112 protein-coding genes and 1 tRNA gene (1 of these 113 only partly in view) are annotated in these 113,352 nt (G+C 63.9%); 61 read left to right on the forward strand and 52 right to left on the reverse strand.

Features of this window, described 5'->3' with window-relative positions; genetic code table 11:
- Positions 1-145 precede the first annotated feature (145 nt).
- From LB565_RS13140 to LB565_RS13160, 5 genes are all read right to left on the reverse strand, one after another.
- Positions 146-1,147 carry an Ldh family oxidoreductase gene (locus LB565_RS13140; RefSeq protein ID WP_224584562.1) on the reverse strand — a complete coding sequence of 334 codons (1,002 nt, stop codon included), beginning with the start codon at positions 1,145-1,147 and terminating at the stop codon, positions 146-148.
- 106 nt (positions 1,148-1,253) lie between these two features.
- Complete coding sequence (locus LB565_RS13145) at positions 1,254-2,063, reverse strand: ABC transporter permease (protein ID WP_224584564.1); 810 nt, start codon at positions 2,061-2,063, stop codon at positions 1,254-1,256.
- Positions 2,063-2,773, reverse strand: a complete 711-nt coding sequence (locus tag LB565_RS13150; protein WP_224584566.1) for an ABC transporter permease — start codon at positions 2,771-2,773, stop codon at positions 2,063-2,065. Before LB565_RS13150 ends, LB565_RS13145 begins: the two co-directional genes overlap by 1 nt.
- Positions 2,774-2,920: 147 nt before the next feature.
- Positions 2,921-3,718 carry a transporter substrate-binding domain-containing protein gene (locus LB565_RS13155; RefSeq protein ID WP_224584568.1) on the reverse strand — a complete coding sequence of 266 codons (798 nt, stop codon included), beginning with the start codon at positions 3,716-3,718 and terminating at the stop codon, positions 2,921-2,923.
- A gap of 56 nt (positions 3,719-3,774) precedes the next feature.
- Entirely contained in the window at positions 3,775-4,590 is an 816-nt protein-coding gene (locus LB565_RS13160; protein ID WP_318012154.1) for an ABC transporter ATP-binding protein, read from the reverse strand.
- A gap of 210 nt (positions 4,591-4,800) precedes the next feature.
- Between LB565_RS13160 and LB565_RS13165 the strand changes: the two genes are divergently transcribed.
- From LB565_RS13165 to LB565_RS13180, 4 genes are all read left to right on the forward strand, one after another.
- Positions 4,801-5,673 carry a dimethylarginine dimethylaminohydrolase family protein gene (locus LB565_RS13165; protein WP_224584570.1) on the forward strand — a complete coding sequence of 291 codons (873 nt, stop codon included), beginning with the start codon at positions 4,801-4,803 and terminating at the stop codon, positions 5,671-5,673.
- Entirely contained in the window at positions 5,643-6,299 is a 657-nt protein-coding gene (locus LB565_RS13170) for a TetR family transcriptional regulator C-terminal domain-containing protein (RefSeq protein ID WP_224584572.1), read from the forward strand. Before LB565_RS13165 ends, LB565_RS13170 begins: the two co-directional genes overlap by 31 nt.
- Positions 6,300-6,312: 13 nt before the next feature.
- Positions 6,313-7,893, forward strand: a complete 1,581-nt coding sequence (locus LB565_RS13175) for a 5-guanidino-2-oxopentanoate decarboxylase (protein WP_224584574.1) — start codon at positions 6,313-6,315, stop codon at positions 7,891-7,893.
- A gap of 198 nt (positions 7,894-8,091) precedes the next feature.
- A complete protein-coding gene (locus tag LB565_RS13180; RefSeq protein ID WP_224584576.1) occupies positions 8,092-8,799 on the forward strand; it encodes an SDR family NAD(P)-dependent oxidoreductase in 708 nt (235 codons plus the stop codon).
- Between the two features lie 79 nt (positions 8,800-8,878).
- Here the strand turns inward: LB565_RS13180 and rpsA are convergent, their stop codons facing one another.
- The 3 genes from rpsA to aroA all read right to left on the reverse strand — a co-directional run bounded on the left by rpsA (position 8,879) and on the right by aroA (position 12,878).
- Complete coding sequence (rpsA, locus tag LB565_RS13185) at positions 8,879-10,576, reverse strand: 30S ribosomal protein S1 (protein WP_224511698.1); 1,698 nt, start codon at positions 10,574-10,576, stop codon at positions 8,879-8,881.
- Between the two features lie 195 nt (positions 10,577-10,771).
- On the reverse strand, positions 10,772-11,422 hold the full coding sequence (gene cmk / locus LB565_RS13190) for a (d)CMP kinase (protein ID WP_224584578.1): 651 nt from the start codon (positions 11,420-11,422) through the stop codon (positions 10,772-10,774).
- 97 nt (positions 11,423-11,519) lie between these two features.
- Positions 11,520-12,878, reverse strand: coding sequence for a 3-phosphoshikimate 1-carboxyvinyltransferase (aroA, locus tag LB565_RS13195; protein WP_224584579.1), 1,359 nt, complete (start codon positions 12,876-12,878; stop codon positions 11,520-11,522).
- A 191-nt stretch (positions 12,879-13,069) separates the two neighbouring features.
- Here aroA and LB565_RS13200 point away from each other — a divergent pair, with 191 nt between their 5' ends.
- Together LB565_RS13200 and LB565_RS13205 are read left to right on the forward strand one after the other, a co-directional pair.
- Positions 13,070-13,462: a TIGR02300 family protein gene (locus LB565_RS13200; RefSeq protein ID WP_224511695.1), complete on the forward strand. Its 393-nt coding sequence runs from the start codon at positions 13,070-13,072 to the stop codon at positions 13,460-13,462.
- A 174-nt stretch (positions 13,463-13,636) separates the two neighbouring features.
- A tRNA-Ala gene (locus LB565_RS13205) sits at positions 13,637-13,712 on the forward strand.
- A gap of 70 nt (positions 13,713-13,782) precedes the next feature.
- On the opposite strand, the gene LB565_RS13210 is transcribed toward LB565_RS13205, so the two are convergent.
- Entirely contained in the window at positions 13,783-14,283 is a 501-nt protein-coding gene (locus LB565_RS13210) for a DUF6496 domain-containing protein (protein ID WP_224584581.1), read from the reverse strand.
- A gap of 62 nt (positions 14,284-14,345) precedes the next feature.
- A complete protein-coding gene (locus LB565_RS13215) occupies positions 14,346-14,804 on the reverse strand; it encodes a YbhB/YbcL family Raf kinase inhibitor-like protein (RefSeq protein WP_224584583.1) in 459 nt (152 codons plus the stop codon).
- A gap of 504 nt (positions 14,805-15,308) precedes the next feature.
- Here LB565_RS13215 and LB565_RS13220 point away from each other — a divergent pair.
- Positions 15,309-15,665 carry a hypothetical protein gene (locus LB565_RS13220; RefSeq protein WP_224584585.1) on the forward strand — a complete coding sequence of 119 codons (357 nt, stop codon included), beginning with the start codon at positions 15,309-15,311 and terminating at the stop codon, positions 15,663-15,665.
- Between the two features lie 35 nt (positions 15,666-15,700).
- Here LB565_RS13220 and LB565_RS13225 read toward each other — a convergent pair whose 3' ends face one another.
- The gene (locus LB565_RS13225; protein WP_224584588.1) at positions 15,701-15,874 is read right to left on the reverse strand and encodes a hypothetical protein; all 174 of its coding nucleotides are present in this window, start codon (positions 15,872-15,874) and stop codon (positions 15,701-15,703) included.
- 220 nt (positions 15,875-16,094) lie between these two features.
- Here LB565_RS13225 and LB565_RS13230 point away from each other — a divergent pair, with 220 nt between their 5' ends.
- From LB565_RS13230 to LB565_RS13240, 3 genes are read left to right on the forward strand one after another with little or no spacing between them, the layout of a single operon-like run.
- Positions 16,095-16,646, forward strand: coding sequence for a MaoC family dehydratase (locus LB565_RS13230; RefSeq protein WP_224584589.1), 552 nt, complete (start codon positions 16,095-16,097; stop codon positions 16,644-16,646).
- A 3-nt stretch (positions 16,647-16,649) separates the two neighbouring features.
- Positions 16,650-17,810: a CaiB/BaiF CoA transferase family protein gene (locus tag LB565_RS13235; protein WP_224584591.1), complete on the forward strand. Its 1,161-nt coding sequence runs from the start codon at positions 16,650-16,652 to the stop codon at positions 17,808-17,810.
- Between the two features lie 20 nt (positions 17,811-17,830).
- Entirely contained in the window at positions 17,831-18,958 is a 1,128-nt protein-coding gene (locus LB565_RS13240; protein ID WP_224584793.1) for an extracellular solute-binding protein, read from the forward strand.
- A 148-nt stretch (positions 18,959-19,106) separates the two neighbouring features.
- On the opposite strand, the gene LB565_RS13245 is transcribed toward LB565_RS13240, so the two are convergent.
- Positions 19,107-19,946, reverse strand: coding sequence for an amidohydrolase family protein (locus tag LB565_RS13245; RefSeq protein WP_224584593.1), 840 nt, complete (start codon positions 19,944-19,946; stop codon positions 19,107-19,109).
- Positions 19,947-20,010: 64 nt separating this feature from the next.
- On the reverse strand, positions 20,011-20,799 hold the full coding sequence (locus LB565_RS13250) for an IclR family transcriptional regulator (protein ID WP_140753774.1): 789 nt from the start codon (positions 20,797-20,799) through the stop codon (positions 20,011-20,013).
- A 165-nt stretch (positions 20,800-20,964) separates the two neighbouring features.
- Between LB565_RS13250 and LB565_RS13255 the strand changes: the two genes are divergently transcribed.
- The 11 genes from LB565_RS13255 to LB565_RS13305 all read left to right on the forward strand — a co-directional run bounded on the left by LB565_RS13255 (position 20,965) and on the right by LB565_RS13305 (position 31,069).
- On the forward strand, positions 20,965-22,281 hold the full coding sequence (locus LB565_RS13255; protein ID WP_224584595.1) for an ABC transporter substrate-binding protein: 1,317 nt from the start codon (positions 20,965-20,967) through the stop codon (positions 22,279-22,281).
- 120 nt (positions 22,282-22,401) lie between these two features.
- Complete coding sequence (locus LB565_RS13260) at positions 22,402-23,298, forward strand: carbohydrate ABC transporter permease (RefSeq protein ID WP_224584597.1); 897 nt, start codon at positions 22,402-22,404, stop codon at positions 23,296-23,298.
- A 2-nt stretch (positions 23,299-23,300) separates the two neighbouring features.
- Positions 23,301-24,167 carry a carbohydrate ABC transporter permease gene (locus LB565_RS13265; RefSeq protein ID WP_224584598.1) on the forward strand — a complete coding sequence of 289 codons (867 nt, stop codon included), beginning with the start codon at positions 23,301-23,303 and terminating at the stop codon, positions 24,165-24,167.
- Positions 24,168-24,172: 5 nt separating this feature from the next.
- Positions 24,173-25,270: an ABC transporter ATP-binding protein gene (locus LB565_RS13270; RefSeq protein WP_224584599.1), complete on the forward strand. Its 1,098-nt coding sequence runs from the start codon at positions 24,173-24,175 to the stop codon at positions 25,268-25,270.
- A 2-nt stretch (positions 25,271-25,272) separates the two neighbouring features.
- Positions 25,273-26,385, forward strand: a complete 1,113-nt coding sequence (locus LB565_RS13275; protein WP_224584600.1) for a mandelate racemase/muconate lactonizing enzyme family protein — start codon at positions 25,273-25,275, stop codon at positions 26,383-26,385.
- Between the two features lie 11 nt (positions 26,386-26,396).
- Entirely contained in the window at positions 26,397-26,726 is a 330-nt protein-coding gene (locus tag LB565_RS13280; protein ID WP_224584601.1) for an L-rhamnose mutarotase, read from the forward strand.
- Positions 26,719-27,792 (forward strand): Gfo/Idh/MocA family protein, encoded by a 1,074-nt coding sequence (locus tag LB565_RS13285; protein WP_224584602.1) that lies wholly within the window; start codon positions 26,719-26,721, stop codon positions 27,790-27,792. Before LB565_RS13280 ends, LB565_RS13285 begins: the two co-directional genes overlap by 8 nt.
- Before the next feature lie 8 nt (positions 27,793-27,800).
- Positions 27,801-28,247 (forward strand): MaoC/PaaZ C-terminal domain-containing protein, encoded by a 447-nt coding sequence (locus LB565_RS13290; protein ID WP_224584603.1) that lies wholly within the window; start codon positions 27,801-27,803, stop codon positions 28,245-28,247.
- Between the two features lie 16 nt (positions 28,248-28,263).
- Positions 28,264-28,995: an SDR family oxidoreductase gene (locus LB565_RS13295; protein WP_224584604.1), complete on the forward strand. Its 732-nt coding sequence runs from the start codon at positions 28,264-28,266 to the stop codon at positions 28,993-28,995.
- A 69-nt stretch (positions 28,996-29,064) separates the two neighbouring features.
- Positions 29,065-30,342: an L-fuconate dehydratase gene (locus LB565_RS13300; RefSeq protein ID WP_224584606.1), complete on the forward strand. Its 1,278-nt coding sequence runs from the start codon at positions 29,065-29,067 to the stop codon at positions 30,340-30,342.
- Between the two features lie 67 nt (positions 30,343-30,409).
- Positions 30,410-31,069 (forward strand): DUF2161 domain-containing phosphodiesterase, encoded by a 660-nt coding sequence (locus LB565_RS13305; RefSeq protein ID WP_224584608.1) that lies wholly within the window; start codon positions 30,410-30,412, stop codon positions 31,067-31,069.
- 46 nt (positions 31,070-31,115) lie between these two features.
- Here the strand turns inward: LB565_RS13305 and dgoD are convergent, their stop codons facing one another.
- Positions 31,116-32,264, reverse strand: a complete 1,149-nt coding sequence (gene dgoD, locus LB565_RS13310) for a galactonate dehydratase (RefSeq protein WP_224584610.1) — start codon at positions 32,262-32,264, stop codon at positions 31,116-31,118.
- Between the two features lie 14 nt (positions 32,265-32,278).
- The gene (locus LB565_RS13315) at positions 32,279-32,968 is read right to left on the reverse strand and encodes a FadR/GntR family transcriptional regulator (protein WP_224584795.1); all 690 of its coding nucleotides are present in this window, start codon (positions 32,966-32,968) and stop codon (positions 32,279-32,281) included.
- A gap of 271 nt (positions 32,969-33,239) precedes the next feature.
- Here LB565_RS13315 and LB565_RS13320 point away from each other — a divergent pair, with 271 nt between their 5' ends.
- The 8 genes from LB565_RS13320 to LB565_RS13355 all read left to right on the forward strand — a co-directional run bounded on the left by LB565_RS13320 (position 33,240) and on the right by LB565_RS13355 (position 41,556).
- The gene (locus LB565_RS13320) at positions 33,240-34,232 is read left to right on the forward strand and encodes an arabinose ABC transporter substrate-binding protein (RefSeq protein WP_224584612.1); all 993 of its coding nucleotides are present in this window, start codon (positions 33,240-33,242) and stop codon (positions 34,230-34,232) included.
- Between the two features lie 72 nt (positions 34,233-34,304).
- Positions 34,305-35,816: an L-arabinose ABC transporter ATP-binding protein AraG gene (gene araG, locus LB565_RS13325; protein WP_318012155.1), complete on the forward strand. Its 1,512-nt coding sequence runs from the start codon at positions 34,305-34,307 to the stop codon at positions 35,814-35,816.
- A gap of 9 nt (positions 35,817-35,825) precedes the next feature.
- On the forward strand, positions 35,826-36,776 hold the full coding sequence (araH, locus tag LB565_RS13330) for an L-arabinose ABC transporter permease AraH (protein WP_224584616.1): 951 nt from the start codon (positions 35,826-35,828) through the stop codon (positions 36,774-36,776).
- Positions 36,773-37,537 carry an SDR family oxidoreductase gene (locus LB565_RS13335; RefSeq protein WP_224584805.1) on the forward strand — a complete coding sequence of 255 codons (765 nt, stop codon included), beginning with the start codon at positions 36,773-36,775 and terminating at the stop codon, positions 37,535-37,537. The genes araH and LB565_RS13335 overlap by 4 nt, the downstream gene beginning before the upstream one ends.
- Positions 37,538-37,563: 26 nt before the next feature.
- Positions 37,564-38,871: an ABC transporter substrate-binding protein gene (locus LB565_RS13340; protein WP_224584617.1), complete on the forward strand. Its 1,308-nt coding sequence runs from the start codon at positions 37,564-37,566 to the stop codon at positions 38,869-38,871.
- A gap of 71 nt (positions 38,872-38,942) precedes the next feature.
- A complete protein-coding gene (locus tag LB565_RS13345; RefSeq protein ID WP_224584618.1) occupies positions 38,943-39,800 on the forward strand; it encodes a carbohydrate ABC transporter permease in 858 nt (285 codons plus the stop codon).
- Positions 39,800-40,654, forward strand: coding sequence for a carbohydrate ABC transporter permease (locus LB565_RS13350; RefSeq protein ID WP_224584619.1), 855 nt, complete (start codon positions 39,800-39,802; stop codon positions 40,652-40,654). Before LB565_RS13345 ends, LB565_RS13350 begins: the two co-directional genes overlap by 1 nt.
- Before the next feature lie 2 nt (positions 40,655-40,656).
- The gene (locus LB565_RS13355; RefSeq protein ID WP_224584620.1) at positions 40,657-41,556 is read left to right on the forward strand and encodes an aldose 1-epimerase; all 900 of its coding nucleotides are present in this window, start codon (positions 40,657-40,659) and stop codon (positions 41,554-41,556) included.
- 34 nt (positions 41,557-41,590) lie between these two features.
- Here LB565_RS13355 and LB565_RS13360 read toward each other — a convergent pair whose 3' ends face one another.
- Positions 41,591-42,538, reverse strand: coding sequence for a GlxA family transcriptional regulator (locus LB565_RS13360; RefSeq protein ID WP_224584621.1), 948 nt, complete (start codon positions 42,536-42,538; stop codon positions 41,591-41,593).
- An 86-nt stretch (positions 42,539-42,624) separates the two neighbouring features.
- Here LB565_RS13360 and LB565_RS13365 point away from each other — a divergent pair, with 86 nt between their 5' ends.
- The 10 genes from LB565_RS13365 (at position 42,625) to LB565_RS13410 (ending at position 52,490) form a co-directional block, all read left to right on the forward strand.
- The gene (locus LB565_RS13365; RefSeq protein ID WP_224584622.1) at positions 42,625-43,332 is read left to right on the forward strand and encodes a DJ-1/PfpI family protein; all 708 of its coding nucleotides are present in this window, start codon (positions 42,625-42,627) and stop codon (positions 43,330-43,332) included.
- Between the two features lie 188 nt (positions 43,333-43,520).
- Complete coding sequence (locus LB565_RS13370; RefSeq protein WP_224584623.1) at positions 43,521-44,252, forward strand: FadR/GntR family transcriptional regulator; 732 nt, start codon at positions 43,521-43,523, stop codon at positions 44,250-44,252.
- Complete coding sequence (locus LB565_RS13375; protein ID WP_224584624.1) at positions 44,249-45,451, forward strand: PLP-dependent transferase; 1,203 nt, start codon at positions 44,249-44,251, stop codon at positions 45,449-45,451. Before LB565_RS13370 ends, LB565_RS13375 begins: the two co-directional genes overlap by 4 nt.
- Before the next feature lie 25 nt (positions 45,452-45,476).
- Complete coding sequence (locus LB565_RS13380) at positions 45,477-46,754, forward strand: ABC transporter substrate-binding protein (protein ID WP_224584625.1); 1,278 nt, start codon at positions 45,477-45,479, stop codon at positions 46,752-46,754.
- Positions 46,755-46,938: 184 nt separating this feature from the next.
- Positions 46,939-47,862: a carbohydrate ABC transporter permease gene (locus tag LB565_RS13385; RefSeq protein WP_224584626.1), complete on the forward strand. Its 924-nt coding sequence runs from the start codon at positions 46,939-46,941 to the stop codon at positions 47,860-47,862.
- On the forward strand, positions 47,862-48,710 hold the full coding sequence (locus LB565_RS13390) for a carbohydrate ABC transporter permease (protein WP_224584628.1): 849 nt from the start codon (positions 47,862-47,864) through the stop codon (positions 48,708-48,710). The genes LB565_RS13385 and LB565_RS13390 overlap by 1 nt, the downstream gene beginning before the upstream one ends.
- Before the next feature lie 3 nt (positions 48,711-48,713).
- A complete protein-coding gene (locus LB565_RS13395; protein ID WP_224584630.1) occupies positions 48,714-49,781 on the forward strand; it encodes an ABC transporter ATP-binding protein in 1,068 nt (355 codons plus the stop codon).
- A 72-nt stretch (positions 49,782-49,853) separates the two neighbouring features.
- Entirely contained in the window at positions 49,854-50,339 is a 486-nt protein-coding gene (locus tag LB565_RS13400; protein ID WP_224584632.1) for a hypothetical protein, read from the forward strand.
- Between the two features lie 115 nt (positions 50,340-50,454).
- The gene (locus LB565_RS13405) at positions 50,455-51,894 is read left to right on the forward strand and encodes an aldehyde dehydrogenase family protein (protein WP_224584634.1); all 1,440 of its coding nucleotides are present in this window, start codon (positions 50,455-50,457) and stop codon (positions 51,892-51,894) included.
- A gap of 20 nt (positions 51,895-51,914) precedes the next feature.
- Positions 51,915-52,490, forward strand: coding sequence for a DUF1349 domain-containing protein (locus tag LB565_RS13410; RefSeq protein ID WP_224584637.1), 576 nt, complete (start codon positions 51,915-51,917; stop codon positions 52,488-52,490).
- Between the two features lie 283 nt (positions 52,491-52,773).
- Here LB565_RS13410 and LB565_RS13415 read toward each other — a convergent pair whose 3' ends face one another.
- The 4 genes from LB565_RS13415 to LB565_RS13430 all read right to left on the reverse strand — a co-directional run bounded on the left by LB565_RS13415 (position 52,774) and on the right by LB565_RS13430 (position 57,335).
- Complete coding sequence (locus tag LB565_RS13415; RefSeq protein ID WP_224584639.1) at positions 52,774-54,057, reverse strand: O-antigen ligase family protein; 1,284 nt, start codon at positions 54,055-54,057, stop codon at positions 52,774-52,776.
- Positions 54,058-54,084: 27 nt separating this feature from the next.
- The gene (locus tag LB565_RS13420) at positions 54,085-55,176 is read right to left on the reverse strand and encodes an acyltransferase family protein (protein ID WP_224584642.1); all 1,092 of its coding nucleotides are present in this window, start codon (positions 55,174-55,176) and stop codon (positions 54,085-54,087) included.
- Positions 55,177-55,294: 118 nt separating this feature from the next.
- Complete coding sequence (locus LB565_RS13425; protein ID WP_224584806.1) at positions 55,295-56,473, reverse strand: polysaccharide biosynthesis/export family protein; 1,179 nt, start codon at positions 56,471-56,473, stop codon at positions 55,295-55,297.
- 184 nt (positions 56,474-56,657) lie between these two features.
- Positions 56,658-57,335 carry a sugar transferase gene (locus LB565_RS13430; RefSeq protein ID WP_224584644.1) on the reverse strand — a complete coding sequence of 226 codons (678 nt, stop codon included), beginning with the start codon at positions 57,333-57,335 and terminating at the stop codon, positions 56,658-56,660.
- A 607-nt stretch (positions 57,336-57,942) separates the two neighbouring features.
- On the opposite strand from LB565_RS13430, the gene LB565_RS13435 reads away from it, so the two are divergent.
- Entirely contained in the window at positions 57,943-58,215 is a 273-nt protein-coding gene (locus tag LB565_RS13435) for an exopolysaccharide production repressor exox (protein ID WP_224584647.1), read from the forward strand.
- Here LB565_RS13435 and LB565_RS13440 read toward each other — a convergent pair.
- The 6 genes from LB565_RS13440 to LB565_RS13465 form a co-directional block, all read right to left on the reverse strand.
- Positions 58,189-60,075, reverse strand: a complete 1,887-nt coding sequence (locus LB565_RS13440; RefSeq protein WP_224584649.1) for an ABC transporter ATP-binding protein — start codon at positions 60,073-60,075, stop codon at positions 58,189-58,191. The genes LB565_RS13435 and LB565_RS13440 overlap by 27 nt on opposite strands.
- Before the next feature lie 6 nt (positions 60,076-60,081).
- Entirely contained in the window at positions 60,082-61,062 is a 981-nt protein-coding gene (locus LB565_RS13445) for a serine kinase (protein ID WP_224584652.1), read from the reverse strand.
- Positions 61,059-62,972 carry a lasso peptide isopeptide bond-forming cyclase gene (locus LB565_RS13450; RefSeq protein ID WP_224584653.1) on the reverse strand — a complete coding sequence of 638 codons (1,914 nt, stop codon included), beginning with the start codon at positions 62,970-62,972 and terminating at the stop codon, positions 61,059-61,061. Before LB565_RS13450 ends, LB565_RS13445 begins: the two co-directional genes overlap by 4 nt.
- A gap of 3 nt (positions 62,973-62,975) precedes the next feature.
- Positions 62,976-63,392 carry a lasso peptide biosynthesis B2 protein gene (locus LB565_RS13455; protein WP_224584655.1) on the reverse strand — a complete coding sequence of 139 codons (417 nt, stop codon included), beginning with the start codon at positions 63,390-63,392 and terminating at the stop codon, positions 62,976-62,978.
- A complete protein-coding gene (locus LB565_RS13460) occupies positions 63,376-63,675 on the reverse strand; it encodes a PqqD family protein (RefSeq protein ID WP_224584657.1) in 300 nt (99 codons plus the stop codon). Before LB565_RS13460 ends, LB565_RS13455 begins: the two co-directional genes overlap by 17 nt.
- A gap of 156 nt (positions 63,676-63,831) precedes the next feature.
- Positions 63,832-63,984, reverse strand: a complete 153-nt coding sequence (locus LB565_RS13465) for a lasso RiPP family leader peptide-containing protein (RefSeq protein ID WP_095769314.1) — start codon at positions 63,982-63,984, stop codon at positions 63,832-63,834.
- Between the two features lie 503 nt (positions 63,985-64,487).
- Here LB565_RS13465 and LB565_RS13470 point away from each other — a divergent pair.
- The 7 genes from LB565_RS13470 (at position 64,488) to LB565_RS13500 (ending at position 72,142) form a co-directional block, all read left to right on the forward strand.
- Positions 64,488-65,750 (forward strand): nucleotidyltransferase family protein, encoded by a 1,263-nt coding sequence (locus tag LB565_RS13470; protein ID WP_224584659.1) that lies wholly within the window; start codon positions 64,488-64,490, stop codon positions 65,748-65,750.
- A 4-nt stretch (positions 65,751-65,754) separates the two neighbouring features.
- On the forward strand, positions 65,755-66,783 hold the full coding sequence (locus tag LB565_RS13475) for a glycosyltransferase family 2 protein (protein ID WP_224584661.1): 1,029 nt from the start codon (positions 65,755-65,757) through the stop codon (positions 66,781-66,783).
- Between the two features lie 123 nt (positions 66,784-66,906).
- Complete coding sequence (locus LB565_RS13480; protein WP_224584663.1) at positions 66,907-67,284, forward strand: hypothetical protein; 378 nt, start codon at positions 66,907-66,909, stop codon at positions 67,282-67,284.
- A 129-nt stretch (positions 67,285-67,413) separates the two neighbouring features.
- Positions 67,414-68,298: a glycoside hydrolase family 16 protein gene (locus LB565_RS13485; RefSeq protein ID WP_224584665.1), complete on the forward strand. Its 885-nt coding sequence runs from the start codon at positions 67,414-67,416 to the stop codon at positions 68,296-68,298.
- Between the two features lie 74 nt (positions 68,299-68,372).
- The gene (locus LB565_RS13490) at positions 68,373-69,704 is read left to right on the forward strand and encodes a UDP-glucose dehydrogenase family protein (protein WP_224511596.1); all 1,332 of its coding nucleotides are present in this window, start codon (positions 68,373-68,375) and stop codon (positions 69,702-69,704) included.
- A gap of 88 nt (positions 69,705-69,792) precedes the next feature.
- Complete coding sequence (locus LB565_RS13495) at positions 69,793-71,013, forward strand: glycosyltransferase family 2 protein (RefSeq protein WP_224584667.1); 1,221 nt, start codon at positions 69,793-69,795, stop codon at positions 71,011-71,013.
- Positions 71,014-71,062: 49 nt separating this feature from the next.
- Positions 71,063-72,142 (forward strand): glycosyltransferase, encoded by a 1,080-nt coding sequence (locus LB565_RS13500; RefSeq protein ID WP_224584669.1) that lies wholly within the window; start codon positions 71,063-71,065, stop codon positions 72,140-72,142.
- A gap of 45 nt (positions 72,143-72,187) precedes the next feature.
- Here the strand turns inward: LB565_RS13500 and LB565_RS13505 are convergent, their stop codons facing one another.
- From LB565_RS13505 to LB565_RS13520, 4 genes are all read right to left on the reverse strand, one after another.
- Positions 72,188-72,982: a family 16 glycosylhydrolase gene (locus LB565_RS13505; protein WP_224584671.1), complete on the reverse strand. Its 795-nt coding sequence runs from the start codon at positions 72,980-72,982 to the stop codon at positions 72,188-72,190.
- 208 nt (positions 72,983-73,190) lie between these two features.
- Positions 73,191-74,687, reverse strand: coding sequence for a lipopolysaccharide biosynthesis protein (locus tag LB565_RS13510; RefSeq protein WP_224584674.1), 1,497 nt, complete (start codon positions 74,685-74,687; stop codon positions 73,191-73,193).
- Between the two features lie 472 nt (positions 74,688-75,159).
- The gene (locus tag LB565_RS13515; RefSeq protein WP_224584675.1) at positions 75,160-77,178 is read right to left on the reverse strand and encodes an acyltransferase family protein; all 2,019 of its coding nucleotides are present in this window, start codon (positions 77,176-77,178) and stop codon (positions 75,160-75,162) included.
- Between the two features lie 183 nt (positions 77,179-77,361).
- A complete protein-coding gene (locus LB565_RS13520; protein ID WP_224584676.1) occupies positions 77,362-78,612 on the reverse strand; it encodes a glycosyltransferase family 4 protein in 1,251 nt (416 codons plus the stop codon).
- A gap of 398 nt (positions 78,613-79,010) precedes the next feature.
- Here LB565_RS13520 and LB565_RS13525 point away from each other — a divergent pair, with 398 nt between their 5' ends.
- The 6 genes from LB565_RS13525 to LB565_RS13550 all read left to right on the forward strand — a co-directional run bounded on the left by LB565_RS13525 (position 79,011) and on the right by LB565_RS13550 (position 86,584).
- Entirely contained in the window at positions 79,011-80,183 is a 1,173-nt protein-coding gene (locus tag LB565_RS13525; protein ID WP_224584677.1) for a glycosyltransferase, read from the forward strand.
- A 23-nt stretch (positions 80,184-80,206) separates the two neighbouring features.
- Positions 80,207-81,196, forward strand: a complete 990-nt coding sequence (locus tag LB565_RS13530) for a glycosyltransferase family 2 protein (protein WP_224584807.1) — start codon at positions 80,207-80,209, stop codon at positions 81,194-81,196.
- A complete protein-coding gene (locus LB565_RS13535) occupies positions 81,196-82,134 on the forward strand; it encodes a glycosyltransferase (protein ID WP_224584678.1) in 939 nt (312 codons plus the stop codon). The genes LB565_RS13530 and LB565_RS13535 overlap by 1 nt, the downstream gene beginning before the upstream one ends.
- On the forward strand, positions 82,124-83,110 hold the full coding sequence (locus LB565_RS13540; RefSeq protein ID WP_411970644.1) for a glycosyltransferase family 2 protein: 987 nt from the start codon (positions 82,124-82,126) through the stop codon (positions 83,108-83,110). The genes LB565_RS13535 and LB565_RS13540 overlap by 11 nt, the downstream gene beginning before the upstream one ends.
- Positions 83,111-83,138: 28 nt before the next feature.
- The gene (gene galU, locus LB565_RS13545) at positions 83,139-84,035 is read left to right on the forward strand and encodes a UTP--glucose-1-phosphate uridylyltransferase GalU (protein ID WP_224584679.1); all 897 of its coding nucleotides are present in this window, start codon (positions 83,139-83,141) and stop codon (positions 84,033-84,035) included.
- A gap of 167 nt (positions 84,036-84,202) precedes the next feature.
- Positions 84,203-86,584: a polysaccharide biosynthesis tyrosine autokinase gene (locus LB565_RS13550; protein WP_224584680.1), complete on the forward strand. Its 2,382-nt coding sequence runs from the start codon at positions 84,203-84,205 to the stop codon at positions 86,582-86,584.
- Between the two features lie 62 nt (positions 86,585-86,646).
- On the opposite strand, the gene LB565_RS13555 is transcribed toward LB565_RS13550, so the two are convergent.
- From LB565_RS13555 to LB565_RS13570, 4 genes are all read right to left on the reverse strand, one after another.
- The gene (locus LB565_RS13555) at positions 86,647-87,360 is read right to left on the reverse strand and encodes a metallophosphoesterase (protein WP_224584681.1); all 714 of its coding nucleotides are present in this window, start codon (positions 87,358-87,360) and stop codon (positions 86,647-86,649) included.
- A 98-nt stretch (positions 87,361-87,458) separates the two neighbouring features.
- Positions 87,459-87,668 carry a hypothetical protein gene (locus LB565_RS13560; RefSeq protein ID WP_224584682.1) on the reverse strand — a complete coding sequence of 70 codons (210 nt, stop codon included), beginning with the start codon at positions 87,666-87,668 and terminating at the stop codon, positions 87,459-87,461.
- Positions 87,668-87,823, reverse strand: coding sequence for a hypothetical protein (locus LB565_RS13565; protein WP_224584683.1), 156 nt, complete (start codon positions 87,821-87,823; stop codon positions 87,668-87,670). Before LB565_RS13565 ends, LB565_RS13560 begins: the two co-directional genes overlap by 1 nt.
- Before the next feature lie 121 nt (positions 87,824-87,944).
- Positions 87,945-89,852 carry a propionyl-CoA synthetase gene (locus tag LB565_RS13570; protein WP_224584685.1) on the reverse strand — a complete coding sequence of 636 codons (1,908 nt, stop codon included), beginning with the start codon at positions 89,850-89,852 and terminating at the stop codon, positions 87,945-87,947.
- A gap of 497 nt (positions 89,853-90,349) precedes the next feature.
- Here LB565_RS13570 and LB565_RS13575 point away from each other — a divergent pair, with 497 nt between their 5' ends.
- The 4 genes from LB565_RS13575 to LB565_RS13590 all read left to right on the forward strand — a co-directional run bounded on the left by LB565_RS13575 (position 90,350) and on the right by LB565_RS13590 (position 92,257).
- Positions 90,350-90,448 (forward strand): putative RiPP precursor, encoded by a 99-nt coding sequence (locus LB565_RS13575; protein ID WP_224584687.1) that lies wholly within the window; start codon positions 90,350-90,352, stop codon positions 90,446-90,448.
- A 113-nt stretch (positions 90,449-90,561) separates the two neighbouring features.
- The gene (locus tag LB565_RS13580; protein WP_224584688.1) at positions 90,562-90,849 is read left to right on the forward strand and encodes a PqqD family protein; all 288 of its coding nucleotides are present in this window, start codon (positions 90,562-90,564) and stop codon (positions 90,847-90,849) included.
- Positions 90,849-91,280, forward strand: a complete 432-nt coding sequence (locus LB565_RS13585) for a lasso peptide biosynthesis B2 protein (RefSeq protein ID WP_224584690.1) — start codon at positions 90,849-90,851, stop codon at positions 91,278-91,280. Before LB565_RS13580 ends, LB565_RS13585 begins: the two co-directional genes overlap by 1 nt.
- Positions 91,277-92,257: a serine kinase gene (locus LB565_RS13590; RefSeq protein ID WP_224584693.1), complete on the forward strand. Its 981-nt coding sequence runs from the start codon at positions 91,277-91,279 to the stop codon at positions 92,255-92,257. The genes LB565_RS13585 and LB565_RS13590 overlap by 4 nt, the downstream gene beginning before the upstream one ends.
- A gap of 7 nt (positions 92,258-92,264) precedes the next feature.
- Here the strand turns inward: LB565_RS13590 and LB565_RS13595 are convergent, their stop codons facing one another.
- The 17 genes from LB565_RS13595 to LB565_RS13675 all read right to left on the reverse strand — a co-directional run bounded on the left by LB565_RS13595 (position 92,265) and on the right by LB565_RS13675 (position 107,488).
- Positions 92,265-92,504: a hypothetical protein gene (locus LB565_RS13595; RefSeq protein WP_224584695.1), complete on the reverse strand. Its 240-nt coding sequence runs from the start codon at positions 92,502-92,504 to the stop codon at positions 92,265-92,267.
- Positions 92,498-93,244: a formyltransferase family protein gene (locus tag LB565_RS13600; protein WP_224584697.1), complete on the reverse strand. Its 747-nt coding sequence runs from the start codon at positions 93,242-93,244 to the stop codon at positions 92,498-92,500. Before LB565_RS13600 ends, LB565_RS13595 begins: the two co-directional genes overlap by 7 nt.
- 7 nt (positions 93,245-93,251) lie before the next feature.
- Entirely contained in the window at positions 93,252-94,277 is a 1,026-nt protein-coding gene (locus LB565_RS13605; RefSeq protein WP_224584699.1) for a nucleotidyltransferase family protein, read from the reverse strand.
- Positions 94,278-94,552: 275 nt separating this feature from the next.
- A complete protein-coding gene (gene dhaK / locus LB565_RS13610; protein ID WP_224584701.1) occupies positions 94,553-95,539 on the reverse strand; it encodes a dihydroxyacetone kinase subunit DhaK in 987 nt (328 codons plus the stop codon).
- A 79-nt stretch (positions 95,540-95,618) separates the two neighbouring features.
- Positions 95,619-96,050 carry a hypothetical protein gene (locus tag LB565_RS13615; protein ID WP_224527053.1) on the reverse strand — a complete coding sequence of 144 codons (432 nt, stop codon included), beginning with the start codon at positions 96,048-96,050 and terminating at the stop codon, positions 95,619-95,621.
- A gap of 7 nt (positions 96,051-96,057) precedes the next feature.
- The gene (ptsP, locus tag LB565_RS13620; RefSeq protein ID WP_224584703.1) at positions 96,058-97,632 is read right to left on the reverse strand and encodes a phosphoenolpyruvate--protein phosphotransferase; all 1,575 of its coding nucleotides are present in this window, start codon (positions 97,630-97,632) and stop codon (positions 96,058-96,060) included.
- A gap of 41 nt (positions 97,633-97,673) precedes the next feature.
- Positions 97,674-97,976: an HPr family phosphocarrier protein gene (locus LB565_RS13625; protein WP_224584706.1), complete on the reverse strand. Its 303-nt coding sequence runs from the start codon at positions 97,974-97,976 to the stop codon at positions 97,674-97,676.
- A 19-nt stretch (positions 97,977-97,995) separates the two neighbouring features.
- Positions 97,996-98,385 carry a dihydroxyacetone kinase phosphoryl donor subunit DhaM gene (gene dhaM, locus LB565_RS13630; protein WP_140650393.1) on the reverse strand — a complete coding sequence of 130 codons (390 nt, stop codon included), beginning with the start codon at positions 98,383-98,385 and terminating at the stop codon, positions 97,996-97,998.
- Positions 98,385-98,984 (reverse strand): dihydroxyacetone kinase subunit DhaL, encoded by a 600-nt coding sequence (gene dhaL, locus LB565_RS13635; protein ID WP_224584707.1) that lies wholly within the window; start codon positions 98,982-98,984, stop codon positions 98,385-98,387. The genes dhaM and dhaL overlap by 1 nt, the downstream gene beginning before the upstream one ends.
- Before the next feature lie 10 nt (positions 98,985-98,994).
- A complete protein-coding gene (locus LB565_RS13640; RefSeq protein WP_224584710.1) occupies positions 98,995-100,635 on the reverse strand; it encodes a dihydroxyacetone kinase subunit DhaK in 1,641 nt (546 codons plus the stop codon).
- A gap of 59 nt (positions 100,636-100,694) precedes the next feature.
- On the reverse strand, positions 100,695-101,708 hold the full coding sequence (locus tag LB565_RS13645) for an ABC transporter ATP-binding protein (RefSeq protein WP_224584712.1): 1,014 nt from the start codon (positions 101,706-101,708) through the stop codon (positions 100,695-100,697).
- The gene (locus tag LB565_RS13650; RefSeq protein ID WP_224584713.1) at positions 101,701-102,807 is read right to left on the reverse strand and encodes an ABC transporter ATP-binding protein; all 1,107 of its coding nucleotides are present in this window, start codon (positions 102,805-102,807) and stop codon (positions 101,701-101,703) included. The genes LB565_RS13645 and LB565_RS13650 overlap by 8 nt, the downstream gene beginning before the upstream one ends.
- Before the next feature lie 2 nt (positions 102,808-102,809).
- Entirely contained in the window at positions 102,810-103,013 is a 204-nt protein-coding gene (locus LB565_RS13655) for a hypothetical protein (protein WP_224584716.1), read from the reverse strand.
- A 214-nt stretch (positions 103,014-103,227) separates the two neighbouring features.
- Positions 103,228-104,178, reverse strand: coding sequence for a carbohydrate ABC transporter permease (locus tag LB565_RS13660; protein WP_224584717.1), 951 nt, complete (start codon positions 104,176-104,178; stop codon positions 103,228-103,230).
- Complete coding sequence (locus LB565_RS13665; protein ID WP_224584808.1) at positions 104,175-105,122, reverse strand: carbohydrate ABC transporter permease; 948 nt, start codon at positions 105,120-105,122, stop codon at positions 104,175-104,177. Before LB565_RS13665 ends, LB565_RS13660 begins: the two co-directional genes overlap by 4 nt.
- A 106-nt stretch (positions 105,123-105,228) precedes the next feature.
- Positions 105,229-106,557 (reverse strand): ABC transporter substrate-binding protein, encoded by a 1,329-nt coding sequence (locus tag LB565_RS13670; protein WP_224584720.1) that lies wholly within the window; start codon positions 106,555-106,557, stop codon positions 105,229-105,231.
- A 232-nt stretch (positions 106,558-106,789) separates the two neighbouring features.
- Positions 106,790-107,488 carry a PIG-L deacetylase family protein gene (locus tag LB565_RS13675; protein ID WP_224584721.1) on the reverse strand — a complete coding sequence of 233 codons (699 nt, stop codon included), beginning with the start codon at positions 107,486-107,488 and terminating at the stop codon, positions 106,790-106,792.
- A gap of 23 nt (positions 107,489-107,511) precedes the next feature.
- On the opposite strand from LB565_RS13675, the gene LB565_RS13680 reads away from it, so the two are divergent.
- The 4 genes from LB565_RS13680 (at position 107,512) to LB565_RS13695 (ending at position 113,081) form a co-directional block, all read left to right on the forward strand.
- Positions 107,512-108,402, forward strand: a complete 891-nt coding sequence (locus LB565_RS13680; RefSeq protein ID WP_224584723.1) for a DMT family transporter — start codon at positions 107,512-107,514, stop codon at positions 108,400-108,402.
- A 55-nt stretch (positions 108,403-108,457) separates the two neighbouring features.
- A complete protein-coding gene (hrpB, locus tag LB565_RS13685) occupies positions 108,458-110,917 on the forward strand; it encodes an ATP-dependent helicase HrpB (RefSeq protein WP_224584724.1) in 2,460 nt (819 codons plus the stop codon).
- 43 nt (positions 110,918-110,960) lie between these two features.
- On the forward strand, positions 110,961-112,286 hold the full coding sequence (locus LB565_RS13690; protein ID WP_224584809.1) for an ActS/PrrB/RegB family redox-sensitive histidine kinase: 1,326 nt from the start codon (positions 110,961-110,963) through the stop codon (positions 112,284-112,286).
- Between the two features lie 231 nt (positions 112,287-112,517).
- Positions 112,518-113,081: an ActR/PrrA/RegA family redox response regulator transcription factor gene (locus LB565_RS13695; protein WP_224584725.1), complete on the forward strand. Its 564-nt coding sequence runs from the start codon at positions 112,518-112,520 to the stop codon at positions 113,079-113,081.
- Between the two features lie 128 nt (positions 113,082-113,209).
- Here LB565_RS13695 and LB565_RS13700 read toward each other — a convergent pair whose 3' ends face one another.
- A protein-coding gene (locus LB565_RS13700) for a YybH family protein (protein WP_224584727.1) crosses the window boundary here: on the reverse strand, positions 113,210-113,352 show its 3' portion. It continues 295 nt past the right edge of the window; only the last 143 of its 438 coding nucleotides appear in the window; its start codon lies off the right edge, out of view; its stop codon occupies positions 113,210-113,212.

The following is a 113,352-nucleotide window of genomic DNA, read 5'->3' on the forward strand; positions in this document are numbered from 1 at the left end:
CAGCCAGCATCTTGAATCACAAATCCAACCGAGCGGGAATCCCTTCCGATTCTATCGAGCGGTGAAACGCTCTAGGCGGCTCGCGGCGTGGGCTGCCGTAGATGTGCCGCGTCAGGCCGGGGAAGGTGCAACAGGGCAGGGAAAATCAGGCCGAGTAACGCTCGGCGAATTCGGAGATGCGCTGCACGACCTCCCTGGAGGTGGTGATGCCGCGTGCCTTTGCCTTCTCCGCGGCTTCGGCACGAGAGCGGCCGGGAATATACACGCCATAGCGCCGCCGCAGCCGGTCGAGCTGGTCCTTCATGCGCTGCTCGAAATCCGGGTCGAGCAGTTTTGGCTCGATCGCCAGAACGAAAAGGCCGGTGCCGGGGCTCTCCGCCCCATCGGTGAACCAGGGTGCGTCGAGCGACCAGTTGGCGCCGGAAATGCCCGCGGCCAGCACTTCGACCATTAGAGCGATGTTGGCGCCGCGCTGGCCGCCAAAGGCAAGCATCGCGCCCTTCATCGCCGCCGCCGGATCGGTGGTCGGGTTGCCGCTGGCATCCAGCGCCCAGCCTTCGGGGATTTTCTTTCCGTCCTCGGCCGCTTTGCGAATGTTGACGAAGGCGGTCGCGCTCGACGACTGGTCGATGACCAGCGGCGGCCCGTCGGCGGCGGGCGACGCGAAGGACATCGGATTGGTGCAATAGACCGGCTTGACCGAGCCCGAGCCGGCAAGCACCGCCGGCCCGTTGGTGGCAGCAAAGGAAACCAGCCCCTGTTCGGCCAGCCGACCGGTGAAATAGCCGAGCGCCCCGCACGTATAGGCGTTCTTCTGCGAGAAGATCGAGACGCCGAACAGCTTCGCTGCCTTGACCAGGTCGTCGATCGTGCGGTCGAAGCCCGTATGGGCAAGACCGCGGCGCGCGTCGGAGAGATAGACGGCGAGCGCCGGCCGGGTGATTGCCGGATCGGCATTGCCGTCGATGCGGCCGGCTTCGAGCGCCTCGAGATAGTCGATGAAATGCGACAGCCCCACCGTCGACAGACCCTCGGCCTCGGCGGCGATGATCGAAGCGGTCAGCGACTGTGCCGCTTCCTCATTGGCGCCGGCGCCGAGCGCCGCCATCCGGCATAGGCCTGTTGCCTGGGCGAGAGTGAGTTGCATTGGCGGTGCCCTGGTGAATGGTGAATAGTGAATAGTCAGTAGTCGGTGTGATGGGAAGCGGAGCCCTATGGCCATTCACCATTCACCATTCACTATTCACCATTCACTATCCGATCTTTACCGGAATCCGCGCCTCGATCCGGCTGAAGACGAAGACCAGGATGCCGGTGATCGTCATATAGATCAGCGCCAGGAGCAGCAAAGGCTCGTAGGTCAGATAGGTGTCCTGGCGCACCTTGGCGGAGACGGCGAAGATGTCGATGACGCTGATCGTCGCCACCAGTGGCGTCGATTTCAGCTGCAGCACCGTCTCGCCCGTCAGTGTCGGCAGCGCCCGGTAGAAGGCTTGCGGCAGCCAGATGCGGCGGAAGATTTTCCAGCGGCTCATGCCGAAGGCGCGAGCGGCCTCGAGCTGTCCGCGCGGCACGCCGGCAAAGGCACCGCGCATCACCTCGCCCTCATAGCCGGCGAAGGAAAAGGTCAGCGCCACCACGGCATAGGGCCAGGCCTGCCTGAGATACGGCCATAGCCAGGATTCACGGATCCACGGATATTGCGGGAAGATCGAGCCGAGGCCGTAATAGAGCAGCCAGAGCTGCAGGAGCAGCGGCGTTCCCCGGATGATGGTGCAGAAGGCCTTTGCCGGCGCCGAGAACCAGATCGGTCCGCCGGCCTGGGCGAGCCCGAGCGGCACCGCAAGCGCAAAGCCCAACGCGCAGGTGACGGCGAGGATCCAGAGCGACCGCCATAGGCCCATCAGGCCCATTTCCCAATATTGCGGCAGCCAGTCCCAGCGCATGAAGAACGTCGCGCAGAGCACCAGCGCCAAGGCGATCAGGATGAGCACGATGCGGTGCGGCCTGAGCCAGATCGAGGCCCGCGCCGCCATATTGATCGCGATGGCTTCGGCTGACATCAGCGCGCCTCCTTGACGGATGGCATGCCTCGCCGCGACCAGGCTTCGACGCGGCCGATGATCAGGTTGGAGAACAGCGTGAGCGCGAGATAGAGCGCGCCGGCAGCGAGATAGAAGAGCAAATAGGCCTTGGTGACGCCGGCCGCCTGACGCGTTGCCAGCGTCAGTTCGAAGAAGCCGACGACGGCAAGCAACGCGGTGTCCTTGGTGGCGATCAGCCACAGATTGGCAAGACCGGGGATGGCGAAGGGCAGCATGGCCGGCAACGTAATGCGCCGCAGCATCAGGCCGGGCGACATCCCGTAGGCGCGAGCGGCCTCGATCTGGCCTTGCGGGATGGCGAGGATGGCGCCGCGGATGACTTCGGTCGAATAGGCGCCCTGAACGAAGCCCAGCACGAAAATGCCGGCCGCGAGCCCGCTGATGTCGACGCGTTGATAGCCGATCGCCGTCAGCATCTGGTTGATGAGATCTGTCCCGGCATAATAGAGCAGCAGGATCAGCACCAGTTCCGGCACGGCGCGTACGATGGTCGTGTAGACCGCGAGCAGATCGCGCGTCACCGGGCCGCCATAGAGCTTGCCGAAGGCGCCGGCGGTGCCGATCATCAGGCCGAGGCAGGTGGCGCCCACGGCGATCTCGATCGAATGCAGCAGCCCGACAAGCAGCGTGCCGCCCCAGCCGGGCGCCACGGGCGACAGGAGTTCCATGATGCCGGCCGCGGAGGCCGGAAGAAAGGCGTCGATCAGCTTCGCCCCCGGATTGCTGGCAAGCCGCTGATCGTCGGGTCAGCGACTTGCATGCGTGGCAAGGTCGGGCATGGCGCGCGCCATGCCCTCACTCATGTGCGAGAGGGCTCAGTTCGACTGCGTGGCGCCGCCATAGATGTCGAAGTCGAAATATTTCTTCGAGATCTCGTCATACTTGCCGTTGGCGCGGATCGCCTTGATGCCGGCGTTGAACTTTTCCTTGAGCGCGGTGTCTTCCTTGCGGATGCCGACGCCGACGCCCGGTCCGAGCACTTCGTCGTCCGGAGCCACCATGCCCTTCAGGTCGCAGCAGGCCTTGCCCTGGTCGGTCTTGAGGAATTCGCCGAGCGCGATCGAGTCGGCCTGCACCGCGTCGATGCGGCCGGCGGCCAGATCGTTGTTGGCTTCGTCCTGCGTCTGGTACTCCTTGATCTCCTGCGCGCCGGTGAAGTGCTTCTTGGCGTAGACCGCATGCACCGTAGACACCTGGACGCCGATCACCTTGCCCTTGAGGTCGTCCGGCGTGGCGCCGAATTTCTGGTCCTTCGGCCCGATGATCGCGGTCGGGGTGTTGTAGTACTTGTCGGAGAAGTCGATCGTCTTCTTGCGCTCGTCGGTGATCGACATCGAGGAGACGATGGCGTCGATCTTCTTGGTGGTCAGCGCCGGGATGATGCCGTCCCAGGCAACCGGCGTGATGACGCAGTCGAGCTTCTCTTCGGCGCAGACGGCGTCGACGAAATCGATCTCCCAACCCACCCATTTGCCGCTGGCGTCGGGCGAGGTGAAGGGCGGGTAGGGTTCGGCGGCGACGCCGATCTTGACCTGCTCGGCCTTGGCCACGCCGCCCATCGCCGCGACGCCGAGAAGCAGCGCCGCGGCGAAGGTCTTGAGAACAGTCTTCATGTCAGGACTCCCAGTTTGTTGTTGTTCCCGGTTTTCGCTCCGCTTGATGCCGGCTCCTAGCCGACATTGCGGAGGAATTGTTTGAGCCTTTCGGATTTGGGCGCGCCGAACAGCTGTTCCGGCGGACCTTCTTCCTCGACCAGCCCGTTGTAGAGATAGACGACATGCGTCGCGACCTCGCGGGCGAACTTCATTTCATGCGTCACCAGCACCATGGTGCGCCCCTCGCGCGCCAGGTCGCCGATCACCTTCAACACCTCGCCGACCAGTTCGGGATCGAGCGCCGACGTCGGCTCGTCGAACAGCATGACGCGCGGATTGATCGCCAGCGCCCGGGCGATCGCGGCGCGCTGCTGCTGACCGCCGGACAGGAACGCCGGATAGACGTCGCGCTTCTCCGCCAGCCCGACGCGGGCAAGCAGCTTCTCGGCCTGGGCGATCGCCTCGTCGCGCTTGACGCCCAGCACATGCACCGGAACCTCGATGACGTTCTCGATCAGCGTCATGTGGCTCCACAGGTTGAAATTCTGGAACACCATGCCGAGCCGCGTGCGGATCCGCTCGATCTGCTTGCGGTCGGCCGGAACCGTGTGGCCGTGGCTGTCGGCCTTGAGCTTGATCTCCTCGCCATTGACCCGGATAATGCCGCTGGTCGGGTTTTCCAGGCAGTTGATGCAACGCAGAAGCGTCGATTTGCCGGAGCCGGAGCCGCCGATTATGGCGACCACCTCGCCGTCGCGCGCCGACAGCGAAACGCCCTTCAGCACGTGCAGCTGGCCGAACTTCTTATGCAGGTTTTCGACGTGGATGGCTTCGGCGGCGCCGTTTTGCGCCTCGCCGGATCGGACTGCGGCAGCTTCCACCGCGCTCACCGGGTGACCTCTATTTGGCCGACGACAGGTCGTCGAACGTCCATCCGGCTAATCAACATACGCTGTCCCGCCCACTCCAGACTTCAGCATGGACCCGACAGCGCGAGCCCGTCAATCCCGCTCATTACGGCACTTGCGGCGTTGTTGTGCAAGTGTATAAATAGCCTCCCATGAAATTTTTCCGATTTTTTTCAGCATAAAAGGGCATCGATGAGCGCTTTCGGATCACAGTCCATGGCGGCGCCGCTGCGGCGTGTGCTGATGCGTTCGGCAGCCAATGCCATGCGCGACGCCGACAGGGCTGCCTGGCACTACGGTCCGGGATTCAACCCGGCGAAAGCCGCCGCGCAGCACGCGGCCCTTGCCGAATTGGTGGCGGCTTCCGGCGCCGAGGTCGAGTGGATCGAGGACAAGGCCGACGGCCTTTCGGATTCGGTGTTCACGCATGACCCATCGCTGATGACCGACCGCGGCGCGCTGATCCTGTCCATGGGTAAGCCGTTGCGCGCCAAAGAGCCCTCGCTGCATGAGGAAACCTACAAAAGCCTGGGCATTCCGATCCTCGGCCGCGTCGAGGCTCCCGGCCAGGTCGAAGGCGGCGACTGTGTATGGCTGGATGCCCGCACGCTGGCGATCGGGCGTGGTGTGCGCACCAACCAGGAGGGCATCCAGCAGGTTGCGAACTTGCTGACGCCGCTGGGCATTTCCGTCTACGGCTTCGACCTGCCGCTGTGGCAGGGGGAAGAGGCGTGCCTGCATCTGATGTCGGTGATCAGCCCGCTGGCCGACGACCTCGCCCTGGTCTATTCGCCGCTTCTGCCGGCGCCGTTCTACCAGATGCTGAAGGCGCACGGCATCCGCCTGGTCGAAGGCGACCCGCAAGAGTTTGCCGCCTCCAACGGGCTCAGCCTGAACGTGCTGCCGACCAGCCCGTTGAAGGTCATTGCCGTGGCTGGCTTCCCAAAGACCAAAGCCGCGATGGAAGCCGCCGGCTGCAAGGTCGAGATATTCGAGGCGGACGCGCTCTGCATCGCCTGCGAAGGCGGGCCGACATGCCTGACGCGGCCGATCCTGCGCCAATGAATGCGCGCCGCAAGTTCCGCCGCGAGGGCGAGGAGCGGCGGCGGCAGGATCTGATCGATGCCACCCTGGACAGCGTGGCGGAACATGGCCTTGAGGGCGCCACCTTGCGCACCATCGCCTTGCGTGCCGGCGTCACCGCCGGGCTGATCCGGCACTATTTTCCCGGCAAGGAAGATTTGCTGCAGGAGGCCTATGCGGCATTGATGGGCCGCATGACAGAGCAGGCGAAAGCGGCTTTGGCCATGGAGGATGCCTCGCCGCGCCAACGCCTTGCGGCTTTCGTCACCGCCAACCTCGACGCGCCGATCATCGACCAGCGGGTGTTCTCGCTCTGGGCGACCTTCATCGGCCGCGCTGGCGCGGATCCGGCGCTCGCCCGCGCCCATCGCGAAGGCTATCTCGGCTTTCGCAACGAGGTGGAAACGGTCGTCGCCGAAGTGCTCGCTGCCGAACGGCGCAAGCCGGACGCGGCCGAGCTGCGTCATCATGCCATCGCCATCAACGCTATCATCGACGGGCTCTGGATTGAAGGCTGCCTGGCCGGCGAGATGTTCTCGCCCGGCGAACTGGCGGCGATCGGCATCAAGGCTGTCGAGGCCGAACTCGGCCTCGCGCCGCTGAGCTAAAGGGAGGAAACCAATGACCACCATCGGCGAAGCGCTGATCACACTGCTCGAGGCGCATGGCGTCGACACTGTTTTCGGTATTCCGGGCGTGCACACGGTCGAGCTCTATCGCGGCCTGGCGCGCTCGAAGATCCGCCATGTCACGCCGCGCCACGAGCAAGGCGCCGGCTTCATGGCCGACGGCTATGCGCGCGCCGGCGGCCGGCCGGGCGTCGCCTTCGTCATCACCGGGCCGGGCCTCACCAACACCATCACCGCCATGGGCCAGGCGCGCGCCGATTCGGTGCCCATGCTGGTCATCTCCGGCGTCAACGCCACCGACACGCTCGGCAAGGGGCTGGGCTTCCTGCATGAGCTGCCCGACCAGCGCGGCATGATGGAGAAGGTGGCGCTGTTTTCCGAGCGCATCACCGAAGCTGGGCAACTGCCTGGCGCGCTCGCCCGCGCCTTCGCGCTGTTTTCGTCGGCGCGGCCGGGGCCGGTGCATATCGAGATTCCCACCGATGTCATGGTCAAGCCCGCCGACGGCATAGCGGCGGCGCTGAGCAATGCCGCGCCGCCCGCTCCGGACGCCGCGGCGGTCGCCGAAGCGGCGAAGCTGATCAAGGCTGCCGGCCGCCCGCTGATCCTTTCGGGCGGCGGCGCCAGGAAGGCCGATGCGGCGCTGCGGCGCTTGGCCGAGACGCTTGGCGCCCCCGTCGTCGAGACGGCCAATGCGCGTGGCCTGCTGCATCGCCATCCGCTTTGCGTGCCGGCCAGCCCCAGCCTGAAGGCGGTGCGCGCGCTGATGGCGGACGCCGATCTGGTGATCGCCGCCGGCACCGAGTTCGGCCCGACCGACTATGACGGCTATGGCGACGGCGGCTTCGTGCTGCCGAAAAACCTGATCCGCATCGATATCGGCGCCGACCAGATCGCGCGTCGTCCCGTAACGGTCGGCATCCAGGCCGATTGCGCCGAAGGGATCGAAGCTTTGCTGTCGGCTATCGGGCCGGGTCATGCTGCGGCGAAGGACGGCGAAATCCGCGCAGCCGCCGCGCGCGAGGCCGCGCGGGCCGAGCTGAAGCCCGAATACCTGGCGCAGGTTCGCGCCGTGGAGACAATCCGCGACGCGCTGCCGGGCGCCATCATCGTCGGCGATTCGACCCAGCCGATCTATGCCGCCAACCTCTATTACGACCACAACCGTCCCGGCGGCTGGTTCAACGCCGCGACCGGCTTCGGCGCGCTCGGCTACGGTCCGCCGGCGGCGATCGGCGCGGCACTCGCCGTGCCCGAGGCGCCGGTGGTGTGCCTCACCGGCGATGGCGGCTTCCAGTTCACCCTGCCGGAGATCGGCGCCGCACTCGATGCCGGGACGCCGGTGATCTTCGTCGTCTGGAACAATCGCGGCTATCGCGAGATCGAAACCTCAATGCTCGATGTCGGCGTCGAGCCGGTCGGCGTCTCGCCGGCGCCGCCGGATTTCTGCAAGCTCGCCGAGGCTTACGGCATCGAGGCCGAGCGCTTGACCGGGGTCGGCGGTCTGGTGGAGGCGCTGAAGCGCGCGCGGGCGGCGGCCAAGCCGCGCGTTATCGAAATCACCGTCGACTGAAGGCTGGTGCCGCCGTTGCTCGGCCCGTGCCGGCGCACCGCCAATTGGCGTCGCCCGCCACGGTCCGACGCATGCAAAGACGCTGCGCCAGCCATGTCGATATTTCAATTGAGTGACAGCGCGAAAGGCGCGACGTTTGAGCCTGGGGCAGCATAACCCAAGATATAATCATAAAAAAATGACAGGAGCGGTCTAGGTATGACGGAAACGCTGAATGGCAGGCATGTCGTGGTGACGGGCGGCACTGGGGCGCTCGGCGGCGCGGTTGTCGGCAGGTTGCTGGAGCAAGGCGCGATCTGCCACGTGCCCAATGCCCACGCGGCGGCCCCGCCGCATTTTCCTTACGCAGCCCATGCCAGCGTGCATCTGGCGCACAATGTCGACCTGTCGGATTCGGCCAAGGTCGACGCCTTCTACCATCAGGTGCCCGCGCTCTGGGCCTCGATCCACCTTGCCGGCGGCTTCACCATGGCGCCGGTCGAAAAGATCGAATCGGCTTCCTTCGCCGAAATGATGGACACCAACGCCCGCACGGCCTTCCTGTGCAGCCGCGCCGCCGTGCGCTCGATGCTGGCCTCCAACACGGCCGGCCGCATCGTCAACGTCACCGCGCGGGCGGCGCTGGAACCGCGCAAAGGTTCGGGCATGGTCGCCTATACGGCGAGCAAGGCGGCGGTCGCGGCCATGACGGTAGCGATGGCCGAGGAGCTGAAGCACAAGGGCATCCTGGTCAACGCCGTGGCGCCTTCCACGCTCGACACGCAGGCCAACCGCGACAGCATGCCGGACGCCGATTTCAGCAAATGGGTCAGCCTCGAGGCCGCGGCCGAAGCGATCGCCTATCTCGCCTCGCCCGCCAACCAGGCCATGAGCGGCACGCTGGTTCCGCTCTACGGCCGGGCCTGACAGCGCAGATATTCCGATAAAAGAAAAACCCCGCCGGATCGCTCCGACGGGGTTTTTTGTCACTGCTCAGCGAAGAAGCTTAGTTGCCCTGCTTCTTCAGCGCCGCGCCCAGGATGTCGCCGAGCGACGCGCCGGAGTCGGTCGAGCCGTACTGGGCGACCGCTTCCTTCTCCTCGGCGATTTCCAGCGCCTTGATCGAGACCTGCAGCTTGCGGGTCTTCTTGTCGAAGGCGATGACGCGGGCGTCGACCTTCTGGCCGACGGTAAAGCGCTCGGGGCGCTGCTCGTCGCGGTCGCGGGAAAGGTCGGAACGCTTGATGAAGGTCTCGATGCCGCTGTCGACCAGCCGCACGTCCAGACCGCCATCCTTCACGCCGATCACCTCGCAGGTGACGACGGCGTTCTTGCGCAGCTCGCCGCTGGTGGCTGCTTCGCCGACCGTGTCACGGGCCAGCTGCTTGATGCCAAGTGAGATGCGCTCCTTCTCGATGTCGACGTCGAGCACCTGCGCCTTGACCATGTCGCCGCGATTGTACTCTTCGATGACCTGCTCGCCCGGACGAGTCCAGTCGAGGTCGGAGAGGTGCACCATGCCGTCCACGTCGCCTTCCAGGCCGATGAACAGGCCGAACTCGGTCTTGTTCTTGACCTCGCCCTCGACCTGGCTGCCGACCGGATGGTTGCGCGCGAAGGCTTCCCACGGGTTCTCCAGCGTCTGCTTGAGACCGAGCGAGATGCGACGCTTGGCCGGATCGACCTCGAGCACGACCACGTCGACTTCCTGGGTCGTCGACAGGATCTTGCCGGGGTGCACGTTCTTCTTCGTCCACGACATTTCAGAAACGTGGATGAGGCCCTCGATGCCCGGCTCCAGCTCGACGAACGCGCCGTAGTCGGTGATGTTGGTGACGGTGCCCTTGATCTTCTTGCCGATCGGGAACTTGGTGCCGATATCCGACCACGGATCCGACTCCAGCTGCTTCATGCCGAGCGAGATGCGGTGGGTTTCCTGGTTGATGCGGATGATCTGCACCTTGACCGTCTGGCCGATGTTGAGGATTTCGGTCGGATGGTTGACGCGGCGCCATGCCATGTCGGTGACATGCAGCAGGCCGTCGATGCCGCCAAGGTCGACGAACGCACCGTAGTCGGTGATGTTCTTGACCACGCCTTCGACCACCTGGCCTTCCTCGAGGTTCTGCACGATTTCCGAACGCTGTTCGGCGCGGCTCTCCTCAAGCACGGTGCGGCGCGACACCACGATGTTGCCGCGGCGGCGATCCATCTTGAGGATCTCGAAGGGCTGCGGATTGTGCATCAGCGGGGTAACGTCGCGGATCGGGCGGATATCGACCTGGCTGCGCGGCAGGAAGGCCACGGCGCCGTCGAGGTCGACGGTGAAGCCGCCCTTGACCTGGTTGAAGATGACGCCTTCGACGCGCTCACCCTTGGTGAACTTCTCTTCGAGACGCACCCAGCTCTCTTCGCGGCGAGCCTTCTCGCGCGACAGCATGGCTTCGCCAAGCGCGTTCTCGATGCGCTCGACATAGACTTCGACGGTGTCGCCGACCTTGAGGGAGGATTCCTTGCCCTTGGCGCCGAATTCCTTCAGCGGCACGCGGCCTTCGACCTTAAGGCCGACATCGATGATGGCCATGTCCTTTTCGATCGCGGTGATCGTGCCCCGGACAACCTGGCCCTCGCCGGAATGGCCGGCGGTGAATGATTCTTCGAGCATGCTCGCGAAATCGTCGCGAGACGGATTAGCAGCTGACATTGTTTCTCCTGGAATGCTCCGCTTCTTTCGCGGAGCGGGCGCCGTGGGTTAGCGTTGCGTGAGCCTGCCGGCGTTCCGGGCTGAAGAGCCCTTGGCCACTTATCAAGTGGCAAGTCCGGCGCATGAAGAATGCTGGCAGGCTGGTTCGTGCCCGATATGGGTATTTTCGCCGCTCAAGGCAACCGAAAAGCCCAATCAAGCCTTGTTTCTCTTGGCAAGGACCTCGTCAACGATCGCCATCGCCGCCAGAAACGCGGCTTCTATAGCCATTTCGCTGGTATCAAGCAAGTGCGCGTCTGCCGCGGGCTTCAACGGCGAGTCGGCGCGGCCCATGTCGCGCTCGTCGCGGCGCTCGATGTCGGCGAGGATGGTGGCGAAATCGGCGCTGCCGCCCATGCTCTCGATCTCGGCCAGCCGGCGCCTGGCGCGCACTTCGGCGCTTGCCGTGACATAGAGCTTGATGTCGGCGTCCGGGCACACCACCGTGCCGATGTCGCGACCGTCGAGCACCGCGCCCGGCGGCGCCTTGGCGAAAGCCCGCTGCTTTTCGACCAGGATGCGCCGCACCGTGGGAATGACCGCGACCTTCGAGGCCGCCTCGCCCACCGCATGCGCCGAAAGCACTGTGCGGTCGAGGTTCGAGAGATCGACCTGTCGCGCCGCGGTTTCCGCGGCCGAGACATTGTCGAGCGGCAGGCCGAGTTCGAGCAGCTTGTGGGCCACGGCGCGGTAGGTGAGGCCGGTGTCGAGCAGGTTCAGGCGATAGTGGTCGGAAAGCCGGCGGGCCAGCGTGCCTTTGCCCGCGCCTGCGGGGCCGTCGATGGCGATGGTGAAGGGGGTGGTCATTGGACGGGCGCAGCGATCGAAGGAGGCGATGCAAAAGGCGAGCGCAGCGATCCTTCACACCCCGCCAGCATCTCAAGTCGGCTCAATCTCATCGCCTTTACTCGATCTCCGCGCCCAGCCCCTTCATCAGCCCCATGAACTCCGGAAAGCTCGTCGCGATCATATTGGCGTCGTCGATGGTCACGGGCTTTTCCGTCGCCAGTCCCATCACCAGAAAACTCATGGCGATGCGATGATCGAGATGGGTCTTCACCGCCGTATCGGGGCCGTTGGGATGAGCGCCCAGCCCCTTGCCGCCCGGTCTGCCGCGCACGGCGAGCGAGGCTTCGCCCTCGGTGCAGTCGACACCGTTGAGCTCCAGGCCTCTTGCCACCGCCGCCAGGCGGTCGGATTCCTTGACCCGAAGTTCCTCCAGCCCCTGCATCAGCGTCTCGCCCTCGGCGAAGCTCGCCGCGACGGCCAGCACCGGATATTCGTCGATCATCGACGGCGCGCGTTCCGGGGGCACGATGACGCCCTTGAGCTCGGAGGAGCGCACGCGCAGGTCCGCCACGTCCTCGCCGCCGGCATTGCGCGGATTGAGAATATCGATTTTGCCGCCCATTTCCTGCAGGGTCAGCAGCAACCCGGTGCGGGTCGGGTTCATCAGCACGTTCTCGATGACGATGTCCGAACCCGGCACGATCAGCGCCGCCACCAGCGGGAAGCCGGCGGAGGAGGGGTCGCCCGGCACGGCGATCGTCTGCCCGGTGAGCTTGCCCTGGCCCTCGATGAAGATGTGGCGCACGCCGCGCTCGTCGGTTTCGACGGTCAAATTGGCGCCGAAGCCTTTCAGCATCTTTTCGGTATGGTCGCGCGTCATCACCGGCTCGATGACCGTGGTGATGCCCGGCGTGTTCAAGCCGGCAAGCAGGACCGCCGACTTCACCTGGGCCGACGCCATCGGCACGCGATAGGTGATGGGTGCTGCATGTTTCGGGCCGCGCAGCGTGATCGGCATGCGGTCGCCGGGAGCGGCCTTCAGCACCTGCACGCCCATCTGGCGCAGCGGGTCTAGCACGCGGCCCATCGGCCGGCCGGAGAGCGAAGCGTCGCCGATGAAGCTCGTCTCCATGTCATAGGTGCCGACGAGGCCCATGGTGAGGCGCGAGCCGGTACCGGCATTGCCGAAATCGAGCGGACCCTCCGGTTGCAGCAATGCGCCGTTGCCGGTGCCGCGGATCACCCATTCGGCGCCCGTCTTTTCGATATGGGCCCCCATTGCCTTCATGGCGGCGCCCGTGCGCATCACGTCCTCGCCCTCGAGCAGGCCGGTAATGCGGGTTTCGCCGGAGGCCAGGCCGCCGAACATGAAGGAGCGGTGCGAGATCGACTTGTCGCCCGGCACGCGCGCTGTGCCGGCAAGGGCAGGGGATTTGCGGGCCGTGGCTGGTTTAGCGGCGGCGGAATGAGACATTTTGTCGTCCAAATGAAATGCCGGCAGGCCGGCGCGGTTCGTCGTGTTGCGGCGGTCTCGTATCACGGCGCGCGGCAATGGTCATCCCCTTGGCGTCGTTCGAACGCAACCCTTTACGACGCCGGCTTTTGGCTTTGACAGCGCTCCAAACTGCGGTTAAGGGGACCACTCTTTTATTGACGAGGCCTGACGTGGCAAAAGCTGAACTTGGCACCAAACGCATCGACCCTGAGACGGGACGGAAATTCTACGATCTCAACAAGGACCCGATCGTCTCGCCCTATACCGGCAAGAGCTATCCGCGCTCCTATTTCGACGAAGGCAAGATTTCCGCCATCGAGGAGGATGAGGAAGTCGCCGACAAAGAACTGGACGCCGACGAGGAGGAAGGCGCCGAAGTCGTCTCGCTCGAGGAAGCCGATGACGAGGCCAAGGGCGGCGGCGATGATCTTCCCGATCTCGGCGACGACGAGGACGTGGACCTCGGCGACGATGACGACGACACCTTCCTTGCCGACGAAGAGGAAGAGGATGACGACGTCGCCGATATGATCGGCGTCGGCGACGACGAGGACGAGGTCTGATTCCAGCCTCGGCGCGATTGTTGCCGGCCATTTTTGCCTGTGACGAAAAAGCGGTCTTTGAAGGCTTGATCTTGACCGAAGGCGGCGCTAGAAGCCGCCAGCACTAAACGACGGCGCGGTCCCAACCGCGCCGGATCTCTTCGCCGGAAACGGCGCCGGCTGACTGCCGGGAGTGGGGCCATAGCTCAGTTGGGAGAGCGCTTGAATGGCATTCAAGAGGTCGTCGGTTCGATTCCGATTGGCTCCACCAAACAGTCCTTCCTGAGCAAATTTTTCAGCCGGCCGAACGGAAAACCGCTCACACCTTTCCTGGTACTGCGCTAACCGCGTTCGGCGCGGGTCCTGGCGGCTTTGCGCGCTGCCGCCGATCGTCCGGCGGCGCCTTTGGTCTGCGCGGCTTTCCGGGCCGACGCTGACCGCTCTTCGGCTGTGCGGCCGAATGCGGCGCTCTTGGCCTGCCGCGACAGGGCCTTGCGGGAGGCGGTGCTTTTCGGCTCGCCCTCGAGCACCTTCGAGACCGCCTTCGAGACCTTCGGCTGACGCTTCGGCTTCCGTTCGCCCTGGCCTGCCTCGTAAGCGTATTCGGCGCTCTTGCGCGTGCTCTCCTTCACATCGCCTTTCTTGGGCGGAGGCAGGTCGACGCCCGCGCGGCGCGCCTCCGAAAGGCCGATGGCGATCGCCTGTTTGGTCGAGCGGGCGCCGTGCTTGCCTTGGCGGACTTTGTCGATTTCCGCGTGAACGAATTCGCCGGCCTGCGTGCTTGCCGACTTGCCTTCGCGCTTGTCTTCGCGCGCCTTTTCGATGGTTTTCTTGTCCGGCATTGTTTTCTCCTTATTCGAACGGGGCCATGATCGAACGCCGACAGGCCGCTTCGGATCGCGCATCAACGGCTTTCATAGGTGCCGACGAGGTCGGCGGTGGCGATCACATGCGGCTTCGCAAGCGCCAGAAGATCCGCGATTCCCGTCTTCCCGCCAGTTTCCAGCGTCTCCACGTCGAGAGCTGAAAGGCGGAAATGATAGTGGTGAACGCCGTGTCCTTTTGGCGGCTGAGGACCGTCGTAATGGGCATTGCCGAAGTCGTTCACGCCTTGGCGGAAACTTTCTGGCCCGGCGGTGCCTTCGGGCAGGCGGTCCCGGCCGGCGGCAATGTCATAGACCGCCCAATGGCGAAACATGCCGCGTGGCGCATCGGGATCCTCGACGACAAGCATGAAGCTTTTGGTCCCGGCTGGCGCATTCTTCCATCGCAGGGGAGGAGACAGATTGCCTCCGTTGCGGACATAGGGCTCGGGAATGGTCTGCCCGTTTTCAAAGGCTGAACTCTCAAGCGTGAAAGCCATGGCTGGAACTCCGTGCTCTTATCGCGTTCTTATCGAGAGATCCGCAACCGATTTTTGCTCGAATTTGTGGAGCGCAATCACCGCTGGTTTCTTGGGAACGCAGGGCAGCGGCGGGAGTTCCAGCATCATGCCCTGCGCGACGGAGCTCGATGGATGCTTTGCAAGTCGAGATATCGTCCCTGGGAAAGCCGCTCCAACGCAAGCGAACGCAGGTCATATTCGGCGAAACAAGCGCCGGAGGAAGTCCCTATGCCGGTGGCCGCAACTAGGCTAAGGCTTCCTGTCGGAGGGACGCTTATGAGAGTTCCGGTTTTGGGTGGGAAACTGGTGCAGGGACGGGTTCGATCTGGGCCGCTTGCGCGGCCAAAGAGTCTCTTGCCGATGTTTTGCATTGCGGTCGCGCTTGCCGCTTGTCGATCGACTCCAGACACACAGCCTGTTGCTGACCCGCAACCTGTCCCGGCCGCCATTGCTGCTCCCGCGCCGGCTTCGCCGAATTCGGCTGTGCTGGATCAGACGGCTGCGGTCGTTCCGCCCGGCAAGGGCGTTCCGGCCAGATACGCCGCATTCTCCGGCATATGGACGGGGCAGCTCAACGGCATGTATGACGGCAAGCTGGCTGTGCTGACCGTGTCCTCAGGCGGGCAGGTGACGGCAAGCTACGCATGGGGCGATCTGGCCGACAACAAGCCGGGCGTTGCCGATGGCTCCGGCAGGATCGCCGGCAACACTCTGAAGCTCGGGCGCCTGCCGAACGGCGCGGACATCACCGCCACGATGGCGTCGCCAGGAACGCTCAACGTCACCTACGCGCTTGCCGGCCAGACCTATACAGGCTCGTTCGCCCGGGTCAGCCAGTGAGCAAAGTCAGTCGCTGAGAACGCCACTCGCTAAGATTAGGATTGAGGCCGGTCTTGCGTGATCCGCACGCACATCGGCGTTCCGATCTCGTCGGTCTCGGCAAGCTTCTGCGCGGCGAGCGTCGCCTCGTCGAAGGCGTAGACGCCGAGACCGACGCCGCGCGCCCTGGAAATAGGGCGCCTCGCGATTGAGGCTGCCGACAAAGACAAGACAGGCGCTTTGTATCGATCTTCCTGGCATCGCCGGCGGCTCCTCCGCTAGTGCCGGCCTTGCGAAAATTTCGCCGATCGTCGCTTGCAAGGCAATCCCATATGTGAAAATATTATTCACAAAAGAAAACCGTGGGAGGAAAGCGACCATGCATCTCGCCATCCGGCATCGTGCCCGGAACCGCCTTGCAGGCCGCGCCGGAACTTCCCGGAGAGCAGCGTGAGCGCGTTCTCGCCGACCCTCGGCATCGCCTCGACGCATCCTGTCGACATGCCTGAGGCGCATGCCGAAATCCCTGTCTGGAATTCGGAAAACTGGTTCTACGAGGACTGGCAGCCAGGCCACAAAATCCGCTCGCTTCGCCGCACTATCGCCGAGGGCGAAAGCCACATGTTCAATACGCTGGTGCTGGATATCCACCCTTACGTGGCGGACCAAATGTTCGCCGAAAAGGAAGGCATCTTCGGCCGGCGGCTGGTGGCGGGCGCCTTCGTGTTCTCGGCCGGGCTCGGCCTCGTTGCCACCAACTGCCTCAACGCCTTTTCCTATGGCTATGACAGACTGCGCTTCATCAAGCCGGTCTTCATCGGCGACACCATCTACTCGATCCGCACCAACCTCGACAAAAGGCCGCGCTACCAGGACATGGGCCTGATCCGCGCCAGCTATGAAGTCTTCAAGGGTGAAGGAGAGCTGGTGCTCTACTGCGAGCATCTGCAGACGGTGAAATACAAGAACCCGGCCGATTTCGCCGGCAAAACCGAGAAGTGAATCGTGGCCGCTGACAACGAACTTCCGCTGACCGGCCTCGTCGTCATCGACATGAGTCAGTTCCTGTCGGGACCCTATTGCTCGCTGCGCCTGCTCGACCTCGGCGCGCGCGTCATCAAGATCGAGCGGCCCGACGGCGGCGACCTGTCGCGCCGGCTCTATCTCAGCGACACCGAGATCGGCGGCGATTCCACCATCTTCCACGCCATCAACCGCGGCAAGGAAAGCCTTGCCGTCGATTTGAAGAACGAAGCCGACCTCGCCGCGCTGCGCGGTCTGATCGCCAAGGCCGACGTGCTGATCCAGAATTTCCGGCCGGGCGTCATTGAACGCCTCGGCCTCGACTATGAGCATGTCAGCACGATCAACCCCCGGCTCGTCTATGCCTCGATCAGCGGCTATGGCGAGGAAGGGCCATGGGTGAAGCGCCCCGGCCAGGATCTGCTTGCGCAGGCGCGTTCCGGCGTCATGTGGCTGAACGGCGACGAGGAGCAGGGGCCGGTGCCGTTCGGGCTGGCGATCGCCGATATGCTGGCGGGCGCCGCCTGCGCCCAAGGCATCCTCGCCAAGTTGGTGCGGCGCGGCATCACCGGCGAGGGCGGCCACGTCGAAACCAGCCTGCTCGAAGCGCTGATCGATTTCCAGTTCGAAGTGCTGACCACGCATCTCAACGACGGCCGCCGCCCGCCGAAGCGCTCGTCCTTCCGCAGCGCCCATGCCTATCTCTCGGCGCCTTACGGCGTCTATCCGGCCAAGGACGGCTACCTGGCGGTCGCCATGACGCCGATCCCGAAAATTGCCGATCTGCTCGGATTACCTGAGCTCTCCCCGTTCCGCGACAGACCGGCGACCTGGTTCACCGACCGCGACGAGATCAAGGCGATCATCGCCAGACGCATCGCGGAAAAGACCATCGACGAATGGCTGGCCATCCTCGAGCCCGCCGACGTCTGGTGCGCCAAGGTGCTGACCTGGCCGGAATTGATGCAAAGTGAGGGCTTCAAGACCCTCGATATGCTGCAGACCGTGACCCGCGAGGACAATGTCTCGATCCTCACCACCCGCACGCCGCTGCGCGTCGACGGCGCGCGCGCCAGGGTGGATCGCGCCGCCCCGCGCATCGGCGAGCACAGCGACAAGATCCGCGCGGAGTTCGGCCTGTGAGCGGTATTTCGTTGAAAGGCATGACCTGGAGCCATCCGCGCGGCTATGACCCGATGGTGGCGTGCTCGGCGCTCTGGAAGGAAAAGACCGGGGTTTCGATCGAATGGGAAAAGCGCTCGCTGCAGGATTTCGAGTCCTTCCCGGTGGAAGAACTCGCCCGCGCCTATGATTTGATCGTCATCGACCATCCGCATGTCGGCCAGATCACAGCCGAGAAATGCCTGGCGCCGCTCGATGTGCCGGGACGCGAGGCGGAGCGCGAGGCGCTGGTCAGGGGGAGCGTCGGCAAATCCTATCCGAGCTACGCCTGGCAGGGCCGGCAATGGGCTTTCCCGATCGACGCCGCGACCCAGGTGCAGGCCTGGCGACCGGATCTGATCGAAGCCGCTCCGGCGATCTGGACCGAAGTGCTGGCGCTTGCCGAGCAGGGCCGCGTGCTCTTGCCGCTCCGGCCGCCACATTCGCTTATGTGCTTCTACACTTTGGCCGCCGATCTCGGCCGGCCATGCATAGTCGACGGTTCGGCCGACCTTGTCGAAGGCGAGACCGGCGAAACCGCCTTCGAGATGCTGCGTGAGATCGCAGCACTTGTCGATCCCGCATGCCTGACGATGGATCCGATCGCGGTGTTCGAAAGGATGGCAGAGCCCGGCTCGCGCATCGCCTGCGCGCCGCTGATCTACGGCTATGTTCCTTATGCTGTGGCAGGTTTCCGGCCGCACCGCCTTGCCTTCGCCGACATGCCGGTCGCCGGCTGCAACGGCCCGGTCGGCTCGGCGCTTGGCGGAACCGGCATTGCCGTCTCGGCTTTTTCCGCTGCGCCCGAGGCGGCGATCGACTTCGCCTATTGGATCGCCAGCGGCGAGGTGCAGCGCGGACCCTACGCTGCCGCCGGCGGCCAGCCCGGCCATGCCGCGGCCTGGGAGGACGATGCCATCAATGCCGCGACCGGCGACTTCTATCGCGCTACGCGCGCGACGCTCGAGGGCGCCTGGATTCGCCCGCGCCATGACGGCTACATGGCGTTTCAGCAGCAAGCCTCGGATCGCATCAACGAAGGCCTTGCCGGCCGGCAGGACGCCCGCCGCATCGTCGCCGACATCAACCGCTTGTTCCGGGAGAGTTTCGCGCCGGCCGCCGCCGATTAGTTCCACTGCACCAAGAGAGGAAAAAATGACCAGCCTAATACGCGGCCTACTCGCCGCAACTGCCAGGCCGCGCTCGGCTAGTCATCCTGCTGCTGGTGTCGCTTTACGGCCGCGAGCGCCACGTCCGGACACGATATAAATCGGGTGATTATCCAAGCCGCCAGAGCCGTCGCGCATTGCCGGAGAGCAGCCGTGTCCGCTCCGAGTCGCTCGTGCCGGCAAGCAGCGCGTGCGTGGCGGCAATCCATGTCGTCAGCCCGCCGCCCAGCGTGCAGACCGGCCAGTCGCTGCCCCAGATCACCCGATCCCAGCCGAAGCAACGGATCGTGTGCTCGACATAGGGCCGGAGCGTATCGACCGTCCAAATCGCCGGGTCTGCATAGGCGACGACGCCGGAGATTTTGCCGACGACATTAGGACGCTTGGCGATCGCCTCCATATGCTCGCGCCACGGATGCTCGGCATTACCCTTGATGTCAGGCACGCCGCAATGATCGAGGACGAACTGGACGTCGGGGGCGAGATCGGCGAGCGCCATCGCCTTCGGGATCTGATGTGGCAGCACCACCAGGTCGAAGGTCAGGCCGGTGCCGGCCAGCCGCTTGATGTTCTGGCGAAACAGCGCCCCTTCCGACAGGTCGTCGGGCACGACATGCAGCACGCGGCGGAAGCCCTTGACGAAAGGGTCAGCCTTGACGGTTTCCAGATAGGCCTCGAAGCCGGCCTCCTCCGGCCGGCAGGCGGCGATCGCTCCACGAAGCAGGCTCCCGGCCCGGCCGGCGACCGACTTCACATAAGCGGTCTCGGCAACGATGTCGGCCGGATCGACATCGACCTCCATATGCAGGACGCCTTCGACGCCTGAGCGTCGCGCATCGGCGGCGTATTCGTCATAGGAGAAATCGCGATTCAGCGCCGGCACGCCGGCCAGCCACGGATAGCGGAGCGCGCTCTGGTCGATCAGATGCAGATGCGTGTCGATGATCATGACGGCGTATCCTCCCTGCGTTCGGCAACTATCTCGCCGAAAAATCCATTATTCAAATAAGAAATTACGACGATTGCGGCACATCGGACCCGGCAAGCTGCGAGAGCCTGGCGGCAGCACCCTGCAGATGCCGAATCGTCAGCGTGATATCGGGCGCCGTGGGGGCGTTGACGAGCGTGATGTAAGGGATGGTCAGCGCCGCGATGGCCCTGCCGTCGGGGCCCAGCACCGGCGTCGAAAGATTATAGACGCCGGCGGTCTGCAGCGAGGCCATCATCTCGTAGCCGCGGTCGCGCACCTGGTCGAGGCGGGCGAAGAATTCCGGCGTCAGGTTGAGCTGTTCGGTGCTCTGCAGATGCTCGGCGATCATCATCTTGCGCTCTTCGGGCGAGCGGAAGGCAAGCAGCACATGGCCGGAGCCGGTGTCGAACAGGCTGATATGCGAGCCGACGCGGATCGAGATGCCCCAGTAGCGCGGCGCTTCCTGCTGGGCGATGACCACGGCGGCGCCGCGGTCGAACACCACCAACTGGTTGGCCTGCCATGACGTCTCGGCCAGTTCCCGCATGATCGGCGTCGCATAAGACACGAGACGCCGCACCGGCGCGTGCAACTGCGCGAGGCCGAAAAGCTTGAGCGTCAGCGAATAGCGGTCGCCGTCGATCTTGGTGACATAGCCGCGCCGCACCAGGCGGTCGAGCATGCGGTAAAACTCGTTCGGGCTGCGGTCGAGCCGCTTGGCGATCTCCGCCTGCGTCAGCCCCCCGTCCACACTGGACAAGAGCTCGAGAATGTCCAGCCCCTTGTCCAGCGCCGGCGCGCGGTAGCGGTCCCCATCTTCTTCCTCTGCCACCTGCCCCTCCAGTGAATTTCGATCTGCATATATGCATGAACTTCACTCGGCGGGAAGCACAATCGCCTTGACCCGGGAATGAAAATGCTATTTGCATATGAATGAAGCTTAAGCGATCGGTCGCGCACTCGGCGGACCGTCGCTGCAAGCCCATGGGAGGAGAACATGACGAGACTGGTTCTACGCATTTCCGCCGGCCTGGCTGGCCTGCTGCTGAGCGGCACCGCGTTTTCGGCCGATCTGCCCGGCAAATTTCCGGGCGTGACGATCGACGTGAAGCTGATCGGCGGCCAGCAATATGAAAAGCTCTACGAGCGCATCCCCGAATGGGAGAAGGCGACCGGCGCCAAGGTCAACATCCTGACCAAGAAGAACGGCTTCGATATCGATAAGGAACTGAAGTCCGACATCGCCTCGGGCAGCACCAACTGGTGCGTCGGCTGGAACCATTCGTCCTTCGCGCCGCAATATACCGATCTTTACACCGATCTCAGCAAGCTGCTGCCGAAGGAAGAGATCGACGCTTTCGTGCCATCGACGATCAAGGCCGCGACCATCGACGGCAAGCTGGAAATGCTGCCGCGCGCGCAGTTCGACGTCTCGGCGCTCTACTACCAGAAGAGCCTCTACGGGAACGCTGACAACAAGGCCAAGTTCAAGGCCAAATACGGCTATGACCTTGCGCCGCCGGACACCTGGAAGGAAGTCACCGACCAGGCCGAGTTCTTCGCCAACCCGCCCAATTTTTACGGCACCCAGTTCGCCGGCAAGGAAGAGGCGATCAACGGCCGTTTCTACGAGATGGTGGTCGCCGAGGGCGGCGAATATCTCGACAAGGACGGCAAGCCCGTCTTCAACTCCGAGGCCGGCATCCGGGCGCTCGACTGGTTCGTCAACCTCTATAAGGCCAAGGCCGTGCCTGCCGGCACCACGAACTATCTGTGGGACGATCTCGGCCAGGGCTTCGCCTCGGGCACCGTGGCGATCAACCTCGACTGGCCTGGCTGGGCCGGTTTCTTCAACGACCCGAAGTCCTCGAAGGTCGCCGGCAATGTCGGCGTGAAGGTCGCGCCCAAGGGATCTTCCGGCAAGCGGACCGGCTGGTCGGGTTTCCATGGCTTCTCGGTGACCGAGAACTGCCCGAACAAGGAAGCCGCGGCTTCGCTGGTATGGTGGCTGACCAATGAGGACAGCCAGAAGCTCGAAGCCGCCGCCGGACCGCTGCCGACCCGCACAGCGGTTTGGGACTGGGACCTTAAGCAGGCTGAGAACGATCCGTACAAGAAGGAGGTCCTCGCCGCCTTCCAGGAGGAAGCCAAGCACGCCTTCGCCGTGCCGCAGACGCCTGAGTGGATCGAGATCTCCAACGCCGTCTACCCCGAACTGCAGGCGGCGATCCTTGGCGACAAGACGTCCAAGCAGGCCTTGGACGAGGCGGCGGCCAAGGCGACGCAGATCCTTCAGGACGCCGGCAAGCTCTAGGCATCGCGCTCGCAAATCGCCTCCCCGGCAAACCGGGGAGGCTGCAGCCTTTGCGGCTGCTCAAATCTCACCCCAGGCTTTGGCCGGGGCTGGCTCAGTCGTTTCTTTCACAGGGTCCCGATGAAGGGCTTCAAGCCATCCGCGCCGTTCCTGCTGCTGCTCCCGGCCATCGTCGTGCTGGCGGCGGTGGTGGTGCTGCCGTTGATCCTGTCGCTCTATTCCAGCTTCACGCCGTTCCGCCTGACGCGGCCCGAGACCTTCTTCGTCTTCGTCGGTTTCCGGAACTATCTGTCGATCCTGTCCAATGCGGATTTCTGGTGGGCCTTCGGCCGCACCGTTCTGCTGCTCACCATCGCACTGAACCTCGAAATGCTGCTTGGCCTCGGCCTGGCCATGCTGGTCGAGAAGGCGACGCGCGGCCAGCGCATCCTGCGCACGCTGATGATGTTCCCGATGATGTTCTCGCCGATCCTGGTCGGCTTCCAGTTCAAATTCATGTTCAACGACAATATCGGCTTGGTGAACAACGCACTGCAGTCGTTGGGCATCACTGAGGACGCCATCCCGTGGCTGATCGAAGGCCATCTCGCCTTCATCGCCATCGCCATCGCCGAGATCTGGTCGTCGACCTCGATCTTCGCGATTCTGATCCTGGCCGGCCTGCTCGCCATGCCCAAGGAACCGATCGAGGCGGCGCGGGTCGATGGCTGCACGCCCTGGCAGACTTTCCGCTATGTCACCTGGCCCTTCGTCATGCCCTTCGCCTACATCGCCATGACGATCCGCTCGCTCGACGTCGCGCGCGCCTATGACATCGTCAAGATCATGACCGATGGCGGCCCGGCCGGCCGCACGGAGCTGTTGTGGACGCTGGTCGGGCGCACCGCCTACAGCGACGCGCGCATGGGCCTCGCCAACGCCATGGCCTATTTCTCGATCCTGCTGTCCATCGCCTTCACCGTCTATTTCTACAACAAGCTCGCCGCGGCGCGCGCGCAAATCGGCGCGGAGTGGTGAGGATGGACGAGAACGCCTCCGCCCGCCTCACGCGCCGCGCGCTCACCGTCGCGCATCGTGTCGGTCTCTTCCTCGCTATGCTGGTCATCTGTCTCCCGGGCATATGGATCGTGCTGTCGTCGCTCAGGCCCACGGTCGAGATCATGGCCAAGCCGCCGGTCTGGATCCCGCAGCAGCTCTCCGTCGAAGCCTATATCGCCATGTTCAGCGGCATCGGCAAAGGCGGCATCCCGGTGCTCGACTATTTCCGCAATTCGCTGATCATCTCCGTCACCTCGACGGTGATCGCGGTGGCCATCGGCATGGCCGGCGGCTACGCCTTCGCGCGCTACCGCTTCCGAGGCAAGTCGGGCATGTTCCTCGGCCTGATGCTGACGCGCACCGTGCCCGGTATCGCGCTCTCGCTGCCCTTGTTTTTCCTCTATGTACGGCTGGGCATCATCGACACCCATATCGGCATGATCCTCGCTTATGTCGCGCTTAACGTGCCGTTCACGATCTGGCTGATCGACGGCTTCTTCCGCCAGGTGCCGAAGGACCTTGCCGAAGCAGCCCAGATCGACGGCTGCACGCGCTGGCAGGCGTTCTGGCAGGTCGAATTCCCGCTGGCGCGCCCGGGCATCGCCTCGGCCGCTATCTTCGCCTTCCTCACCTGCTGGAACGAGTTCGCTTTGGCCTCGCAGCTCACCCGCTCGGTCAATTCCAAGACGCTCCCGGTCGGGCTGCTCGACTATACGGCCGAGTTCACCATCGACTGGCGCGGCATGTGCGCGCTGGCCGTGGTGATGATCATCCCGGCGTTGACCCTCACCTACATCGTCCAGAAACACCTCGTCGACGGTCTCACCTCCGGCGCGGTGAAAGGTTGAACTGCATGGCAACGGTTTCGCTGAAAAAGCTCACCAAGCGCTACGGCAACATGGAGATCGTGCACGGCATCGATCTCGAGATCGCCGACCGCGAATTCATCGCGCTGGTCGGCCCGTCCGGCTGCGGCAAATCGACGACGTTGCGCATGATCGCCGGCCTCGAGGATATCAGCGGCGGCACCATCGACATCGGCGGGCGCATGGTCAACGACCTGCCGCCGCGCTCGCGCAACATCTCGATGGTGTTCCAGTCCTACGCGCTCTATCCGCATATGACGGTGCGCGAGAATCTCGGCTTCTCCTTGAAGATCGCGGGTGCGGCCAAGGACCACATGGACCGGCGCGTTGCCGAAGCTTCCGCCATCCTCGGCCTCGACGAACTGCTGGAGCGCCGCCCCTCGCAGCTCTCCGGCGGCCAGCGCCAGCGCGTCGCCATGGGCCGCGCCATCGTGCGCGACCCGGATGTCTTCCTGTTCGACGAGCCGCTCTCCAACCTCGACGCCAAGCTGCGCACGCAGATGCGCACCGAGATTAAAAAGCTGCACGCCAAGGTCAAGTCGACGGTCATCTACGTCACCCACGACCAGGTCGAGGCGATGACGCTGGCCGACCGCATCGTCATCATGCGCTCGGGCCATATCGAGCAGGTCGGCACGCCGGACGAGGTGTTCAGCCGGCCCGCCATCCGCTTCGTTGCCGGCTTCATCGGCTCGCCGCCGATGAACCTGCACGAAGCGACGGTGAGCGATGGCAGGCTGATGTTCAGCGGCGGCGACAGCCTGCCTCTGCCCGGACAGTTCAAGTCGAAGACGGCTGCCGGCGACAGGGTCGTGTTCGGTATCCGTCCCGATGATTTCTACCCGACTGGCCACGGCCTGAGCTCCGGCGGCGAAACAGAAGTCCACCGCGCCGAGCTGCCGGTCAGCATCACCGAGCCGCTCGGCAACGAGACACTGGTCTTCGCCGAGTTCAACGGCACCGACTGGGTCTCGCGCATGCTCAATCCGAAGCCGCTGAAAGCCGGCGACAGGATCGGCATGAGCTTTGATCTCAGCCGCGCGCATCTGTTCTCCGCCGAAACCGGCAAATCGCTGAGGAGCTGAGCATGGCGAGAATCGAGAAAATCGAACTGCGCATGGTCGACCTCGTGCCGAAGGTGAAGCGCACGGACGCCATCCAGAGCTTCGTCAGCCAGGAAACGCCGATCGTCACCATCACCGATGCCGACGGCGCATCGGGCACCGGCTACAGCTATACGATCGGCACCGGCGGTTCATCGGTGATGCGGCTTCTGGCCGACCATCTTGCGCCGCGCCTGATCGGCCGCGACGCCGACCAGATCGAGGCGATCTGGCACGAGCTTGAATTCGCCACCCACGCCACCACCATCGGCGCCATCACCGCGATTGCGCTGGCCGCGATCGACACCGCGCTGTGGGACTTGCGCGCCAGGAAGCAGAACCTGCCGCTCTGGAAGCTCGCCGGCGGCGCCAAGGACCGCTGCCCGCTCTACACGACAGAGGGCGGCTGGCTGCATATCGAAACGCAGGCACTGGTCGACGATGCACTGGAAGCGAAGGCCAAGGGCTTCACTGGCTCGAAGGTTAAGATCGGCAAGCCGCACGGTTCGGAGGACGTCGCGCGGCTGTCGGCGGTGCGCAAGGCGGTCGGCGACGGCTACGAGATCATGACCGACTGCAATCAGGGCTTTTCCGTCGACGAGGCGGTCCGCCGCGCCGAGCGGCTGCGCGAGCTCGATCTCGCCTGGATCGAGGAGCCGCTGCCGGCCGACGACATCGACGGCCATGTGCGGCTGTCGAACTCGACCGCGACGCCGATCGCCGTCGGCGAGTCGCTCTATTCGATAAGGCATTTTCGCGAGTACATGCAGAAAGGCGGCTGCAACATCGTCCAGGTTGACGTCGGCCGCATCGGCGGCATTACCCCTTGGCTGAAAGTCGCCCACGCCGCGGAGGCCTTCGACATGCCGGTCTGCCCGCATTTCCTGATGGAGTTGCATGTCAGCCTGGTCTGCGCCATCCAGAACGGCAAATATGTCGAATATATTCCGCAGCTCGACGAGTTGACGGGCGCCAAGATGCGCATCGAGAATGGCCATGCGCTGGCGCCCAGCGAGCCCGGCATCGGCATCGACTGGGACTGGGACGCAGTGAAGGCAAAGAGCATCGCCGAGTTCACCACGGCGATCGTGAAATAGGGAGACGGATGATGCAGCGCATGGGAATGGTGCTGGGCTTGAAGCCTGAGAAGGTCGCGGAATATGTCCGCCTTCACGCTGCCGTCTGGCCGGACGTGCTGACCATGATTTCGGCCTGCAACATCAAGAACTATTCGATCTACCTGAAGCGGCCGGAGAACCTGCTTTTCTCCTATTTCGAATATCACGGCACCGACTACGCCGCCGACATGGCCAAGATGGCGGCCGACCCGAAGACGCAGGAATGGTGGTCCGTTTGCATGCCGTGCCAAGAGCCGCTGGAGACCCGAAAGGAAGGCGAATGGTGGGCGCCGATGGACGAGGTCTTCCATTATGACTGATGCCTTCGATCCGGCATCGCTGGCGCAGTCCTGGCCGAAGCCTTTAAAACCGCGCCCGATCGTGACGTTCGGCGCCGGCTCGATCGTCGGCGACGCGCATTTTCCCGCCTTCCGTAAAGCCGGGTTCCCGATTTCCGGCCTCTACGATCCGGACCAGGCCAAGGCGCAAAAACTCGCCGAGACATGGGGCGTGACGGCATTCCGTTCGGTCGAGGAGGCTGCGGCCGTCAAGGACGCAATCTTCGATCTGGCGACGCCGCCAGGCCGGCATGCCGAGGTGCTGAAGGCTTTGCCCGATGGCGCGGTGGTGCTGATCCAGAAGCCGATGGGCAATTATCTCGGCGAAGCGACGGAAATCCTCGAAATCTGCCGCGCCAAGCAGCTCAAGGCGGCGGTCAATTTCCAGCTCCGTTTCGCGCCGATGATGCTGGCGCTGAAGGACGCGATCGCCAAGGGCTGGCTGGGCGAGGTGGTGGATTTCGACGCGCTGCTCGCGCTAGACACGCCCTGGCAGCTCTGGGAATTCCTGCTCAAGGCGCCGCGCGTCGAGATCGCCATGCATTCGATCCATTATCTCGACCTGATCCGCCAGCTTCTCGGCAATCCGCTGGGCGTGCATGCCAAGACGCTTGGCCATCCCAATCACAAGGTCGCGCAGACCCGCACCAGCGCCATCCTCGACTATGGCGACACGGTGCGCTGCGCGCTCTCGATCAACCACGACCATAAATTCGGGCGCCGCTACCAGGCCTGCGAGTTCCGCATCTGCGGCACCGAGGGCGCGGCCTATGTCAAGCTCGGTCTGAACCTCGACTATCCGCGCGGGGAGCCGGACATCCTGGAAATCTATCCGAAAGGCGGGTCGGACTGGGTCGCCGTGCCGCTCGCCGGCGAATGGTTCCCCGATGCCTTCGTCGGCCGCATGGCCAATGTCCAGCGCTTCGCGTCCGGGGAAGACGCCGAACTGGTGAGCTCCGTCGAGGATGCCTGGCACACCATGGCGCTGGTCGAGGCCGCCTATAAATCGAGTGCCGCGCCGGCGACGCCGCTGGCCGCAAAGCCGTAAGGCCGGACATGGAACAGACCACCTATTTCGAGGACTACGAGATCGGCTCGTCGCGCCTCACCAGCGGCCGCACCATCACGGAGACGGACTTCGTCGTCCATGCCGGCCACACCGGCGATTTTTTCCCGCATCACATGGATGCCGAGTTCATGAAGACCACGCCCTTCGGCCAGCGCATCGCGCATGGCACGCTGGTCTTCTCGGTCGGCGTCGGGATGACGGCGAGCGTCGTCAATCCCGTCGCCTTCTCCTATGGCTACGACCGGCTGCGCTTCATCAAGCCGGTCTTCATCGGCGACACGATCCGCACGCGCACCACCATCGCCGCCAAGGAAGACGACCCGAAACGGCCAAACGCGGGACGCGTCATCGAGCGCGTCGAGGTTTTAAACCAGCGCGACGAGGTCGTGCTGGCGGCGGATCACATCTATATCGTCGAGCGACGGCCCGGCTGAACACGGAGACAAAAACATGGCGGATATCACTGGCAAGGTCGTGGTGGTCACGGCGGCCGCGCAGGGCATCGGACGGGCAAGCGCGCTGGCTTTCGCCAAAGCCGGCGCCATCGTCCACGCCACCGATATCAACGAGACGGCCCTGGCCGAACTCAGCAAGACGCCCGGTATTACGACGCGAAAACTCGATGTGCTGAACGAGGACGCGGTGAAGGCGGCCTTCGCCGAAATCGGCCAAGTCGACGTGCTGTTCAACTGCGCCGGCTTCGTCCATGCCGGCTCGATCCTGGAGATGAAGGATGAGGATCTCGACTTTGCCTTCAACCTCAATGTGCGCGCCATGATCCGCACCATCCGCGCCGTGCTGCCCGGCATGTTGGAGCGCGGCGACGGTTCGATCATCAACATGGCATCGGTTGCGGGCGCCCCGAAGGGCGTGCCGAACCGCTTCGCCTATGGCGTGACCAAGGCGGCCGTGATCGGCCTGACAAAATCGATTGCCGCCGACTACGTCGCTAAAGGAATCCGCTGCAACGCCATCTGCCCTGGCACCGTCGAAAGCCCCTCGCTTCAGGGCCGCATGCAGGCGCAGGGCGACTATGAGGCGGCGCGCGCGGCCTTCATCTCCCGCCAGCCGATGGGCAGGATCGGCACGCCGGAGGAGATCGCCGACCTTGCAGTCTATCTCGCCGGCGCCACCTATACGACCGGGCAGGCCTATAACATCGACGGCGGCTGGTCGATCTGAGGCCGTTTCGGCAGCCAGGTTGAGCGACGGCGGCGATCCAACGACGAGGCGGGCCAGTACGAGGCAGCAATGACGAAAATCACGGACCTCAGAACCTTTGATCTCCGCTTCCCGACATCGCAAAGCCTCGACGGCTCGGACGCGATGAATCCGGACCCGGATTACTCGGCCGCCTATGTCATTCTCGACACCGATGTCCCGTCGCTGAAAGGCCATGGACTCACCTTCACCATCGGCCGCGGCAACGAGATCTGCTGCGCAGCGATCGAAGCGCTGCGCCATCTCGTCGTCGGGCTCGATCTCGACTGGGTGAAAGAGGACCCCGGCCGCTTCTGGCATCACGTGACCGGCGACAGCCAGCTGCGCTGGATCGGGCCGGACAAGGGCGCCATCCATCTCGCGGTCGGCGCCGTGGTCAACGCGGTCTGGGATCTCTGGGCCAACGAAGCCGGCAAGCCGGTCTGGCGCCTGGTCGCCGAGATGAGCCCGGAAGAGATCGTGCGCCTCGTCGACTTTCGCTATATCACCGACGCCATCACGCCGGCCGAGGCGCTGGAGATTTTGAAGAAGGCCCAGGCCGGCAAGGCCGAGCGCATCGCCACGCTCGAGCGCGAAGGCTATGCCTGCTACACCACCTCGGCCGGCTGGCTCGGCTATCCGGACGACAAGCTCAGGCGCCTCTGCCAGGAAGCAGTCGACGATGGGTTCAACCACATCAAGCTGAAGGTCGGCCGCGACCGCGCCGACGACATCCGCCGCCTCGGGATTGCTCGCGAGGTGATCGGCCCAGACCGTTACCTGATGATCGACGCCAACCAGGTCTGGGAGGTCGACCAGGCGATCGACTGGCTCAAGGACCTCGCCTTCGCCAAGCCCTTCTTCATCGAGGAGCCGACCAGTCCCGACGACATCGCCGGCCACGCGAAGATCCGCAAGGCTATCGCTCCGATCAAGGTCGCGACCGGCGAGATGTGCCAGAACCGTATCATGTTCAAGCAGTTCATCGCCGGCGACGCGATCGACATTGTGCAGATCGATTCCTGCCGCATGGGCGGCCTGAACGAGGTTCTGGCGGTGCTTCTGATCGCCGCCAAATTCGGCCTGCCGGTCTGGCCGCATGCCGGCGGCGTCGGCTTATGCGAATATGTCCAGCATCTGTCGATGATCGACTATGTCGCTGTGTCAGGCAGCAAGGACGGGCGGGTCATCGAATATGTCGACCATCTGCACGAACATTTCCTGGAACCCTGCGTGATCCGCAACGCCGCCTATATGCCGCCAGGCGCCCCCGGCTTCTCGATCGAGATGAAGGCCCAGTCGATCGAGAATTACCTGCATCGCCCCTGAAAGCTGGCGCTGCAAACGGTGCCGCGCCGCGCGACCAGACCGCTGCGAATCGGCTATGACATGTCGCATGCAGGAGACTTCCCTCTACGAGCCGGTGAAGCGGTTCCTCGAGAGCATGGATTTCGCCGTCAAGGGCGAGATCGGCGGCTGCGACGTGGTCGGCGTGCGCGCGGGCGAGCCGGATGTCGTCGTCATCTGCGAGCTGAAGCTGCAATTCAACCTCGAGCTCGTCCTGCAAGCCGTCGACCGCGCGGCGGCCTGTGACGAGGTCTGGCTGGCTGCTTTGATGTCGGCGCGCGGCAAGGGCCGCGAGCACGACCGTCGCTTCCGCGCGCTCTGCCGCCGCCTCGGCTTCGGCCTGTTGGGTGTCGGCAAGAAAGGCGAGGTGGAGCTGCTGCTCAGTCCCGCCGCCTTGCCGCCGCGCCGAGATCCCAGGCGGCGCTCACGGCTGGTCGAGGAGCATCACCGCCGCAAAGGCGATCCGTCCATCGGCGGCAGCACGCGCAACAAGCCGATCATGACCGCTTATCGCCAGGAGGCGCTGGCCTGCGCCGCCGCCTTGGCCGACGGTCCGAAGCGGCCGCGCGATCTCAAGGCCTTTTCGCCGCGCGCCGCCAGCATCCTTTTGCACAATTACTATGGCTGGTTCGCCAGGGCCGAGCGCGGTGTCTACGCGCTGACCGAAGCTGGCCTTGCGGCGATCCAACCGCTTCCGGCAGCGTTATAGGCCATTGCGTCGGGCAATCTTCGCCAGCTTACCGCCCGGCGTATGCTTACCACTCGGCGAATGAGCCGTCCCTGTGGCGCCAGACCGGGTTGCGCCAGCGGTGTCCTTCGCGGGCGCGCTCCTTCACATAGTCTTCATCGATCTCGACGCCCAGGCCCGGGCCATCGGGAATGGCGACATAGCCGTCCTGGTAGCGGAACACGTCCTTGTTGGCGGCATAGTCGAGCAGGTCGTTGCCGGCATTGTAGTGGATGCCGAGACTCTGCTCCTGGATGAAACAATTGTAGCTCACGGCGTCGAGCTGCAGGCACGCGGCCAGCGCGATCGGCCCGAGCGGACAGTGCGGCGCCACAGCCACGTCATAGGCTTCGGCCATCGCCGCGATCTTGCGGCATTCGGTGATGCCGCCGGCATGCGAGAGATCCGGCTGGATGATGTCGACGACCGCTTCCTCGAACACCGACTTGAAGTCCCATCGGCTGTAGAGCCGTTCGCCGAGCGCGATCGGCGTCGAGCCGAGCGCGGCGACCTCCTTCAGCGCCTCGCGGTTTTCGCTGAGCACCGGCTCTTCGATGAACATCAGCCGGTATGGCTCCAACTCCTTGACCAGGATGCGCGCCATCGGCCGGTGCACGCGGCCATGGAAATCGACCGCGATGCCGATATTGGGGCCGACCGCCTCGCGTACCATGGCGACGCGCTCTATAGCCGCGTCAATCTTGTCGTGACTGTCGACGATCTGCAATTCCTCGGTGCCGTTCATCTTGAGCGCCTGGAAGCCGCGCGCCACCATATCCCTGGCGCCGGCCGCCACTTCCGCCGGCCGGTCGCCGCCGATCCAGGAATAGACCTTGATCGTCTCGCGCAGCCTGCCGCCGAGCAATTCATGCACCGGCACGCCAAGCGCCTTGCCCTTGATGTCCCACAGCGCCTGGTCGATGCCGGCAATGGCGCTCATCAGGATCGGCCCGCCGCGATAGAAGCCGCCGCGATGCATCACCGTCCAATGATCCTCTATCAGACGCGGATCCTTGCCGATCAGATAATCGGCCAGTTCCTTGACCGCCGCTTCGACCGTCAGCGCCTTGCCTTCGACCACCGGCTCGCCCCAGCCGCTGATGCCGGCATCGGTCTCGATCTTGAGGAACAGCCAGCGCGGCGGAACGATATAGGTGGTCAGAGCGGTGATCTTCATGCGGCCGGCCGGTCTCAGTTGTTCTTCAGTTTCTTGGCGCTGACGAGGTCGCGCGCGGCAAGGTCGAGTATCTTGTTCGCCGCGTTGCGCGCGGCGACGGCGTCGCGCATGCGCAAGGCCTCGACCACTTCGCCATGCGCCGCCGCCGCTTCCCTGCGCCTGACCGGCGAGATCGTTGCGGTGGCTTCCAGCGAAAACAACAGCGCCGTGTCGATCAGCTTGCCTATCTGGCGGAAGATCGGGTTGTGGCTCGCGCCATAGACGATCTGGTGGAAGACGATGTCGGAGCGCGAGAACTGCGTCAGGTCCTCGCCTGCGCCGGCCATGCCTTGCCAAGCCAGTTCGAGATCGGCGATCTCCTGCAGCGTCGCGCGCGTTGCCGCAAGTTCGGCGACCAGCGGCTCGATGGCGCGGCGGGTTTCCAGGATCGCGTCGAACAGCTTGTCGTCCAGCGCATGCGGCGCATGCCAGGCCAGCACCTGCGGGTCGATGATGTTCCAGTTGTCCTGGTCGCATACCACCGTGCCGACGCGTGGCCGGGACAGCACCAGCCCCTTGGCCGCCAGCACTTTCAGCGCTTCGCGGATGACGGTGCGGCTGACGCCATATTCGATGCCGAGATCGTTCTCGGTCGGCAGTGACGACCCGGCCGGATATCGTCCGGAGAATATGTCGGAGGCGATCGCCTTGGTCACGTCGGGCATGACGCGCGGACGGCGCGCCGTCTCGCGCGTTTCCGTGTCTTCGTCAGCCTTCTTCGGTGTTTCGTTCACCTCAGCCCCTCCTCCAAGGCAGCGAACCGTTCGGTTTGCGCGCAATTGGTCCGGCCTTAGCGGATGCGAGTGATTTGCGCCAGCGACTACTTATCGGACTACCTACCTCATTTATCATACCAGATCAATTGACGGGTATGATAAAATTGATTACACACTGCCAATCCGGGCTGGGCGCCCGGCTGTTTGCTGGGAGGTAATCATGCGACTTTTGAAAACCGCGCTCGTCGCGGGTGCTCTCGCCGTTTTGTCGGTCACCACGATCGCGTCGGCCTACGCTCAGGACACCAAGATCGGCTTCATCGTCAAACAGCCGGAGGAGCCCTGGTTCCAGGACGAATGGAAGTTCGCCGACCAGGCCGCCAAGGAAAAGGGTTTTACTCTCGTCAAGATCGGCGCTGAGGACGGCGAGAAGCTGATGTCGGCGATCGACAATCTGGGCGCTCAAGGAGCGCAGGGCTTCGTCGTCTGCACGCCGGATGTGAAGCTCGGCCCCGGCATCGTCGCCAAGGCCGCCGCCGACAATCTCAAGCTGATGACGGTCGACGACCGCCTCGTCGGCGCCGACGGTAAGCCGCTGGAGGATGTGCCGCATATGGGCATCTCCGCCACCAAGATCGGCGAGGCCGTGGGTCAGGCCATCGTCGACGAGATGAAGTCGCGCGGCTGGAAGATGGACGAGGTCGGCGCGATCCGCGTTTCGTACGACCAGCTGCCGACCGCCGTCGACCGCGTCGAAGGCGCGATCTCGGTGCTGAAGGCCGCCGGCTTCAAGGCCGAAAACATCTTCGACGCCCCGCAGGCCAAGACCGACACGGAAGCCGCGCTCAATGCCGCGACCGTGGTGCTCAACGCCCATGCCGACATCAAGAAGTGGATTGCCTTCGGCCTCAATGACGAGGCGGTGCTGGGCGCCGTGCGCGCTTCCGAAAGCGTCGGCATTCCGGCGGACGGCATGATCGGCGTCGGCATCGGCGGCGCGGAATCGGCGATCAACGAGTTCAAGAAGCCCGCCGCCACCGGCTTCGTCGGCACGGTGATCATCTCGCCCAAGCGCCACGGCTACGAGACGGCGCTCGACATGTATGACTGGATCGCCAACAACAAGGAGCCGGCGAAGCTGACGCTGACCGCCGGCGCGCTGGCCAAGCGCGACGATTACCAGAAGGTGCGCAAGGACCTCGGCATCGAATAGTCCTCCCTGTACAAACAGGCGGCGGCTTGGTGCCGCCGCCTGTTTGGCATGCCCAAGAAGGATCGAAGCCCCGTGTCCTTTCTCGAATTCTCCAACATCACCAAGACCTATCCGGGCGTCAGGGCTCTGTCCGATGTGTCGTTCGGCGTCGAAAAGGGCGCCGTGCACGGATTGATGGGTGAGAACGGCGCCGGCAAATCCACCCTCATCAAGATTCTGTCCGGCGACCAGCATGCCGATGCCGGCGAGATAAGCATCGACGGCAAGGTCCAGGCCTATGCCTCGACCAGGAATGCCTTCGACAATGGCGTCATCGTCATCCACCAGGAATTGCAGCTGGTGCCCGAGCTGAGCGTCGCCGAGAATCTCAGCCTCGGACGCTTTCCGGCAAGCGCCGGCGTGATCGCCCGCCGCCGCATGCTCGATGATGTCGGCGCCAAGCTGAAATCGGCCGGCATCGATATCGACATGCGCCGCAAGGTCAAGACGCTCTCGATCGGCGAGCGCCAGATGGTCGAGATCGCCAAGGCGGTGATGCTCGACGCCCGCGTGATCGCGCTTGACGAGCCGACCTCGTCGCTGTCCTCGCGCGAAAGCGAGATCTTGTTCGCGCTGATCGGCCGGCTGCGCGGCGAGGGCAAGGTCATCATCTATGTCTCGCACCGCCTCGACGAGGTGTTCCGGCTCTGCGACAGCCTGACGGTGCTGCGCGACGGCAAGCTTGCAGCGCATCATCAATCGCTGAAGGATGTCACCCGCGATCAGGTCGTGGCCGAAATGGTCGGCCGCGAGATTTCCGACATCTGGGGTTTTCGGCCGCGCAAGAGGGGAGAGGTTCGCCTAAAGGTCGACAAACTGAGCGGCGCCAGGCTGCGCACGCCGGCAAGCTTCGAAGCCCGCGCCGGCGAGATCGTCGGCTTCTTCGGCCTCATCGGCGCTGGCCAATCCGAACTGATGCGGCTTGTCTTCGGCGCCGACCCGCGTTCGGGTGGGACGATCACGGTTGACGGCAAGGCGGTTGCCGCCGCCAGCCCGCATGACGCGATCAGGGCCGGCATCGTGCTGTGCTCGGAGGACCGCAAGCATGACGGCATCATCCAGGGCCGCTCGATCGAGGAGAACATCAACATCTCGTCCAGGCGCCATCACACGCGCTTCGGCGTGCTTAGCCGGACCAGCGAGATCGCGACAGCTGAAACCTTCATCAAGAAGCTCAAGGTGCGCACGCCGTCGCGCAAGCAGGACATCGTCAATCTCTCCGGCGGCAACCAGCAGAAGGTCATCCTCGGCCGCTGGCTGTCGGAGCAGAACATCCGCGTGCTCATCGTCGATGAGCCGACACGCGGCATCGATGTCGGCGCCAAATCGGAGATCTACGAGCTGCTCTACCAGCTGGCCGATGAGGGCATGGCGATCGTCGTCGTCTCCTCCGAGCTGCCGGAAGTGATGGGCATTTGCGACCGCATCCTGGTGATGTGCGGTGGGCGCATCAGCGCCGAGCTCGCGCGCGATCAGTTCGCCGAAAAGGCGATCCTGGCCGCGGCGCTCCCCGACAAGAAAACCCCCGACGCGATCGCATCCTGAGGACTTCTAATGACCAGTCGGCTGAAGAAGATCCTGCTCGGCGAACAAGGCCTCGCCGTCATCTTCATTGTCGCCTTCGCGCTGGTGTCGCTGCTCGTGCCGAACTTCCTCACCGACCGCAACATGCTCGGTCTGCTTCAGTCCGTGGTCACCGTCGGCATCGTCGCCTGCACGATGATGTTCTGCCTCGCGGCGCGCGACTTCGACCTGTCGGTCGGCTCCATCGTCGCCTTTGCCGGAATGGTCGCGGTGATGGCCTCGAACGCAACCGGCTCGATCCTGCTTGGCCTCGTCGCGGCCATCGCCTGCGGCGCCGTCGTCGGCTGGGTCAATGGCGTCGTCATCGCCAAGTTCCGCATCAACGCCCTGATCACCACTCTGGCCACCATGCAGATCGTGCGCGGTTTCGCGCTGATCTCGTCGGACGGCCGCGCCGTGGGCATCAACAGCCCGGACTTCTACCAGCTGGCCCTCTCGAAGCTGCTCGGCATCCCGACGCCGATCTGGGTGCTGGCGGTGCTCTTCGCCATTTTCGGCTTTGTGCTCAACAGCACCGTCTTCGGCAAGAACACGCTTGCCATCGGCGGCAATCCGGAGGCTTCGCGCCTTGCCGGCGTCAATGTCGACCGGACGCGCATCTGGATCTTCACGCTCCAGGGCGTGGTCTGCGGCATCGCCGGCATCCTGCTTGCCTCGCGCATCACCTCGGGTCAGCCCAACGCCGCGGTGGGCCTGGAACTGTCGGTGATCTCGGCCTGCGTGCTCGGCGGCGTCTCGCTTGCCGGCGGCAGGGCGACGATGTCGGGCGTCATCGTCGGTGTGCTGATCATGGGCATCGCCGAGAACGCCATGAACCTGCTCAACATCCCGGCCTTCTACCAATACATCGTCAGAGGCGTGATCCTGCTTCTGGCCGTGCTCCTCGACAATCTGCGTTCTTCGGCATTGGGGCGGCGCTGATGGGACGTCTTAAGGGAAAACGCATCTTCCTCACCGGCGCCGCGCAAGGCATCGGCTACGCCATCGCCGAGGCCTGTCTGCGCGAGGAGGCCGAGCTGTTCCTGGTCGACCTCGACGCGAGCCTGCTCGCCGAAAGTGCCGGCCGTTTGGGCAACGTCGCGCATGCCGCAGCAGACATCGCCAATGCCAAGGCAATCGAAGCCGCCATGGCGGCGGCGACGAAAGCCATCGGTCCGGTCAATACCGTGATCAACAATGCCGGTATGAACGTCTTTTCGACGCCGCTCGAAGCCACCGAGGATGACTGGGCGCGCAATCTCGACGTCAATGTGAAAGGCGCTTGGCACTGCGCTAAGGCGGCGCTGCCGGGGATGATCGGGCAGGGCGGCGGCGTGATCCTCAACATCGCCTCCACGCACGCCTTCACCATCATCCCGCGCACCTTTCCCTATCCCGTCGCCAAGCATGCTCTGCTCGGCCTGACCAAATCGCTGGCGATCGAATATGCCGGCGACAATATCCGCGTGAACGCGCTGGCGCCCGGTTATGTCGCCACCCAGAAGGTGGTCGACTACTGGAACAGCTTCGACGATCCGGAGGCCGCGCGCGCCAAGACGCTGGCGCTGCATCCGGGCGGGCGGATCGCCACGCCTGAGGAGATCGCCATGGCGGCAGTCTTTCTCGTCTCGGACGAATGCCCTTTCATCAACGCCGCCTGCCTCGTCGCGGATGGCGGCCTGAGCGTGCTTCACCACCCCTGACACAAAGCCATAGATCGGAGGAAACAATGGCAAATGATGTCTTCGCGAAATCCCTGCTGACGCGCCGGCAGGCGCTTGCGCTTGGTGCAAGCGCCGCGCTGGCGGGCGCGTTGCCGCGCGGCGCCTTCGCCGCGGACGAGAAGGTGACGCTCTGGCATGGCTGGACCGGCGCCGACAACACCACCGCGCTCAACGGCGTCATCGATACCTTCAACAAGGGCGGCAAGGGCGTCACTGTCGAGCCGACCGGCTATGACTGGGACACGTTGTTTTCCAAATGGGTGGTCTCCTCGGCCGGCGGCCGCGCGCCCGACCTGGTGCTCTTCCACATCACCGAACTGCCGGAATTCGCGACGCGCAAGGTCATCCGCCCGATCGACGACGTCGTCGCCTCGTCCGGTCTCGACCTGTCGCAGGTTCCGGATGCCGGCCGCACCGGGGTGACCTTCGATGGCAAGGTCTATGCCGCGCCGCTCGACGTGCATCCGCTCGGCTTCTATTACAACGTCGACATGGTGCAGGAGGCGGGTCTCGATCCGGCCAAGCCGCCGAAGAGCGGCGAGGAATTCCTCGAATGGGCAAAGAAGCTGACGGTCAAGGACGGCAGCGGCAAGATCACGCGTTACGGCTTCGAATTGCCGAACACCTGGGCGACCGCGCGCTGGATCTGGTTCAGCCTGATGTACCAGTTCGGCGGCACTTTTCTTGACGACAAGGGCCTGGCTGCGGTCGACAGTGAGGCCTCGCAGAAGGCGCTGCAATATCTCGTCGACCTGATCAACGTGCATGGCGTGACCAACCCCGAGGTCGGCGGCAACAAGGGCGAGGACGCCTTTGCTTCCAAGCAGGTCGCGATGAAGTTCATCGGCCCCTGGGAGGTCAATCTGCGCATGGCGCAGAAGATGAATTTCATGACCGCGCAATTGCCGGTGTTTGGCCAGAAGGCGGCCGTCTGGGCGAACTCGCATTGCATGGCGGTGTCGAAGCAGAAAAGCGACGACAAGCTCGCCGCCGATGGCACATTCATGAAGTGGTTCTTCGACAACTTTGCCGCGCCTGCCACCACCGTCGGCATCATCCCGCAGAGCAAAGCGGTGCGTGAAAGCGCCGCCTTCACCGGCACCGAGCAGTACAAATACTTCAAGTCCTTCGTCGACGACCTGCCCAACATCGTCTACGAGCCGCTGATCCCGCAATATCTCTCGGTCTTCTCTTTCGACAAGCCGACGCCGCTGGTCACCAACCTGCAGGCGGCGCTCAGCGGCTCGAAGCCGGTGCCGGACGCCTTGAAGGCGATGAAGGAAGGTCTCGACGCGCAGCTGAAGAAGGGCTGATGACATCCCTGGCATCACAACCGGCGGGCCGCTCCAGGGCCCGCCGCGCATCGGCACGGGAGGGAGGGGCGGTGCGCAGCGGCATGACGCTTGCCGCCTATCTCTTCCTGTCGCCCTATCTGGCGCTGTTCATCGCCTTCATGCTTTTGCCGACGCTGGCCGCCATCGGCATCAGCTTCATGCGCTGGGATATCCTCGGCGCGCCCGAATTCATCGGGCTCGACAATTACCGGCAGATCTTCGGCGATCCGCTGTTCCTGACCGCGATCAAGAACACCTTCTACTTTGTCTTCCTGACGGCTATTCCGATGGTCGTGCTCGGCCTGGCTTTGGCCATGCTGCTCGACCAGAAGCTCAAGGGCACCGCCTTCGTGAGGACGGTGGTGTTCCTTCCCTATGTCGTCATGGTCTCGACCGTCGGCATCCTGTGGGGCTGGCTGTTCGACAAGGGCACCGGCCTGGTCAATTATTACCTCACCACTATCGGCATCGAGCCGATCGCCTGGCTCAAGGACCCGCACTGGTCGATGCCGGCTTTGGCCATCACGACCATCTGGTGGACCGTCAACACCAACATGATCATCTTCCTGGCCGCGCTGCAGGACATTTCCGAGGAATTGCATGATGCCGCCACGCTCGACGGCGCCGGTCCCTGGCAGCGCTTCGTCTACATCACCTTGCCTTTGCTGCGGCCGGCCATGGCGCTGGTCACCGCGCTCACCATCATCAATGGCTGGCGCGTCTTCGGCCAGGCCTATGTGATGACGCAGGGCGGGCCGGAGGCGAGCACCTTCGTCATCGTGCAGTATATCTATCTCACTGCCTTCCAGAATTTCGAGATGGGTCCGGCCGCCGCCGCGGGCGTGGTGCTGCTCCTGATCACGCTGCTCTTCTCGCTCGCCCAGATGAAGCTGATGAAGGCGATCTGATGCAGGACCAGCGCTCCAATCGTGCCGGAAAATCGCTTGGCGGGCGCACGCTCGCCTATGTGCTGATGATCGTCGTGACGGCGCTCTGGGGCGCGCCGATCCTGTGGATGCTGGTCACGTCGATCAAGCCGGAAAGCGAGATCTACGCTTATCCGCCCACCTGGATCCCGGATGCGCCGACGCTGGAAGCCTATGGCGCGCTGTTCCAGCGCTTCCCCATGCTGACCTGGTTCCGCAACTCGGCCGTCGTCGGCATCCTCACCACCGCGCTGACCCTGGCCGTCGATGCCTTGGCGGCCTATCCGCTGGCGCGCATGCAATTTCCCGGCCGCCGCGTCATCATGGGCGTGATCTTCGCGACCTTCCTGCTGCCCTATGAACTCCTCTTCGTGCCGCTGTTCCTCGGCCTGAACAGCTACGGCCTGGTCGACAGCATCTTCAGCCTGACCGTGCCGGCCTCGGCCAACGCCTTCGGCGTCTTCCTACTGACCCAGTTCTTCCAGGCCGTGCCGCGGGAACTCGAGGATGCCGCCATCATGGATGGTTGCGGCCGTTTCGGTTTCTTCTGGCGCATCCTCTTGCCGCTCACCAAACCGGGCCTTGCCACGGTGGCGATCTTCACCTTCGTCGCCAGCTGGAACAATTTCTTCTGGCCGCTGATCGCCACCAATTCCGACGAGACGCGCACGCTTCCCGTCGGCCTGGCGACATTGGTCGGCGGCGCCGGCATGTCGATGAAGCAGAGCGTGTTGATGGCGTCCGCCGTCGTGGCGACGCTGCCGACGGCACTCTTCTTCCTTGCCTTGCAGCGGCACTTCGTGCGCGGCATCGCCGCGACCGGCATTAAGGGCTGACCATGGCCGATATCGAGATCGCCAGCGACCGTCTTCGCTGCGTGCTCTCGACGCAAGGCGGGTTGGTCTGGCGGCTGGAGGCCAAGCCTGGCGATGGCTGGCAAGCGCTGCTGCGCCCGCCGCCAGAAGGTTCGGATCGCGATCCGCTGAAGGCCGGTTGTTTTCCGCTCGTCCCGTTCGGCAACAGGATCGAAGGCAATCGTTTTCTGTTCGACCGGACCGAGTATCGTCTGAAGCCCAACACACCCTGGGACAAGCACTACCTGCATGGTGATGGCTGGCTTGGCGACTGGAGTGTCGAGGATTGCTGCGACGCCGAGGCATCGCTGTCGTTCGAATTTCAGGGAGAACCTTATCGCTATCGCGCCACGCAACGCTTCAAATGCGAAGGGGTGAGCTTCAGGGCGATCCTTGCCGTGACCAATCTCGGCGAGCGGCCGATGCCGTTCGGGCTCGGCTGGCATGCCTATTTTCCGCTGACGCCGGCAACCACGCTTGCAGCGCCGGCGAAGGCTTATTGGACGGAAAAAGCGGGCTGGCTTCCGGACGCCCGCACCTCGGTGCCCGAAGCCCTTGATTTCAACCATCCGAGAACGCTGCCGCACCAATGGGTCAACAACGGTTTTGAAGGTTGGGACGGCGCCGCCTCCATCGTTTGGCCCGAACGGCATTTGCGGCTGTGCATCGAGACCGCTCCGACGCTGTCGCGCTATTTCCTTTTCGTCTCCGACACGACGTTCGATCCGCACTACCGCGAAGACTTCTTCTGCTTCGAGCCGGTGAGCCACTCGGCCAACGGCCACAACCTGCCGGTTCTCAGTGGCCTGACGGTGCTCGCGCCCGGGCAGGGCATGTCCGTCTCGATGACATTGTCGTGCGGCGTGACGAGCGATCCGCCATGACGCGAAACTATTCCACTCGCGTGAGCAGTCGCGGTCAGAAACGCTCGCGGTAGTCGCGCGGGTTGGTGCCGAGGACGCGTAGAAAGCCGCGCCGCATCGTCTCCTCGGAGCCGAAGCCGCAGCGGCGGGCCGTCTGGCTGACCGTCTGCCCCCGCTCCAGCATCTGCCGCGCCGCTTCGATGCGGATCTCCTCGACGGCACGGGCGGGTGTCCGCCCGGTTGCCTCCTGATAGCGGCGTGAGAAACTGCGGCGGCTCATATTGGCGCGATCGGCCAGTTGCTCCAGGGAAAGGTCGCCGCTCAGATTGTCCAGGATCCAGCCATGCAGCCGGTCGAAGCGCCCGTCGCCTTCCTGCAGCTTGAGAGTCTGGCTGAACTGCGCCTGGCCGCCGGGACGTTTCAGGAAGACGACCAACTCGCGCGCCACGGCCAGCGCCAAACGCCGGCCAAGGTCGGCCTCGACGAAGGCCAGCGCAAGGTCGATGCCCGCCGTCACGCCGGCCGAGGTCCAGACATTGCCGTCGCGAATGAAGATCGGGTCGGGCTCCAGCCGGACGGCCGGAAAGCGCCGGGCGAACTCTACGCAGCGGCCCCAGTGCGTAACCGCGCGGCGACCGTCGAGCAGTCCTGCCTCAGCCAGCAGCATGGCGCCGCTGCAGACGGAGGCCGTTCGCGTGGCGTCGCGCGAGCGGCCGATGATCCATTGGACCAGCTCGGCATCCTCGCAGGCTGCGTTGACGCCCAAGCCGCCGGGTATGATCACCGTGTCGATCTCGCTCCCGTGCGCCTGCAGTGCCGCTGCCTCCAGCACCAGACCGGACGAAGTCCTGATCCGCGGCGACGCGGCGACGACGACGATCTCATAGGCCGGCGCTTCGCCGGCCTGCGTCCTGAAGTCGTTGGCGCTGGCGAAGACCTGGAGCGGCCCGCTGACATCGAGGAGCTGGATGTCGGGATAGGCGAGGATTTCGATGCGGCGCATGAGGTTGGCCTGAAACGAGGGATGAATGGCGATCGTGCCAAAGCATGATGTCGTAGATTGCCCGGAGTCAACCTGTGGAGATTCCCATGTCCCTTCGTTTCGGCATTCTCGTATTTCCCAACGTCCAGCAGCTCGATCTCACCGGGCCTTACGAGGTCATGGCGACGGTCAAGGGCGCGGAGGTGGAATTGATCTGGAAGGATCGCAATCCGGTGATGTCGTCGACGCGTCTTTCCCTCATGCCGACGACGACCTTCGACGACTGCCCGCCGCTCGACGTGCTGTGCATTCCGGGCGGCGGCGGCGTCAACGCACTGCTGGAGGACAAGGCGGTTCTCGATTTCATCGGCGAGCGCGCCGCGCAGGCACGCTACATCACCTCGGTGTGCAGCGGCGCCCTGGTGCTCGGCGCGGCCGGGCTGCTCGAGGGCAAGCGCGCCACCACGCATTGGTATGCGCATGATTTCCTTGAAGAGTTCGGCGCTATCCCTGTCGATGCGCGCATCGTCGAGGACGGCAATTTGATCACGGCCGGCGGCGTCACCTCGGGCATCGATTTCGGCCTGGCTCTGGTCGCAAGGCTGCTCGGGAAGGCCGAAGCGGAGATCGTGCAGCTCTCGCTCGAATATGCGCCGGCGCCTCCCTTCCGCTCCGGCACACCGGCTGAGGCCTCGCCGGCCGTCCTGGCGGAGGCGAAAGCACGGCTCACGGGTTCGCGGCGGGTGCGTGAGGAGATGTTCGCGCGCTGGCGCGAAGAGCGCACGGCGGCCACGCCGGCGCGCATCCACGCCTGAAACCTGAGCGATTCCGGGAGAAGCGTGAGCGACTTCGCCGTAGCTTCCGTCCGGAATCGCTCAACAAAAAAGATGGCCGAATGGCGGAAATCCGCGCCGTTCGGCCAAGTCTCGTTTCGACTGTTGACACATCCCCCCGCCTATGCAGAAATTGGTTGGACCATTGAACCACTTTAGGCTCGGCCGGCGTGACCGATTTGCTGCCCCCCATCCAGACCACGGCTCGCGACGACGCGGTGCTGAAGGCATTGGCGGGCTTCGTGCGGCAGGAGGCCCTGGGCCCCGGCGAGAAGCTTCCGACCGAGCGCATCCTCGCCGAACGCCTCAAGGTCAGCCGCAACACGGTGCGCGAGGCCCTGACCCGCTGGGAGGGTCTCGGCCTCGTCGAGCGGCGGCAGGGCTCGGGCACCTATCTCAAGGCCGCCGTCTCGCCTGATATGCTGCACATGCCACTGACACTCGCCGGCGGCAATGATTTCGCCGGCCTGATGGCGACGCTTGAGATCCGCCGCGCGCTGGAGTCGGAGGCCGCCGCCCTTTGCGCCATTCGTGCCGGCGAGGCCGAGCTCGCCGAGATCGAGCGCAAGCTCGACCTCATGGAGGAGGCCTTCCAGACTCGCGCCGGCATGTCCTCGGACGAGGACTGGGAGTTCCACCAGGCGGTCTTCCGTGCCTCGGGCAACCCGCTCTTCGAGCAGATCATCGCCGCCATGTACGAGATGTTCCACCGCTTCTGGGAACATCCGCTCGGCGTGCGCGACTTCGGCCATGCCAGCTTCCCCTATCACCGCACCATCTTCAACCGCATCGCCGCGCGTGACCCCGATGGCGCTCGCGCCGAGGCGCTGAAGCTCATCGCCACCGTCGAGGACGATCTGAAGCGCGGCGCTGCCAACCTCAAACTTTCGGACCGCAGATGAACGAGCAGCCCAGCACTTTCGACCCGGCCTCGATGGCCAGCGACTATCTCGGCGAGGCGGCGACGCTGCTGGCGCATGACGATCCGTTTCCCGACGGTGCGGTGGTGCCGCCAATCTACCAGACCTCGCTGTTCACCTTCGCCAACTACGCCGACATGGCCGACACCTTTGCCGGCAGAAGGAAGCAGCCGATCTATTCGCGCGGCGACAACCCGACGGTGATGGAGTTCGAGGCGCGCGTGGCGACACTCGAAGGCGCCGAGGCCGCGCGCGGCTTCTCGAGCGGCATGGCGGCGATCAGCGCCACGGTGCTTGCTTTCGTCGGCGCCGGCGAGCGCATGGTCGCCGTGCGCAACTGCTATGGCGACGCATACCGTCTGTTCGAGCGGCTGTTCCCGCGCTTGCACATCAAGGTCGACTATGTCGACGGTTCCGATCCCGATGCGGTTGCCGCGGCACTTCCCGGCGCCAAGCTGCTCTATCTCGAAAGCCCGACCTCGATGATGTTCGAGCTGCAGGACCTGGAGCATTTGACCCGGCTGGCGAAGGAGCAGGGCATCGTCACCACCATCGACAATTCCTGGGCGACCCCCGTCTTCCAGAAGCCGATTTCGCATGGAGTCGACCTGGTGCTGCACTCGGCCTCGAAATATCTGGGCGGCCACAGCGACACCGTCGCCGGCGTGGTGGCGGGTTCTGCCGCACACATCAAGCACATCAACGAGCAGACCTATTCCCAGCTCGGCGGCAAGCTGTCGCCCTTCGAAGGCTGGCTGTTGCTGCGCGGCCTGCGCACGCTGCCGCTGCGCCTGCCGCACCACATGAAGAGCGGACTCATCATTGCCGAGCGGCTGAAGGCGCATGGCAAGGTCGAGCGGGTCAACCACCCCGCTTATTCCAACCACCCCGGCAAGAAGACTTTAGCCGGCTATGCCGGGCTGTTCTCCTTCGAGGTCACCGAGGATGTCGACATCCCCGCTTTCGTCGACGCGCTGAAATATTTCCGCATCGGCGTCAGCTGGGGCGGCCATGAAAGCCTGGTCGTGCCGGCAAAAGCCTCGCTCGAGCAGACGCCGGGCATCAATTCGATGGCGCGCTTCGGCGTCAGCCCTCGAACCATCCGCTTCAACGTCGGATTGGAAAATGTCGAGGACCTCTGGGCCGACATCGCCCAGGCCTTCGACAAATCAAAAAAATAGTCGTCCAAAAATGGGAGTCCCGAAGATGAAAAAACTGACCTTCATGTTTGCCGCCGTGGCCGGCCTGGCGATTTCCGCCAGCGGCGCGCTGGCCGACACCACCATCAAGCTGGTCGAGGTCATCACCAGCCCGCCGCGCACCGAATTCCTGAAGAAGCAGATCGCCGAATTCGAGACGGCGAACCCGGGCATCAAGGTGGAGGTGGTCTCGCTGCCCTGGGGCCAGGCCTTCGAGAAGTTCCTCACCATGGTGCAGGCCGGCGATACGCCCGACGTCGCCGAGATGCCCGAGCGCTGGATGGGCCTCTATGCCAACAACGGCCAGCTCGAGGATCTCGGCCCTTACATGGCCAAGTGGCCCGACGCCAAGACGCTCGGCGACCGCGCCAAGCAGTTCGGCTCGACCGTCAACAACACGCAGTTCATGATCCCTTATGGCTACTATGTGAACGCGCTGTTCTGGAACAGGAAGCTGTTCAAGGAAGCCGGCCTCGACCGGCCGCCGGAAAACCTCGACGAGTTCGTCTCCTTCTCCAAGAAGATCTCCGCTATCCCCGGCAAATACGGCTATTGCTTGCGCGGCGGCCCCGGCGCCTTCAACGGCATGCACATGTTCATGAACATCGCCGACGGCAAGGGCGGCTATTTCACCGACGACGGTGTCTCGACCATCAATGACGAAGGCTCGGTCAAGGGCCTGCAGATGCTGGCCGACATGTACAAGAACGGTCTGGCGCCGAAAGATTCCGTGAGCTGGGGCTTCAACGAGACGGTGACGGGCTTCTATTCCGGCACCTGCGCCATGCTCAACCAGGATCCGGACGCGCTGCTCGGCATCGCCGACAAGATGAGCGCCGACGACTTTGCTGTCGCGCCGCTTCCCGTGGGTCCGAGCGGGAAATCCTATCCGACGCTGGGCTATGCCGGCTGGGCGATGTTCGCCAATTCCCAGCACAAGGACGAGGCCTGGAAGCTGATGGCCACACTTCTGTCGCCCAAGGACAATCTGGAATGGGCCAAGGAAGTCGGCGTCGTCCCGATCCACAACGGCGCCGACCAGGACGCGCATTTCAAGACCGAGCAGTTCAAGGGCTGGTTCACCGAGCTCAATGACAGCTCCAAATATGAAATGGTGACGCCACCGACGCATCTGGAGAACCTCGGCAACTTCGTCGACCAGGTGGCGATCAAGAATTTTCAGGAAGTGCTGCTCGGCCAGAAGCCGGCCAAGGATGTCGCCGACGAATGGGCCAAGTTCCTGACCAAGGAACAGCAGGACTGGCTGGCCAAGAACAAGAAGTAAGCTTCTTCCTTCTCCCCGTTCTACGGGGAGAAGGTGCCACGAAGTGACGGATGAGGGGCAGCACTGACCTCTGAGAGGCTGGCTCCGCCCCTCATCTGCCTGCCGGCATCTTCTCCCCGTTGAACGGGGAGAAGGACGCTGTCGCCGTCCCCGGCCCCCATCTTTCACCGTAGAGCCAAGACGCATGACCTACGCCGTCTCCGAAATCCGATCCGCCGCCCGGCCGCGAAAGCAACGGCTGAGCAAGGCCGCGATCGAGCCGTGGCTCTATCTATCGCCTGCGATCGTCCTGCTGGTCCTGGTGCTTTTGGTGCCGCTGATCATCGGCATCAGCTATTCCTTCCGCAAATTCTCGGCCTTCAAGTCGCAATATGTCGGCCTCGCCCAGTACCAGGCGATGCTCTCCGACCAGGTGCTCGGCCAGGCGCTGATCAACACGCTGTGGTGGACGGTCGCCAGCCTGTTCTTTCAGTTCTTCCTTGGCCTCGGCCTGGCGCTGCTCCTCGACAAGCCCTTCTACGGCCGCAAGGTCGTGCAGGCTGTCGTGTTCCTGCCCTGGGCGGTGCCGTCGTTTCTTTCGGGCCTCACCTGGGCCTGGCTGTTCAACCCGATCATCGGGCCGCTGCCGCATTGGCTCTTCGCGCTTGGCCTGAAAGCGGAGCCGACGAATATTCTGTCCGATCCGGCCACCGCCATGTGGGGGCCGATCGTCGCCAACATCTGGTTCGGCATTCCCTTCTTCGCCATCACGCTGCTTGCCGCGCTGAAGTCGATCCCGTCCGAATTGCATGAAGCGGCGGCCATCGACGGCGCTTCACCCTGGCAGCGCTTCACCAAGGTGACGCTGCCGTTCCTGGCGCCGACCATCGTCATCACCGTCATGCTGCGCACCATCTGGATCGCCACTTTCGCCGACCTGATCTTCGTCATGACCGAGGGCGGACCGGCGGGATCGACCAGCACGGTGCCGGTCTACATCTATGTCAGCGCCTTCAAGTCGCTGGACAAAGGCTATGCCTCGGCTGTCGCGGTGCTGCTTCTGGTGCTGCTCATCGCCTATGCCATCGGCCTGATCGCCATCCGCCGCACGCTGGTGAGGCACGTCTGATGATCGCTGGTCGCTCCACCTCCTCGCGAATCTTCGGCGGCATCGGCCTGTACGCCGCTGTCGCAGCCTATGTGATCTTTGCGCTGTTCCCGATCTTCTGGACGCTGAAGATCTCGGTGACGCCCGAGCGCTTGCTCTATTCCGAAGGCATCACCTTCTGGCCGTCGCAGACGACGCTGAAGAACTTCGCCACCGTGCTCGAAGCCTCCGACTTCCCGCGCTATTTCCTCAACAGCGTCATCGTCTCGGTGTCGACGGCCGCGTTCGTCACCGTCATCGCCACGCTCGCCGGCTATGCCATGTCGCGCTTCACTTTCCGCGGCAAGGCGACGCTGGCGATCCTGTTGCTGCTCACCCAGACCTTTCCGCTCGTCATGGTCATCCCGCCGATCTACCGCATCATGGGCGATCTCGGCCTGACCAACAGCCTGATCGGCCTGATCATCATCTACACCGCCTTCAACACCGCCTTCGCCACTTTCCTGATGCAATCCTTCTTCGACGGCATCCCGAAGGATCTTGAGGAGGCGGCGATGATCGACGGCTGCACGCGGGCGCAGGCGATGCGCCGGGTGATCGTGCCGCTGACCTTGCCGGGAATGGGCGCCACGCTGGGCTTCGTTTTCACCGCCGCCTGGAGCGAATTGCTGTTCGCGCTGATGCTGATCTCCAGCGACGAGCAGAAGACCTTCGCCGTCGGCCTGCTCACCTTCATCGGCAAGTTCGCCGTCGACTGGGGGCAGATGATGGCGGCCTCCATCCTGGCGCTCATCCCGGTCTGCGTCTTCTTCGCCTTCCTGCAACGCTATCTCGTCACCGGCCTCACCGCCGGCGCGGTCAAAGGATAAAAGATGGCTTCCGTCACGCTGCAAAACGTCGAGAAGGATTACGGCGCGCTGCGCATCCTGCACGGTGTCGATCTCGAGATCGCCGATGGCGAGTTCGTCGTGCTGGTCGGCCCGTCCGGCTGCGGCAAGTCCACGCTGCTGCGCATGATCGCCGGCCTCGAAGAAGTCACCGGCGGCGAGATCCATATCGGCGAGCGGCTGGTCAACGATGTCGCGCCGAAGGACCGGGACATCGCCATGGTGTTCCAGTCCTATGCGCTCTACCCGCATATGGATGTCTCCTCCAACATGGGCTTCAGCCTGATGCTGAAGAAGGCCGAGAAGACGACGATCGACGGCAGGGTGGGCGCCGCCGCCAAGCGGCTCGGCCTCGATCCCTATCTCGGCCGCCTGCCGCGCCAGCTCTCCGGCGGCCAGCGCCAGCGCGTCGCCATGGGCCGCGCCATCGTGCGCGACCCGAAAGTGTTCCTGTTCGACGAGCCGCTGTCGAACCTCGACGCCAAATTGCGCGTCCACATGCGCGCCGAGATAAAGGCGCTGCATCAGCAGCTCAAGACCACGTCGGTCTATGTCACCCATGATCAGGTCGAGGCCATGACCATGGCCGACCGCATCGTCGTCATGCATGACGGCTATGTGCAGCAGGTCGGCCGTCCGCTGGAACTTTACGACCGTCCGGTCAACACCTTCGTCGCCGGCTTCATCGGCTCGCCCGGCATGAATTTCTTGCCGGCTGAGGTCGCCAAGGGTGGCAAGGTCGATGCCGTGCTCGCTGACGGCCAGAAGCTGCGGCTGCCGGATGGCCTGCCGATCAGCGACGGCGATGACCTCACCATCGGACTGCGGCCAGAACACATCAAGCTGGTCGACGACGGCGCGCTGAAGGCCGAGGTCGAGGTGGTCGAGCCGCTCGGCCTGTCGACGCAGTTCTATGTCAGGCTGGCCAACCAGCAGGTCTGCGTCTTCGTCATGGGCCGCAGCGACGTGAGGCCGGGCGACACGATCCGGCTCGCCGCCGATCCGGCTGCGCTGCATCTGTTCGATCCCAAGAGCGGGAATCGGATCGGCTAGACTGTCGTCGATGCGGGGCGAAAGGCCCTGGGCTAAAATCCTCCCTGTTGATTCGTCTCGACAGGAAAAGGCATGAGCAAGGCCCTCGGCACATTCGCACTGATCACGGTTCTGAGCGCCTTACTGATGGCGCTCTCTTTGGCGGTTGCCAGGCACGGCTACCCCTACGGCGCGTTCGGCGTGAAGCGTCTCGACGGTATTGCCGACGCCGGCTCCTTCCTTGCGATCGCCGCCGTTTATTTCTTCGGCGCGATGCTGATGATGATCCTGCCGATCCGCGCCGCCGGAATCGTACTAACGCACGCCGCCGATGCGGTCTTCTGGGCGACGATCATGCTGTTCGCGACCATCGTCGGCTCGCTGGCCGCCAGATGGGCCTTCGGCCAGCATGAGGTGCTTTGGGCGCTCTTCAATTGGCGCTTCCTGTTCGTGGCAGTGATCGTGGCGGCGCATCTCACCATAAACGAGCTTCGCCGCAACATCCTGCTCAGAAGCCTGTTCTTCGTCATCTTCGGCGCGGTCACGCTCGCCTGCCTGTTCTGGTCGTTCTCGACCTGAGTCCTAGCTTTGTCGCATATGGCGGGTAGACCTCCTGCCAAGCAATGGCTATATCATTTGTCTGACAATTGACCCGACCGAAGGCCGCCGCGACCAAAACCCAAGGAAAAACAACATGACCCTGCTGCGCAAGAACCTGATCGACGGCGAGTGGCTTGGCGAGGCCGGCTCGCGCAACATCAATCCATCGAACACCAATGACGTCGTCGGCGAATACGCTTCGGCCGGGCCGGAGGAAGCCAAGCAGGCCATCGCCGCCGCCAAGGCCGCCTTTCCGGCTTGGTCGCGCTCCGGGCCTCTTGCCCGCCACGCCGTGCTGAAGAAGACCTCCGACGAGATCATGGCGCGCAAGGACGAGATCGGCCGCTCGCTGGCGCGCGAAGAGGGCAAGACGCTGGCCGAGGGCGTCGGCGAGACCATCCGCGCCGCCCAGATATTCGATTTCTTCGCCGGCGAGACGCTGCGCCTGTCGGGCGAGATGGTGCCGAGTGTGCGGCCAGGCGTCGGCGTCGAGATGACCCGCGAGGCCGTCGGCGTCGTCGGCATCATCACGCCGTGGAATTTCCCGATCGCCATTCCCGCCTGGAAGATCGCTCCGGCGCTGGCCTACGGCAACACGATCGTGTTCAAGCCGGCCGAGCTGGTCCCCGAAAGCGCCTGGACCATCGTCGACATCCTGCATCGCGCCGGCCTGCCCAAGGGCGTGCTCAATCTCGTCATGGGCAAGGGCTCGGTGGTCGGCCAGGCGATGCTCGATAGTCCTGACGTCAACGCGATCTCCTTCACCGGATCCGTCGGCACAGGCAAGCGTGTCGCCGCGGCGAGCGTCGAGCATATGCGCAAGTTCCAGCTCGAAATGGGCGGCAAGAACCCGCTCGTCGTCCTCGATGACTCCGACCTTGCGGTGGCCGTCGATTGCGCGATCAACGGCGCCTATTTCTCGACCGGCCAGCGCTGCACGGCGTCGTCGCGCCTGATCGTCACCGAGGGCATCCACGACCGTTTCGTCGATGCGGTGAAGGAGCGTCTGGACAAGCTCGTCATCGGCGATGCGCTCGATGCCAAGACCCAGATCGGCCCTGTCGTCGATCAGGCCCAGCTCAAGCAGGACGAGGACTATATCGCCATCGGCCGCCAGGAGGGCGCCGAGCTCGCCTTCGGCGGCGAGCGGCTGGAGCGCGAGACGCCCGGCTTCTATCTGAGGCCGGCACTGTTCCTCGGCTCGACCAACGAAATGCGCATCTCGCGCGAGGAGATTTTCGGCCCGGTCGCCAACGTCATCCGCGTCAAGGATTATGACGAGGCGCTCAGCGTTGCCAACGACACGCCGTTCGGCCTCACCTCCGGCATCTGCACGACCAGCCTGAAGCATGCGACGCATTTCAAGCGCAATTCCGAAGCCGGCATGGTGATGGTCAATTTGCCGACGGCGGGCGTCGATTTCCATGTTCCGTTCGGCGGCCGCAAGGGCTCGAGCTACGGTTCGCGCGAACAGGGCCGTTACGCGATGGAATTCTACACCACGGTGAAGACCGCCTATACATTCGCCGGCTGATTCAATCCGGGGGGAGATCGATGAGCGTGGCCGACATGACGTGGCTCAACCCGCCGCCGCACCACACGGTCGGCGAGGGCACGCTCACCGTCCGAACGGGCAAGGACACCGACTTCTGGCGCGAGACCTTCTACGGCTTCTGGCGCGATAACGGCCATTTCCTCTACCGCTCCGTCGAGGGTGATTTCAGCGCCGAGGTCACCGTCAAGGGCGACTACAAGATGCTCTACGATCAGGCGGGGCTGATGCTGCGCCTGAGCGAAACGCACTGGATCAAGGCCGGCATCGAATACACAGACGGGCTGGCCTACTTCTCCGTCGTCGTTACCAACGACACCTCCGACTGGTCGCTGGTCGCCATCGCCGCCGGCACGGACGGCGTCAGGATCCGCTTGACCCGTCACGCCGAGGCGATCCGCGTCCAATATCTGGATGCCTCCGATGGCCACTGGAAGCCGGTGCGGCTGGCCTACTTCCCGGTCTCGAAATCGGTCGATGTCGGCATGATGTGCTGCTCGCCGCAGGGCGAGGGTTTCAAGGCGACCTTTTCCGATTTTGTGATTGGTCCGCCGATTTCCAGGGAGTTGCACGATTAGAGCAATTCCAGGAAAGTATGGGCGGTAAGTTCGGCGCCTTCGGCGTAACTTCCGCCCGGAATTGCGTGAAAACAAGGAGATAGAGCGGTTCGCTGTTTCCGTGAAACGGTGAAGCGTTCTAGCCAAACCGCATTGCCGCCAAACCGGGGACCGCTCGGCGAATCGCACCTTGGTCGCGCCGACGGCACAAAGCACTGACTGGTCTGCCGCGCAAATGCGCGTGAAATCCTAGTCCAGAGCTTTTGTTTACGCCGCCGCCGACTTTGCCTGGTATTGCTCCAAATCAGACCGGGGCCGGCATACGGCCATTGGCAGGACTCTCGTCCTCCGCTGGAAGGGCCACTCTGCGGCGCCGGAAAGCCGGCAACGGAGTCAGCGTGAACAGGCCGTAATAGACGATGAAGGACGCCATGAAATAGGGGCCGAGCATCTCGACCTCGAAGAAGGAGCGGATCAGCATCAGCCCGATCGCGCCGGCAAGCACCACCGAATCGGCGCTCCATTCGCCGAACACCACTTTCGACACATGGCCGTAGAAAGAGCGCAGGATGACTAGCGCCAGCAAGGTGACGCCGATGAAGCCGATCTCGACCAGCGTCTCGACATAGGTGTTGTGAAAATGGAAGCCGGAGCGAGTCGAGATGTAGAATTCCGCCCACAGCCGCTCAGGATCGGCGAAGCCTTGCACCCAATAGGCGGCATAGCCATAGCCGAGCAGCGGATGCTCCTGCGCCGCCGCCCAGCCCTGCTCCCACAGATAGGTGCGGCCGGTGAGCGTCGAATCCTTGCCGAAGATGCCGAGCACGACATCCAGCAAGCCGAGGTTGAGCGCTGCCGCGATGCCCGTCACCAGCGCGCCGGCGCCGACGATGAACAGCACCCGGCGATAGCGCAGCGACAGCACCTTGGTCATGGTGAGCAGCATCACGATGCCGATCACCGCCGGCAGCGAAGCCACCGATGTCGCCGAATGGGCGATGGCCAGCATATAGACCGACAAGAGCATGATCGGCGCGGTCCAGACGAAGCCCAGCCAATTGCGCCGGTAGAAAACCAGGAATGCCAGGCAGAAGAAGATCCCGAGCGAAGAGAAGAAGCCGATCTGGTTCTTGGAACCGAAGGCGCCGACGAAATTGACCGTGCCGTCGATCGTATCGAGCGCGTAACCGCCGACTCCGAGTGAATAGAGCAGAACGATGAAGGTGCCGATCAGCGAGCCCACCACCAGCGTGCGCACGCTGATTGTGCGCGCCGCGACATAGGCGCAGACGATATGCGAGGAATATTGCACCGCCGCGCGCGCGCTGATGCCCGCCGCCTGGGACCAGAACACCGAGAAGCAGACATAGGTCGCAAGCAGAATGGGCAGCCAGGCGCTGGATAGCCTCCAGGTGAAGCGCCGGTAATCGACGAACAGCAGCGGCAGCCAGACCGCGTAGTAGGCGATAATCAGGATCTGGCCGAAATTGGGCGAGTAGGCGAAGGCGACCATGGAAACCGTGACGGCGAAGGTGCCGTAGGTCTCGTTGCGATCGGGATCGATCAGAATGGATTTCGGAATCTTCATGCCGGATTCTGCCCGTTGGGCCCTTTCCTACGCCACGGCCCGGGCGCGCTGCATCTGCCGCTGCAGGAAGCGCCGCACCGGCTCGTCATAGACGCGCGTGGCGATATCGGCGATGATGACGACCGAGGCCGCCATCACGATGCCGAACCAGGGATGATGCGCGAAAGGATCGATCGAGAAGGCCTTGCCGGCCCCGGCGATGATCATCAGCATCGGCGTGTGGATGATGTAGATCGGATAGGAAATCCGCCCGAGCCAGCCATAGAAGCCTGACAGAAGCGGCGCGGTCGGGGCCACCGCGCCGGTCATCACCATGATCGGGAAGGCGATGACGATTGCCGCGAGGTCGTAGACAACGCGCGCGCCGCCGGCCGGAGCGATGGCGAAGACGGCAAGCGTGAGCAGGATCGCGCCTTCGACCCACAAGCCCCGCCGCAGGAAGCCGAGGCCGCCCTGCCAGCGCGTCATCGACCGGCAGAGCAGCACGCCCAGGAAGAAGGAGAATGTCACCCGCGGCAGGCCGCTGAGGATGGTGTTGCCGGTCATGCCGAAATCTAGCGTGCCGGCGAGGATCGAAGCGACGACGAGCAGCACGAGGCTGACGGCGACGATCCCTGTCAGCACGCGCCGCGACAAGAGCACGAAGACCGCGACATAGGCGATGTTGACGATGAGCTCGAAGAACAGCGACCACGACGCCGGATTGAGCGGGAAGATCGTGTGATAGTCATCGCTGACCAGCGGGATGAAGAACATGCCGGTCGTCAGTTGCATGCCGATTTCGGACAACGGCATGTATTCGGCCGGCATCAGCCTGTTCTTGACCAGCAGGTAGAAGAAGCCGAGCAGCGTGCCGGCGAGATAGAGCGGATAGAGCCGGATCAGGCGGATGGCCACGAACGTGCCGAAGCCCATGCCGTTCTCGATCTTGCGGTCATAGGCATGCGCGATGACGAAACCGCTGAGCAGGAAGAACAGATCGACCGCGAGATAGCTCGACGGCAGCACCTTGCCGTCGGCCAGGAACGGCGAGAAGTGGTAGAGCATGACGCTGATCGCCGCCACGCCGCGCATGGCGTCGAGATTGAGATACACATGACGCGGGGCTGCGGGCTGCATGTTATGCCTTCAAGCGGTCCAAACAGATCGCTCGCCCGCGCTGCGCGCGAACGAGCCTGGCTTGTCCCTCCCGCCTCCGGTTCCCGGCTTCGCCTTGTGCGATGCCGGGGCGGCGGCGCTACTGGCTGGCCGTGGGCGCCAGCTTGACCTTGATCACATCGCCCGGCAGGACAGGTGTGTCTTCCTTGGCCTCGACCTCGCTCGTCTTGCCGTCGGCAATCCGCACCAGCGAATAGAGCAGGGCCGGTTCCTGGTCGCCGGTGATGCTGGCCGCCGTCGCGGGGTCCGATGCCTGCGCGATCAGGCCCTTCTGCATGCCGGCCTTCAATGTCGCCTCGTTCAGGTCGGCCTCGGTCTGCTGACGGCTGGCGGTAAGGCCGGAATTCAGCGAATTCCGGGCGTCGATGGCATCCTGCTCAGCCTTGCTGATCGACTGCTTGGCGGTGAGGATCGCCGTCTCATAGTCGAGGATCTTGCCCTGCAGGTCGGTCACCGACTGTTGCGAGGAAAGCAGGCGCGCATTGGCGACCAGGCCTTTCTGCGCCAGCGGACCGATGCTGTCGGCCTGCTTCTCGGCCAGGTCGACCTGCTTCTGCTGGTTGGTGATCTTCTTCTGCAGCGATTCGATTTCCGCTTGCAGAACGCCTTTCAGGTCGTCGAGGGCATCGAGCTTCAGCTTCAGCGATTTCTGGTCGGAGACCAGGATCGCCATTTCGTCGGCGACGATGGTCGCCAGTCTCGGATCGCCCTCGATCTCCTTGGGCACCTCGAAACTCGTCTTACCGGCAAGGTCGGCATCGATCCTGGCTCGCTTGACCAGCAGGCGGATGCGCTGGTCGTCAAAGATGTCAAAGCTGCCCTTAGCGGTGACCAGATCCTTGCCGAGTTGCGGACCATAGTCGGCGTTGCGCCTTATGCCGCCGGCAATGCTGATTGCCTTGAGCACGGTCAGATCGGGCACGAAGGGAAACTGGCCGGGGTTCTGGACTTCGCCCGAAATGTAGAAGGGCCGGAACTGCGCCATCTCGACCGAGGCTTCCGGCTTGTCGGGTAGCGCCAGCTTGCGCTGCAGCGCGAGCCCGATCGCCGAAGCGATCTCCGCCGTCGTCTTGCCGGCGGCTTGCAGATTGCCGACGAACGGCACCGAGAGCGTCCCGCCCGGGCCGATCGAATACTCGCCATTGATGGCCGACCAGTCGCGGAACGTGCCGTCGACCGTCTGCCATTCGGCGACGCGGATGTTGAGCTTGTCCAAGGGGCCAAGCTGATAATCGCCGGCGGCGGCGAACTGCGGCATGGCCAGCGACGCCGCAAGCAAGGCGCCCGCAAAGCGGGCTGGCGTCGTGGATATGAGACTGCAGGCGAAGGACAGTCCGAAGAGGTATTTTGTCAAATGAACGTTTCCGATCCGATTTGGCCCCATCCGCCCGATGAGATCACTGCCGGATGTCTGCCCGAGTTCGGCGGACAGGCCCCGTCGGTCAATAGCTGCCGCGCGACATCCACACGGCAGGAACCGTCTTGAAGATGATGCGAATATCCTGAAACAACGACCAGTTCTCGACATAATGGCGATCGAAGGCGACGCGCGTGTCGTAGGATACGTCGTTGCGGCCGCTCACCTGCCACAGTCCGGTGAGACCCGGGCGCGACTTCAGGTAATAGACCGCGGCGCTGCCATAGATCTCCAATTCGTCGCGCACGACCGGGCGCGGGCCGACAAGGCTCATGTCGCCCTGCAGGATGTTGAGAATCTGCGGCAGCTCGTCGAGGCTGAGCTTGCGAAGCACCTGGCCGACGCGGGTGACGCGCGGATCGTTCTTCAGCTTGCGCGTCGCGACCCATTCGGCATTGGCTTCCGGATTGGCCGCCAGATACGCGGCGAGCACGCGCTCGCCGTCCGGAACCATGGTGCGGAATTTGAGGCAGGAGAAGATCCTGCCGCCGCGGCCGATCCGCTTATGGCCATAAAAGATCGGACCGTTGTCCGAAAGCTTTACCAGCAGGGCGATCATCAGGAAAAGCGGGCTGAGCAGGGCCAGCCCTGCCAAGGCGCCGACGATATCGAAGCTGCGTTTGATCAGACCGCCGATGGGGGGTGGAAAATCAACGCCGACCTGCGCAAAACCCGCATTAGCCGACTTGGCGACGTCCCTCATGCAGAAGCTCCATACGTTGAACGGATGGTTTACGGCAAGATACCAAAAAAATGCTGCAGCGCAACACACAATTTCCCATCACCTTGAAATGTTCACGTCATGAATTGACTAAATAATAAACCTGCCCTGCCCAAATTTTCACCTTTGTGGCACGTTTATGACAAGGTGAGAGCAAACCAGGAAAATGTAGCCCGCCTTTCGGGCCATTTTTGGACAGTGCATTCTTTGCTGCAGAAGAAACGCGGTTGCACGCCGCTGGAAGCACTCGCCAGGGTAAGTTATTCAGGTAAAATACTAATCAAAGTGGCAAGTTTTACTGGACCGACAGACGGCTCATTGATTAGCTGTCGGAGCCAGAGTGTGCGACGCAGCATGGCGGAGTCGATCTCGTAAAATCGTTGGAAACCATACCTGCACGGCCTTGCTCCGACCGACCGGCCTTAATAGAGTCGCAAATTGTTCCTGTCATAGTCTGCATGGGTAAGGAAGGCCGGAAGCAACCGGCCGGATTGGGCAGCCATAAAGAACTCTTTGGCGCAACGGGGAGTTACGCGGGTGGGTAAGTCGCAGCTTCTGCATGCTCGTTTCGGTTGAGGAACCGGCGAACATGTCTCTGCCAAAATTCATCATAGGAATGATGTTCGCGCTGGCGATCGTCATCGGCTGGTCCTATTTCGATGGCGCCTCGGCGGGCACCATCCTCCTCCGCGCGGTCGTCTGCGCCGTGATCATCCAGGCCGGCTATTTCCTCCTGGTCTTCGCCATGATCGGCAGAACCACGCCGACATCGGCTGGCAAGGCCCGAGAGGCCGACCGCGGCATGGTCCTGAACAAGGTCGCCGACGGCGAAAAGCTAAGCGCCAGGCGCGGCCTCCACTGAACGTTCGACCGGCGCCGGCGTCGCGGCCGATGGCGCGCCGTCGCGCTCGGCTTGCTCACCGGACAGCATCCTGGCAAGGCGACTGCCGGCTTTCGCCCTCAGCCGCCGATATCGTCCGACTTCGACGATGCGTCCGTTCTCTATAGCCACGACCCAGTCGGCAAAGGCGATCATCGACGGCCGGTGCGCGATGGTCAGGATCGTCATCCTTCCGCGCAGCGCCTCGATCGATTGGGCGATCAGCGACTGATTCTGCCAGTCAAGCGCGCTCGTCGCCTCGTCGAGAATGAGCAGCGACGGTTTGCGCAGCAGCGCCCGCGCCAGGGCGATGCGCTGCCGCTCGCCGCCGGAGAGCCTGACACCGCGGTCGCCCACCACCGTCTCGAGCCGCAATGCCAGCCGCTCCACGAAATCGGCCGCATGGGCGTTGCGCAGGGCCGCCCAGAGCTCGTCATCGCTGGCCTCAGGCGCGGCAAGACGCAGGTTGGCGGCGATCGTGTCGTGCAGCAGGAACACATCCTGCGGCACATAGGCTACCTGATCGCGCCAGGCCCTGCGGTTCCGGGCGGTGATCTCCACCCCGTCGGCCAGGATTCGGCCGCCGGTTGGTTCGAGCAGGCCGAGCAGCATGTCGGCGATCGTGCTCTTGCCCGAGCCGGAAGGGCCGATCAGCGCCGTCACCTTGCCGGCCGGCAGGCCGAAGGTGATATCGCTGACCACTGGTTTCCCGTCGCCTTCGCCGTAGGCGAAGGACACATCGCGGATGTTGAGGCCCGTCTCGAGCGAGAGTTTCGCGCCTTGTTCGGCCGCGTTCTCTTCCGGCTCGCGCTCGGCATCGAACCGAGCCTGGAGGCTTTGCATCGAAGCGTAGGCCGGCAGGTTGATCAGCACCTGCTGCGTCTGAAGCTGCATATCCATGAAGCGCGGCGCGACGCGCATGAAGACCAGGAGCAGCACGACGATCTCGGCCAGCGACAGGTGGAAGCCGACCAACGCGATATAGATGAAGAAACTGAGCCCGATCACGCTCGTAACCTGGAACAGCGCGGTGCCGAGCGAGCTGTTGCGCACAAAGGCGATGTTGTCGGCCTTCATCCTGTCCAACGTCGCGCCGAGCTCGGCAAAGTAGCTTGCCTCGACGTTCAGGCTCTTGGCCACCTTGATGCCGCCGAGGAACTCCGAGACCGTGCGGTACTGGTCCTGGCGGTTGCCGGTCAGCGTGCGCCCATAGGCGCTGGCGCGTGCCCTGAACGGCTGCAGGGCGACCAGCAGCACCAGCCCGACAAGAATGGCGAAGCACGTCATCACCGGCGAGATGAACAGCGAGACAACGAGATAGCCGGTGAGAAGCAGCGTCGCCTGGGTCAGCATCAGCAGCGAGAAGGCCGCCACCTGCACGCGGTCGACGTCGCCGTTCAGCGCATGGTCGAGATCGGAGCTGCGGATGCGGGTGAAAACGCCCCAGCGCGCCCTGCCGACGCTCTCGAACAGGTTCATGCGCACGCGGTTGACGAAGTCATAGAGCAGCCGCGCCATGTAGACCGACTTGAAGCGGTTGAAAATTGCTTGCAGCGCCACCAGCGCGACAAGCAGTGAGAGCACGGTGGCGAGCGACAGCGTTCCGCCGGGCACCAGCCGATGCAAGGCCTCCGGAACCCGCACAGCATAGTCCTGGTCGGGTTTGCCGATCAGGCGCAGCAGCGGAACGAGCAGCAGGATCGAGATGCCTTCGGTGAGACTCCCCAGGATCAGGAAGGCAAGCGCCGTCGCCGTGCGCCGCCCACCGACATGCGCCATCATGGCGCCGAAGCCGGCGACGTCCCGGAAAAACGACAGGCGAAGCTTCGAGGACCAGCCCATGCCTAGTCACCTTGTCCCGGACGCCAGGTCGGTTTCGATCGCGGCGACCGCTTCGCCGATCCTGACCAGTCCGGCCGGCACTTCGAGGCGGCTGACGCCGACCCGACCGGCGACCTGTGCGCATTGGTGCAGATGCGCGGCGGCAAAATCGCCGGGCAGCGCCTGCCGCCCGAACCGCGCGATGTAGGAGAATTTGATGATCGCCGGCAGCGCGGCGGCCCCGGTCAGCGGTGAGATCGCCGCCCGCCCGCCGCGCTCGAGCATGTAGATGCGCGAAACCGGCACTGCTTCTGCGGCAAATCCGGCATGCAAGCGGTGCTGCGCCTTGTCGATCTGCGGATGCACCTGCGGACGCACTTCCGCCTGCTCGAGGCGAATGGCGCCGGCCGCATCCGCGGCGAGCTTGAGCTGCGGAAATCCGGGCAGGATCATCGGCCGCTCAGGATCGGACAGGTCCAGCGCCACGACGTCGTCGGTGAGCAGCCGATGGCCGGCGCCGATCATCGCGCCCGCCGTCGTCGACTTGCCGGCGCCCTTGTCGCCCATGAAGATCACGCTCCTGCCGCCGACGGCAATGGCGCTGGCATGGAGCACGAGCAGCCCGCGCTGATGAAGGGCGAGCGCCATCACCGGCCCGAGCAGCGGAAAGGCAAGCAGCGGGTCGTCGACCCCAGGCGCCGGATCGACCGCGATTCGCTTGCCGCCGCTGATCATGAAGGTGCCGACCGCCTGCCAGGAAAGATATTGGCGCGTCGGCTTGAATCGGAACGCCGTGGCGCCCTGCGAGGCGCCGTCGGGAAAGTCGAGCGGCCCGACAGCGATCTCCAGGTCCGGCGTCGCCGGTGCCGCCGGCTCCAGTTCCGGCAGGGCCACCTCCGAGCTGACGACCAGCCCGTACGCCCTGTAGAAATGGCGGACGCGTCCGCCCGGCGCCGTGGTCGCGTTGGCGGTCTCGGACCCTGCGAGAGAAGCGATCGGGAGGTTCATGCGGGGCTTCCTTGGACTTGCCGCAGCCACAGCGACAGCGAAACCGAGCGCCAGACATGCTGGACGTCGGGCAGCGTCGCCTGCTCGGGCCGGCTGAGCAGGCGCTCATAGACCGCGTTCACTTCGGGTAGGTTGACATAGGGCGCGATCCGCTCGCTGTCCGATATCAGGAGCCTGTCCAGAAGCTCGCGATGGTTGCCCAGCATGCCCTTGACCAGATTGGCGGTGAAGTCGATCTTGTCGCGCCGCCATTGCACCGCCGGCGGCAGGACGCCTTGCATGGCCCGGCGCAGCACATGGCGGCCGAAGCCGTCCTTGAGCTTTTCCTCGCCGGGCAGCGCCAGGCAGAATTCGACGAGCGGCTTGTCCCAGAACGGATAGCGCGGCTCGACGCCGAAATTGGCGGCGGCTTTGTCCAGCACTTCGAAGGCGTGCGGCACCAGTCCGGTGGACAGCAGCCACCGATGCGTCAGCGCTTCGCTGGCAGTGACGGAGGCGGGCATGTAGCCGCTGCGATGGAAACGCTCGGCAAGATCGGTGCGCCTGGCAAGCTCAGGATTCACCGGGCCCGCCCAGGCGGCGCGCGCGGCTTGCCCCGGCCTGCGCCGCGCCTTGCCGACGACGCGTCTGGCCATCGCCCTCATCCGGGCGATCCGCCAGGCTGGTCCGTAGATGGTCAGGAATTTGAAATAGAGGGAAAACATCCCCTCGCCATAGGTGTTGGCGGCGCTGTGCAATTCCCGCCACAGCTCCAGCCACCTGCCGGCATTGGCGAGTTCGTGAAGATGCCCATGGCCCTGCGAGACGACCTCGTCGCCGCCATGCCCGTCGAGAAGCACTTTGACGCCCTTGGCGCCTGCCGTGCGGTAAAGGTCGCGGGTCAGCGACAGGCCGGGCGCCAGGAACGTGCCTTCCTGCTCCTCCAGGATGCGCTCGAATTCAGCGAAGGGCGCGTAATTGCTCACCGCAATCAACGTGGCGTCGAGCGGATTGTCGTCGAGCACCGCATCGATGAACGGCTTCTCGTCCATGGAAGAGCCCTTGTCGAAGACCAGCGAGAAGGTCTTGAGTTTCGGGTTGCGTTTAGCCGCCGCGCGAAGACCGGCAACGCAAGCGATCGAGGAGGAATCGAGCCCGCCGCTCAGCATGGCACCGACGGCCGGCGTGCCGCGCATGCGGTTCTCCACCGATTGCGCGAAGAGATGCCGGAATTCGTCGGCCGCGTCCGAGCGTCGCGGCCGCTGCGACGGCTCGATCTGCCAGTAGCGCCGCAGCACCACCTGACGGTCCGACACCATCATGCTGTGCCGCGCCGGCAGGCGGAAGATCTCGGCATAGGGCGTGGCCTGCGGATCGTCCGTCAAGCCGGCGAGGAAGCCGGAAATCTGGTGTTCGCTGAGCCGCCTGGCGACGCCGTCCAGCGCAAGGATCGGCCCGATCTCCGAGGCGAACGCGAAGCGCCTGCCGGTCGAATGATAGTAGAAAGGTTTGACGCCGAAATGATCGCGCGCGCAAAACAGCGTCTGGCGCTCGCCATCCCATATGGCGAAGGCGAAATCGCCCTGCAGATAGGTCGGGCAGGCCTCGCCCCATTTGAGGTAGGCGCGCATGATGAGCACCGCGTCGGCCATCGACCGCTCGCGAAGGCCGAGCCGCGCCAGAAGCTCGTCGCGATTGTCCAGCCGGCAATCGGCGGTGATGGCGAGCTTGCCGCCGGCCATCGTCAGCGGGCCTGGCCTGTCCTCACCGGTCGTGTCGAGCCAGGCGTGGCCGAGCGCCACGCTGCCCTCGGTCCACCAGGAGCTGCCGTCGCGGGCGCGGTGGCGCATGCGCGAAAGCATCTCTTGGATGTCGCCCGCCCCGGCCGGCCGGCCATTGTCGTCATACACGATTCCAGCGACGCCGCTCATCGCTCACGACTCGTGGTCGACCAGATGGGCAAATCCATTGATCGAGCCGCCAAGCACGATGTGTTTGCCGCTCATCAGCCAGGCATGCGCCTTGAGCTCGCTGCCGGTTCCTTTCTCGATGCCGATGCTGATCTTCGAGGCGTTGCCCTGACGGGCGAGCAGATATTGCCCGGCCAGCGCCTGGGCGAGGCAAGTGGCGCCCGGCACGAGCCGCGCCGCGGCTGCAACGCCCCATGCGACACGCCGCAGGTCGGCGATGCCGGGGTCGCGCCTGGCGTCCAGCCGGGTCACCAGGCTGCGGACACGGTTGTAGGAGGACAGCGTCAGCGCCAGCCGCACCGCGCTCACCACCGTCAGGCAGTGCGCCAGAAACAGCATCTCCCGGCCGCTCAGCGAGCGGAGCCTAGACCAGTTCCTCATGGTGGAGCCTCGCAAGTCCTGCTTCGGTCAGCCCCTTGAGCAAGCCCTCGACATCGGCCTTGCAGCGCTCGGCATCGACATTGTAGCGCGCAAGCACGGCGCTGCGGATATCGAGGATCGATCGCGGCTCCTGGATCTGCTCCCAGATGAAGGCGCCGACGCTGTTCAGGCTGTAATAGACGTTGGATTTAAGGTGGAGCAGCGCCAGTCCTGCGCCGAATTCACATGCGACCGCCTCGCCGGTCGCGACCACGCGGTCATGGTCCGAGGGGTTCCAGTCCATCCTAAAACCTCGTTGCTGGCCACCGCGCCCTTGGGCCCTTCGCCGCGGATCGGTTGCCGGCGATCCTCGGCAGGAAGCCGGGGGACAAAAGCCCCCCGGCTCACCTGTTGGAGAGCATCCGGAGCCCCAACTTAGACATCCGGATGCCTGTAAGCTTTAAGAGAAGGTCAGCTCGCCGACCGGCGTGTGCGCGGGAAAGCTCGCGTCAAGCGCCGTCGTGCCAGCACCGCCCTGCGTGATCGTTTCAATCGAACCGTGAACCGTCAGGCTGGGGGTCTCGTACTCATGCTTTTCAACATTCTGTTCCATTCTACTCTCCAACTAAGGACCTGGAAGCGGCTGCAGAATGCCGCCAGCATATGGCTATGCTGCAATGCAATTGCTGCACGGCAACATCTATGAGTCAAGCCTGATTTACCAGGCATTAATCAATTCTTGGTTGCGCGCGCATCCGTTGGTAATCAAAGCGTAGGCACCGTCATCCTAAACCTCACCCATCCAGGAATTCAACCGTAGGTCCTTGCCGTTTAGATAAGCGTTTGATTTATCTGCGATAAATTTTTCGGGTGAAAAAGACATCTCGCAATTGCGAAGAAATTGCCGCAAAAAATCGTCATTTTTCGGCCTGCCGGAAACGTCCCCGGAGTTGTCTTCAAAAGTGATTGAGCGTGTAGCGATTTTAAACGCTGAGGTTGCGTTCAGGAGGCGACCTCAGCCGCTTTTGGCATGATCACGTCAATTTTTCCGATGCTTTTCTTCGCAGTTGCGGTATAAACCCCTCGGGCGGCATTTTGCGGAGAACGACATCGGGCATGGCGGTGCAGGATGGCTCCTATGAGAGGCTGCGCGCCGCCGGCTGCGCCGACGAAGTCGCCTATGTGCAGGCCTGCCTGAGGCTGTTTTTCGCGCCACGAGCCAACATCACGGATGGCCGGGTCGATGTGCCCGCGCCGACGGTCTCGGCCGCCCCGATCGGGGCCGCCCCGATCACTGCGGCCTCAATCTCGGCGGCCCCAATCTCGGCGGCCAATATCGCCGACATTGCCAGGCTGAACAAAGTCGCCGTGTTCCTGCTCAAGGCGCTCAAGCGTGCGACCGCCGGCGCTGCGCCTGCGCAATTGTCTGAATGGCTCGATGGCTACCGTCGGCGCACGATGTCGATGAACGCCGCCTGCATCGGCGATTCGATGGCCATCGATCGCGCGCTGCGCGACAGGCAGGTCGATTTCGTCTTTCTCAAGGGCCCGCTCCAGCAGCATCTGCTCTATGGCGACCATTTCATGAAGCCTTCCGGCGATGTCGATATACTGGTTTCGTCGGCGCGCTTTGGGCAAGCCCGCGAGGCGTTGCGGGCGATCGGCTACGAGGTTGCCGGCAAATCCCGTTCCGTCTGGTGGGTTCGGTTCCTCGGCGAGCAGCACATGGTTTGCGAAGATGGCGCGAGGGCCTCGACGGTCGACCTCCATCACCGGCTGCAGCAACCGGGCTCGCCGAGTCCGCGCGACATCGACGGCTTTCTGCGCCGCAAGCGCGAAGTCGAGGTGGCCGGAGCCGTCATGCCGGTGATCTCGGCGGCCGACACGCTGCTTTTGTCGTCGATCAGCGTCGCCAAGGCCTTTTTCAACCGCGAGCCCTGCGCCGGCTATGTCTGCGACGTCAGGGCCAGCGCCACCCGCCTGAACGAAGCCGAGCAGCAGAGGGTGCTCGATCACGCCGCCGGACAGGGCCTGACGGACACGCTGCTCTTGGGGTTGCGCGCCGCCGACGTGCTGCTCGGCGGCGACGGCACGCTGCTTTCGGATCGCGCCACCCGCATTCTGGCCCGTATCGACAATGCCGACCTCTTCCACATGGTCATGGCGCCCTGGCTCGCGTCCCTGCGCTGGCCTCAGCGCCGCCATGTGCTGTGGGAACTCTGCGGCCGCGAGCCGGTCCGCTACCTGGCTGAAGCGGGCTGGGCGGCCTCCGCCGACCTCAGCCGGCGCATCTTCGAGCGCCCGGCCACGGTCGAGCCGGCGCGGAGCGAAATGATCAAAATCGTGGGCGGGGCGGCCAATCATGCGAGCGAAAGGTGAGCCCATGCCCGTGACGACGCCCATAACGACCTCCGGGGTCTGCGTCATCATCGCCGCGCGCAATGCGGCGCGCACCATTCCCGGCGCCATCGCTTCGGCGCTGCGCGAGGCCGAAGTCGCCGAAGTCATAGTGGTCGACGACGCCTCAACCGACGACACCAAGGACGTGGCTTTGGCCGCCGACGACGGCAGCGGCCGGCTTGCCGTTATCCGCTTCGACGTCAATCGCGGTCCTTCCGCCGCGCGCAACGCCGCCATCCAGGCCTCCAAATCGCCCTTCATCAGCATTCTCGACGCTGACGATTTCTTCCTCGAAGGCCGTTTTCGCCGGCTTTTCGCCAGCGCCGACTGGGATTTCGCCGCAGACAACATCATGCTGATCCGCGACGACGCCGCGACCGACCTCGCCAAGGTCGCAGCGCCGCCTTTCGCGGCCGAGCCGGAATTTCTCGATTTCGAGCGCTTCATCGACGGCAACATCTCGCGCCGCCATGTGCGGCGCGGCGAGCTCGGTTTCCTCAAGCCGGTGATCAGCCGGGTTTTCCTCGAGCGGCATGGGTTGAGCTACGACGAGAACCTCAGGCTTGGCGAGGATTACGAGCTCTACGCGCGCGCTGTCGCTTACGGAGCCCGGTTCAAGATCATCAAGTCCTGCGGCTATGGCGCGATCGTGCGCGCCGATTCGCTGAGCGGCCGCCACAGGACGCAGGATTTGAAGCGTCTTGCCGATGCCGATCTGGCGCTGCTCCAGATCGACAGTCTTCCGGAGCGCTCGAAGGCCGCGTTGCGGCGCCATGAGCGCCATGTCCGCGACAAATACCGGCTGCGCAATTTTCTTGACGTGAAGGCCGAGCGTGGGCTGGCATCGGCCGCTGCCTACGCCTTCGCAAGCCAGTCGAATCTGATCCCGATCGTGCGCGGCGTCGCCACCGACAAGCTCGACGCGCTGTTCCGCCGCACCGGGATTGTTGCGCCGCAGCAAATGCCGCCGACGCGCTTCCTGATGGCGGCAACCAGCGCTGCAAGCGGGTGATCCCGCGTTGTCTCGGAAGCTGCCGCCCCTCAAAAAATCCGCATTCCCAAAACTATGATGTTGCCTAGTGGCTGCTGGAATGGCAGTCTTGTTGCAATGCAGCAATTTCGAAAGGCCGATAGGATGGCTTCGATTTTTGGCTTCAGATCCCGGGATCCGGCGCGCGACCGGCAGACCGATCTGCAGCGTTTCGACCGGCTGGCGAAGCTGTTCGACCAGATAGCGGCGGAGATCGAGGCGGAGAAAACCGGGCTGGAGAATCGTTACAAGTCGACGGCCGCCAATGCGGCCTTTCTGGTCGAGGCGATGGAGAACGGTTCGGCGTCGCCCAGCAAGGGATCGGACGTCAGCGCGATGACCACCTCGATCCTCAACTGCGAGCGGCGCATTGCGGAGCTCGCTCGCCAGAAAGGTTTGATGAAGGAACTGCGTCATTCGCTCGACGCGATCGTCGAGGATGGTTCCGATCGGCCTGCTGCGCAGGCCACAGCGAGAGGATGACGGCGCCTTCAGGCGTCGTCATCGGTACAAGACGTTAGAGGAGTTCAAAGGGCGAAGGTAAAAAAGCGGCTCGCTCATGCGAACCGAGGATGACTTTGGGTTGGGCGGACAACACAAGGTGAGTTTGTTATGAACGCAGATCCGGACAACACCTCCACCGAGGCGGCTTGCGCGATGGCGCATGCGCCAGGGAGCCGATTAACCAGCCCGCGGCTCGGCGTGGTCGGCGCCCTGTTTGCGGTCGTCGCAGCAACCCTTGCGAACCTGCATCCGGCGCACGCGCAAGAGGCGCAGCAAGATCTGCAAAGCGCGCCGTCCTTCGTCGACAATTTCTCGAATTTCAACCAGTCCCGCTGGTTCGTCTCGGACGGCTGGACCAATGGCGCCCATCAGAACTGCACCTGGTCGAAGGATCTTGTGCGGCTTTCCGACGGCGTGCTGTCGCTGGGTTTCGAAAAGCGCAAGCTGAAGGACCGCGAGTTCGCCTGCGCCGAAGTTCAGACCAAGCAGCGCTACGGCTACGGCGTGTACGAGGCGCGCATGAAGACCGGCACCGGCTCCGGCCTCAACGCCGCCTTCTTCACCTATATCGGCCCGCAGGACAAACAGCCGTGGGACGAGATCGACTTCGAGGTCCTCACCAAGGACCCCTCGAAAGTCCAGGTCAACAGCTACATCCAGGGCAAGCCGAAGAACGGCAAGCTGGTCGATGTCGAGGGCGGCGCCGACAAGGGCTTCAACGACTATGGCTTCGTCTGGGAGAAGGACCGGCTGCGCTGGTATGTCAACGGCAAGCTGGTCCATGAGGTGACCAACCCGGACGAGCTGCCGAAGCATTCGCAGAAAATCTTCTTCAGCCTCTGGGGCAGCGACAAGCTGACCAACTGGATGGGTGCCTTCACCGATCCGGGCAGCAAGGTGACCATGCAGGTCAAGCGCGTCGCTTTCACCGCTCTGGGCCAGCCATGTCAGTTTCCGGAATCGCTGGCATGCAGCATAAGTAATTCCAACTAGGCCGCTGGGCCTGGGGGACATCTGAACCGGCCGGACCGCTTTTGTGGCCCGGCCTTTGACAGGAATAGAACCAAATGAATTTGACGGTGTTTGGGATTGGCTATGTCGGTCTCGTCCAGGCCGCGGTGCTTGCCGAGGTCGGCCACGAGGTGGTGTGCGTCGATATCGACGAGAAGAAGGTGGAGCGGCTCAATCAGGGCCTGATCCCGATTTTCGAACCGGGCCTCGAGACCCTCGTCAAGGAAAATCACGCTGCCGGGCGCATCCGCTTCACCACGGACGCGGCCGCGGCGGTCAGGCATGGCCAGATCCAGATGATCGCGGTCGGCACGCCGCCCGGCGAGGATGGCTCGGCCGATCTGAAATATGTGCTGGCCGTCGCCGAGACCATCGGTCGTGAGATGGACAGCGCCAAGATCGTCGTCGGCAAGTCGACCGTGCCGGTCGGAACTTGCGAGAAGGTGAAGGCCAGAATCGCCGAAACGCTGAAGAAGCGCGGCCGCGAGGATCTCGCTTTCGACGTCGCCTCGAACCCCGAATTCCTCAAGGAGGGCTCGGCGGTCGCCGATTGCATGAAGCCGGACCGCATCATCGTCGGCACCTCCAGCGAGGACACCGAAATGGTGATGCGCGAGCTCTACGCGCCGTTCAACCGCAACCACGAGAAGATGATCGTGATGGATGTGCGCAGCGCCGAATTCACCAAATACGCCGCCAATTGCATGCTGGCGACCAAGATCAGCTTCATGAACGAGATGGCCAATCTCGCCGAGCAGTTGGGCGCCGACATCGAGGAGGTGCGCAAGGGCATCGGCTCGGATCCGCGCATCGGCTACCACTTCATCTATCCCGGCCTCGGCTATGGCGGCTCCTGCTTCCCGAAGGATGTGCGCGCGCTGATCAAGACCGCCGAGGGCGTCAAGTTCGACGCCAAATTGCTGCGCGCCGTCGAGGAGCGCAACAATGCGCAGAAGTCGGTCCTGTTCGACAAGGTCAATCACTATTTCAAGGGCGCGCTCAGGGGCAAGACCTTCGCCGTCTGGGGGCTGGCCTTCAAGCCCAACACCGACGACATGCGCGAGGCGCCGTCGCGCACGCTGATGGAAGCGCTGTGGGCGGCCGGCGCCAAGGTGCAGGCCTACGATCCCGAGGCGATGCAGGAGTGTCAGGCGATCTACGGCCTGCGTGAGGATCTGCTTTTGTGCGGCACCAAGGAGGCGGCGCTGCGCGGCGCCGACGCGCTTTTGATCTGCACCGAATGGAAGAGCTTCCGCGCGCCGTCTTTCGACGCGCTCAAGGATGCGCTGACGACGCCGGTCATCTTCGACGGCCGCAATCTCTACGATCCCAAGGTGATCGCGCGCTACGGCATCGAATATTTCTCGATCGGCAGGATGGCGGCATGACTGCTGATTGCCTCAAGGACAATGGCCGTCGCCATGGCTGTGGACTCATCCCGGCGAACGGGGCATCGGCAACAGTATGAGGTCGCCAATGGCTGCACAGCGCAAACCGACGGTCACCGTCATCGTCCCTACCTTCAACCGCGAAAAATTCCTGCCCGAATCCATCGGCAGCCTGCTGCGGCAGACCGTGGCGCCGGATCAGATCCTGATCGTGGATGACGGCTCGACGGACAATACCGGCGCGGTGGCGGCCTCTTTCCCGGAGCCGGTCGAATATTACCGCAAGGAGAATGGCGGCAAGTCGACGGCGCTGAATTTCGCCCTGAAGCGCTGCACGGGGGATTTCGTCTGGATATTCGATGACGACGATGTCGCGCACCCGACGGCGCTGGAGCGGTTTCTCGCCGCTTTCGAGCGGGAGCCGGCCGCCGATTTCGCATTCGGCGAATATGCGCGTTTCCAGCGTTCGGCCCAGATCGAGGAGCAGGATTACGAGATCGTCGCCTTCGGCCATGTCAGCCAGGACAATTTTTTCCCGTCGCATCTCGAATATTGCCACGTCCACCAGCCGGGTCTCCTGGTGCGCCGCAAATGCTACGACGAGGTGGGTGGCTTCAACGAGACCCTGGTCCGGTCGCAGGACTACGAGATGATGCTGAGGCTTGCACGCCGGTTCAAGGGCGTCAGGGTTGATGGCTTGATGTTCTTCCAGCGCCAGCACGACATGGTCCGCGGCAGCACCAAGGTGGTCATTTCCTACACCGACCGGATCAAGGCCTGGGGCGCGTACGACCGGGCGATCATGGAAGAGGTCTACAAGTCGGTCGATCTGCATGAGTATCTGGATCGCTCGGAGCAGGCCCTGCCGAGGACGGCCGATCTCGAGATGCAGGCGCTGCTGCAGCGCTCGAGCATCATGGCCAGGAAGGGTTTGTGGCATCACGCGGCCGAGGACATCCGCCGCTACGCCCTGCTTGCCGAACGAGCCGGAAAGACGTCGCTCAGCGACAAGGAACGCGCCATCGTGCGGCGCACGTTCGAAGCCTATGACACGGGCCTGGCATCCGCCCCCGCCGACGCATTCGTCTCGGCGGTGAAGGCATGGAAGTCGGGGCCTCTCAAGGCCGACATCGTCAGGGAATACATGCATTCCTTCCCGCATTATCTGGCGCGGGACCTGAAGGCGGGAAAGGTGATCCCGGCTTCGAAATTGTTGCGGGAGTATTCGGCGCTGTCGCTTTCCGCTTCGCTCGGCCGGCTGTGCCGGGCGATGACGTCGAAGCTTCCCTTGGCGCGCGGCGCAAGCTGATGAGCCGTGGCTTACGGATACTCGCCCGAGCCGAATTAGGAGCAGAATGATGAAAGTGCTTTTTGCAAGCGGCAACGGGTACATTCCCGAGTTCACCGGCGGCGTGCAATCCAACACCCACCACCTGGTCGAACAGCTGATCGAGCACGGCCATCAGGCGTCGGTCCTCGCCTCGCTGTTCGGCGACGGCATGTTCGGCCTCAAGGCGCGCGCCAAGATGAAGCTGTTGCGGCAGCCCGCGGTTGTCGACAATTTCCCCGGCTACCCGGTGATGCGCGCCTGGTTCCCCTGGGAGGCGGCCGGCTTCGCCGTCGAGAAGACCACACCGGACGTCGCCGTCGTGCAGTGCCACAAATCGGTCCTGCTCGGAAAGGCGCTTCTGGCCGAAGGCGTGCCACTGGTCGTCTACCTCCACAATGTCGAATTCCACGAGCTCGCTGGCGATCCGCGCGAGCTCAATTCGGCTTTATACATCGCCAATTCGGAATTCACCGCGCGCACCTACAAGGAAAAATTCGGCATCGAGTCCGTCGTTCTTCCGCCGACCATCAACGACGCTCTCTATTGCACGCATACGACCGGCGAATTCGTCACCATGATCAATCCCTATGAGGAGAAGGGTTTCGATCTGGCGGTGAAGATTGCGGCCGCCTGCCCGGAGATTCCCTTCCTGTTCGTGGAGAGCTGGAAACTGGAGGACGAGCATCGTGCCCGCATCGAAAAGACCATCGCGCCGCTCTCGAATGTCACGCTGGAAAACCGCACCGACGATATGAAGACGGTCTATGGCCGCACCAGGATCTTGCTTGCCCCGAGCAAATGGGAGGAAGCCTGGGGCCGCGTCGCGTCCGAGGCGCATTGCAGCGGCATCCCTGTCGTCGGATCGAGGCGCGGCGGCCTGCCCGAAGCCATCGGTCCCGGCGGCGTGGTGCTCGAGTACGACGCCCCGCTCGCCGACTGGGCCGCGGCGGTGAGGAGCCTGTGGAACGATCGCCAGGAATACGAACGGCTTTCGGCCGCGGCTCTGGCCTTCTCCAAACGCCCGGAGCTCGATCCCGCGCGGCAGTTGGTGGTGTTTGTCGATCTGCTCGAAAGAGCGGCCCGGCAGGGCGTCCGCCGCGCGGCGTAGACTGGTATCTGCCGGATGCAGAATGCGTCCGGCTTATGCCCTGCCTCACGAGTTAAGGTCGGTGCGCTTATAGCCGTGAATGGTCATGACCAGTTTGTCGTTGGGCGCCATCGGTTCCCATTGGCCAGCCCAGCGCGGGTCCATTACGGTTCCGGCTGCGACCCACAGGTCGAAATAGGGCTTCATCGGGTTGTTCGGAAAAGCCCCTCCGGCCGTATCGGCAGGCGTAACGACAGCGGCTTCTTCCCCGTTGATCAGGAAGCTGACACGCTTGCCCGCTTCGTATTCGATGCCGAGCCGATAGCGCTTGCCAGACAGATCCCCAAGTTCAATCCACTTCACCCAGACGCTTTTGTGCTGGTTGTTCACGCTTGCCCAAACGGTCAGCTGAAGCCCTTTCGTGCCGACGATTTCGAAGTCGATTTCCTCATGGGCCTTATCGTTGAACGTCCAGAGCGGGGCCGCGATAAGCCCCGGCCTCATCGTCGGCAAGGTGACATCCACTTCCCAGCGTGCCGATGAGGTGTCGGACTTGCCGCCGGCGATGACCTGCGCCGAGGCCTTCTCGCTGACAGTCAGCTGAAGTTCGCCATTGACGATTTTGACGTTGTCGCCCTTCCAGCCATAGCCGCCGAGCTTCGGTTCGTTCCATTGCGAGGGAACGAATGGATTCTCATACTTCCAGAGCTGAAGCTTGACCTTCGACCAGTCGGGAAGCGAGCCGAGTGCAGGCTTTGCCCCTTGCTCGCCGGCGATCTGCGCCAAGGTTCGTCCGGCGAGCAGCGGCATCGCCATTGAAACACCGAGCGACGCCAGGATTTCTCTGCGCGTGATGTCCATAGCCGATCTCCGATTGCACCGTTTCGCGATCCCCTACGTATAGATCCTGCCGGCGAGGATACAGCTCCTCGGTACGCCGACGACCAAGTCGATGTCGCCCGGCAACCGGTACAGCTTGCGCACGGTCGCGTCGTTCGTGGCTGAAATCGATCGGCAGTTCATGTGTCTATCCCTGTCCTGAGATCAGCGTGTCGGGAGCCGGGCGGGTTCATTTCGCCTCGCTTGGGGCCGCGACGAACCCCCGTGCCGGGATCAACTGCAATGCCTCGCGAAGTGTCTGGCGGCCGGCACGGAAGGCAAGCGCGACGACAACGGTGGCGACATAGGAGAGCGCCGCGCCGCCGGCGAGCGCGACGACGGGCGGCACCTGCAGCATCGGCTTGGCGAGCCAGACCAGGCCGAACGCCAGATGCGCGCCTAGCACGAAAGGCATTGCTGCGTGAAGCACATGGCTCGCCCTGAGCGGTCCGCTCTTGCCGACATAGAGCCACAGGAACGGCGTACGCAGATATTCGCTGATCGCGTAGGCGACCGCGACGCCGAGCGCTCCGTAAGGAAGGCCTATTGCGAAGGCCAAGACCGAGGTCACGGCGGAGGTGATGCCCCAGCGCATGAAGTCGCCGGAACGGCCCTGGCTGACGAACAGCCATCCCGAAGGGTTGTTGAGCGGCTGCAGCAGTCCGGCAAAGCCCAGCGCCAGGAAGATCGGCGCGCTTCCCCTCCACTGCTCGCCGAGCACGAAGGGAATTAGCGTGTCCGACATGGCGGTGGCGAAGGCGACACCCGGAAGCGCCACCAGAAGGATCAGCGGCATGACCCGCAGATAGGCGCTGCGGTAGCGGTCCGGCTCGTCCTTCAGCCGCGACAGCGCTGGCACCATCACCTTCGCCAGCGGGTTGGTGATCTGGCTGAGCGGGAAAAGCAGAAGCTTGTAGGCGCGGTCATAGAGGCCGAGCTGCGCCTCGCCCCAGTATTTGCCGATCAGCACATTGTCGAGGTTGCGGGCAAAGAAATTGGCGAAATTGAAGCCGGTGATGCCGGCGCCGAAATTGATCAGCGCGCCGATGCCGTCGACCTTGCGCGGCAGGCCCGGGCGCCAGCGCGAGGAGTACCAGTAGCACAGCGTCGGCAGCACGGCGCTTGCCAGCGTGCCGGCGAAAAGCGCCCAATAGGAGCGATCGATGAAGGTCCAGAGGATCGAGACGGCAACGCCGAGGACGGCGCTGGCGATGTCGATGATGGCCAGCCGCGTGAACTCCATGCGGCGCGTCAACAGCGCCACATGCTGCGCTCCCAGGCCATAGGCGATGATCTGCAGGCCGAAGGCGGCGACGAGGCCCGTCACGCGCGGCTCGCCATAGAAAGCGGCGACCAAGGGCGCCGAAGTCGCGAGCACGCAGGCGAGCAGGGTACTTACGGCCACATTGATCCAGAACAGGTAATTGACTTCTTCGTGGCGGATGCCGGTCTTCTGGATCGTCGCCTGGGTCAGGCCGAAATCCTGGAACAGTGCGATGAAGGCAAGCACCGGCGCGCACATGGCGACGACGCCGAAATCCTGCGGCGACAGGAGCCGCGACAGCACGATGACGGAGATGATCTGAGTCGCCACCCGTACGCCTTGCGCCATCGCGGTGACGACCGCGCCGCGTCCGACCGATTTGCGCAGGGAGCCTTCTGGCGGATCGAATGCACTGGCTTGCAAATTCAGGATTCCCGACTTTCGCCCGGCCTGGATCCATGACCCCGACCGTCCGTTGAGTACCGAAACGCCCCGTCCACCATCAAGCTTGCAGCAACGATATGGCAATTTTTGCGACGCCGCATCAAAATTGTTGCAATGCAGCAAAATTTTACGACAGAAGGCCTGTGGGAGCCCCGTTCGAGTGTCTTGCGGCAAAGCAGAGGCCACTGCTCAAACCTGTTGATTTCGTTTGAAGAAATGGCACCCGGAAGGATTGAACCCTCGATCTTCGGCTTACAAAACTGATGCTAGCGCGGTCGAGCCGGCGACGATTTATAATAGATTCAACGAACGACAATACGGTCAGCGCCACGGCGCGGGCAGGAGCAATCGCTGGGGCGGCTAGTGCGCCGTGAGCGAGCTAAGACCGTCGCGGGCCGGTTAGGCCGGAAATATACGGGCTGACAAGGAATTGAATGCACGGATCGGGCGGCTACCGACGCTCACCGTCTTGCGAGCTGCCCTGGGACAACAAAAGGCGGCTCTCACTGGGTGTGAGGATGCCTTTGGAAGCGATTTCCTTCGGAATGCTGACGATCATATCATCAGGGCTAAAGGTAACTGCTTCTTCTGGCGACAGCCCTTTTGATGTGGGCGCGCCAAAGTGGCTTATCATTTTCTTGATCTGAATGTCATTCCGGCCGGCCCCGACATTGGTTAAGTACAGCCCCGACGCTTGTGACCCTTTCCACGGAAGCTCCGTCCACCTGGTTGATGTTTTCACGTACTTGCTCCCGGCTCGTCGTCCCATCCAGAACAGCCAGATATCGTCGCCTTGGGGACTGAGCTTAATGAACAGTTCCTCATCTACGGTTTCTGCCGACAACGATTTAGGGCCGTACAGCACTCCACCGACACCCGTTGGGAAAAGCATTCCCGTCGTTTCCGAAACGTCAAATAACCATTGGTCGTAAGGCTGCATTCGCCCCGCATCATCGAATGTGACCTGGTGAGCCCGATGGAAAACGACGGTTTTTTCACCCGCCAGTTGAACAAGTTGCTCCAGCCAACGCGACGAATAATAAACATCGTCATCCGCCGTAACGATGTAGGCCTTTGGAAACGCTAGGAGGGCCGGCACGATCTTTTTGTACGAACGAATGTCTGTACAAAAGCGGATTTCAAGACCTTGGGCGTTGAGGTTTGTGACCGAGGCAGGCAGTTGCGTCGCATCCTCAGCCGTGACCCAAAGGATAACCCGGTCGGGCACAACCGTCTGCGACAGGAGACAGCGCAGCGTCAAATGCAGGGTGGCGAACCGTTTCGGATAGGAAGTCAAGGATACGATCAAGTCATCAGGCAAACCATGCGGCCTTCCCTGGCCTCTAAGCGGCCATCGAAGAGCGATCATGAGTTGCGCAATGTATGGCTTAGCAAAATGAAGGATCGTTGCTCGATACTTCGCGACCCGCCAACCAATACCGTGGCTCAGCCAAAAAATTCCGCGACTTGGCGCGCCAACACCTGTCCCCAGGAACCACGGGGAGAGCGAATCCGATCGCTTCAGCCAAAGATAGATCGCAAAAGGCCCCAAAACTGCGACCACCAAGATGACCGCCTCATTGTCGACCCCGAAATCCCGGAGGGAAAAATGGAAGAATTGGTGCAGGAACATAATGACCAACGACGCTTCACCTACCTTCGCTAAGGGCAACCCTATTCCCGCAACTGTCGCTGCTCGTCGTATCATGATGAGAAGCGTCAGGGACAAGGCCAGCGCAATGAGAAGCCCGAGGATGGGAGGTCCGAAAATGGAATATTTCATATTGAACTGAATGTCAGCGCCGCTAGCTGCTCCGGCCGAAGCAAGGGCACCCACGGTCAAAATGAAAATCCAAAGGGTCCTCGAACGAAATTGAATGGTCCGAATCAAATGCCCAAACCAATAACAGCACAATGCAATTGGCACTGCGGCGACCGCCCACGGCGAACGGTTCATTGGCCACTGGAATTGAATAGCATAGCCTAAGACCACACATAGAGCGATAAAGCCCAGCATGCGAGGGTTGCTAGGGCTTTTCGTCCAATTCGCAATTTCGTTATAGATGATTTGGGTGAAGAAAAGGCAGGTTATAAACCAGAAGACGCCAAAATCACGCGAGAGGCGCATCCCACCCAGCATATCGTTAACGGCCATCTCGCGTATCTGCCAACGGGCTGGAAAATCGCCGAGCAGAACTCTCCTGGATATGACTGCCAGTGTCAAAACCAACAAAAAAGCTACATATGGCACCGCTAGGCCAGCCACCTTCTTCCAGAACAGTCGGTTGCGTTCCGTGGGCTTGTAAAGGTAGCCAGACATCACAAAGAAAAGCGGCATATGAAACAGCAATACCGCGTTAGCGAAAACCGAGTCCCAGGGTTGAGTCCCAGCGCCGGCAATATGGGCCGCCACAACAAGTAGAATGCCAACGCCTTTGGCGGCATCAAGCCAAATCTCGCGATTCGTCATCGATCGCTCCAGCCGCCCCCGCAGAAGAAAATTAGATTAGTCGCTTCGCGAGCGCAACACGAAATTGTGCATCGCACAATCAATCTCCATTAAGGAGGCAGGGGTGCAAGGGTCCTAGCGGTCAGCAAACTGCGTCCCGCCTCGCTGGTGTCATAGAATGTTAACCTTTGCGGTTGCCGGCTCTCAAGCGGCCGAAGCGACTGGCCCGTGGGAGGGCTGCGTCGCGGCGCCGAGCGAGCCGGAGAAGGCCGGCGGGGAGGATGTGTCGAGCGCCGGATCGAGGCACGCGGGATCCTTGGCGCGTTCCGTTGCCACACGCTCGTAAAGCGAATCGAGAAATTCACCCGCCGGCCCCGATCCGAACATGACTTCTGCGGTCCGGCGGGCCTCGCGCCGGAGTGGCGCCATCAGTTCCGGCCGCCCTATATAGGCAGTCAGCCGCTCGATCGCCTCGGTGGCGAGGCGCTCGACCTCATCGCGGAAATACTGGGCATAGTCCCTATCGCCACGGAGGTCGTATCCCGGACTCCACCAGTCGCCGACTTCATTCAGCCTCACCGGCAGTGAAATGCCGTTGACGCCGTCCTCCAGGAATTCCGGCAAGGCGCAGACCCTCGTTCCAAGGACCGGAGTGTGCTCGGACATCGATTCCAGCGCCGAGTAGCCGAAAGTATCGCCGAACGTGGCAAGAACGCCGAAATGCGAGTTGCGCAGCAGTCGCCGCACTGCGTGATTGGCCAGCACGCCATGATATTGGACGTTCTTCAGGTCGAGCAGCTTGAAATAGGGATCGAAGAATCCCGGACTTGTCGGGTCGGTCCATACGGGACCGCCGACCTGCAGGCTCGAAACGATATTCACTCTGATGGGAAGGTTCCGTTCGATCGCCTTTTCAGCGATCTTGACCGCCACGCAACCGCCCTTGCGCCCGAAATGGGCGCCGACGAACGTCAGGACGAGCTCTTCTGCGTTATTGTCCGCCATCGCGTCCTCGACGGCGGGAACGATGATGTTGGGATGACGCACGATAAGCTTGTCGGTCAGCGCGCCGATGTCCGGATTGTCGGCGTGCTGGTCCAGGAAACATCTGCGGGCAAAATGCGATAGGGCAATGATCCGGCGACAGCCGGGGCGGATGATCCGCGACCTCATATATCTCGCTATCCCCCCATTTTTGCGCAGGGCGAACTGACGCGGCAGGTGGGATTCGAAGGAGATGACAAATCGCGACGAGTTGAGCGGTATCCGATTGAACGCATGTACGAGATCGACGGAACGGTCGGGCTCGATCAGCGTGACGCCTTCTAGCTTTGATGAGATGAAGTTCAGCGGCAGGAACCGCTTGCGCAAAATCGTATGTCTTGAAGAACGCGGCGTAACGAAACTTGTCGGATATTTGTCGTCGTAGACGGCAATACGAAGAGACTCAGCCATGCTTCACCCCACCCGGGCAAACCAGCGGCATGGGGAGTCGTCGTATATTGCACCAGTAGTGCCGAGCCATGCAAACTCAACACTCCCGCACCGCAACCAAATGCACGCGGCGATCCCCAGACCCAGTTCTGAAGGCCTACTTTAGGTTTCGATTTTAAAACCATTTTTTATTGCGGTGCAACATAATAATTTTAGTGGGACCGCCGGACTCCGCTCGACCGGGCGGCCCCGTGCAGGGCTCGGTCGCGCGTGTTGTGGCGGTCCAATTGTGAGCCTGCCGGAAATTTGTGCAGTGCGGTAAGGATGGCCGCTCTTTGCTACGCCGCACCAAAATTGTTGCGATGCAGCAAAAGCTGTACTAGCATCCCCGATGGGTGGGCCAACAGCGGTCGAGTTACATGCTGCATGTCTTGTACCTTGTGCATGACGTATCCGACCCGGCGGTGCGCCGGAGGGTACAGATGCTCAAGGCAGGCGGCGCCAGGGTCACCTTGGCGGGCTTCCGCCGCACCACCAGCCCGGTCGCCGAGATCGAAGGAATCGAGCCTGTCGACCTCGGCGCGACTCGCGACGGCCGATTCGCGCAGCGTCTCAGTGCTGTCGCCAAGGCAGCCATGTCGATCGGCGCGAAACTTGGCGCCATGGCAAGGCCCGATCTGATCATAGCGCGCAACCTCGAAATGCTGGCGCTGGCCCGCCGCGCCAACGCCGCCCTCGGGGCAAACGTGCCGATCGTCTATGAATGCCTGGACATCCATCGCCTGGTGTTGCGCGACGATTTTGTCGGCAGGACGCTGCGCGGCGCCGAACGCCATCTCGCCCGCGACGTGAAGCTTCTGGTGACGAGCTCGCCGGCCTTCGTCGCGAACTATTTCGAGCCTTTCGGGCAGATCGTCGCACCCGTCGAGCTGATCGAGAACAAATATTTCGAGATGGCATCCGTCGTCGCGGCGCATTCTTCCGAGGACGATGGTCCGACGACGCCGCCCTGGCGCATTGGCTGGTTCGGCGCGCTGCGCTGCCGCCGCTCGCTGGAGCTGCTCGCCGATTTCACCCGCCGGCAGGCGGGACGTTTCGAGGTCGTGCTCAGGGGACGTCCGGCGCTGTCCGAATTTCCGGACTTTCATGGCTTCGTCGAGGCCGAGCCGTGGCTTTCGTTCGGCGGCCCTTACCGCAATCCGGAAGATATGGCGGTAATCTACGGGCAGGTGCATTTCTCCTGGGCGATCGATTTCTTCGAAGCTGGCCAGAATTCCGAGTGGCTGCTTCCCAACCGCCTTTATGAAGGCTGCCGCTTCGGTGCCGTGCCGGTCTCGATGGCAGGCACCGAAACCGGCCGGTTCCTGAAGCAGCAGGATATTGGCGTGCTTCTGTCCGAAGCCACGCCCGAGGGCATCGAAGCGATGCTCGGCCGGATGGATCAGGATCGATATCGCGGCCTGAAGTCGCGGGTGCTGGCGCGCAATCCGCGGACCTGGAGCTACGACCGCAGCGACTGCGCGGCTTTCGTCGAAAAGCTGCGCGGCCTCGCCGCCATGCCTTCAACCTTTGTGACGGAGGCGGCGGCGTGATGGCAGAGGGCGCGCAAGAACCGATGGCGCAGGCGACCCCATCGATCCTGATCGTCATTCCCTGCCTCAACGAGGCCGCCCATATCGGCGGCCTGCTCGACCAATTGCGGCCCGCGGCGGCACGGCTGGGCGGCCGCATCGTCGTCGCCGACGGCGGCAGCACGGACGGCACGCAGGCCATCGTCGAAAACATCGTGGCGAAGGATCCCCGGGTCATCCTGCTCGCCAATCCGAAGCGCCTCCAGAGCGCCGGCATCAATCTCGCGGTGGCGAGTCTCGGCGAAGGCGTCGACTACCTCATCCGCATCGATGCGCATGGCGGCTATCCGGACGACTACTGCGACCGGCTGGTCGGGGAAGCCCTTGCCACCGGCGCCGATTCGGTCGTCGTTTCGATGCTGACCGCCGGCGCCGGCGCCGTGCAGAAGGCTGTGGCGGCGGCGCAGAATTCCAAGCTCGGCACCGGCGGCTCGAAGCACCGGCACATGTCCGAGGGCGAATGGGTCGATCACGGCCACCACGCGCTGATGCGCATCGCCGCCTTCAGGCATGTCGGCGGCTATGACGAGAGCTTCAGCCACAATGAGGACGCCGAACTCGACTACCGCCTGCGCCAGGCCGGCTACCGCATCTGGATGAGCGGCAGGACGCAGATGGTCTATTATCCGCGCTCGACGCTGAAGAGCCTCTATTTCCAGTATCTCGGCTATGGCCGCGGTCGCGCCAGGAACGTGCTGAAGCACCGCATGGTGCCGAAGGTCCGGCAGATGATCCCGCTGCTGGTTGCGCCCGTGGTGCTGCTCGCCCTGTTTTCCTTCGTCCATTGGCTGGCGGCGGTGCCGTTCCTTTTATGGGCGGCGGTGTGCCTCGGTTACGGCCTGGTGACGGCGATACGCCAGCGCAACGCCGGCATAGCGCTCGCCGGCGTCTCGGCGATGGTCATGCATTTCGGCTGGTCCGTCGGGTTCTGGCAGCAACTTTTGACGTCCCGCTCGCAGCGCAAGGTGGCGTGATGGCCGGGCGCTCGATCGACATCTGCATCTGCACTTTCTGTCGGCCGGAGCTAGCCGACACGTTGCGCTCCGTCGCCGCGCTGGAGAAGCCTGCGGGTTTGGAGATCGGAATCGTCATTGCAGACAATGACGACGAGCCCAGCGCGCAGAAACTGGTGAAAGCTGTGGCCGAAGAGCTGAAGCTGCCGATCCGCTATCGCCACGCGCCGGCGCGCAACATCTCGATCGCCCGCAACGCCTGCCTCGACGCCAGCGTTTCGGACTTTGTCGCCTTCATCGACGACGACGAGACGGCGTCGCCCTCCTGGCTGGTCGAACTGATAGCGGCCGCCGACACCACGGGCGCCGCGGCTGTGCTCGGTCCGGTGCGGGCGCATTACCGCCCCGACGCGCCGGACTGGATGCAAAAGGGCGACTTCCATTCCACCTTGCCGGTCTGGGTGCGCGGCGAGATTCGCACCGGCTACACCTGCAACGTCCTGCTCAGAATGACCGATGCGAGCCTGCGCGGCCGGCGCTTCAGCCTGGCGCGCGGCCAGACCGGCGGCGAGGATACCGAGTTCTTCGACGCCATGGTCAAGGCCGGCGGCCGCATCGCCTTCGCGCCGCAAGCCTTCGTCGACGAGGTCGTGCCGCGCGCCAGGGCCGCGTTCGACTGGCTGCGCCGCCGCCGCTTCCGTTTTGGGCAGACGCATGGCCATCTGATCGGGCGCGGCGCCGGCGGGTTGCGCCGCGCCGGCCAGGTCGGGCTGGCTTCAGCCAAGGCCGCTTACTGCTTCGGCATGGCGATTTTGACCGCGATCAGCCCGGTGCGGCGGAACCGCAGCGTGCTGCGCGGCATTATGCACGTTGGTGTCGTCAGCGGTTTGGTTGGCGTCCGTGAAATCCGCCAATACGGCCTCACGTCGCCAGAACAAGGGAACAAGCGTGCAGCCTGACGTCAGCTTCGTCATCGCCGCCTATAACGCGGAAGCGACACTCGACCGCGCCATCGCCGGCGCGATCGCGCAACTCGGCGTGACCGTCGAGATCATCGTCGTCGACGACCAGTCATGCGACGGCACGCTGGATACGGCGCGCGCCTATCCGCAAGATATCGTCAAGGTGGTGGCGCTGCCCGCCAATCGTGGTCCGGGCGGCGCCCGCAATGCCGGCCTCGACCTGGCGCGCGGCCGCTGGGTTGCGGTGCTCGATTCTGACGATGCGGTGCTTCCCGACCGGCTGGCCATGATGATCTCCCGCGCCGAAGCGGCAGGCGCTGAAATTGCGGTCGACAACGTGCAGGTCGTGCGCGAGGACGGTACGCCCGACGACGTCATGTTCCCAACCAGCTATCTCGAAGGCCTGCGCGAAATCTCGCTGGCCGACTACATCGCCGGCAATCTGGTCTTCGAATCGCGCTTCAATTTCGGCTATCTCAAGCCGATCTTCCAGCGCCGCTTCCTCGACGATAACAGGCTGCGCTACGACGAGAAGCTGCGCATCGGCGAGGACTACATTCTTCTGGCGAGCGCGCTTGCCAGCGGCGGCCGCTGCGTGGTCGAGCCGACCGTCGGCTATGTCTATCATATCCGCACCGGCTCGATCTCACGGGTGCTCGAATTGCACCACGTCGAGGCGATGACGAGCGCCGACGCTGCCTTTGCGGCGGTATTTCCCATGGACGGCAGCGCAAAGGCGGCCTTCGCCAGGCGTGGCCGCAGCCTGCGCAAGGCGGCGTCGTTCCTGTCCCTGGTTCAACACATCAAGGCGCGTGCGCCGCTCAAGGCGATCGGCGCGGCGCTCAGGGATCCGGCCGCGATCAGGCATATGAGCATGCCTATCGCGGTCCGGCTCAGAAGGGTTGCGGCACAGCTTTGCCGTCGGGGCGGGGAGACGAAGCATGCGGGCGTTTTTATAGCCAGCGATAGGTAGAAATCTTTTCTGTAAGAAGGAATATCAGATGCAGAAAGTCAGGAAGGCAGTCATTCCGGTGGCGGGGCTCGGAACGCGGTTCCTGCCGGCGACCAAGTCGATGCCGAAGGAAATGCTGCCCGTCGTCGATAAGCCTGTTGTGCAATATGCCGTCGACGAGGCGTTCGAGGCCGGCATCGAGCACATTGTCTTCGTCACCGGCCGCAACAAGGCGGTCATCGAGGATTATTTTGACCTGCATCCTGAACTGATCGGCACGCTGGAGCAGACCGGCAAGAAGGCGCAGCTCGAATCGCTGGAAAGCCTGCTGCCGGAGGCCGGCGCCACGTCCTTCATCCGCCAGCAGTCGCCACAAGGACTCGGCCACGCCGTATGGTGCGCGCGCGAGGTGATCGGCAACGAGCCTTTCGCGCTGCTGCTTCCCGACATGGTGTCCTTCGGCGTGCGCGGCTGCCTTGCCGAGACGGTCGACCTTTACCAGCGCACCGGCGGCAATGTGATCGCCGTCGAGCGCTGCGACCCGGCCGAAACCGGCAAATACGGCATTGTCGGCCGCGGCGACGAGGTCGGCTCCGGCTTCGAGATCACGGCGATGGTTGAAAAGCCGGCGCCCGCCAAGGCGCCGTCGAATTTCTACATCAACGGCCGCTACGTGCTGCAGCCGGAGATCTTCGCCCTGCTTGGCAACCAGCAGCGCGGCGCCGGTAACGAAATCCAGCTCACCGACGCCATGGTGCGCCTGGCTCAGAGCCAGCCTTTCTACGCCCAGCCTTTCGATGGCCGCATGTTCGACTGCGGCTCCAAGGAGGGCTTCATCGAGGCCACCATCGCCTTCGCCCTGGCGCGCGACGACATGAAGGGCCCTGTCTTCGAGATGCTGCAGCAATTTGTCCGGTCGCATGAGCGCCGGGAAGTAGCCGCATAATGCCCATCTTTCGGGTGCATATGCGGTTTCGCGATGGCGCGACAGCCACACCAGCGCCCGGGCCTTCCGGCCCGGCGCATCCTGGCAACAACGTTGCGCGGTCTTTTCTGGTCACGACGCCGATCTACCAAGGCCGATAGCGCCTGCAACCTGGAATTGGACCGACTATGAACTATGCCAACTTCCCTCTCGACAAGAGAACGCCGTTGCCCAGCACCGATTCGGAAAAGGGTGAAGACTTCATCGATGTCGAGCGTCTGCTTGGCATGGCCGCCCGGCAGGCCAAGGTCGTGGCGGTCTGCGCCGCCATCGGCCTGTTTCTGGGCGTGATCTATCTGCAGACGACGCCGAAGCAATACATGTCCGTGGCGAGCGTCCTGATCGACGAGGGCCTGAACAAGGTCGTCGACGACATTTCGGCGGCGTCGCAAACCATGCAGACCGACGCTTCGCTGCTGAGCCAGATCGAAATCCTGACCTCCGCGCGCCTGGCGTCGGCGGTGGTCGACAAGCTGAAGCTCGACCAGAACGACGCGTTCATGAACCCGCCTCAGTCGGCTCTGGCCAAGGGCGTCGGCTTCCTGCGCGGCGTGGTCGGATATTTCCGCAGCAGCTCGGCGAACGACATTCCCGGCATTGAGAATGTCGACGAGGCGACGCGCCAGGCCATGATCAAGACGGCGACTCATGACTACGCCGTGCTGAAGCTGCAGAGCGAGGTGCTGGCGCAGCGCAACGGCCGCAGCTACGTGATTTCGATCGGCTACCAGGCGCCGGATCCAGCTCTGGCCACGGCCATCACCAAGGCCTATGCCGATGCCTATCTGGCGGACCAGCTCAACGCCAGCTTCGACGCCACCGAGCGCGCGGCCTTGTGGCTGCAGGGCCGGCTCACAGAGTTGCGCGAAAGTTCCCAGCGAGCTGCGATGGCAGTCGAGAAGTTCAGGGCCGAACATGGGCTCTCCGCCAACAGTGACGGCCAGTTGCTGAGCGATAAGCAGCTCGCCGACCTCAACGCGCAGCTCATCGTCGCCCAGGCCGATACCGCCAGAGCCAGCGCCCGCTACCAGCAATACAAGGCGATCGTCGACAGCGGCTCCGAAAGCGCCTTCAACGATTCGGCCATCGGTTCGGATCAGCCGAGCAGCTCGGTCATCATCGCGCTTAAGACCCGCTACCTGGCCATCGCCAAGCGCCTGCAGGACGTCGAGACGAATTTCGGCAAGGATCACCCGCAGGCGGTCGCGCTGGCCAAGGAAAAGGCCGACGTCGCGGCGCAGATCTTCGGCCAGCTGAAGCAGCTCACCGAAAGCTACCGCAACGATTTCGAGGTGGCGCAGGCGCGCGAAACGGCTTTGCGCGACAAGATTTCCACCGCCGCCGGCAAGAGCTCGATCGACAACCAGTCGCAGGTGAAGCTGAAGGAGCTCGACCAGCAGGCGCAGGCGCTGACCACGCTCTACCAGACCTTCCTCAGCCGCTATGAGGAGGCCTCGCAGCAGCAGTCCTTCCCGGTCGGCAAGGTCCGCATCATTTCCGACGCGACGATGCCGCTCGCGGCTTCCAGCCCCCGCACCTTGCGCGTGCTGGCGCTGTCGCTGGTGCTCGGCCTGATGCTTGGCGCCGGCTTCGGCGGCCTCAACGAGTTCAACGAGCGTTTCTTCAGGACGGGCGAGGACATTCGCGACCGCGTCCGCCTGAAATTCCTCGGCTATCTGCCGACGATCGGCGGCGGCAAGGCTAAGGATACCAAAGCCGACGACCTGCCGGCCGACGGCAAGGTGGCCAGTCTCTCCGCGGCTGAGAGGCGGGCGCGCATGCGTGTCAGCATCGACGCCCCGGCCTCGATGTTCGCCGAGACGCTGCGCAACGCCAAGATCGCGTTCGACGTGGTGATGGAAGACCGCGGCAGCCGGGTGATAGGCGTCATTTCGGTGCTGCCCGGGGAGGGCAAGTCGACGGTGGCCGCGAATCTCGCCGGCCTGCTCGCCGCGAACGGCGCCAAGACCTTGCTCATCGACGGCGACCTGCGCAACCCGGGCTTGAGCCGCAGCCTCGGCATGGAGGCCGAGCAGGGCCTGATGGAAGCGGTGGTCAACGGCCAGACCTGGCAGTCGGTCGGCAAGGTCGACCGCCAGACCAAGCTGGCGATCATTCCCGCCGTGCTGCGCGGCCAGTTCTCGCATACCAGCGAGCTTCTGGGCTCGGCCGGCATGCGGCGTTTCATCGAGAACGCCAAGGAGACGTTCGAATACATCATCGTCGACCTGCCGCCGCTTGGCCCCGTCGTCGATGCCAAGGCCTTCGCGCCTCTGGTCGACGGCTTCGTGCTGGTCACCGAATGGGGCCGCACGCCCCGCAACATGGTGCGCTCGATGCTGGAATCCGAGCCCTATATCGCCAACAAGGTGATCGGCGCGGTGCTCAACAAGGTCGATCTGAAGAAGCTGGCCAAATACGGCTCGCTCGGCGGTTCGGAAAGGTTCTTCGACCGCTACTCGAGCTACTATCTGGAGAAGTCGGAGACGCGCGCGAAGCAAGCTGCCTGAGACGGATTTTCCGTTCGGAAAGGCAAAGATTAGGGCGGTTCACCCTCATAGGCTGAACCGCCCTAATCTTGTGAAGACAGCAGCCGTCCGTACTTGCCGACGATCCTGAGCGCGGTCAGCCGTCCCGTTTGAAAGGCGCCGGTGTCGATGTCGAGCCGGCGTCCGTCGAGCGTCGGAGCGTCGACGATCGTGTGCCCGTGCACCACCCAGCGGTCGAGGCGATGCGCCGCCTGGAAGAACTCCTCGCGGATGTTGAGCAAGTCGCCCTCGTCCTGCGCCTCGAGCGCGATGCCGGGCCGGATGCCGGCATGGACGAAGACGAATTGGTCGGAGCAGACCATCGCCGGCAGCGTGCGCAGGAAATCGACATGGCTGGCTGGAATGGCCTCGCGTATGCGCGCATCCGCCTGCTCGCTCGAACCGTAGAGGCTTATCAGCCGGTCAGGATCAACGCCGTAGGAGAACAGGGTTTCGCGGCCGCCATAGCCGAGCCAGGTTTCACGCGAGAGATGACCGTCCAGATAAAGGAGCAGTGCGACTTCATGGTTTCCCACGAGGCAGATGCGCTGAAGGCCCTTCGGCGGCGGCGCCATCAGATGGTCGATCACGCGCCGCGAATGCGGCCCGCGGTCGATATAGTCGCCTAGCATGATGATGATCTTGCGACCGCGGAAGCGCTGCGCATCGATCTGGATCTTTTGCTCCAGCGCGCGCAGCTCGTCATGGCAGCCATGCACGTCGCCGATCGCGTAGACGACCATGTCGCGCATGTCCATGACGAGGCGCTCGCGTGGCGCGGGTCGAGGGCGTCTCGATCGTTGGAAAAGATTCACGGATTGAGGCTCGGCTACTTGCACTGATCTGCGCCTCGATATCATGCCGAATGCAAACAATTCCACACCTGCGCGCGATCGGCAGTCGCGTCGATGCGCGGCTCGGCCTCCGCCGCGATCAGCCAGCTCACCGCGATCATGGCGGCGCCGACAATGGGAATGGCGGCCAGACAGGGCACGCCTGCGCGCGTCAGGCCGCCGAGCATCGCCGCGCCGACGACGTCGTGGATCAGATAGAACGGATAGGTCATCATCCCGATCCGCCGCCAGCCCGCCACGACAGGTCGAGGCGCACCGACCACGCCATCAGCGCGACAGCCGTCAGATGGTGATAGAATATCGTAATGTCGGCAGCGAGGACGCGGAGTATGTCGACGCCGCCCAATGTCCTCTTGTGCTGAGCCATGCCGTGCCTTCGGTATGGCCCCCCACGCGAACTTTAAAGTCTGCTGCTGCGCCGCACAACAAGCGATTGCAGTGCGGGATAGATTGGTAAATTGATCCTTAACGCGGCCGCCGCCGGGCGGCTAAACGCCGATGCCGCGTCCCTTCAGCGCCGCCGTGATCTCGTCGAGGATCGCCGGATCGTCGATGGTCGCCGGCATCGTCCATTCCTCCTTGTCGGCGATCTTCTGCATCGTGCCGCGCAGGATCTTGCCGGAGCGGGTCTTGGGCAGCCGCTTGATCGTCACCACGGTCTTGAAGGCGGCAACCGGGCCGATCCGCTCACGCACCAGCCCCACCACCTCGCTTTCGATCGCTGCGGTATCGCGCGACACGCCGGCATTGAGCACGACGAAGCCGAGAGGCACCTGGCCCTTCATGGCATCGGCAATGCCGATGACCGCGCATTCGGCGACATCGGGGTGGGCCGCCAGCACCTCTTCCATGGCGCCGGTCGACAGACGGTGGCCGGCGACGTTGATGATGTCGTCGGTGCGGGCCATCACGTAGAGATAGCCGTCCTCGTCCATCATGCCGGCATCGGCCGTCTTGTAGTAGCCGGGGAACTCCTCGAGGTAAGCTTGGCGGAAGCGGGCGTCGGCGTTCCACAGCGTCGGCAGGCAGCCGGCGGGCAGCGGCAGCTTGACCACGACATTGCCGAGCGTGCCGCGCGCTACCTCATGGCCGGCATCGTCGAGGATGCGAATGTCGTAGCCCGGCATCGGCACGCCGGGCGAGCCGTATTTCACGGGCAGAAGCCCGAGGCCCGCCGGGTTAATCGTCATCGGCGAGCCGGTCTCGGTCTGCCACCAATGGTCGATCACCGGACGGTCGAGCTTCTGCTCCGCCCATTTGATGGTTTCGGGGTCGGCGCGCTCGCCGGCAAGGAACAGCGTGCGGAACTTCGACAGATCGTATTTCGGCACGAACTCGCCCTTGGGATCCTGCCCCTTGATGGCGCGGAACGCGGTCGGCGCGGTGAACAGCGCCACCACGCCATGCTGCGAGATCACCCGCCAATAGGTGCCGGCATCCGGCGTGCCGATCGGCTTGCCTTCGAACAGCACGCTTGTGCAGCCATGCAGAAGCGGCCCGTAGACGATGTAGGAATGGCCGACCACCCAGCCGACGTCGGAGGCCGCCCAGAACACTTCGCCCGGCTTGACGCCGAACTCATTGTCCATGGTCCATTTCAGCGCGACCATGTGGCCGCCATTGTCGCGCACGATGCCCTTCGGCTGGCCGGTCGTGCCAGAGGTGTATATGATGTAGAGCGGGTCGGTGGCTAAAACCGGCACGCAATCGACATTGGCGCCGGCCGCACGTTCACGCGCCACCGCGTCCGCATAGTCGAAGTCGTAATTGTCCTTCATCTCGCAGCGCAGCTGCTCGCGCTGCAGGATCAGGCACGCGTCGGGCTTGTGCTTCGACATCTCGATCGCCTTGTCGAGCAGCGGCTTGTAGGCGACGACGCGGCCTGGCTCCAGGCCGCAGGAGGCGGTGATGATCAGCTTCGGCTTGGCGTCGTCGATGCGGGTGGCGAGCTCATGCGAGGCGAAGCCGCCGAATACCACGGAATGCACGGCGCCCAGCCTCGCTGAGGCAAGCATGGCGATGGCAGCTTCCGCCACCATCGGCATGTAGATGATGACGCGGTCGCCCTTGCCGATGCCGCGATGCCTCAGCACCGAGGCGAGGGCGAGGACCTCGCGCTTCAATTCGGCATAGGTGAATTTTCGGATCGCGCCGGTGATCGCGCTGTCGTGGATCAGCGCCAGCTGGTCGGCGCGGCCGCCCGCGACATGGCGGTCGATTGCGTTGTAGCAGGTGTTGCAGGTTGCACCGGTGAACCAGCGGCCATAGACGCCTTCTGCAGGATCGAAGACCTTGTCGGCCGGCCTATACCAGTCGATCGCCTTGGCCGCCTCGGCCCAGAACCCTATGGGGTCGCGTTTCCAGCCCTCATAGACTTCATGGTAACGTGAGGCCATCCGCCTTCCTCCCAGGACATTCTGCCGTCTGGGGTTAGCTTAGAGCAATTCCAGGAAAAAGTGTGAAACGGTTTTCCGTCCGGAATTGCGTAAAAACAAGGAGATGGAGCGGTTCGCCGTTCTGTGAAGCGCAAAACGCTTCAAGTCGTTTTTCGCCGGCCATGTCTTCCTGCATTTTGGTCGACATCGCCGGTAAACGGCTCCGTTCGGCGCCTATCTGGAGGCGTCGCCGTCACGGTCCGCGACATCAGCCGACTTAAAGCGGCAGCGCCGCCAGCATCAGCCCGACGCCGCCCGCGATCAGGATGGCCGCCGCAAGCGCCTTCCGATGGCGCTCGAACGCCGTCGGAGCCCGTTCCCAATTGTAACGCATACAGTTCACTCCCCAAAGCCCGGCGGACTCATAGCTTACCCAGGGGCAGGAAGGCAACCCTGGCGGCCTGGCCGGCTTGACAGTGGGCGCGACTACCCATCATGCTCATGCCGTGGTTTGTTCCTTGGGGGGTCTCATGAAGAAAACTTACGAAAAACCGGTGCTGGTCAAGCGCGAGAAGCTGTCGCATGTCGTGGCGGTCGCAAGCGGTCCGATCGGCTGACGCTTCGGCCATTCGCCGCAAGACGGCCGACGCAACTGCGCAACTTCGGCGCGAGATGATGGACAGCGCAAAGTTGGCGCGCTACTTGCTCCCGGGCGAAGGGAAGCGGGCGCATGGCTGAGATTGGTTCTGAAACGGTGCTGCGGATGGCGGACGACGCCTCCGTGCAGCATGTCGGCGATGGCGCCGTCGTGCTTTTGGCGCGCAGCGGCCAGCTTTACACCTGCAACGACACGACCGAGGCTTTTCTCGACAAGGTGAACGGCGCGCGCAACCTCAACCAGATCGTCGACCTGCTGTCGGACGAATTCGAGGTCGACAAGGCGACGCTCGACCAGGACATGACCGAATTGGCCGCCGAGCTGGTGGCCGAAGGCATCCTCGCCGACCCGGGCGCGTGATGGCCGACGGGCTGGTCCTGCGCGTCCTGTTTCGCGCCCATTTGTGGCTCAGCGCCCGGCTGATGCCGGTGCTGGTGGGCCGGCGCGATTTTGAAAGCGTGTTGAAACTGGCGCCGCTGCAGTCGCCTGCGCCCTATCGCGACTTGCCCTGGGCCTACATCGTCCATCGCGTCAAACGAACGGTACGGCGCCCCTGGCTGATGCGCGACCGCAGATGCCTTCGCGAAGGTCTGCTCGGGTTTCGTTTTCTGCGGATGGCCGGCCTCGACCCGGAGCTGCGTTTCGGCGTCGATGCCAAGTCGATGCACGAGCCTCGCCTGTCGGCGCATTGCTGGGTCTGCCTCGATGGCAAGCCGGTGGTCAGCGACAGCCAGCCCGGCATGGTGGAGATCTACCGCCACCCGGCCAGGATGAAGGCGCCAGCCGCTTGAGCGACCAGACTTTCCGCTACGACCTCAACGGCCAGGTCATAGGCATCACCGCCGCGCGTGCCGATCTGTGGCCGAGCCTTGACCTGATGCTCGGCACCCTGCGCATGAACGAGCCTGTCCCGGCCGGTTTTCGCGTCGACATTGTCGAAACGCTCGAGTTGCCGGAGAATCCCGAAGGAAAGCTGGCTTTCGACGGCGACGTCCCGCCGGACGGCCATTGCCGCATGATCGACGCCGGAAGCGTTTTCCATCTCGTCTTTCCGGGCCAGCAGACGCTGTCGATCCACGACGGCGAGGGCCGGGCCGAAATCCGTCTTCGTCCGGACAGCAAGATCAAGTGGACGCTGCTGATGATGGTGCTGGACGCGGCGCTCGACGCGGACGGCCAGCATATGCTGCACACCGCTGGTCTCACCTTGCCGGGAAAGGACGGCCTGGTTCTCATTCATGCGCCAAGCGGCACGGGCAAGTCGACGACGTCGCTCGCGCTTGCGTCACGGGGCTTCGGCCTCTGCTCGGATGACGTGATGATCCTCAATGCAAAGGCGCAGGGCATTTCGGCTTGGGGCATGCCGCGCAAGGTGAAGATCCACCGCAACACCGCCGCAATGTTGCCCTTCGTCACGCCTTGCCTGGGCGAAAACTGGGATGCCGAGGGCGAGCAATCCGTTTCGCTGGACCGCCTCGGCGAAATCATTCGTGTCGAGGATGTGCGCGCCAGGCCCGTCGCCGCGCTCCTGCACCTTGCACGCTCGGCAGACGCCGAGACCCGGCTGCTGCCGATGGCCAGGACCGACGCTATGGTGGCTTTGGCCACCGACAATGTGCGGACCGGCATGACCGGCCTGCTGTCGCTGCAGAAAAGGCGCATGGCGACGATCGCGGCCCTGGTGAAGGCAGTGCCGACCTTCACGCTGGAAGTCGGGGCAAGGCCGGTCGAGGCGGCGGCGCTGATCCGCGCCGCGGTGCCGAGTTGACGCGCGCTCAGTCCTTCGCGCCGAAACGCCGGATGTCGAAGGATCGCTGGTTCCACCGGCCATGGCGGGGTTTCGACTGCCATCGCAACAACAGCCGGGACAGTTTGTTATAGGCCAGATGGACGACGCGCGCGTCGGCGCAGTCGAACTCCACCAGTCCCCATCGGGATTTCGCCGCTTCGCCGCTGGGTGGTCCCAGGCGGCGGATCGGCTGGGCCAGACGGGCCGGCGTTCCATTGATCAGCACACTGACCGAAACACTCGACCCGACGATCGGCACAGCCGCGCGACATGGTCGCTTGACGATTGCATGCCGACGATCAACGGACCCGGCTCGACGCGCGCCCAGACGTAAGCCCCATCCGGCTGGGGCATTCCGGCAAGCCTGCCCCGGCAAAACTCGGGCGCAATATCCGTCGCAAGCGCAGCCATCGCGTCGGCCAGGGCCTTGTTCACCGTTGCGGCCGAACGCCAATCCCCTGCTGCAAAGCCAACCTGCGCCAGGATGTCGCCCGCATCGAAGCCGGACGTCATCTTGTGCAATGTCACGCCGCCATGCGCTTCATGCATCCGGTCGATAACTAGTCGGTGAATCGGATGCGGGCCGCGATAGTGCGGCAGAAGCGCGGGATGCAGGTTGAGGCCGCCCTTCGGAAACAGCTCAAGTACAGTTTGCGGGATCAGCCTACCGTATCCGAAACAGATCAAAAGATCGGCGCCGATGCTGAGCTCCCGCCCGAGCGCATCCCAATCATGGGGCGGGCTGAATTCGATTAGCGGGGGCATGGCGTGTCTGGGATGAGATATCAACGCAAACCGTCGCCGCAGGCGGCGGCGCAGGGTACTGAAGCTGAAGCGCTTGCCGGCACGTGGGCCTGGCACGACCACGGCAGCGATGCGGTGGCCGTCATTTGCCCAGCGTGCAAGCATGGGCGCGGTGACGGACGAAACCTCGGTGATGAATACGGCCGAGAGCGGTTTCTCCATGCCGAGCTCAGGCTGGATATGGTCGCGACCGTGCCAGCCTCTGGACCCAGCGGAAGGCATCGCGGCTGAGGCGCGAGCGCAGCTTCTCGCGAGAATTGACCCGAAGCAGCATGTTGCCGGTGATCAACCATTTGGCCAGTCGGATCGAGAGGTCCGGCTTGATGCGGTCGGCGAGCTCGATCGCGCGCGGCGCGCCGAACAGGCGTCCGGTGACGTTGAGGACCGTGGCCAGCTCGAGCTCGATGCCGGTCATGCGGGCGGCATCGAGCAGCCGCGCTTCCGCTTGAGGCGATTTCAGCGCCCGCACGCCTTGCAGCACGTCGACGCACAGCTGCAGGCGGTGGAACTTGTGGCCGCCGGCGGCATGAACGATGGCGATGGTGAGCAGCGCGGCCGGCGTGTCGGTTTCGCTGCCGTCGATTGCCTGCAACTCGCGGAAGCCAAGCGACAGGCGTCTGCGCATGCCGGTGTCGTGCACCAGATTGCCATGCAATTCGACCAGCAGGCTGGAGTTCTCTTTCTCCAGCCATTTGAATTCCAGCAGTTCATGCGACTCGGCCTCATCGCTGCCGAGCTCGAAGCCGCATTCGCCGATGGTCCTGTTGGCCGCCTCGATGCTGGCGGGGTCGACGAGGATGTCGATGTCGGTGAAGGGACGGTCCGCAACCTGGCTATAGAGCTTGCGCGCGAACACCGGCCCCTTGACGATCCGGGCCGGCACGCCCTTTGCCGCCAGCGCTTTCATGATGCGGTCGCCGTGATATTGCAGCAGCATCGATTGGCCGGTCGCCATCGTCGCCTCGTCGCGCAACTCCGATAGCCTCCGCTGCAGGGCTGCGTCCTGCGGCAGTCGAGCGTCACCGATCTCCCGGAGTTTGCGCAGCATGATCGGCAGCACGCCGTGAAACTCCGCATTGGCGAGCAGCGCCAGCAGGGTTGCGGCCACAACATCCCTGCTAACAGCCGCCGGTGCATCGGGGTCGGCGAAGGTCAGCAGCAGTTTTTCATCGGCGGGGGCAAGAGATGGCAGCATCAAATCTGGTCGGGATTGGTTATGGAAGGCAGATATGGCGGATATGGTTGCAGAAAAGCATCAGGGACGCCAGCAACGAGAGGGCGAAGCTCCCGCATGAATTGACAGTGTGAATAGCTTTGCCGCATTCTTACAACCTGGAGTCGGAGGCATGAAAATGACCAAGAAGCAATATCAAGCGCCAGTTCTGCGCAAGGCAGGTAAGCTGTCCACTGTAGTAGCCGTTGCCTCGAAAACACCGGCCTAAGCCAGGTTCGCAGCCTTCGCTTGCACCTCTAAATGCCCCATCGCAACGCCGCCGTGTGTACCGGCGCGTCCCAAAGTGCCGACGTTTCGTCGTCCAGCGTGGTCAGCGTGATCGAGCATCCCGCCATGTCGAGCGAGGTCACATAGGACCCGACCAGCGAGCGGACCACCGTCACGCCCTGCCTCTCGAACATTCTGCGGGCGCTGTTGTACATCAGATAGAGCTCCATCGACGGTGTGCCACCGAAGCCGTTGACGAACAGCAGCGCCGGCCCTTTGACCCGGTCGCCGAGGTCGCCGGCAATCGTCGCGCAGACCTCCCCGGCGATGGCGTCGGCGCTCTTCAGCGCATCGCGCCGCCGGCCGGGCTCGCCATGGATGCCGACGCCGAATTCCATCTCGCCATCGCCGATCTCGAAGGTCGGCTTGCCGGCGGCGGGGACCGTGCCGCTGGTCAGCGCCACGCCCATGGAGCGCGTCGCGGCATTGATGCGGTCGCCCAGCGCCTTGAGCGCGGGCAGGGCCATGCCTTGCTCCGCCGCCGCGCCGACGATCTTTTCAACCACCAGCGTGCCGGCCACCCCGCGCCGTCCGGTCGTGTAGGACGAGTTCTCGACCGCGACGTCGTCATTGGTCACCACCTGCAGCACGCCGTCCGCCATCTCGGCCGCCATGTCGAAATTCATCACATCGCCTTCATAGTTCTTGACAATGAACAGGCAGCCGGCGCCGGTGTCGACAGCCTGGACGGCCGCCAGCATCTGGTCGGGCGTCGGCGAGGTGAAGACCTGGCCGGGGCAGGCGGCGTCCAGCATGCCGTGGCCGACAAAGCCGCCATGCAGCGGCTCGTGGCCGGAGCCGCCGCCCGAGATCAGCGCCACCTTGCCGGGTTTCAACGCCCTGCGGCGGATGAATTTGCGGTCGTCGCCAAGCACGAGGATGTCGGCGTGAGCCGCCGCAAAGCCATCGAGGCTTTCGGCCAGCACCGTGTCCACTGAATTGATGAATTTCTTCATGACGGTCCTCCCGACGGTCTTAGTTTACGCAATTCCGAACGGAAAACCGCTACACACTTTTCCTGGAATTGTTCCTGCTTTAGCCGCTACCCTTGCCGGCGATGCTGGTTATTTTCTGGATGAATTCGTTGATCGCCCGGTCGAGCGCGGCGTTCTGCCTGTCGTCGCCGAAATCCGGCACGATGAGCGAGACATGACGCGTCTTGCGCGGCCCTGAGGCCGCGGGCGCTTTGCCGGGATGCGCCTGGTGATAGGCGGCCATGAACTGGTCGCGCTCGGCCTGGCTGAAGTGGCAGACGGAAAAGATGGAAGGCAGATGCTTTGATGGGATCGGGATCGAATAGGCCGGGCTGGAGATCTGCGTGACGAAGCTGCGGTGCTTGCCGAGCGCATCGGCAAGGCGCTGGCGCATGCCCGACGGGCGCTGGTCGATGACCTGCGACAGGATCGTCTTATAGGCGCGGATCGCCTCTTCCGAGCCTGTTTCCGATATCTTCTCGGTCCTGGCCATGCCGCGTCTACACCGCAACGTCCGCGATGGCCGCCTTGGCCGTGGCGAGTTGCGCAGGAGCGACCGATAGGTCGCGCAAGCCCGCCTCGAGCAGCGCCGGGATGGCTGCCGGATCGCCGCCCGCGTCGCCGCATAGGCTGACCGGAATACCTCTCTCCCGCCCGAAGGCCGTGATCGTAGCAATCAGCCGCAGCACCGACGGGTGGCGCACGGTGTTGAGATGCGCCACGGCTGCGTTGTCCCGCGCGGCCGCCATCACATATTGCGTCAAGTCGTTGGAGCCGATCGAGAAGAATGCGACACCGGCGAAGGCTTCGGGCGCCAGCGCGACGGAAGGCACCTCCACCATGATGCCGAGCGGCGGAAGCTGGTGTGCCACGCCCCGCGCGGCAAGCGCGGCTTCTTCTTCGGCGAACAGCGCGGTGGCTTGGCTGTACTCCTCGGGCGTGGCGATCATCGGGAACATCACCTTCAGATTGCCGTGGATGGCGGCGCGCAGCAATGCCCGGATCTGCACGCGGAAGACATCGCGCCGCGCCAGCGAAAGCCTTATGCCGCGCAGACCGAGAAACGGGTTGGTTTCCTCGACGGTGAAACCCGGCACCGGCTTGTCGCCGCCGGCATCGACGGTGCGGATGGTCACCGGCTTGTCGCCGGCCCATTCCAGTACCTTGCGATAGGCACGGTATTGCGTCTCCTCGTCCGGCAGCGCCTTGCCGAACAGGAATTCGGTCCGCATCAGGCCGATGCCGTCGCAGCTTTCGATTTCGATTCCATCGACGTCGGAGGGGTAGGCGATGTTGACCTGGACGCGCACGGCGGTGCCGACCTTGGTCACCGCCGGCTCCGTCAGGAATGTCTTCGCCGCGCCGAGCCGGTCGGCGAAAGAGGAGGCGGATTGCCGGAAGGCTTCGATCTCGGCCGGCGACGGCGAGAAAACGATCGCGCCGCGTTCGGCGTCGAGCAGCGCGACACCGGTGAGCGTTTCAGCCTCGTCGCCGAGACCGACGACCATCGGCACGCCGCGCGAGCGCGCCAGCATAGCGACATGGCTGGCGGTGCTGCCGCGCTTGAGCGCGATGCCGCCGCCCTCGCTCCAATCGGTTTCGAGGAAGCGCGTCGGCGCGATGTCCTCGCCGTAGAGGATCGCCCCCGGGGGTGCCGCGGCCTCGCTGTCCTCACTCAGCGCGCGCAGCACCTGGTCGCGGATGTCACGCAAATCCGCGGCACGGGCGCGGAAATAGTCCTGGTCCGACGCTTCATAGCCGGCGATCTCGCTGTCCAGCGCGGTCCGCCAGGCGACATCCGCCGGCTGCCCGGAGCCGATCGCCGCCAAGGCCGGACCGCTCAACGCGTCGTCCTCCAGCACGGCGATGTGGAATTCGAGGATGCCGGCGGCGTCGCCATCGGCGGTTTCGATCAGCGCGGCCAGCCGGCCGACGGCCTTGCCGATTGCCTTTACCAGTGCGACCTGTTCTTCCTCGGCGCTCGCCTTGGCCTTGTAGTTGGCCGGAGGCTGGTCGAGGTCGAACAGCGGGCCTTCGGCGTAACCGGGAGAGGCGGGGATACCCTCAACCCGCATGGCTCGCCTTCCTTGCGGGCCTGCCGTCATGCAGATCGGTCTCAAGCGGACCGGGCATGATCCACGCCCTCGTCGAAGTCGCGCTGTACCAGATCGACCAGCGCTTTCACCGCCTGGACCGCGCCCTCGCCCTTGGCGCGGATATGCAGCATGGTGCCCTTCGGCGCCTTGGCCGCCATCACCTTGACGATGCTCTTGGCGTCGAACCAGGGGCCGTTGGCAGCCACCGCCACCTCCACCTCGGCAGCGAACGACTTGGCGAGCTTGGTGAACTTCACCGAAGGGCGTGCGTGCAATCCCACCGCGTGGGTGATCAGGACCGTTGCTTCGGCGGATGCGGACATTCAGTCGGTTCCCGTTCGTTCACGACGGCGACAATTCATGCGCCGTCGCCACCACTTCCTTGAGCGAGGCGCCGCCGGAGGATTCGGTTGCCGCCATCACCGCGCCCTCGACGATCGGCGCGTTGCAGACGACTATTCTGTGGGAGCGCGGCTCGCCGATCATCTCGACCGCCATCTCCGAGTTGGTCTCGGCGCCGCCGAGATCGACCAGTATAGCGACACCGGCTTCCGACCAGGCCTTGTCGATCGCGTCCATGATCGCCTCGACGCTGGTGCCGAGGCCGCCATGGCCGTTTCCGCCGCACCATGCAAGCGGCACTTCGTCGCCCACCATCTGGCGCACCATGTCGGCCGTGCCCTCGGCGACCAGGGGCGAATGCGACACGATGACGATCCCGACATTGCTCATCAATTGCCCTCTATGGCTTCCGCGACTGCGCGCACCAGCAGCGCGGTCGAGCGCGCCCCGGCGTCCATATGCCCGATCGAGCGCTCTCCCAGGAAGGAAGCGCGCCCGCGCAGAGCCTTCATCGGCACCGTGGCCTCCGCAGCCTTGTCGGCTGCATCGGCGATCTCGCCAGCCGTCTGACCTTGCGCCAATGCCTCATACACCGGCTGCAGCACGTCGAGCATGGTTTTTTGTCCCGGCTGCGATTTGCCGCGCGCCGCGACCGCCTCGATCGCCTTGCCCAGCGCCGCCGTCAGTCCGTTTCGATCGGGTACTGCCGACAGGTCCTTGCCGAGCGCCATGAACAATGTGCCGAACAAGGGGCCGGACGCGCCGCCCACGGTCATCACCAGCTTGGTGCCGACCGCCTTCAGCGCCTCGGGCAGCGGTTTCGTCGCGAAGGCGTCGGCCTCGGCACGCACGGCCTCGAAGCCGCGCTTCATGTTCAGCCCGTGGTCGCCGTCGCCGATGGCCTGGTCGAGCGCGGTCAATTCCTCGGCATGTGCCGCGATCGTATCGGCCGCCGCCGCGATCAATCGGGAGAAATCGGCTGCGGCCATTGTCTGTCCTTCATGCCGGGGCGAACAGCGCCGCCACGGCAGCGAAAACTTTGGCGACCGCGAAGGCGCCTGGATCCGCTGTGTCAAGCTGCCTGCCGATATAGGCGGAGCGGCCGGCCTTCGCCTTCTGCATCGCCTCGGTTGCCTCGGCGCCTTGCCGCGCCGCTTCTGCCGCCGCTTCCAGCCCGCTTGCATCAAGCGCCCGCAGTGCCGGCTCCAGCGCATCAACCATGGTGCGGTCGCCGGCCTTGGCGCCGCCGTAGAAAGTCATGCGGTCTAGCCCGGCGAGCAGCGCCTTGGGTGAAGTTGCGCCGAAACGCAAAGTCTGTGCGGCGGCCGTGAAGAAGATCGACAACAGTACGCCGCTGGAGCCGCCCATCGAGGTGCCCAACGTATCGCCGATTGCGGCAAATGTCGCGGCCTTGTCGGCGAGCGGCAGCGTGTCGATGCGCTCGAGAATGCTGCGCGCGCCCATCGCCACGGTCGAGCCGGTGTCGCCGTCGCCCGCCTTGGCGTCGAGCGCGTTGAGCGGCTCTTCGAGCGCGATCAGCTTCTGGCAGACGGCCCTGATCAGCCGCTCCGCGGCCGCATCGCGGCTGGCGGGCTTTATGGCTGTGCCTATGCCAGGTTTGGCCATTGCGATAGTGGCCGGCTGACGAACCGGCTTCGCCGGCAGCCAGGCATGCGGGCCGACAGGCGCCAGCAGCGCCGCCTCGCGTTCCGCGTCGAGCTTGAGCAGCGACAGCGAGAATCCGTTCATGTTGAGCGCCGTCATCAGATGACCGGGGCCGATCGTCAGCGCCACGGCCTTCGCCAGCGGCGAGGACAAGACGGCGTTGGCGATCAAAGACATTTCGAGCGGCGGCACCGAGCCGAGATTGTTGATCAGCAAGGCATAATGGCTGCCGGGATCGAGCTGCGCGGCGAGGCGCTCGGCCATGACAGCGACGAACGCGCTGGCGCTCTGCAGCGCGATGCGCTCGACGCCCGGCTCGCCATGAATGCCCAGGCCGAGCTCGCCATCATTCGCGCCGAAGCGCTCCTCATGCGCCTGTCCGGGGATCGAGCAGGAGGAAAGCGAGATGCCGAGCGAAAAGATGTCCTTGGCCGCCGCCCGCGCCGCCGCGGCAACCGACGCCAGGTCGTGACCGGCTTCGGACAGATGACCGGCGATCTTGTGCACGAACAACGTGCCGGCGACGCCGCGCGGCTGGGCGATGTCGGGTAACGCGATGTCGTCGCCTACGATCACCATCTCGACCGCAAGGCCCTCGGCGCGCGCCTTTTCCGCGGCCAGTCCGAAATTGAGCCGGTCGCCGGTGTAGTTCTTGACGACCAGCAGGCAGCCGGCCGACCCCGTCGTGGCGCGGATCGCCGCCAGCACCGCCTCGACGCTCGGCGAAGCGAAGATCTCGCCGGAGACGGCCGCCGTCAGCATCCCGGCGCCGACGAAGCCGGCATGCGAGGGTTCATGCCCGGCACCGCCGCCCGAAACCACGGCCACCTTCGTCTTGTCCCACTCGGCGCGCAGCACGACCTTGATCTCGGGATAACCGTCGAGGCGGGCGAGCGCACCCGATCCCGTCGTGGCGAGGAAGCCGTCCAGCGCCTCGGTGACGATCGTGTCCTTGCGGTTGAAAAAGTGCTTCATGAATTTCGTCCAGTCCGTATCTGCGGTCGTCAATCGGTGTGCGATAAGCGCGTGGCCGGCTACATCAATCTCTGCCCATCCGAGCCGAAATAAAGCGGCGCTATGTAGCGGATCGTCACTCTGTCCCCCTTTGCGAGCGGCGTGTCGGGACCGGTCAGCGTCACCAGCTTCTTCGGCCCCACCGTCACATGCAGATGGTTCTGGTCGCCGAGATGCTCGACCCAGTCGACGACGCCGTCGGCATGACCGTTCAGCGCCTTCTCGATCGCGAGATGCTCGGTGCGGGCGCCGATCGTCATTGTTCCGGTCGGCACGCCGCCGTCGGGCAAAAGCCCTGCCGGCAAGAGGTTGATCGCCGGCTGGCCGAGACGGGCCGCGACATGCAGGTTCGCCGGCTCCGAATAGATCGCACGCGGCGTGCCGATCTGCACCAGCACGCCGTCGGCGAGGATGCCGATGCGGTCGGCCATGGTCATCGCCTCGATCTGGTCATGCGTGACATAGAGCATGGTGGCGCCGAGCTCGGACTGGATGCGTTTGAGCTCGAGCCGAAGATCGGCGCGCAGCTTGGCGTCAAGCGAGGACAGCGGCTCGTCCATCAGGTAGATCGCGGGCTTCCTCACCAGGGCGCGGCCGATGGCGACGCGCTGCATCTCGCCGCCCGACAGTTTTGTCGAGCGGTTGTCGAGCTTGTGGTCGATGCGCACCATGCGCGCCACGTCCTCGACGCGCCGCCGCACGGCCTCTTCCGGAAACCGCCGCGCCGGCGAGCGCAGCGGGAAGGCGAGATTGTCGAACACCGAAAGATGCGGGTAAAGCGAATATTGCTGGAAGACGAAGGCGGTGTCGCGTTCTGCCGGCGACAGCGCCGTCGCGTCATGGCCGCCGATGTGGATCGTGCCGCTGTCCGGCCGTTCCAGCCCGGCGATCAGCCTCAGCGTCGTCGTCTTGCCGGCGCCGGTCGGCCCGAGCAGCACGACGAATTCGCCGTCCTTTATAACGAGGTCGAGATCGTTGATCGCGACGGTGTCGCCAAAACTCTTGGTCACGCCCTGGATGTGAACGTCAGCCATGGCGCGCCTCCGCTGCCTGATCATGCATGGCGGTCCGGACCGCTCGTCCGGAGCCCTTCTCGAACAGCGACAGCCGCGCGCCGTTCAGCGCCAGCCCGACCTGTTCGCCGGGGCTGAGATGGATGCCCGCCGGCACCCGGGCCTTGATGATGCCGTCTGCCGTCTCGACGGCGACGATCTGCGTGGTGCCTAGATATTCGGTGCCGTAGATCGCGCCGCGCAGCTTCGAGCCATCGTCGAAGCGGATGTGCTCAGGCCGGATACCCAGCGCCATGTCGGCCGGAGCGATATCCTCGCGCACTTCCGGTACCGCCACCTTGGCGCCCTGCACGACGATCTCCTTCGCGCCCTTGGCGAGGCCGCCGCCGAACTTCAGGAAATTCATCGGCGGCGAGCCGATGAAATCGGCGACGAACATGGTTGCTGGCCGGTCGTAGATTTCCCGCGGCGTGCCGAACTGCTCGATGACGCCGTGATTCATCACCGCAATCTTGTCGGCCATCGACATCGCTTCCATCTGGTCGTGCGTGACATAGACGGTCGTGGCGTGGATGCGATTGTGCAGCTCGCGCAGCTCGTGCACCATCAGATCGCGGAACTCGGTATCGAGGGTGCCGAGCGGCTCGTCCATGAGAAAGCATTTCGGCCGCCGCACGATGGCGCGGCCGAGCGCGACGCGCTGGCGGTCGCCGCCGGCAAGGCCGGAGACGGACTTGTCGAGAAGATGGTCGATGCGCAACAGCTTCGCCGTCTCCTCGACGCGGCTGCGGATTTCGGCCGGCGGCATGCCCTGCGCAAGCAGCGGAAAGCCGATGTTCCGGCGCACATTCATATGCGGGTAGAGCGCGAAGAGCTGGAAGACGAAGGCGATGTCGCGCTCGCGCGCCCGTCGCATGGTGACGTCCTCGCCGCCGAGCAGGATCTTGCCGCCGGTCGGCAATTCGAGGCCGGCGATCATGCGCAGCGTCGTCGTCTTGCCGCAGCCGGACGGCCCGAGCATGACGAAGAACTCGCCGTCCTCGACGACGAAGTTGGAATCCTGCACGGCGACGAATGCGCCGAAGGCCTTCCTCAGGTTCTGAACACGGATCTCGGCCATATCTATTCCGGGAATTTCGAGACGATGATGAACATCACCGTGCCGGTGAGCATGGTGATGAAGGAATAGGTGTAGAGCGACAGCGCGAAAGGCTGGAACAGCATCAGGAAGCCGATCGCGATGATCGCGGTCGCGATGTTTTCCATCAGGCCACGCCTTGCCCAGCGCGGCCAAGAGGAGCGCTTGGAGGCAATAGAGCGGTTCATGCGTTCCTCCCTTCCTTCTCGTTCAAGGGGAGAGATGGTTGCCAAGTGGTTCCCACACTCCGTCGCTGCTTCGCAGCGCCACCTCTCCCCCCTCCGGAGGGAGAGGAAGGGAGCCTGGCTGAATGAAGTTCGCGCCCTTCCTCTACCCCGTCGATCGGGGGGGAGGTGTCGAGCGAAGCTCGACGGAGTGGGGGTCGACTTATTCCCACACTAATCATTTGCGCACCGCGCCGAAGGTGATGCCGCGCAAGAGCTGCTTGCGGAGCAGGATGGTGAAGACGAGGATCGGCACCAGAAAGATGGTCGTGCCGGCTGCCACCGCCGGCCAGTCCTGGCCGCCCTCGCCGATGATGGTCGGGATGAAGGGCGGCGCGGTCTGCGCGCTGCCGGAAGTGAGCAGCGCCGCGAACGCATATTCGTTCCAGGCAAAGATCAGGCAGAAGATGGCGGTCGCGGCGATGCCGGTCGTGGCCTGCGGCAGCACGGTGCGCCAGAAGGCCTGCAGCCGCGTGTAGCCGTCGATCATCGCGGCCTCTTCATACTCGCGTGGGATCTCGTCGATGAAGCCTTTCAAGAGCCACACAGCCAGCGAAACGTTGACCGCGGTGTAGAGCAGGATCATGCCGAGCGCGGTGTCGGACAGGCCGAGCTCGCGATACATCAGGTAGATCGGGATCGCCACCGCGATCGGCGGCATGAAGCGCGTCGACAGGATGAAGAACAGAAGGTCGTCGGCCAAAGGCACCTGGAAGCGCGAGAAGCCATAGGCCGAGAGCGTGCCGAGGAACACCGCGCAGAAGGTCGAGCCGAAGGCGATGATCAGCGAGTTGACGAAACGCGGCAGGAAATTCGACGGCCCGGCGATCACCATGTTGCGCTTGCGCACGGTCTCGTCGCAGAAGCCCGTCGCCGGTCCGAGCGAGTTGATGTATTCCGGCGTCTGCCTTGTGCGTGTCGTGAACAGGTTGCAATAGCCCTCGATGCTCGGCTGGAAGACGATCTTGGGCGGATAGGCGATCGAATCCGGCGGCGTCTTGAAGCTGGTGGCGAAGATCCAGAGCAGCGGCACGATCGAGATCAGCGCATAGGCTATGATGATCGTGCCGGCGATCAGCTTCGCGTTCGACGAGGGCGCGACGACGGAATGGGCGGTGGTCAGGCTCATCTCTGCTTCACCTTGTTGAGCGCCTTGACGTAGATGTTGGCCAGCCCGAACACCGCGACGAACAGGATGATGGCGAAGGCCGACGAATAGCCGGTGCGCCAGCTCTCGAAAGCCTGCCGCTTCAGCGTGATCGAGGCGACCTCCGTGGTCGAGCCGGGTCCGCCGCCGGTGAGCAGGTTGACCATGTCGAACATCTTGAAGTTCTCGATGCCGCGAAACAGCACCGCCAGCATGATGAAGGGCAGCGCCATCGGCAGCGTGATCGACCAGAACTGCCGCCAGTTGGAGGCGCGGTCGACCTCGGCCGCTTCATAGATGTATTCGGGGATCGAGCGCAGCCCGGCGAGGCAGATCAGCATCACGTAAGGCGTCCACATCCAGGTGTCGACGATGATGATCGCCCATGGCGCCAGCTCGACATTGGACAGCATCTGCACATTCGTCGGCGGAATGCCGGTGACGAAGGAAACGACGTAGGAGAACAGGCCGATCTGCGGCTCGTAGAGGAAGCGCCAGAAATTGCCGACCACCGCCGGCGACAGCATCATCGGCACCAGGATGATGGTGGTCCAGAAGGCGTGGCCGCGGAATTTTCGGTCGATCAGCCAGGCTAGCGTGAAGCCGATCACCGTCTGCAGAAGGATCGTCCAGAACACGAAATGCGCCGTCGTCTGCATGGCGATCCAGATGTCCTGGTCGCCGAGAATGCGCTGGTAATTCGCGAGCCCCAGATTCTTCACCACCTCGTTGGGACGGTTGGCGCGGTAATTGGTGAAGGAGAGATAGATCGCCCAGAACAGCGGGAAGATGTTGACGGCCAACAGCAAAAGGATCGTCGGCGAGATGAACAGCCAGGCGAGGCCCTTGTCGCTGATGCCCCGGATCTTCCTGGCCAACGGCTCCGGTGTGGCCCGGGCAACGTTGTCCGCAGTCCGATCGAGCATGGTAAGTCCTGCTTCGGTCACGGGTAAGTCTCGACGATGGAATTTATCTGAACTGCGTCCCGTGCCAAGGGTGGCACGGGACGCTGCGGTCCGGCTCGGGAGGAGCCTACATCTTGCCGTCGTCCTGGAAGGTCTGCGTCCAGTCCTTGACCAGACTATCGAGCGCTTCCTGCGCGGTACCCTTATCGGCCACCACGTAGTCATGAACGCGCTTCTGCATCGCCTGCAAAAGCGTGGCGTAGCTCGGCTCGGCCCAGAAATCCTTCACGATCGCCATAGATTCAAGGAAGGTCGACGCGTAGGGTTGGCTGGCCGGGAACTTGGGGTCGTTGACCACCGCATTGAGACAGGAGTAGCCGCCCAGCGCCCACCATTTGGCCTGCACGTCCTTGTTGGCGAACCACTTGATGTATTTCAGCGCCGATTCCTGCTTGTCGGAATAGGAGACCACGGAAATGCCCTGGCCGCCGAGCTGGGCGAAATGCCCCTTCGGGCCGGCGGGGTTGGCGAAGAAGCCGATCTTGTCGCCGCCTACTTTCTCGTCCTTGTAGAGACCGGGCCAAGTGAAGGCGAAGTTCATATGCAGGGCAACCTGGCCCGATTTGAAGGCGTCGGCCGATTCGCCCATGTAGACGTTCGACGACCCGGGAGGTGTGCAGCAATCATACAGCTTCTTGTAGAATTCGAGGCCCTTGGCCGCGTCCGCAGAGTTGACGAAGCCCTGCATTTCGTAGGCCTTCTTTGGATTCTGATAGTCGAAGCCATAGTCGTAAACGACGTTGGTGACGCCCATGGTGATGCCTTCCGAGCCGCGCTCGGTATAGATCGAGGCGCCGTAGACCGTCTTGCCGTCGATCTGCCGCTTTTGGAAGAATTCGGCAATCTGCATCAACTGGTCATAGGTCTTGGGCGGGGCGAGGTCCCAGCCGTACTTCTCCTTGAATTCCTTCTGCAGCTCAGGCCGCGAGAACCAGTCCTTGCGATAGGTCCAGCCGACGACGTCGCCCATGGCCGGCAGCGCCCAGTAGTTCGGCGTGTTCTTCGGCCATTCGGAATAGCCGACCACGGTCGCCGGCACGAAGTCGTCCATGCTGATCTTCTCCTTGTCGAAGAAGTCGTTCAGCTTGACGTAATGGCCGTTCTCGGCGGCGCCGCCGATCCACTGGCTGTCGCCGATGATCAGGTCGCAGAGCTTGCCGTGCGAGTTGAGCTCGTTGAGGAAGCGATCGGCATAATTGGTCCACGGCACGAACTCGAATTTCATGCCGATGCCGGTTTGCTTGGTGAAGTCCTTGGACAGTTCCACGAGCGCGTTGGCCGGATCCCAAGCCGCCCAGCACAGCGTCAGGTCTTCCGCATGCGCGACGTTCGAGACGGCTGTCGACGCAAAGATCGCCGAAGCCAGTCCCAACGCCAGTTTCAAGATCGATTTCATGCCTACCTCCCATTTGCGAAACGCGTCCGGATGACGGTTTCAAGAGCCCTCAACCCTCGCTCCTCCGAGGGCCCAAACATGGCGGGCGATGCGCGCCGCGATGTTTAGTAATTTGTTTAGTGATGCTCTTTTTACTAAACAACGCAAGCGAATTCGTTGCTGCGTCGCAGCATGGCGAAGCGCGTCATTGAAATCGTTGGGAAATGATCCCCGAACCTGGGTCCTGCTGACGTTAGCTGGCCGCGTTGGCGGGGCCCGGAGTTGTCGTCAGCGGCCGGATCGGCGGCGCCGGCGGCAGGAGCGCTCGTATGTCGGCGAAGGGGAAGGTCGGCTCGAAGCGGAAGGCCTCGGCTAGTGCGCCGGAGGCGCCGTTGCACTGTCCGGCGCGAAACTCGTTCTGGAGGCGCGCCCTGTGCACATAGTGCTCCGGACCTTGCGACCGGTGCGCGAGGATCGCTTTCGCCTTGATGTCCCAATGATGCGAGATCTCGACATAATGGGTCGGCGAAAAACCGGTGCCGCCGAGCGTGTCGGCATGCAGCACCGGCACCGCGAAGGATGCGGCGAGCCGCACGCCGTCGGACAGGGCGCGGTGGTCGCCATGATAATCGGAGGGCGCATGGGTGATGGCGAGGTCGGGCTTCACCTCGCCGATCAGCGCCTTCAGCGCCGCAATGAACGCGGCATCGGCGATGAGCTCCCCGTCGGGAAAGTCGAGGAAGCGCGGCTCGACGCCGAGCAGGCCCGCCGCCGTGGTCGCTTCCTTGCGCCGCAAGCGGGCAAGCGCTGCCGGGTCGCCTGTGCCGCCCCTGGCGCCGTCCGTGGCTATGGCGAAAGTCAGTTCTGCGCCTTGCGCGGCATAGGCGGCCAGCGTACCGAACATGAATATCTCGATATCGTCGGGATGTGCCCCCAGCGCCAGTATCTTCACGTCTTTCTCCCGGAAATGGAATCGTGCCGAACGGAATCCTGCTCGCCCTTCTCGCTTACGCAAACTATTCGTTCAGCGACGCCGTCATCAAGGGGCTGGGCGGGCAGTTCACCGTCTTCGAGATCGGCTTTTTCATGACATTGTTTGCCGGCTGTTTCCTCTTCTTCACCCGGCCGAAGGAGGAGCGCTGGCGCGATTTCTGGCGCACCAAGCGACCCTGGGCCGTACAGGCACGCGCCTGGGCCGGCATCGCCTCGGGCGTGCTCAGCGTCTATGCCTTCACCACCATTCCGCTGGCGGAGGTTTACGCGCTGCTCTTCCTCGCCCCGTTGCTCGTCACCGTGCTTTCGACCGTCATCCTGAAGGAGGAGGTCGGTCCTTGGCGATGGCTTGCCGTGATCGCGGGCTTCGCCGGTGTCATGCTGGTGGTGCGGCCGGGCTTCCGCGAATTGCATCTTGGCCATCTCGCCGCCTTCGCCAACGCCTTCGTCGCGGCAACCATCGTCATCCTGATGCGCTCGCTTGCCCAGCAGGAAAAGCGCACGACCATGTTGGGCTCGCTGATCGGCTATGGCCTGCTCTTCAACGGGGCCGGCGCGGTCGCGACGTCATTTACGCTTCCCAATCTGTGGCAACTGGGCTGGCTGGTCCTGGGCGGCCTGTTCACCGCCGGCGGCCAATTGCTGCATCTCCTGGCGGCCAAATACGCGCCGGCCAATCGCATCGCCCCGACGCATTATTCGCAGATCGTCTGGGCGGTCATCCTCGGCGCGATGTTCTTCAGGGAATATCCCGACGCCATGACGCTGGTCGGCCTTGCAGTCGTCGGCGCCTCAGGCCTCCTCACCATGGTGCGCGAGGAAGTGCGGCTTGGCACCGTGCGCTGGAACCCGTTCACGCGTGCCCGGCTTTGACCGGCATGGGCCCGACACGTTGCACGGCGACCGCGACCGCTGATATGCGGGCAAAATGACGACGAGACCCTTGCCGGAGCTTCCGGTCACAGCCGTGCTGCCGGCACTCGGCGAAGCGCTCTCGCGGCGCAACAGCGTCGTGCTGGTGGCGCCACCCGGCGCCGGCAAGACGACGCTAGTGCCGCTGGCGCTGCTCGACGCGCCTTGGCTCGGCGAGGGCCGGATCGTGCTGCTCGAGCCCCGGCGGCTCGCCGCCCGCGCCGCCGCACGCCGCATGGCCGAACTGCTGGGTGAGGAGCCCGGCGGCACGGTGGGCCACGCCATGCGCATGGAGAACCGCACCTCGGCGCGAACAAGGATCCTGGTCGTCACCGAAGGCGTGCTCTCGCGCATGATCCTCGACGATCCGGAGCTGCCCGGCGTCTCGGCGATGATCTTCGACGAATTCCACGAGCGTTCGCTCGACGGCGATTTCGGCCTGGCGCTGGCGCTCGATGTGCAGGGCGCGTTGCGGCCGGACCTGCGTCTGCTGGTCATGTCGGCGACGCTCGACGGCGCGCGCGTGGCGAAGCTTTTGTCGGAGGCGCCGGTGATCGAAAGCGAAGGCCGCGCCTATCCGGTCGAGATCCGCTACGACGAGCGGCCGCCCGGCACGGCGATCGAGGACGGCATGGCCAAGGCCGTGCGCGCGGCCTTGGCCGGCGAGCAGGGCAGCGTGCTCGCCTTCCTGCCCGGACAGCGCGAGATCGAGCGCACCGCCGAGCGGCTGCAGGGCAATGTCGCCGCCGACACCGACATCGTTCCGCTCTACGGCCAGCTCGACAACCGGATGCAGGATCAGGCGATCAGGCCGGCGCCGGCCGGCCGCCGCAAGGTGGTGCTGGCGACCTCGATCGCCGAGACCTCGATCACCATCGACGGCGTGCGTGTCGTCATCGATTCCGGCCTGTCGCGGCTGCCGCGCTATGAGCCGGCGAGCGGCCTGACCAGGCTTGAGACGGTGCGTGTCAGCAAGGCTTCGGCCGACCAGCGCGCCGGCCGCGCCGGCCGCACTCAAGCCGGCGTGGCGGTGCGTCTGTGGCGAGCCGAGCAGACCGCGTCGCTTCCCGCCTTCACGCCGCCCGAAATCCTCGAGGCCGATCTGTCCGGCCTGCTGCTCGACTGTGCCGCCTTCGGCGTCGCCGATCCGTCGAGCCTTTCGTTCCTCGATCCGCCGCCGGCGCCCGCTCTCAACGAGGCGAGGGTGCTGCTCAAGGCGCTGCATGCCGTCGACGATGCCGGCAGGTTGACCGAGGCGGGCGCCGCCATGCGCAAGCTGGCGCTGCCGGTGCGGCTGGCGCATATGGTGGCCGAAGCGGCGAAGACGGGCCATGCACGGGAAGCGGCTACGCTTGCCGTGCTCTTGACCGAGCGTGGGCTGGGCGGCGACAGCGCCGATCTGGAGCGGCGTCTGATCCGGTTTCGCGGCGAGAAATCCCCCCGCGCCAACGCCGCCAGGCAACTCGCCGAGCGTTTCGCCAGACAGGCCGGCGGCCAGAGCGGCGAGGCAGCCTCTGCAGGCGCCCTCCTGATCCATGCCTGGCCGGATCGCGTGGCAAGGGCGCGCGGCGAGCGCGGCCGCTTCGTGCTCGCCAATGGTTCGGGCGCCATGGTCGATGCCGCTGATCCGCTCGCCAATGAAACCTGGCTGGTGGTCGCCGACCTGCAGGGCAAGGCGCAGAACGCCCGCATCACCGCCGCCGCGCCGGTCGGCGAAGCCGATATCCGCGCCGCCCTTGCCGATCGCATCGAGACGAAGCGCGAGGCCACCTTCGACCGTGAGCGCCGCGCCTTGCGCATGCGCGAGACCGCCAGGCTCGGCGCCATCACGCTGTCCGAGCGCATGTTGCCGGCGCCGTCAGGCGCCGATGCAGAGCGCGCCATTCTCGACGCTCTGAAAGAGCACGGCCTGTCTCTGCTCGACTGGGGCAAGGAAGCGGAGGCGCTGCGCCAGCGGCTCGGCTGGCTGCGTCGCGGCCTCGGAGCACCTTGGCCCGACGTTTCGGACGAAGCGCTTATCGAGGGCCTCGATGATTGGCTCCTGCCGTTTCTCTCCGGCGATGCCTCCTTCGCCGCCATCAAGCCGGCGACGCTGTCGTCGGCGCTGATGGCGCTCGTCCCGCACGACCTGCAGCGCAAGATCGACGTGCTGGCGCCGACCCATTTCGACGCGCCGTCCGGCAGCCACGTGCCGATCCGCTATGATGGCGAGTGGCCGGTGCTTTCGATCCGCGTGCAGGAACTGTTCGGCCTCGACCGTCATCCGGCGATCGCAAACGGAACCGTTCCGCTGACTCTCGAATTGCTGTCGCCGGCGCACCGGCCGATCCAGACGACGCGCGATCTCCCCGGCTTCTGGCGAGGCTCCTGGGCGGACGTGCGCGCCGACATGCGGGGCCGCTATCCAAAACATGTCTGGCCGGAAAACCCGCTGCTGGCCGCCGCCACCAGCCGGGCCAAACCGCGCGGAACCTGACGATGCTCTATCGTTTCCGCTCCTGCGGCTGTAATCCTTGGCAATGACCAACATCCTGCGCGCGCCCGATTCCCAGCAAAGCCAGCGGCTGCGGCTCAACACGCTGATCCGTTTGCGCTGGCTGGCTATCGTCGGGCAGAGCCTGACTGTGCTGGTCGTCGCCTATGGCCTGAAATTCCCGCTTCCGGTGTCGATGTGCTTCGCGCTGATCGCCTGCTCGGCCTGGATGAATCTGTGGCTCACCTTCCGCTATCCGGCGGCGCATCGGCTCACCCCGCTTTCGGCCTTCGTGATCCTCACCTTCGACGGCGTCCAGCTCACCGGCCTGCTCTACATGACGGGCGGCCTGACCAATCCGTTTTGCGTGCTGCTGTCGGTGCCGGTCGTCATCTCCGCCGCTTCGCTGCCGCTGCGGTTCACGGCCATCCTTGGCGCGTTGGTCATATTGGCGGCCACGCTTCTGGTGTTCTTCCATTTGCCGCTGCCCTGGTATGAGGGCTCGCCGCTGCCGATGCCCTTCATCTATGTCGCCGGCATGTGGATGGCTGTGTTTGCCTCGATCGCTTTCACCGCCATCTATGCCTTCCGCGTCGCCGCGGAAGCGCGCCTGCTCGCCAATGCGCTGGCCGCCACCGAACTGGTGCTGCAGCGCGAGCAACATCTTTCGGCGCTGGACGGGCTGGCGGCGGCGGCCGCGCACGAGCTGGGCACGCCTTTGGCCACCATCACCGTGGTTGCCAAGGAGATGGAAAAGGCGCTCGGCAAGGATCCGAAATATGGCGAGGACGTGAAGCTCTTGCGCTCGCAAAGCGAGCGTTGCCGCGAGATCCTGAAGCGGCTGACCAGCCTTTCCTCGGAAGGCGAAGCGCATCTGTCGCGCATGCCGCTCACCTCGCTGGTCGAGGAGGTGACTGCGCCGCATCGCGATTTCGGCATCTCGATCCGGCTGCGGCCCGGCGAGCGCATCGGTCCCGAGCCGGTTGGCCAGCGCAGCCCCGGCGTCATTTACGGGCTCGGCAATCTGGTCGAGAATGCCGTCGATTTCGCCCGCGACGCCGTCACCGTCAGCTGGAGCTGGGACAATGAGAAGGTCATCTTCTCAATCACCGACGACGGGCCGGGATTCCCCGCCGAGATCATCGACCGCATCGGCGAGCCCTATATGTCGACGCGCCAGGGCACGGAAGCCGGCGGCGGCCTGGGGCTCGGGCTGTTCATCGCCAAGACCTTGCTGGAGCGTTCCGGCGCCACCATCGATTTCCGCAATTCGAGCGGGCTCGGCGAAGGCGCGGTGGTGCAGATCTCCTGGCCGCGCAACCTCTTCCTCAACCAAGAACAGGCCTCGGCCACCATGTTCGACAATGCGTAAACCTGGTTGGACAGCGCGTAAGCCCTGCACCAACTGCATGGCAGCTCTGTTGCCGGCTCTAAAAATTGGACATTGCCCTTGCAGGACTGTATCTGCGTAAAAGTGAGGCATGTCGCCCAAAACTGTGCAGCGATTTCAGGAAGTCGACATGCCCGGAAACAAGGATTTGAAGGGCCTTCGCCAGAATGGGTCTCGGCGCGGCGCGCTTTGGATCGGTAGGATGCCGATAAGATGAACGGTGACGAAACGACGGGCGCAATGGTCGAGGGCGAGGACACCTCTTTGCTCATCGTCGAGGACGACAAGCCGTTCCTCACCCGGCTTGCCCGGGCCATGGAGACCCGGGGTTTTGTGGTTGAGACGGCGGAGAGCGTGGAAGAGGCGGTCGCAAAGGCGCGCGCCCATCCGCCGGCCTATGCGGTTGTCGACATGCGACTCGGCGACGGCAACGGCCTCGATGTCGTGGCAGTCATCCGCGAGAAGCGCGACGACGCCCGCGCCATCATCCTGACCGGCTACGGCAACATCGCCACCGCGGTGACGGCGGTTAAGCTCGGCGCTGTCGATTACCTGTCGAAGCCCGCCGATGCCGACGACGTCTTCGCCGCGCTCACCCGCACCTCAGGCGAACGCGCGGCGCCCCCGGAGAACCCGATGTCGGCCGACCGCGTCCGCTGGGAGCACATCCAGCGCGTCTACGAAATGTGCGACCGCAACGTCTCCGAGACGGCGCGCCGCCTCAATATGCACCGCCGGACCCTGCAGCGCATACTGGCAAAGCGCGCGCCGCGCTGACGCAATCCCAGGAAAAGCGCGAAACGGTTTTCCGTTTCCGTGAAACGATGAACCGGTCTGCCATTGTCTCAATTTTGAATTTCGGCTCGCAAGGCTGGCGCAAACGCGTCGACCCTTACAAACCGCGTCTATCGGCGGAGTACCGAATCGGCCAGCTGAGCCGTCGTTATCGGATCGGCATGACGGTGCACAATCTTCCAAAGACCATCTTCTGGGCGAAAGACGCTCGTCACGCGTAACGCCAAAGGCGCGACGTCGCTCCGACCGCCAA

Origin of the sequence: Mesorhizobium sp. CA14 (genome assembly GCF_020165195.1) — a bacterium.
Classification (GTDB): domain Bacteria; phylum Pseudomonadota; class Alphaproteobacteria; order Rhizobiales; family Rhizobiaceae; genus Mesorhizobium.

Bases quoted from the DNA above. Each gene is read 5' to 3' on its own strand.
- LB565_RS13405 (WP_224584634.1), top strand. From the start codon at position 50,455: ATGACCCTGCTGCGCAAGAACCTGATCGACGGCGAGTGGCTTGGCGAG.
- LB565_RS13315 (WP_224584795.1), bottom strand. From the start codon at position 32,968: ATGCCCGACGTGACCAAGGCGATCGCCTCCGACATATTCTCCGGACGA.
- LB565_RS13430 (WP_224584644.1), bottom strand. From the start codon at position 57,335: ATGAGGGACGTCGCCAAGTCGGCTAATGCGGGTTTTGCGCAGGTCGGC.
- galU (WP_224584679.1), top strand. From the start codon at position 83,139: ATGCAGAAAGTCAGGAAGGCAGTCATTCCGGTGGCGGGGCTCGGAACG.
- LB565_RS13350 (WP_224584619.1), top strand. From the start codon at position 39,800: ATGCAGGACCAGCGCTCCAATCGTGCCGGAAAATCGCTTGGCGGGCGC.
- dhaL (WP_224584707.1), bottom strand. From the start codon at position 98,984: ATGGCCGCAGCCGATTTCTCCCGATTGATCGCGGCGGCGGCCGATACG.
- LB565_RS13260 (WP_224584597.1), top strand. From the start codon at position 22,402: ATGAAGGGCTTCAAGCCATCCGCGCCGTTCCTGCTGCTGCTCCCGGCC.
- LB565_RS13560 (WP_224584682.1), bottom strand. From the start codon at position 87,668: ATGACCTATCCGTTCTATCTGATCCACGACGTCGTCGGCGCGGCGATG.
- LB565_RS13570 (WP_224584685.1), bottom strand. From the start codon at position 89,852: ATGGCCTCACGTTACCATGAAGTCTATGAGGGCTGGAAACGCGACCCC.
- LB565_RS13535 (WP_224584678.1), top strand. From the start codon at position 81,196: ATGGCCGGGCGCTCGATCGACATCTGCATCTGCACTTTCTGTCGGCCG.
- LB565_RS13470 (WP_224584659.1), top strand. From the start codon at position 64,488: ATGGCGGTGCAGGATGGCTCCTATGAGAGGCTGCGCGCCGCCGGCTGC.
- LB565_RS13475 (WP_224584661.1), top strand. From the start codon at position 65,755: ATGCCCGTGACGACGCCCATAACGACCTCCGGGGTCTGCGTCATCATC.
- LB565_RS13305 (WP_224584608.1), top strand. From the start codon at position 30,410: ATGCAGGAGACTTCCCTCTACGAGCCGGTGAAGCGGTTCCTCGAGAGC.
- LB565_RS13665 (WP_224584808.1), bottom strand. From the start codon at position 105,122: ATGCTCGATCGGACTGCGGACAACGTTGCCCGGGCCACACCGGAGCCG.
- LB565_RS13505 (WP_224584671.1), bottom strand. From the start codon at position 72,982: ATGGACATCACGCGCAGAGAAATCCTGGCGTCGCTCGGTGTTTCAATG.
- LB565_RS13145 (WP_224584564.1), bottom strand. From the start codon at position 2,063: ATGTCAGCCGAAGCCATCGCGATCAATATGGCGGCGCGGGCCTCGATC.
- LB565_RS13485 (WP_224584665.1), top strand. From the start codon at position 67,414: ATGAACGCAGATCCGGACAACACCTCCACCGAGGCGGCTTGCGCGATG.
- LB565_RS13275 (WP_224584600.1), top strand. From the start codon at position 25,273: ATGGCGAGAATCGAGAAAATCGAACTGCGCATGGTCGACCTCGTGCCG.
- LB565_RS13300 (WP_224584606.1), top strand. From the start codon at position 29,065: ATGACGAAAATCACGGACCTCAGAACCTTTGATCTCCGCTTCCCGACA.
- hrpB (WP_224584724.1), top strand. From the start codon at position 108,458: ATGACGACGAGACCCTTGCCGGAGCTTCCGGTCACAGCCGTGCTGCCG.
- LB565_RS13385 (WP_224584626.1), top strand. From the start codon at position 46,939: ATGACCTACGCCGTCTCCGAAATCCGATCCGCCGCCCGGCCGCGAAAG.
- LB565_RS13340 (WP_224584617.1), top strand. From the start codon at position 37,564: ATGGCAAATGATGTCTTCGCGAAATCCCTGCTGACGCGCCGGCAGGCG.
- rpsA (WP_224511698.1), bottom strand. From the start codon at position 10,576: ATGTCAGCTGCTAATCCGTCTCGCGACGATTTCGCGAGCATGCTCGAA.
- LB565_RS13425 (WP_224584806.1), bottom strand. From the start codon at position 56,473: ATGCCGCAGTTCGCCGCCGCCGGCGATTATCAGCTTGGCCCCTTGGAC.
- LB565_RS13690 (WP_224584809.1), top strand. From the start codon at position 110,961: ATGACCAACATCCTGCGCGCGCCCGATTCCCAGCAAAGCCAGCGGCTG.
- LB565_RS13290 (WP_224584603.1), top strand. From the start codon at position 27,801: ATGGAACAGACCACCTATTTCGAGGACTACGAGATCGGCTCGTCGCGC.
- LB565_RS13215 (WP_224584583.1), bottom strand. From the start codon at position 14,804: ATGGCTTTCACGCTTGAGAGTTCAGCCTTTGAAAACGGGCAGACCATT.
- LB565_RS13500 (WP_224584669.1), top strand. From the start codon at position 71,063: ATGAAAGTGCTTTTTGCAAGCGGCAACGGGTACATTCCCGAGTTCACC.
- LB565_RS13150 (WP_224584566.1), bottom strand. From the start codon at position 2,773: ATGGAACTCCTGTCGCCCGTGGCGCCCGGCTGGGGCGGCACGCTGCTT.
- LB565_RS13660 (WP_224584717.1), bottom strand. From the start codon at position 104,178: ATGAGCCTGACCACCGCCCATTCCGTCGTCGCGCCCTCGTCGAACGCG.
- LB565_RS13355 (WP_224584620.1), top strand. From the start codon at position 40,657: ATGGCCGATATCGAGATCGCCAGCGACCGTCTTCGCTGCGTGCTCTCG.
- LB565_RS13580 (WP_224584688.1), top strand. From the start codon at position 90,562: ATGGCTGAGATTGGTTCTGAAACGGTGCTGCGGATGGCGGACGACGCC.
- LB565_RS13695 (WP_224584725.1), top strand. From the start codon at position 112,518: ATGAACGGTGACGAAACGACGGGCGCAATGGTCGAGGGCGAGGACACC.
- LB565_RS13670 (WP_224584720.1), bottom strand. From the start codon at position 106,557: ATGAAATCGATCTTGAAACTGGCGTTGGGACTGGCTTCGGCGATCTTT.
- dgoD (WP_224584610.1), bottom strand. From the start codon at position 32,264: ATGAAGATCACCGCTCTGACCACCTATATCGTTCCGCCGCGCTGGCTG.
- LB565_RS13210 (WP_224584581.1), bottom strand. From the start codon at position 14,283: ATGCCGGACAAGAAAACCATCGAAAAGGCGCGCGAAGACAAGCGCGAA.
- LB565_RS13555 (WP_224584681.1), bottom strand. From the start codon at position 87,360: ATGGACATGCGCGACATGGTCGTCTACGCGATCGGCGACGTGCATGGC.
- LB565_RS13380 (WP_224584625.1), top strand. From the start codon at position 45,477: ATGAAAAAACTGACCTTCATGTTTGCCGCCGTGGCCGGCCTGGCGATT.
- dhaM (WP_140650393.1), bottom strand. From the start codon at position 98,385: ATGAGCAATGTCGGGATCGTCATCGTGTCGCATTCGCCCCTGGTCGCC.
- LB565_RS13360 (WP_224584621.1), bottom strand. From the start codon at position 42,538: ATGCGCCGCATCGAAATCCTCGCCTATCCCGACATCCAGCTCCTCGAT.
- LB565_RS13175 (WP_224584574.1), top strand. From the start codon at position 6,313: ATGACCACCATCGGCGAAGCGCTGATCACACTGCTCGAGGCGCATGGC.
- aroA (WP_224584579.1), bottom strand. From the start codon at position 12,878: ATGTCTCATTCCGCCGCCGCTAAACCAGCCACGGCCCGCAAATCCCCT.
- LB565_RS13440 (WP_224584649.1), bottom strand. From the start codon at position 60,075: ATGGGCTGGTCCTCGAAGCTTCGCCTGTCGTTTTTCCGGGACGTCGCC.
- LB565_RS13270 (WP_224584599.1), top strand. From the start codon at position 24,173: ATGGCAACGGTTTCGCTGAAAAAGCTCACCAAGCGCTACGGCAACATG.
- LB565_RS13365 (WP_224584622.1), top strand. From the start codon at position 42,625: ATGTCCCTTCGTTTCGGCATTCTCGTATTTCCCAACGTCCAGCAGCTC.
- LB565_RS13295 (WP_224584604.1), top strand. From the start codon at position 28,264: ATGGCGGATATCACTGGCAAGGTCGTGGTGGTCACGGCGGCCGCGCAG.
- LB565_RS13245 (WP_224584593.1), bottom strand. From the start codon at position 19,946: ATGATCATCGACACGCATCTGCATCTGATCGACCAGAGCGCGCTCCGC.
- LB565_RS13455 (WP_224584655.1), bottom strand. From the start codon at position 63,392: ATGAGGAACTGGTCTAGGCTCCGCTCGCTGAGCGGCCGGGAGATGCTG.
- LB565_RS13465 (WP_095769314.1), bottom strand. From the start codon at position 63,984: ATGGAACAGAATGTTGAAAAGCATGAGTACGAGACCCCCAGCCTGACG.
- LB565_RS13625 (WP_224584706.1), bottom strand. From the start codon at position 97,976: ATGTCCGCATCCGCCGAAGCAACGGTCCTGATCACCCACGCGGTGGGA.
- LB565_RS13585 (WP_224584690.1), top strand. From the start codon at position 90,849: ATGGCCGACGGGCTGGTCCTGCGCGTCCTGTTTCGCGCCCATTTGTGG.
- LB565_RS13645 (WP_224584712.1), bottom strand. From the start codon at position 101,708: ATGGCTGACGTTCACATCCAGGGCGTGACCAAGAGTTTTGGCGACACC.
- dhaK (WP_224584701.1), bottom strand. From the start codon at position 95,539: ATGAAGAAATTCATCAATTCAGTGGACACGGTGCTGGCCGAAAGCCTC.
- LB565_RS13525 (WP_224584677.1), top strand. From the start codon at position 79,011: ATGCTGCATGTCTTGTACCTTGTGCATGACGTATCCGACCCGGCGGTG.
- LB565_RS13490 (WP_224511596.1), top strand. From the start codon at position 68,373: ATGAATTTGACGGTGTTTGGGATTGGCTATGTCGGTCTCGTCCAGGCC.
- LB565_RS13530 (WP_224584807.1), top strand. From the start codon at position 80,207: ATGGCGCAGGCGACCCCATCGATCCTGATCGTCATTCCCTGCCTCAAC.
- LB565_RS13140 (WP_224584562.1), bottom strand. From the start codon at position 1,147: ATGCAACTCACTCTCGCCCAGGCAACAGGCCTATGCCGGATGGCGGCG.
- LB565_RS13410 (WP_224584637.1), top strand. From the start codon at position 51,915: ATGAGCGTGGCCGACATGACGTGGCTCAACCCGCCGCCGCACCACACG.
- LB565_RS13180 (WP_224584576.1), top strand. From the start codon at position 8,092: ATGACGGAAACGCTGAATGGCAGGCATGTCGTGGTGACGGGCGGCACT.
- LB565_RS13495 (WP_224584667.1), top strand. From the start codon at position 69,793: ATGGCTGCACAGCGCAAACCGACGGTCACCGTCATCGTCCCTACCTTC.
- ptsP (WP_224584703.1), bottom strand. From the start codon at position 97,632: ATGCGGGTTGAGGGTATCCCCGCCTCTCCCGGTTACGCCGAAGGCCCG.
- LB565_RS13375 (WP_224584624.1), top strand. From the start codon at position 44,249: ATGAACGAGCAGCCCAGCACTTTCGACCCGGCCTCGATGGCCAGCGAC.
- LB565_RS13255 (WP_224584595.1), top strand. From the start codon at position 20,965: ATGACGAGACTGGTTCTACGCATTTCCGCCGGCCTGGCTGGCCTGCTG.
- LB565_RS13420 (WP_224584642.1), bottom strand. From the start codon at position 55,176: ATGCAGCCCGCAGCCCCGCGTCATGTGTATCTCAATCTCGACGCCATG.
- LB565_RS13165 (WP_224584570.1), top strand. From the start codon at position 4,801: ATGAGCGCTTTCGGATCACAGTCCATGGCGGCGCCGCTGCGGCGTGTG.
- LB565_RS13480 (WP_224584663.1), top strand. From the start codon at position 66,907: ATGGCTTCGATTTTTGGCTTCAGATCCCGGGATCCGGCGCGCGACCGG.
- LB565_RS13395 (WP_224584630.1), top strand. From the start codon at position 48,714: ATGGCTTCCGTCACGCTGCAAAACGTCGAGAAGGATTACGGCGCGCTG.
- LB565_RS13460 (WP_224584657.1), bottom strand. From the start codon at position 63,675: ATGGACTGGAACCCCTCGGACCATGACCGCGTGGTCGCGACCGGCGAG.
- LB565_RS13600 (WP_224584697.1), bottom strand. From the start codon at position 93,244: ATGGAGAAACCGCTCTCGGCCGTATTCATCACCGAGGTTTCGTCCGTC.
- LB565_RS13415 (WP_224584639.1), bottom strand. From the start codon at position 54,057: ATGAAGATTCCGAAATCCATTCTGATCGATCCCGATCGCAACGAGACC.
- LB565_RS13520 (WP_224584676.1), bottom strand. From the start codon at position 78,612: ATGGCTGAGTCTCTTCGTATTGCCGTCTACGACGACAAATATCCGACA.
- LB565_RS13565 (WP_224584683.1), bottom strand. From the start codon at position 87,823: ATGGCTCAGCACAAGAGGACATTGGGCGGCGTCGACATACTCCGCGTC.
- LB565_RS13285 (WP_224584602.1), top strand. From the start codon at position 26,719: ATGACTGATGCCTTCGATCCGGCATCGCTGGCGCAGTCCTGGCCGAAG.
- LB565_RS13155 (WP_224584568.1), bottom strand. From the start codon at position 3,718: ATGAAGACTGTTCTCAAGACCTTCGCCGCGGCGCTGCTTCTCGGCGTC.
- LB565_RS13400 (WP_224584632.1), top strand. From the start codon at position 49,854: ATGAGCAAGGCCCTCGGCACATTCGCACTGATCACGGTTCTGAGCGCC.
- araH (WP_224584616.1), top strand. From the start codon at position 35,826: ATGACCAGTCGGCTGAAGAAGATCCTGCTCGGCGAACAAGGCCTCGCC.
- LB565_RS13320 (WP_224584612.1), top strand. From the start codon at position 33,240: ATGCGACTTTTGAAAACCGCGCTCGTCGCGGGTGCTCTCGCCGTTTTG.
- LB565_RS13605 (WP_224584699.1), bottom strand. From the start codon at position 94,277: ATGCTGCCATCTCTTGCCCCCGCCGATGAAAAACTGCTGCTGACCTTC.
- LB565_RS13240 (WP_224584793.1), top strand. From the start codon at position 17,831: ATGACCTGGAGCCATCCGCGCGGCTATGACCCGATGGTGGCGTGCTCG.
- LB565_RS13170 (WP_224584572.1), top strand. From the start codon at position 5,643: ATGCCTGACGCGGCCGATCCTGCGCCAATGAATGCGCGCCGCAAGTTC.
- LB565_RS13435 (WP_224584647.1), top strand. From the start codon at position 57,943: ATGTCTCTGCCAAAATTCATCATAGGAATGATGTTCGCGCTGGCGATC.
- cmk (WP_224584578.1), bottom strand. From the start codon at position 11,422: ATGACCACCCCCTTCACCATCGCCATCGACGGCCCCGCAGGCGCGGGC.
- LB565_RS13445 (WP_224584652.1), bottom strand. From the start codon at position 61,062: ATGAACCTCCCGATCGCTTCTCTCGCAGGGTCCGAGACCGCCAACGCG.
- LB565_RS13280 (WP_224584601.1), top strand. From the start codon at position 26,397: ATGCAGCGCATGGGAATGGTGCTGGGCTTGAAGCCTGAGAAGGTCGCG.
- LB565_RS13515 (WP_224584675.1), bottom strand. From the start codon at position 77,178: ATGACGAATCGCGAGATTTGGCTTGATGCCGCCAAAGGCGTTGGCATT.
- LB565_RS13450 (WP_224584653.1), bottom strand. From the start codon at position 62,972: ATGAGCGGCGTCGCTGGAATCGTGTATGACGACAATGGCCGGCCGGCC.
- LB565_RS13550 (WP_224584680.1), top strand. From the start codon at position 84,203: ATGAACTATGCCAACTTCCCTCTCGACAAGAGAACGCCGTTGCCCAGC.
- LB565_RS13265 (WP_224584598.1), top strand. From the start codon at position 23,301: ATGGACGAGAACGCCTCCGCCCGCCTCACGCGCCGCGCGCTCACCGTC.
- LB565_RS13650 (WP_224584713.1), bottom strand. From the start codon at position 102,807: ATGGCCGAGATCCGTGTTCAGAACCTGAGGAAGGCCTTCGGCGCATTC.
- LB565_RS13615 (WP_224527053.1), bottom strand. From the start codon at position 96,050: ATGGCCAGGACCGAGAAGATATCGGAAACAGGCTCGGAAGAGGCGATC.
- LB565_RS13655 (WP_224584716.1), bottom strand. From the start codon at position 103,013: ATGAACCGCTCTATTGCCTCCAAGCGCTCCTCTTGGCCGCGCTGGGCA.
- LB565_RS13390 (WP_224584628.1), top strand. From the start codon at position 47,862: ATGATCGCTGGTCGCTCCACCTCCTCGCGAATCTTCGGCGGCATCGGC.
- LB565_RS13640 (WP_224584710.1), bottom strand. From the start codon at position 100,635: ATGAAGCACTTTTTCAACCGCAAGGACACGATCGTCACCGAGGCGCTG.